The organism is Sulfurospirillum oryzae (assembly GCF_025770725.1).
GTDB classification, from domain to species: domain Bacteria; phylum Campylobacterota; class Campylobacteria; order Campylobacterales; family Sulfurospirillaceae; genus Sulfurospirillum; species Sulfurospirillum oryzae.
Window position 1 is genome coordinate 634387 of the sequence record NZ_JANZKZ010000001.1, and the last position, 115343, is coordinate 749729.

Genomic DNA, 115343 nt, shown 5'->3' on the forward strand with positions numbered 1-115343 from the left:
TTTGATCGTTTGAGAAGGTGTTACAATCTTTTCGATACGTTTTTTAATGGGATGGTAAAAACGCAACTCCCAAGGGGAAATCTCAAAGGATTTTTGAGCATTAATCGCAAATTTTTGAACAAATTCGCCTTTGAGCTTTTCGCTTTCCATCCATGTCGTCACTTTGGGTGTGTCGCTAAAAACAACCGCATCAGGAAGATTGAGTTTAAAAGGTTCAATATCATCAAAATTACCCTCGCCTGTAATTTTAAGAGTGACGTTAAGTGCCTCATTAGGTGCAATATCTTTTTTATCAACCTGAACATCCATCGAAAAATCGCCTAACAAATCAACACCCTCTAGCGGCTTCACATGTAAGGTCAAATCATTGGAAACGATGCTCTTCCACTGGATTTGGCTGATAAACATTTCACGAGAGGTCACTTGCCTTGCAACATCAATTTTAGCAGCGGCGATACGCTGATCGCCACTTTTTTGCGGATAGATCATGTAATGGATCGTATGTATGACATCATCACCCTCAACATGAGGATTGTCTTTAGTAAGCTCTTTAACCCAAAAACCCTCTAGTGTTGGCTTTAAAAAGCGCATATCTACCAGATTTTCGTTTTTATTGCGCTTGAAAATAAACGAGAGTTTAACCCCTTCGTGACGCATAGGCATAGCATTTGAAACTTTCATCTCAAACGAGAAAGGCTCCTTGCGTGAACTTGTGGCAACCTTTTGTGAAAATTTCAAATGAATCGGTTCTGTCAGCTCTTTTTTACCATCTACAATCACCTCATACGAAGGAATCGTAACGTCATGGTCGGGATAAAAGGTAAAATAGTGATCAAGTTGTTTAGTCACAGATCCATTGACAAGTTCAATACTTTGACGACTTTGGCGCGAAACAATGGTAAAACCATCAATCTGTTCAATGGCAGGAAATTTGATGCTATCGCCCTTGGCACTTAACACCAATGTAGCACTCTCACCTTGCTCAATAGAAGGTTGCACCAAAAAAGCGCGCGCACCAAAAAGCTCAAGTGTGCAAAGAAGTATGAGCCCTAAACTACCATGTAATCGCATTATTCTTCTCCGTTTTCTCACTTTTATAAAGAGGCATAGGCTTGGTTGTCGGCTCATTTTTCATGAGTGCTCTCTCCCATTTTTTGGCTTCTTGCTCATCCATAGGTTTCGGTGTCATTTCTGCTTGTGAAGGTTCTTTCTCACGTTGATCGCTCTTTTCTTCCTTACCTTTTTCACCACTTTTATCTGCTTTTTGAGGCTCTTGTTTTTCGTTTTTAGGTTGATTTTTCTCTTCTTGCTTTTTGTTTTGCTGCTGTTTGAGATACTCTAAATTATAACGTGTTTCTTCATCTTCAGCCACATTCAACGCTTTCTCATACGCCTTAATCGCCTCATCAATACGTCCAAGTTGTGCCAATGTGTTGCCTTTGTTGTGGAGAGCTTGGTGTTGTAAGGCTTCATCTTTGATGCCTTCATAAAGGCTCAAAGCTTTCTCATACTGTTTTGTTTTATACAAAGCATTGGCAAGATTGTAAGCTGAGGCATCACTCTGTTTGGAAGCACTCACCTGCTCATACAAACGCACCGATTCATCAAAAGCGCCTTTTTCATAAGCACTTTTGGCTTGTGCCATTTCCCACCAATCCAAAATACCACTGTGTGCAGGTAAAACGCCTACACATAACACCATAAGGGAACTTAAACGCTTTACATGTAAAGCGTGAAAAGTGAAAAACAAGAGTATTAAAGCAATGGCTAACGGATAGTAAAAAAGCTCTATTGCCTCATAGGGTTTTTCTTGTTGAATATTTTTTTTGGAAGCTTTCAGCGCAACTTGCTCGCATAACCACCCTATTTCGCCAAGATCGCCGCTGGTTGCAATATACGCTCCACCCGTTTTAAGCGCTAATTCTTTGAGGTTATCCGCTCGCTTGGTGATGACAAGGTTGCCTTTTTGATCTTTTAAGGCTTCACCTTTTGCCGTGTAGATCATAGCGCCTTTTGTTGTTCCAACAAGGAGAAGATGAACACGTATCTGCTCTTTGCGCGCAAGCTCAAGCGCTTCTTCAATTTTCTCCCCATCGGCGCCATCGGTGATGATTAAAAGATCTTTACTCGCCTCTTTTAAAGGGGCAAAGACTCTTTTTGCAGAAATGAGTGCCGCAGGAATAGAACTTCCTTCACTGCTCATACTCTCGGAGTTAAGATGTTTGAGCAAAAAATTGAGACTGGCTCTATCTTCACTCATCGGTGCGACTAAAAAACCATCATTTGAAAAAGCCAGCAATGCAAATTTAAAACCATCAAGTTTTTCAAAAACTCGCTCTATGGCTATTTTGGAAAAGCTCAAACGAGAGGGATAAATGTCTTGAGCAAGCATCGAGTTTGAAATATCAAGCGCAATGGCTAAGGTACTAACAACGTGCGTTTGAAGCTCTGTCTCTTTGTTTACATGTAACGTCGGTCTCGCAAGGGAAAGCACTATCAAAGCAAGTGCTATTAAGAATAATCGAGGCTGTCTGGTCGCACTTTTTTTCTCAACCAACAATTTTTCAAGCATCTCACCTGAAAAAATTGAGCTCTCTTTTGGGGCACGAAGCACTTTCCACCACAAGGCTAAAAGCGGTAAGAGAAGGAGAAAAAAGGGTGATTCTAATTGCATATATTCTGCCTAAATGCCAATTTCCCATAACCCAAAAGAGCTAGGAAGGCTGCCAATAATGGATACATGTAAAGATACTGATAGCGATATTTTCCAGAAGCACTTTGCAAACTCTGCTCCATGGCATCAATTTTGGTGTAAATTTCTTCAAGTGTTTTGGCACTATTCGCCTTAAAAAAAGCGCCGCCACTTTTTTGGGCTAGCAGGCTCAACACGCCCTCATCAAACTCACCTTCTCGCCCAATTCCAATGGCATAAACTTTGATTTTTTCGCTCTCAAGCGCTCGCAACGCTGCCTCTAGGGGAACATTGCCTGTGGTATTAAAACCATCGGTGAGCAGAACAACGACTTTTTCTTTAGCACTGTTTTTTTGAAGCAATCTTGTTGCTAAAAAAAGGGCATCGTACATCGCTGTTTTCGTGCCAGCAATGCCCTCTTCAAGATTTTGAACGATCATAGAAGCACTCTCAAAATCATACGTCAAAGGGGTTGCTACATACGCAAAATCACCAAAAATAATGACGCCAATGTTATCCATCTTTCGCTTTTCAATAAAGGATGCCGCCAGCTGTTTAGAGAGAACAAATTTGCTCTTCATCGAAGTTCGGTCAAACAACTCTTTATGCATGGACTCACTCACATCTAAAAGCAAAAGAATGGAATGCGACAGACGCAGTTGCTCCTCTTTGCTTTGAATAACGGGCGAAGCAAGTGCTGTAAACAGCATACTAATACCAAGCCATTTTAGAATGGTTTGCAGGCGATGACTCTTTACATGTAAAGGCATTGAGAGAAAATGCGGCATATAAATCGCACTCATTTTATGCTTACATGTAAAGGCACAGAGGATGAAAAGAAGCAACCCTAAAAAGAGGTACGGATACTCAAACGTTAGCATCTTCATTCCCTAAAAACTGTTGCCATAAAGCTTTCTCTTCTTCACTCAGTGGTGCATCGTAAGCTCGGTACTTATAGTTGCCTAATCTTTCTTGCAGTGTTTCAAAAGCGGCTTTGTTAGCATCATCTACCACCAAAGTGCCAAAACGACTAAGCGCATACGCGCACGCTTTTGCATCAGCAATATTAACAGTTTGCAAAATCATCATCGCTTTCTCTCTAGGAGATAATGGCTTTTTTTTACTTTTTAGTTTCCACCCAATCCACGTAAGAATACCGATAAGAATAAGGGCTAGAAAAAGCATCCAAAGCCATGAAACGTCGCCAATCTCTACCAAACCTTTAATATCTTTGAGCCCTTCCATTACATTGCCCTCAAAAACGAAGAGAGCTTGATATAAGGGTCTTCATTGGTGTAAAGAGATAAAAATGCAATGCGGTGTTTTTTAAAATAACGCTCTAACTCTCTATCAAAGCTTGTTTGACGTGCCGTATAAGCTTTGACCATTCCCTCATCAAGAACTACTTTTTCTTCACGTAAAGTTGTCGGATCTTTAATGTAAAGCGAGCCTAGAGCCGTTGGTTTTTCTTCAAAATGGTCACGTATCTTGATGGCAACCACAGAGTGTTTTTTAGCAATCGCTTCTAACATGGGAAGTTCAAAAAAATCACTGAGGATAAAAAGAAGAGAGGGTTTTTTGATTCTAAGAAGTGCGTATTCTTGGATAACCTTCCAATTCAATCGTTTGGAAATCACAGGTATTTGGAGTGTTTTATGGGTTGCTTCTCGCACCATCGCCTCTTTTTTAGAAGCAAAACTCTCATAAAGCACGCTGTCTGAGAGTAGTGCCAATGAAAAAAAGTCACTGTTTGTAACTGCACTAAACCCCAAAAGTGCTACCACTTCTGCCATGACTTCTTGCTTCATACGGTCAACGCCAAAGTGTAAACTACCGCTCATCAAACCTAGTGCATAAACATTAATTTCTTTCTCTTCAAAAAAACTACGCAGTTGCATTTGACCTGTTTTAGCGCTTTGCTTCCAGTCAATGCGTTTGACATTGTCGCCGTACATGTAAGGACGAATTTGCGCAAAATCATACCCATCTCCTTCTTTCAAGGAGGGATTTGCCCCCACCATCTCACCAAAAAGATGTTTGCGACTGCGCGCGATGATTGTGTTATAGCTAAGTGTTTGCACAGTTAGGGAAGAGGAATTGTCTCGATGATTTGATCTATCAGAGCATCTGTCGTCACTCTTTGCGCTTCTGCCTCATAGCTTAAAATGATGCGGTGGCGCATCACTTCTTTGCTCACGCTTGCAACATCCACGGGCGTTACAAAATCTCTGCCTAAAAGAAGCGCATGAGCTCTACAGGCTTTATGCAAGTCAATGGTTGCCCTTGGGCTTGCTCCATAACGAATCATCCCCTCAAGGCTTGCTAAACCATACGCTTTAGGCTCACGCGAAGCAAAAACAATGTCTGCTATATAGGCTTCAATCTCAGAATCGATATGAACCATTTTGAGCTTATCTTGTAGCGCTTTCAATGTTGTAGCATCTAGCACTTTCTCAATGCCCTCTTGCATTCCTAAAGCCACCCTACGTGCCATGTGTATCTCTTCTTCTTTGGTGTTGTAACCTAGAAAAATCTTCATCATAAAACGATCAAGTTGCGCTTCGGGTAGAGAGTAGGTTCCTGTTGATTCAATCGGGTTTTGTGTCGCTAGTACCAAAAAAGGTCGAGGTAGTTTAAAACTCTCCTCTCCAATTGTGACTTGATACTCTTGCATCGCCTCAAGAAGTGCTGACTGTACTTTTGCTGGGGCACGGTTAATCTCATCGGCTAAAAGAAGGTTGGTGAAAATTGGCCCTTTTTTGACAACAAATTCGCCACTTTTAGGGTTATAGATTTCAGCACCAATAATATCACTAGGAAGAAGATCAGGCGTAAATTGAACTCTGCCAAAACTGAGTCCTAACGCTTTTGCAAGTGTGTTGATCGTTGTTGTTTTAGCAAGTCCTGGAACGCCCTCAATGAGAACGTGACCCTCGCAAAGAAGTGCAATAATGAGAAAGTCAATCAGTTTTGAATGGCCCACAATAACTTTTGAAATTTCTGATTTTAATGCGCGTAATGCTTCCATCAAACTGCCTTTGGAAGATGTCGAAAAATGTTTAGTTGCCACCAAACCTTACAAGTGCGCTTGCCCATGTAAAACCACCACCGAAGGTATCTAAAAGCATCAAATCGCCTTTTTTAATGCGTCCCTCTTCATAAGCATCGTTCATTGCCATCGGAATAGAAGCGGCTGAAGTATTGCCATATTTTGCTACGGTTAGAACAGTTTTCTCAATTGGGAAATCAAGTTTTGCTCGTACCGCTTCAATAATTCTAAAATTAGCTTGGTGCGGTATAAAATGATCAATTTGTGAAGCAGTTATATTATTTTTTTCTAAAATATCAATGACGTCATTTGTAAGTGTTTTAACCGCCACTTTATAAACATCATTACCCTGCATTTTAATGTAATTGAGTTTATTATCAAGGGTTTCTTGCGAACACGGGTATTTTGAGCCACATCCTGGAGTAATTAAAAGGTCACCATAACGTCCATCAGCAGAGGCATGTATATCTAAAATTGCTTCATTTTTATTTTCAGTCACACCAATAATAGCTGCACCCGCACCATCACCAAAAAGAATACATGTTCCACGATCGGTATAGTCAATCATGCTACTGATTTTTTCTGCGCCAATGAGCAGAACATTTTTCTTAGCTCCTGACTCGATGAAAGCCTTTGCCATAGAAAGCATGTAAACAAATCCGCTGCACGCTGCACTAATGTCAAACGCCATCACATCATTAATGCCAAGTTTCCCGGCAATAACACACGCCGTTGAAGGCATACAAAGATAATCAGGCGAGAGCGTTGCACAGATGATCAAATCAACCTCTTCTTTTGCAATGCCTGCTCGCTCAATCGCAAGAAGTGCCGCTTTAACACCAAGATCGCTTGTTGCTTCTTCATCGGATGCAATACGTCGCTCTTTAATACCTGTACGCTTCTCAATCCATTCATCCGTAGTCTCAACCATTTTTTCAAGATCAAGATTGCTAAGAATTCGAGAAGGCGCATAGCCTCCAATAGATTTTAAAGATGCGTACACGTTTATCCTTTATTGTTCTAAGAGCACTAATTTCTGCTCAATATCCGCATTGATACTAGAGCTTGAAAAATTAATTGCTTGAAAAATAGCATTTTTAACTGCTTTTGCATTGCTTTTGCCATGACCAATAATGGCACAACCATTAATACCAATCAAAGGCGCACCGCCGTATTCTGCATAATCAACTTGCTTTTTAAGCACCGTAAATACTTTACGCATCAAAACCGCTCCAGCAATGGCTAAAGGTGAGCGTCGTACATTTTGTTTGATAATCTTTGTAATTGAATCGGCAACGCCTTCACTGGCTTTGAGTAAAATATTTCCTACAAAACCATCACAAACTATGACATCAACGGAACCATCAAAAACATTGTTACCTTCAACATTACCTACAAAACTCTCAAGTTTTTTAAGTGTTTCAAACGCTTCTTTAGTTGTTTCATTGCCTTTGCTCTCTTCTTCACCATTTGAAAGTAATCCAACTTTAGGTTTGGCAATTTTAAGAACATCTTTTGCGTATGCTTCGCCCATAATAGCAAATTGTGCTAAATGTTCTGCTTTACAGTCTACATTGGCACCTACATCTAATACAAGACTAAGTTTACCTTGTATGGCTGTTGGCATAATGGTAGCAATAGCAGGACGCAAAACGCCTTTAAGTCTTCCAATGCGTAGCGTTGCTAAACTCATTGTAGCCCCACTGTGTCCCATAGAGACTACTGCATCTGCTGTTTTATCCTTAACAAGATCAACCGCTTTATAAATCGATGTTTCTTTACGTTTAAGCGCATTGGTTGCTGCTTCGTGCATGTCTAAAACATCAGCTGCTTCAACAAATGAGACTCTGTTTAAATATTCGTTAGGGATAAGAGGTTTGAGAACGCTAACGTCCCCTACAAGAAGTGCTTTGAATTGGCGCTCTTTGAGCGCATGAAGGGTTCCTTCAACAATTGGAGAGGGACCAAAGTCCCCTCCCATTGCATCAATTGCTATGGTTAGCATTTAGTTTTTATATTCGCCTGTTGTTTTGTTCACTCTATGAGGCATTTTCCATGTTCCATCGCTATCTTTAACTGGCATAGGAAGTGTCACGGTATAATGTGTTCTTCTTTTTGCGCCTCTGGTTTTGCTCACTCGTCTCTTAGGTACTGCCATTTTACTCTCCTTTTAGTTGTTCACATTGTCCACAATAGTGGTAATCACTTTTGAAAGCTTCGATTTCACTTTGAAGAATTGTATCAACATCAATCGAACCATCAAAAAATTCTATTACATTTAAAAGCTCTTCACCTTCTTGGTCTTCATAAAGTCCATCACTGGCAAAAACTTCAATGCCCTCATTGACCATCAGCTTAAAGCTTTCAGCACATCGGTCACACAAGTGTGGAAGATTTCCTTCCATAACGCCTGTACATTTTACCATTGTCTTACTCGTCTTTAAAGCTTCTCCAAAAAATCTAATCTCACCTAAAGATGTTTCAAAATGAATCCCATTAGCGGGAATTTTTTTGAATTCTATATTCATTGGACTTAGAGAATTTCTCTTTTTGCGAAAAAGAAATTAATCTCATTTTTTGCATTTTCTAAGCTATCGCTACCGTGTACAGCATTTGCATCAATACTGTCAGCAAAATCAGCTCTAATAGTACCTTTTGCTGCTTCTTTAGGATTGGTAGCTCCCATAAGATCACGGTTTTTAAGAACAGCGTTTTCGCCTTCTAAAACCATTACTACAACAGGTCCACTAATCATAAATTTAACAAGATCACCAAAAAATGGTCTGCTTGCATGAACTGCATAAAAAGCTTCTGCATCAGCTTGGCTGAGTTGTACTTTTTTCATCGCTGCAATTTTTAACCCATTTGATTCAAATCTGTCAACAATTTTACCAATAACATTTTTCGCTACTGCATCTGGTTTAATAATGGATAATGTGCTTTCCACAATCCTCTCCTATATATAATTGAATTTCATAACTTTGTAGGGAATTAGAACGTGGGAGTATAGCAGAATTTTTTTTTAATATCAATTAAATTATATTTTATACTTCAAAGGCAAAGAGGGAAACCCCTCTTTGTGGCTTTTATTCAGCACAAGGCGTTGTGCCTTTTCTCATATCTGGTCCGATTTCCTCACGACTTGGTTGGCCAGCATATGGTGCATCCCATACGATACATCCCTCAGTTGGACAAGCCTCAGCACATGCTGGAGCATCATGATGACCTACACATTCAACACATTTGTCAGCGTAAACGTAATAGATATCAGCACCTGTTGGGTTATCGCTATCATCTACAATTGCTTCCACTGGACATTCATCGATACAAGCACCACATGCGATACAAATATCAGTAATTTTTACTGCCATAATTTCTCCTTAACATTGGTTTTATACTAGCGAAAAACTATATCGAAACTAAATTGAAATTGATATTAAACCCAAATTGCTAGTTAAAAACCACCAAAAGGATTAATCTAATCAATTCAACTAGAACCTTTTCTTTCCAATCAGAAAAACTCGTTCCAAGATCTTTTATTGAAGAAATCTTGCATTAAATTTTGAAGCATGCAATATAGCTTGCGGCTGTCAACTATTTTAGCAAAAAAGTAAATAAATATTTAACTATATTAAAAGGTATTTTTGCCTATTATATTTAAACGATATTTTATATTTGGAGCACAATTTATGAATTCCTTGGCAAAAAAAGTAACAATTTTACAAGTCTTGATCGTTTCATTTGCAATTTTTGCTTTTATTCTTTATATTAATTTTTATCTTAGTAGCTATATTAAGCAAGAAACGGAACAAAAAATTACGGCAAATATTACAGGATTGCAACAAACCGTTAAAGTTTATAATAGCGCACTTGAAGATACTGCCATTAAGCTTTTTACAGTTTTTGAATCAGGCTTTGGTAGTTTCCACATCGACTCCAGTGAAAAAATCAAAGTTAATAGCATCGATACACCTTTGATCGCAGCAGATGGACATACACTCAACAATAACTTTACAAAAGTCGATGCTTTTACTGAACTTACAGGAACTGTTGCGACTATTTTTGCACTTCAGGGTGATGACTTTGTTCGGGTTTCAACTTCGCTCAAAAAAGAAGATGGATCACGTGCAATGGGGACGATGTTAGGAAAGGCTAGCCCTGCGTATGAATCTATTATGAAAAAGCAAAAATATATTGGAAGTGCAAGGCTTTTCGGTAAAGATTACATTACCGTTTATGCGCCAATAATTGAAAATAATAAAATCATAGGTATTTTATTTATCGGTTATAATTTTACTGAAGGACTTAAAGCATTAAAGCAACAAATCAATAGCATGAAAATAGGCGATAATGGCTATTTTTATACAATGAATATCAAAAGTGAATCATACGATATTCATCCAAAATTAGATGGCTCCAAAATCTCCTCAGAGCTTGATAAAAAGATATTAGCTCAAAAGCAAGGAATATTCGATATAACAGAAGAAGGTGAAGCTAAAATCATCAGTTTTCAGACCTTTGATAAATGGAATTGGATTTTAGTTGCCAAAGCTAATGCAAAAGATTTTCAAGCAGCTAATGATAAACTGAGAAATAACCTCATTGTCACCTCTGTCATTATGACCTTCATCATTGTGATTATTATTTGGACACTTATTAATCAAATTATTACGAAACCTCTTAATAACCTCATTGAAAAAGCAAAAGATCTTTCCAGTGGTAATGGTGATCTTACGCGTCACCTAGAAATCAAAGGAAATGATGAGATTGCACAGGCGAGTGAACAAATTAATAATTTTATTGAAAAAGTGCGTATTCTCATTTGTAATGCTAAATCACTCTCTAGTGAAAATTCTTCTATTTCACATGAACTTTCAACCACATCTTTACAGGTTGAAAAACTGGTTGAAAAATCTTCTTCGATTGTTCTTGATACAACCAGTCAAGCAAATCACGTCCGCGCAGACATGAGTGTTTCTATTGATCAAGCAAAACATAGTAAAGAAGATATGGTCAAAGCCAATGGCGCACTCCAGTCGGCTACAAGCGCTGTTATAGCACTAACAAAAGAGATACAAAAAAGTTCGGCAACTGAAATTGAGCTTGCTCAAAAGCTCAATCAATTGAGCACTGATGCAGAACAAGTGAGAAGTGTTTTAACAGTGATTAGTGACATTGCCGATCAAACCAACCTTTTAGCATTAAATGCTGCTATTGAAGCAGCGCGTGCAGGCGAACACGGACGAGGTTTTGCTGTCGTTGCTGATGAAGTACGTAAACTTGCTGAACGCACTCAGAAAAGTCTTATTGAAATCAATGCAACGATCAATGTGATTGTGCAATCAATTGTTAATTCGAGTGAACAAATGAGCCATAATTCACAAAAAGTTGAAGAGTTAGCCAATACAGCTCAAAAAGTCGAAATCAGCCTTCAGGAAAGTTTTACAATTATCAGTGCTGTTACAAAAATTACTGAAAATACTGTTGATAGTTACCTTCAAACAGGACAAGAAATTGATATTATCATCAATAAAATAGGTGAAATCAATAAAATTTCAACAGAAAACAGTCGTAGTGTTGAAGAGATTGCAGGGGCTGCTGAACATCTAAGCCGTATGACGGAAAACCTCAACCACAAGCTCGGAGAATTTAGAACATAAAATAAGCATAAACCTTATAAGAGAAAATTAGTCCTATTGCTTAAAAACCATTTTTTATATTTAATTGTATAATTTCTGTACCAATAAAAATTCTCAATTAAAGGATGATCATGCTAGTAACTAATAAAGCTCCTGACTTTACAGCAACCGCTGTTTTAGGCGACAATCAAATTGTTGATAATTTCAATCTATATGAAAATTTTGGATCAAAAGGAACCGTTCTTTTCTTTTATCCTTTGGATTTTACATTTGTATGTCCATCTGAAATCATCGCATTTGATAAAAGACTAGAAGAGTTTAAAAACCGTGGCATTAATGTCATTGGTGTTTCTATCGACTCACAATTTTCGCACTTTGCATGGAAAAATACTCCTGTCAACCAAGGCGGTATCGGTCAAGTAAGATTCCCACTTGTAGCAGATCTTTCTAAAAAAATTGCTCGCGACTATGATGTTTTGTTAAATGAAAGTGTTGCTCTTCGTGGTTCTTTTCTTATTGATAAAGATGGCACCGTAAGACATGCCGTTATTAACGACTTACCACTAGGAAGAAATATCGATGAGATGCTTCGTATGATTGATACAATGCTCTTTACAAATGAATACGGTGAAGTTTGCCCAGCAGGTTGGCAAAAAGGTGATAAAGGTATGACAGCTAGCACCGCAGGTGTTGCTGATTATCTTGCGCATAATTCCGATAAACTCTAATAAAGTAAGCTAAGAGAGAATCTCTCTTAGCTTACTTCTTTTTACAAAGTCCACATGCTTCTACAGTGGCAATAACATCCAGACGATCAATTTTAACTTTTTTCTCATTTTCTAATGTTGTTTGATAGGCAAATAAACTTGCATCATAATCAACATCTTCAATAGCGCCACATTGCTGGCAAATAAAATGGATATGTGGCTTTGAGTAAATGTCATAACGCATTTTCCCCTCTGCGACATTAACTTCAATCACCACGCCTTTTTCTTTAAGCGTCGCAAGATTTTTATAAACCGTTGCCAAAGACATCGATGGATTCTCTTTTTTGAGTGCATTATAAAGATCATCAATCGTTGGATGCGTTTTTTTATCTAACTCTTTAAGAACTGATATTCTTTGGGGTGTTGCTTTCAGTTCTTTAGTTTTAAGTAGATTCATAAAATCATTCATTATATATACCCCCTCTCATTATCTTTTTTTGAATCATTCCATAATGGAGCTCAATTTTGCTGAAAATAAATCAACTAATATTTTTTATTTATTAATAGACTTCTTTTAAAATCACTTCTGCTAACTGTTCAGCGCTAAGACCCAGCCTATTTTCAACTAAATGCGTTGCCCCATGAGTAATAAAAGAATCTTCATATTCAAATGTTTTAATCTTTACATGTAAAGTATGTTTTTCTTTGAGTGCCATTAAAAGCGAACCTACTCCTCCAATTTTTGCACTGTCACTAAAAACATACCATTTTTCATACTCTTGTGCTAACCCAATAAGTTGCGTCTCATCTAAAGGCTTTACAAAACGCAAATCAATAATACCGGCATCAATACCTTCCTCAGCGAGTATTTTCGCTGTTGCCACAGCTTTACCAACACCGCTACCATACCCTAGAAGTAAAACGGTACTTTGTCCTTCTTGAAGCAATTGCGCTTTTCCATATTCAAAAGGTAAAGATTCAAACCCATTGCATTCTAAAAATGCCCCTCTAGGATAACGAATCGCTAAAGGTCCTTGATGGGTATAGGAATATTGAATAGCTTCGTGCATTCCTTTCTCATCTCGTGGAGCCATTAAAGTCATGTATGGAATAGCACTCAAATAAGAGATATCAAAAACACCTTGATGTGTTTCCCCATCTTCTCCCACAATGCCAGCTCGATCAATCGCAAAAACAACATCTAAGTTCATAATACAAGCATCATGGATGACCTGATCGTAGGCTCTTTGTAAAAAAGTAGAGTAGATAGCGATATAAGGTTTAAAGCCCTCTTTTGCCATAGCACACATAGAAGTTACGGCATGTTGCTCTGCAATAGCAACATCCCAAAAGCGATTTGGATACGCTTGCATGAGAGGGGTTAATCCTGTTCCACTTGGCATTGCAGCAGTCACTCCCACAACATTATCATGCTCTTTTGCCAAAGCCATTAATGCTTCTGAATACATTGTCGTGGCATTTTTACTAACGCCTTGCTTAAGCGCTTCACCACTTGCAACATCAAAAGGACCCACACCATGCCACTTTTCATAGTAGCCCTCCGCCATTTCATAGCCTTTGCCCTTGAGGGTTTGGGCATGGACTATCACTGGTTTTTTCAAACTTTTTGCCGATTGAAGTGCCTTGATAAGGCTTTCTAAATCATGCCCATCAATTGGTCCAATATAATCAATTCCTAACTCTTCAAATAGCATGCCTGGTGTTATGAGTTTGATACTCTCTTCAAATTTCTTTGCCATATAAGTCGCACTTTCTGGCAAATATTGAAGAATCTGTTCGGTTGTTTTTTTAATTTTCTGATAAAAAGTACCCGCCATAGCTTGTGATAAAAACTTGCTAATGGCTCCAATCGGTTTTGAAATACTCATCTTATTGTCATTTAAAATAATGACCACGGGGTATCTACGGTCCCCTAGTTCATTAAGGGCTTCGTACACCATTCCTGCACTAAGAGAACCATCACCAATAAGAGCAATAGGAACACGCTTGTGTTGCTCATTTTTAAGCGCTATTGCCTTTGCCGCACCAACAGCCAAAGAAATAGATGTCGAACTATGTCCTGCTACGAAATAATCATACGGTGATTCATCGGGTCTTGTGTAGCCACTAAGACCATCCAGTTCGCGCAATGTATTAAATTTTTCCCAACGATCTGTGATAAGTTTATGCGTATAAGCTTGATGGCTTACATCAAATATAAAAGGGTCATTCTTAACATCAAAGACATAATGCATAGCAACGATGAGTTCTACTGCACCCACATTGCTACTTAGATGTCCTCCGTTTTTGCTAACGGTTTGAATAATTTTTTGCCTAATCTGATCACAATATTCGTTTAATTCTTCAATAGAACATTCTTGTAGTTGTTTCATGTCGTCCAGTACTTCTTAGTTTTCTTGTAATAAATATTTCACTTTGTCTAAACGCATTGCCAAATTGCCATCTAAATTACCTACATCACTGAGAATGACCACACCACCTAAGGTTATAGCATCATCTGAGGTTACTTTAATCTTTTCATCCTCTGTATATAACTCTTTTAGGGCATCAAGATCTTTAGGGTTAACTCTTAACTCAATTTTACTAGCTTCTTTTACCTCTTGTAACAGTGCTTTGGAAAGGGACGCTGCAATTTGAGAGCTTGATAAACTAACCTCTTTTTTGATCACTTCTTTTGCAATTTCAAAAGCCGTTACACTCATATCCGTTTCAAGTTTAGCCAACCGCTCTTCCATACTTTTATATAATGTATCCAAATGTCCTATGGATTTGAGGTAACGCGATTTAATCTCTGAAAGAGAAGCTTCACCCTCTTCTTTTGCTTTTTGATACCCTTGAGAATAAGCATTTTCGCGCTCACGCGTTAGTTCTTCATTCAGTCTATTATTAAAGTCTTGCTCTTGCTTTTCTATCTGAATTTGAAGCTTAACCACATTTGAGGTAAGCTCATCTGTTTTTTTGAGTAACTCTTCAATAAATTGATTTTGTGTACCCTCTTCTATGCGTGCAATATTGATAATTTCATCACCAATTGGTTTTGTCTCAGTATCATAGATGCTTTCTGGTATATAAGCATCATTTACATGTAAAGTCGCTGGTGTCTCTACTAAATTAGAGCCCAATACTTTAAACCGATAGCTCTGTACGGAGTGGTCGTCCACTCGGTCTTTATCAATAATATTATCTGCCATATTAACCTATCATCTCTTCGGCTTCTCCGATTTGGAGGATACCTTGTTCTGAAAGTTTTTGTACCTCTTCGACAATCTTTCGTTGAGACTCTTCTACGTCCTTCACACGCACCGCACCTAAGAAGTTCATCTCTTCTACAAATGCCTCTTGCGCACGCTGAGACATATTGTCAAAAAACTTTCGTCTAAGCTCTTCAGCGGAGCCTTTAAGCGCAACCATCAGGTCACGTTTATCCGCTACTTTAAGAATTTCACGCACCGCATTACCATCAAGTTTCATAATATCTTCAAATGTAAACATCATGTCTTTAATCACTGAAGCGAGTTTCTCATCGGCTTGTTCGATGTACGCGATCGTTGTTTTAGAAGCTTTTTGACCCAAACGATTGAGAATTTCAGCAACAGCGCGAGGTCCACCAACCTCAACTTTATAGGATGTCAATGATTCAAGTTTATTTTCAAGCACTGCCGAGACTCTTTTAACAACAGATGGTGAAATCTCACCTAAGTTTGCCATTCTAATCGTCACTTCACTTCGAAGCTGATCGGGGAAAAAAGAGAGTGTTTCAGCCGCACTGGTTGGATCCATGTGCGCTAAAATGAGAGCAACTGTTTGCGGGTGCTCGTTCATAATAAAATCGCCCAGCTGTTGTGGTTTGATTTGAGACAAATAACCAAAGCTTTGAGAGTTTTCCATTGATTTGGAAAGTTTATCCAATATTTTTTGAGCACCTTCTGCACCAAAGGTACGATACAAAATTTCTTTAGCATACTCCATACCACCACTTCTAATGTACTGGTTTGATTGCAAAATAACGTAAAATTCTTCTAATACCGCATTAGCAACGGCTTTATCAATATTTTTTGCTGTTGCAATAAACTTGGAAATATCCGTTACGACATCTATTTCCATGTGAGAAAAAAGATTGGCTGTTGAATCTTCGCCTAACTGAATCAGCAAAATTGCCGCTTTTTCAGCCATAGTCAATTCATTGTAAAGTGTTTTTTGATCTTCTGTTAATTTCATTATCCAAGATCCTTTGGATTATTTTTCTCATAATCACCCTCATTGCGGATCATAGACTGTAAAAGTCCAGCAAATTCTTCACTTTTTTGCTCCGCTAAATGTTTGAGTTTTTCAAGTAAAACATCATATTTGAGGGCTTCTTCGTTAAAGTCTTGACCAATGCCTAGTTGATCTTCTACTTTTTTACGTGCTTGTCTGAATTTCTCCAGCGTATCTTCCGCACCCTCTTCTTCAGCTGCTGTTACTGGTTCAATTTCGTCCTCAAAATCATCCAATTTTGTCTCCACCATTTTGTGGCTAAATGGAATGATAACTTTTTTATAGAAGATGAAGAGTAAAACACCCACCACCACATATTTAAACAATGGAAGCAATGGTCCAAGATAGTTGGAAGCTTTTTCCATAAAATCTTTCGTTGGAACGCGTGTGCCATCACTGGAAAGCGGTTTAAATTCAAAGTTACTAACGGTGACTTCATCGCCTCTTGTAGAATTATATCCCACTGTTTGCTTAACAACATCACGAATAGCATCCATCTGCTCTTTACTAAGTGGTGTATACTCTAAATCGCTTTTCTTTTTACCGTCGCTATCTACACCATATTTATACGCACCATCGACAACCACCGCTGCGGTTAAACGTTTGATTTTTGCAAACTCATCTTTAGAGTTAACAACTTTTTTTGAAATCTCATAGTTGGTAGTCGTAGCACTCTTTTGATACGTCTCGCCTTTTTTGCCACTCTCTAAGCCTTGCACTGGTCCTATATTACTAATAGCACCTGGTACGCCACCTACATCTTGGGGTTCTTTACCTTCACGTTTTTCTTCAACACTCTGTTCGCTTCTAGGTACAGAGTTGGGATCATAAATTTCACTCACATAATCTTGTTGTGAAAAATCAAAATCAATGGTTACTTTTGCATTGACCTTATCCACGCCACCAATAACAGGGGCTAAGACATTCATAATTTTTTGCTCTACGTTATGTTCAAACTCTTTTTTATAACGCATTTGACTCTTAACAAGCTCACCTTGGAAAATATTGCTCTGCTCATCACCCAAAGGCTCACCATCTTGATTCACAACAGAAACATTCTCAGCAACCAAGTTAGAAACAGAAGCGGCAACAAGATTTTTAATACCCACAATCTGTTTAACGGAGAGGTTCATACTCGGACGAATATTAAGAACGATAGAAGCTGTTGGCGCCGCTTGCTTTTGTGCAAATACCGTCTCTTTAGGAATAGCAATATGCACACTTGCATTGGCTATAGGTCCCAAGCTCTCAATGGTACGCGCTAACTCACCCTCTAAAGCTCTGATGTATTTAATTTTCTGTTCAAAATCAGTTGCACCAAATTCGGTCTTATCAAAAATTTCAAAACCAACTTTACTGTTTTTAGGAATTCCCAAAGCAGCGATAGCAATTCGCTCTTTATGCACCACTTCGCTTGGAACAGCTATAGTGCCTTCATTGACAACTTTATAAGGAATTTTTTCTTTCTCAAGTTGTTGAATAATCAGTGCAGAATCGCCTGCTGTTGTGTTTTCAAACAAAACACTGTAGCCATTGGCTTTTCCAGAATTTGCATTTTTATAGAGCGTAAGAAACACTAAAAATCCGATAAGGACAACAATCGAAACTGCCGTCACGATCCTTTGACGCAGAGTCAAATTCTGTATGAGTGTTGCTATTTGATTTAAAAGTGTTCTAAGCTCCATCTGTTTTTCTCTTACATGTAAATTGTTTTAAAGAGTTCAAAAAAGCGTCTGTTTTGCTCAGGCGTTCCTATGGTCACACGAATAGCATTCATTCCATACGATCCTAAATTTCTAACGATTATACCCTTTTCCATCAACTTTTGTGCAATTGCACCAGAGTTTTTATTCGCATCAAATTCTAAAACAATAAAGTTAGTATAACTCTCAATCACTTTAAATCCAAGCTCTTTAGCAAATGCTTCATAGGCTTTCATTTCTTCAAAATTTTCTTTAACAGATGCATCCACAAAAGCTTGATCACCCAGAGCTACAATTGCTGCTTTAAGCGTGAGATTTGTAATGTTAAAAGGTGCGCGAAGTTTTAAAAGCGCTTTAATAACTTCTGGTTGTGCTATTCCGTAACCACAACGCATACCACCTAAGCCATACGCTTTTGAGAAGGTTCCTGAATAAAGAGTATTAGGATATTTTGTGATGATTTCACTTGGAACAATTTTCTTAGCTGGATCTTTAAAACTTGCATACTCTTGGTACGCACCATCAATCACGACCAATGTTTCAGGGCTGATTTGATCTAAAAAGGCATAAACATCTTTTGTATCTAAACATTCACCCAACGGATTATTTGGCAAGCAAAGGAAAATAACGGAAATGTCTTTGTTTGCTTTATAAATCTCTAACATCTCTTTTAGATTATGCCCAGCTGAGGGTGTTTTAAGAATAGTTGCACCTGTTTGAAGCGCATAAATCTCATACATAGCAAACGTAATTCCTGCCATCAAAACTTTAGTATTTGCGTTTGCTTTAGCGTGTACAGCAAAAGAGATCACTTGGTCACTTCCTGCACCAATAATAATATTTTCCTCTTTAACGAGATATTTGTTTGCCAATGCCTCTTTGAGCTCATACATACTGTCATCAGGATAAAGGTTCATTTTTGTGGCTTCATTGCGTACCGCTTCAATGACTTTAGGGCTGCATCCTCTTGGATTTTCATTGCTCGCTAATTTGATGACATCTTTAGACTCGATGCCGTATTCGCGCACAACAAGTTCGATTGGCTTACCCGCTTCATAAATTTTTAATTGATCTAAAACACCGTTAAATTGCATTCCTCATCCTCCGCAAATATAGCTTCCAAGCCATTTAATATCATATCTGTCTTTATTCTCTTCAATCACTTTTTGGACATTTTCATCATCAATATGTCCCTCAAAATCCATATAAAAGATTGATTGGAACCCTTTCTCTTTTGTTGGGCGTGACTCAATCTTCGTAAGGTTCACTTTTTGATCTTGGAAGGTCTGCAAGAACTCTACAAGACCTCCTGGTTTATCATCTGTTTTTGCCAAAATAGAGGTTTTATTATGCACCCCTTTTTTGTTTTTAAAATCACTCAAAATCAAAAAGCGCGTTTGATTGGCCATATTGTCTTCAATTTTTCCAAATAAAATGGGTAAATTGGACAATTTGGCAGCAATATGCGAACAAATTGCCGCAGCATCATGATCTTCACTTGCTTTTTTAGCCGCTTCTGCTGTTGATTTAGTGGGTATAAACTCCACACCCAAAAGCATGTGCTCTTCCAAAAATTTTCGACACTGATTGTACCCTTGCGGATGCGAATAGATGCGCTTAATCTTTTTAATATCTTCGCATACCGTCGCAAAAGAGTGGTGAATATCCATATAAAGCTCTGCCACAATTTTAGAGCTAAATTTACCAAGACAATCAAGCGTTGTTCCCACAGCCCCTGCGGTATTGTTTTCAACAGGAACCACGCCATATTTAGCTTCACCATTTTCAAGCACGTGAAAAACGGCTTCAATGGAACTTACTTCAATATAACTTCCCATCGCACCAAAACGACTCTCGGCTGCTTGGTGGGTATAACTTCCCTCGGGCCCCATAAAAGCAATTTTTTCAGGAAACTCAAGGTTACGACTAACGGCAAATACCTCTAAAAAGATAGCATCAATGGCTTGATTGTTTAAAGCACCTTTATTAAGCCCTTTTAAACGATCCAAAATCTCTTTTTCGCGCTCCGGACGATAAATCGCTGTTCCACTCGTTTGTTTAGCCCGACCAATCTCTTTGACCAATTCCATGCGTTCATTGAGTAGTTTTAAAATCTGATCATCAATCTGATCAATCTTTTTTCTGTAGTGTTCTATTGCTTGCATTATTCGCCTTTAATATGCCCAATGGTAGGCACAATTACATCCAAAGAAGTTTTTACATGTAAAACTTCTTGCTCACTTTGACATTTGCCACTGAGAACTAAAATAGTCTTCATACCAAGTTTTTTAGCACCTAAAAGATCGCCAATGGCATCATCGCTGACAATGGTCACTTCATCAAAATTTTTCACATCCGCTTGCTTTTGTAAAAGCTTTAAGGCTTCCGTGTAAAAAAGTGTACTTGGTTTTCCCACAACGCTATATTCAGATCCCGTAGCGTAATGTAGCATCTCTAAAATGGCTCCCACTCCTGGATAGCGTCGCTTATCTTTAGCATAAATGCTTGTTGCATGCATTCCTATAATCTTTGCTCCGCCCAAAACAAGTTCTATCATGCTTGCATAATCATTTGCGTCAAAATCTTTTTTACTTGCAATAACAACGGCTTCAGGCTTTTGCGCTTTTTGATCATAACCTAACGTGTTCATGACACGAATAAATTCTTCAGATCCAAAGCTACGAATAGCCTTTACATGTAAAACTTTCTCTAACGCCATAAAGGGATCAAGATAGTTATTTTTAGGAATACTAAATCCTAAATTGCACAAAAATTGATGAAATTCTACACTTGATACTTTGGTGTTATTGGTAATCACAACATACGGAATTTTTGCTTTATTAAGACTATCAATAAACGCAATTGCACCTTCTATTGGTCTTTTATTAACATCATCAATCAGTGTGCCTTGCACATCAATCAAATAGTTCATACGTACGCTTTTTCCAACGCAATCAAATCATCAAAACTTTCACGTTGGCGAATCAGGCGATCTTCTCCCTTTTCGAGTGCCACCTCAGCCACACGCGTACGGGTATTGTAGTTACTGCTCATCGTAAATCCATACGCACCAGCACTTTTTACAATCAACAAATCATCATGCTCAAGAGCTGGTAATTCAATGTTTTTCGCAAAAAAGTCACCACTCTCACAAATAGGTCCAACAACATCGCAAACCGTTGTCTCTTTCCCTTCTTTACCCTCAACTTCTATGGCATGATACGCCTGATAAAGACTTGGGCGAATAAGATCGTTCATAGCACCATCAACGATCACAAAACGTTTAAATCCATTGTGTTTTTCATAAAGCACTTTTGTTAAAAAATATCCGCAATCTCCAACCAAATAACGACCTGGTTCGCACACGAGTGTCACATCAAGACCGCTCAACGCACTAAAGATTGACTGTGCATACTCATAAAGAGCAATGGTTTCTTCGTCTTTGTACTGAATTCCTATACCACCACCTACATCAAAAAACTTAATGTCAATATTTAAAGCTTTAAGGTTTCGCAATAGGTTTGCTAAAACAAGTGCTGCTTCTCTAAATGGCTCAACCTCAGTAATCTGGCTACCAATGTGAAAATGAATACCCACAGGATCAAGGCAAGCCGCATTTTTCGCATGAATATACATACGTTTTGCACTCTCTAAATCCACACCAAATTTATTTTCGTGAAGTCCTGTTGAGATATACGGATGTGTTTTAGGATCGATATTTGGATTGACGCGAATACTAATACGAGCAACCACACCCAATTTTTGAGCGATCATCTCAACGCGATTCATCTCTTCTTCGCTCTCAAGGTTAATCATCAAAATATCATTAGCAAGTGCTTCCTCGATCTCATCGTCTCTTTTACCCACACCGCTAAAAATAATTTTATATTTTGGAATACCCGCATATAAAGCGCGCTTGACTTCACCAATGGAAACACAATCACACCCAGCCCCTAGGTTTGCCATGTGTTTTAAAACAGAAAGATTTGAATTTGATTTTACGGCAAAGCAAATAAGAGATTTGCGTGCTTTAAAGACCTCTTTGAGAGATGAAAACTTTTGAGCAATGGTATCAAAATCATAAACGTATAAAGGAGTACCATATTTTTGTGCTAATGCAGAGAATTTCGCCATTTTGAACCTTAATGAAGGGTACCGCTAGGAAGACCCGTTGGATAACAATATTTATCCATTCTATCAAAAAGTTCAACAAAAAATGATTAAACCTCTTTTAGCGTTTCGCGTAAAAATGAAGTGCCGTAAAAAAAAGAAGCACGATTGGCAATAAAATAGCAATTTCAGAAATGACAACACCATTAGCACTTAAACGACTCAGCAAGAAAAGTCCGCTCCACGTAACGAGTGTGACAAAGGCAAACGAAGAAGCAATGAGTGCCATATTGAAATAGCGTCCCATCATTGGGGCTTTATAATATAAAATCACGATTAAGAAAGGAGCAAAAAATGGGAAAAATATCTGGTAAAAAAGTGTGGCTTTAATCTTACTTGTATTAACACCTTGATCACCAAAAAAGTGCAATGCATCAATACCGTCCATGATAGAAAGTGCATACTCACTTTGGTAAATATTATCCATAATTTTAGGTTTAAAATTCTCCATCATTTTGAGTTTTTCTACATTTTCTGTGCGAAATCCCGGATCGTCCAATGATGAAACATGCGGCTTATAGACAATGCTTACATGCTCTAAAATCCAGTGATTATCGATAAATGAAGCAACAGAGGCACGAATAATTTTCGTCAAATCGACATTGTCCACTTCAAAAATTGTCACATCATATCCCACTTGTTTTAATGGATCAAGTTTTTTAAAATAGACATATTGATTATTGTTTTTTAAGAAAAGGTCTTCGGAGCTATTGGAAATACGGTTGTATTTTTTAAGGTTTGAACTGTACTCATTCGCATAAGCAAATTCAGTACAATTTAGCCCAATATAAACCATTGTAAGCCCTAAAGACGCAATAAAAAAAGGACGAACGAGTGCTTTTTTGCTAATGCTTGATGCATACATACAAATAAGCTCATTTGATTTAATCATGCTAAAGTACGTCACAATCATACCAAAAACGATGGAGAGAGGAAGCACGTAATTGACAGCATTCATGCCTTGAAAAAGAGCATAAAGTATCTGTAAATTGGCAGAATCTGGAATATTATTGTAGTTGGTCAGGAGATCAACACCCACATAGAAGAGATCAAGCGCTATAAAAATAACAAAGAAATTTTTGAGATAATTTTTAACAATATATTTCTCAAAAAGTTTCATACGTTATCCCCATCACACAATGTTTGTTTAAGGGAGTATTGTAGCGAAACTTCTTTTAAATCGTTCGTGAGCAATGCTTTAATACTTTTTTTTACATGTAAAAGAATTTCAGGTAAAAATTCTCTTTGGCATGCTGAAAAATCAGAGAGCACATACTTTGCTACATCGCTTTTATGTGAGGGCTTACCAATGCCGATGCGTACTCTTATATACTCAGCCCCAATATGCGCATCAATGGAGCGGAGGCCATTATGTCCACCGTGCCCACCACCTATTTTAAAACGCACGGTTCCAAATGGCAGGTCTAAATCATCATGAATTACAATAATTTGATCGGGTTTAAAGTAGTCATCAACTGCACGAACACTCTCTCCAGAGAGATTCATATACGTTGTTGGTTTGAGAAGTAGCATTGAAGGAGCCTTAAAAAGCTCTCCTTTAAAATTTGCTTTGGTGATTTTTTCACAGGAAGTTTGGTCATCGAGCAGAGCATCGATGACCATAAAACCGACATTATGCCGATTGTTTTTGTATTGTAAGTCTGGATTTCCAAGCCCTACGATCAGTGTCATATTGAGCGTTACTTCGCTTTAATAACTCCGGCAACAGAAACTCTTGTTTCATCCATTACTTTTACGTTAGCTGGAACTTGAATATCACGTACCAAAACAGTAGCGCCAACATCGAGTCCACTTACGTCAACAATAAAGCTGTTTGGTAAGTTTTCTGCTGTACATTTAACCGCTAAACGTTTTTTAGATTGGATAAGAACACCTTTGTTTTTTGTGCCCACTGGAATACCTTCAAGAACAACAGGAACCAAATATTTAGTCAAAACACCTGGAAGTGCTATACGTAAATCTACATGTAAAAGGTTGCTGTTTACTGGATCTTTTTGGTAATCTTGGATCACAACATTGTACTCTTTACCAGATACTTTCACTGGGAAAATAAGAGTCTCTTTATTCTTCGCTGCTTTGATAAATTCGTTTGCTTTAAATGCAGCATTGATGTTTTCTTCACCCTTACCGTAAATGTTTGCAATTAGATATCCATCTCTACGAAGCGCTTTAGTAGCCTTTTTTTCGATACTATCTCTAATGATGCCTTCTAACATAGTTTTCCTTTATAAAAAATAAGGGTACAATTCTACAAAACTGAACCTAAAAACTGCATAAATCTTTTACTGCTTTAATCCAATGATGTCTTTATCGGTCTCTTTAAGCTCTCTAAGACTTACACGTGTATCTTCTTTACGTGTCTGTTTTTGAGTTTTATCCGCATCATAAAAATCAAGAGCCATCGTAATATCATTGCGACTGGTAGAAGCTTGAATAGCATTTTCTCTTGAAATTTTACCCTCAGCATACAATCCTAAAAGGGCTTGATCAAATGTTTGCGTTTTATAAACATCTTTTCCTTCTTTGATCGCATCAGGAATTTCACTCTCTCTATCTTCTAAAATCAACGCTTCAATTCGGGCATTTTTAACCAAAATTTCTACTGCTGCTGTTCGTCCATTATCAACTGTTTTGACAAGTCTTTGGGCAATAACGCCTTGCAAAACTGAAGCCAAGGACATTTTTATACGATTTTGCTCACTGCCAGGGAACATTCCAATAATACGGCCAACCGTCTCTTTAGCATCCACCGTATGCAGTGTCGAAAGGACTAAGTGACCTGTTTCAGCTGCATGCATCGCTGTTTCAATGGTCTCAAGATCGCGCATCTCACCGACTAAGATAACATCGGGATCTTCACGAAGTGCGGCGCGTAAAGCATCTGAAAAAGAGATAGCATCTTGCCCAATTGCACGCTGATTGACCACACATAACTCATCTTTATAGATAAATTCTACGGGATCTTCAATGGTGATAATATGTTTTTTTTGTGTCTTATTGATACGGTTAATCATCGACGCCAATGTCGTTGTTTTACCACATCCTGTAGGTCCTGTTACCAAGATAAGCCCACGAGGAAGATCACAGAGTGAATTAATAATATCAGGCAGATGAAGTGACTCGATAGTCGGAAGTACCATAGGAATCGTTCTAAAAACCGCTGAAACACCATCGACTTGAAAGAACATATTAACACGAAAACGGTACTCATCGTTGAGCTTAAAGGTAAAGTCGATATTTTTTTTCTCAACTAATTCAGGAAAACGACTTCGCAAAAGCTCTTTTGCCAAAGTGAGCCCATCTTGATAGGCGAGAACTTCTTTGGAAAAAGAGACAATTTCACCGTTAATTCGTCCTCTAATCGTTGTTCCCGTTTTTACATGTAAATCACTTCCTCGATGTTCTACTAGTTTACTGAGATAAAATCTCAGCTTTTTGGTCATCTCAAACGTAAGCTCACTAACGTTTACTGCCTCTTTTTGCATCGGATTTCCTTGCTATTTGAGTTCGTCTAAAATCTCCACAAAAGCCTCTTTAAAGGCACTAAGGCCTTCATCCATTAATTCATCACACACCACTTTCATATCAACACTATTCGCAGCAAGTGAGTGAAAAAAGTTTTCAATCCAATCTGATCTTAAATCAACGGCAAAACTCTCTTTACCCGAAGCGATAAAGGCTTTAATGGTACCAAGAGGTGCTGTATTAATTGAATTTTCAAGCAAAAGTTCTTTAATATAATAATCAGGACTTAGCTCATCACCTTTAACGCCTGTGCTGGCAAACAATGCTCTCACGTTAGGCAAATGGGCACTTTGAATCAACTCATAGCAGCGCATCGCATTCATGATGCCTACACGGGAGGTTACAAAGTCAAGTTTTTTAAGTTGCTCATCAAGTTTACGATCAAAACGGCTCACAAAAATGCTAATAACCGCTTGAGGAAGTTTGGAACAACCTTTTTGTTTCAATATTTCATTCGCACGTGCAAAAGCCTCTAAACACCCTTTCGTTTGCGCATCAGAAAAAATGAGCGTTGCATTAACGTTAATGCCTTCACTCAAAAGTGCTTCCATTGCAATGAAGCCTTCCTCAGTTGCAGGCACTTTGATCATGACATTGGGGTAACCAATCGCTTTAAAAAGTCGCTTTCCTTCTTCAACGGTCTCAGTAGCATCGTCACACAAGAAAGGGTCTACTTCAATGCTAATAAAACCATCATCCCCTTTTTCATAGAGTGGCAAGAGTTTTTTAGCCGCACGCTGAATATCTCCAATGGCAAGTGCTTCATAAATCTCTTTGGCAGATTTCTCCTGAAGCTTTGCCTTATCCTCAGCATACGCGGGTGAACCTAAAAAGGCAGACTTAAAAATCGAAGGATTACTGGTTGCCGCATTAACAATATTTTTTTCGATCAATTCACCAAATTCGCCTTCAAGAAAGCTACGCTCAACAAAATCACACCACAAAGAAAATTTCAAATCATTGTTATACATTATTTCACTCTTTTAAATAAATTGGAGAAGATTACGCATATCTTTCTCATCGATCACAACATTCGCCGCATTTTTCAAAATCGGCTTTGCACAAAATGCCACTTTTTTAGCAGCACACTCAAACATCGAGATATCATTTGCTCCATCGCCAACAGCGATAGTATTTTCATAACTTACATGTAAAAGGTTTTGCACGCGTCTGAGCATATCGCCTTTGGAAAAGCCAAACATCATATCGCCCCCAACAAGTCCACTTAAATGACCATCCCTTGCATGCAATACATTGGCAAAATCCGCATCGAATCCTAAAATTTCTTTCGCAGGTGTGGTTGCAATACGAAATCCGCCGCTGAAAACAATGACGGTATAACCTTTCGCTTTAAGCCCTGCAATCGTCTCATAGGCTCCTTTCATCAAAGGGAGGGCATGACAAATCTCTTCAGCTTTTCTTGCATTCATTCCTTTTAATAGCCCTACACGTGTTGTTAAACTCTCAAAAAAATCAAGCTCACCACGCATTGCAGCTTCCGTAATCATTGAAACTTCTTTTTCAACACCATGTTCTTTTGCTAAAAAATCGATTGTTTCACCATCCATGAGTGTTGAATCAAAATCAAAAACACACAACTTCATCCAAATCGCTCCTTCGTTGCTATTAGAGCATTTATTATAGCAATATCTTGCTTAGGTAAAAAAATCTCCTGCATTAGCTTCAGAGAAATGACCTACCATGTTTTTCGCGTTTAAGTTATAATACGCAAAAGTTCACTCTATGGAAAAAAAATGACCGAATCTTTTATTGAAAAACTGAAACATGATGCCTTTTTAACACTCGAAACCACACCAATGCATGAACCAACTTTTGAGCCTATTATCGAAAAAATAGCTCAGTTTGAGTTAGATACTAAAGTCGATGGATTTAGCACCACCGACAACCCTCTAGCACGATTGAAGTATAATGCTCTTTTTGGCGCACTCAAACTTCAAACACGTTTTGCCAAGCCTGTGATTGCAACCATGAGTATGCGAGATCGCAATAAAGTAGCACTTCAGTCTGATCTTTTGGGCGCAAACGAGTACGATTTACGAACGATTCTCTGCCTTACAGGAGATCCTGCCAGTGCCAGTGACCAACCTTCGCTCAAAGGTGTTTTTGAGGGCAACAGTACGCTTCTTTTAGATATGATTCAATGCTTCAACGCAGGCATTGATTACTCAGGAAAGCCATTTAAAATACAGCCTAAGCCGATTTATCCCTTTTCCGTCTGCAACGCACATGCTAACACACCTAAAAATTTGATGAAAAAGATGGCAACGAAAGTGGAGCATGGGGCTGTTGGAATTATCACACAACCGGTATACAGCGTTGAAAATGCCAAAATGCTTTTAAATCTTTTAAAAGATGCCAAAACGGAATTGAACAAAGAGCAGAGTCAAACGCAACTTATTTTAGGATTTTTTCCGATTGTAAAACTGCGTACCGCTCAATTTTTAGCCGCACACGTTCCAGGCATTCATGTACCACCTATCTGGATGGACAAGCTTGCACACGCTAAAAAAATTAGTGAAGAAGAAGAGCGAAAAGTGGGTTTTGAACTTTCACTAAATGCCTTTTTAGAACTGAAAAAAGTACATCCGAAAATTCATATTATGAGTGCTAATAACTTTGAGCTTGTGGCAGATTTATTGAAATATTAAAGTTTACATGTAACGAGCCAAACGGTGAAGTTTGGCTCGTTACAAACATTAAAAATCGCGTTTTAAAAGTTGTTCAACTTTTAAAATTGTTAAGATATTTTCTTCGCGCATACCAATTCCATAAACCAACCCTTTTTCAGCATGGATTGTCTCAGGCGGTGGTCCAATACGACTACTTTTAATGCGAATTGCCTCAGTCAAACGATCAATAACAAAGCCAGCCGTGTTATCTTTGCCCTTCATCACAATGTAGCGTGTATCTTCGGTTACTTTGACAGGATCCATCTTAAACTTACTTCTAAGATCAATCAAAGGGATAACGCTTCCTCTTAAGTTAAAAACACCCAAGATATAAGTTGGCACACTCGGAACCCTTGTGTATTCAATCGGTTTGATAATCTCTTGAATACTCAAAATGGGTACTGCATACTCTTCTTGTCCTATAATAAATCCAACAAGTTGAATAACATCATCCTCTTTTTTGTGTGGCTCATCAACTTGTTGTTGCTGTTTTTGAAGAATTTGATTTAATTTATCGTTCATCGTGACTTCCCCACTTATAGTTTTATATTTTTTCTTACCACGCTCTCAAGGTATTCTGGAGAGTATGGTTTGGTGATGTATTCACTCATGCCTGATTCAACGCCTCTAAGTCTGTCTGATTTAGACGTACGTGATGTAACCGCAATCAATGGAAGGTTTTTATACTTAGAGTATTTACGAATCTCACCTGCTAGTGTATAGCCATCCATTCTTGGCATCTCAATATCAATGAGTACAGCATCAATGCTATATTCTGATGATTTGAGCATATTAAGCGCTTCTTGTCCATTGCTTGCTTCAAGCACTTTGACGCCTATTGGTTCCATCGATTTTTTCATGATGTTTCTATCCATCGCGCTGTCATCAACAGCTAAGACAATATAATCACTTGGTGCACTTTTTGTTTTGACAGTTGTTTCAGCCGTTGCTCGAATATCAACCGTAATGCCTTTTGCAAGGTTCATCAATGCTGCAACATCCACGATTAGTGTTACGCGTCCATCGCCTCGGATCGTTGCGCCTGCGATGCCTTCAATGCCTTGGAGGTAATCACCAAGAGATTTAATAACGATTTCCTCTTGACCTACCAGTGTATCGACAACCACGCCTAGTTTGGACTCAGCAAGACCGATAACAACAACATAAGTATGCTCGCCACCCTCATAGACTTGTTTAACACCAAAGATATCTGAAAGGCGTACAAGTGAAAGCACTTCATCACGAAGTCTAAGAACGTTTTTGCCTTCAATCGTATAAATCTCATCGAGAGGAATACGAACCGTCTCTAAAACAGATGCTAAAGGAATCGCATAGTACTCTTCTTGCGCACCTACTAACAATGCTTGAATGATCGCTAATGTTAGAGGAATTTTGAGTTTAATAACGGTACCATGTCCTACTTCACTGTCAACATCAATAATACCGTTGAGTTTTTCAATATTGGTTTTAACAACATCCATTCCAACGCCGCGACCTGAAACATTCGTAACCACTTTTGCGGTAGAGAGTGAAGGTCTAAAGATAAGTGCAAACGCTTCTTTATCACTCATACCATCGGCTTCACGCTCAGTGATCATACCTTTCTCAATCGCTTTAGAACGAAGAAGATCAGGATCAAGCCCCTTACCATCATCGGTAATTTCAATAACGATATGATTGCCTTCATTGTAAGCTTTAAGTTGGATTAGACCTGTTTCAGACTTACCTTTAGAGCGTCTTGTTGCACCATCTTCGATACCATGATCACATGAGTTACGAATAATGTGAACAAGAGGATCACCAATCTCTTCAACGATTGATTTATCAAGCTCTGTCTCTTCACCCGAAATTTCAAGTTCAATTTGCTTGCCAAGTTCGCGTGAGAGATCTCTAACCATTCTTGGGAACTTGTTAAAGACTTTTGCAATTGGTAGCATTCTGGTTTTCATAACCGCAATTTGAAGATCGGTTGTAACCAGTGAAATCGATGAAACAACTTGATTAAGCTCTTCTAGGAACTTCTCACCTTCATAACGCTCTTCAACGTCATCATAGATTTTGAGTAGTCTATTTTTACCTAAAACAAGTTCACCGATCAAGTTCATAAGGTGATCAAGTCGTTTTACTTCAACACGAATGGTTTGCTCCATCGCACTTGCAGACTCTTTTTTCGCAGGAGCATTGGCACCAGATTCTGCAGAAGCACGTTTTGCAGCTACAGGCTCACTTGCTTTTGGAGATTCTTCATCACCTTCACTATCATTATTATCACTTAAACTTTCAAATGATGGCGTAGGAATAGCTGCTGCTTTTGCAGCACCATTGTTTTCTCTACGCTTGCGATCTTCTTCTTTACGTACTTTTAAAAGTCTCTCAATTTCATCTTCAACTTCTTTGTCGCTCAATTTAGAGTAGTCTGTATTGTCATCCTCTTCGTATGGAGGTGTTACTGACTCATCCACTTGTTCTTCAACAACGATAGTTGCAGCGGCAGGTTCTCCATTGGAAATGATGTCTAAACGACGACAAATATCGGTAATATCAATACCCACAGAGGTGTCATTACCATGATCACGAATTGCATGAAGCAAACTTTTCATAAGATCAATTGACTCCAAAACAACATCCATAACCTCAGGTGTTAGTTTTAAATCACCATGGCGTGCTTTATTAAGAACATCTTCCATGTGGTGTGTCAACCCTGTTAGGATGTCAAAATTTAAAAAGGATGACGACCCTTTGATCGTATGCGCTACCCTAAAAATACTGTTAAGGAGTTCCAAATCATCTGGATTACCCTCTAACTCTACTAAGTTTTGATCAAGTTGTTCAATAAGTTCGAACGCTTCAACCAAAAAATCTTCTAAAATTTCTTGAATATCTTCCATCGTTCTACCCCTATTGTGCTGTTTTCACGTGTGCTTTGATGACTTTCGAGACTTCTTTGTAAAAAATCGACGCATCAAATTTCGTTAAATAGGCTTCACCGCCCGCCTCTTTGCCTCTAAGCTCGCTAAAATGGTCGCTAATGGAAGAGTTAAAGACGATCGGAATATTTTTAAACCTAGCATCCTCTTTCACATTAGCCGCAAAGTGAAATCCATCCATTTGAGGCATCTCGACATCGCTGATTATAATTTTGACTTCATCCGTTAAGCGATCACTGTAAGTCGTGTAAAGCTCATTAAGTCTTTGCAACCCTTCCATGCCATCTTTTGCTTCAACCACGCGCATACCCATTTTTTTGAGCGCATCGCTGACAAGCTTTCGTGCTGTCATACTATCATCAAGAATTAATGCTGTGCCATCTACTTTGAGGATTTGATCATCATTAATATCCATTTTTGGCTGGTAAATACCAAGGGCTTGAACAACGCTCTCAAGATCCAAGATCAAAAGAACATCGTCATTTTCAATACGTGTCACACCTGTAATCTGGCTTTTGTCTAAGGATCCCATACCTGCAACAAATGATGCTGGTTCAATATCTTTCCAGCTGATACGACGAATTCGTTTGGCTTCATGTACCACAAAACCAATCAAAATATCGCTAAACTCTGTAATGATAATACGAGGTTTAATTGATCCATCGTCTGGTTCTTTAATGTTCATCCATTTGGCAAGATTAACGACAGGAATAACGATACCACGAAGATCGAAAATTCCTTCAATATAATCAGGCACGCCTGGAAGTTCTGTAAGGTTAGGAATTTTGATGATTTCACGCACTTTAGCGACGTTCACACCATAAATTCCCTCATAAACACCGTTCGCTTCCTTTTTAAAAATACGGAAGTCCACCAGCTCCATCTCGTTGGAGCCTACTTTCAAAATACTTTCTTTAGCCATTGCAGCCCCTTAGTTGCTTTTGCGCAAATTCTGTCTCTGTGGAAAATTGTACACTAAAGTAGCTTTGATTGCACGCAAAAGATGAAAAATTTATATAATGCACTCCAGAGCCCATAAATTCGACATTTTGATGATAATGCCCCTCTGCAATCACATCGACTTTTGGGTACAAAGAGAGCTTCTGTTGTATTTGCGTTGTAAAATTCTCAATTCGCTTGCATAACATTTTTTTGCGCTGGTCATTTTGAATCTTTTTTGAGATAGCCCCATGAAGCAATTCGTCCAATCCATTAAGGAGCTTTAAAACACCTTGATTACGAATAATCTTCGTATAACACCGATGGATAAGACTTCCATATTTATCGCCATGCAACAAAAGACAGCTTTTTCCACTGGGAAGTTTACATGTAAGCGGTTGCTCTTCAATGGGAATGACCTTTACATGTAAAAAGAGTTTCGAGAGATTAAAGTCGTGGTTGCCCTCAAAATAGTACACTTCGCACGTTTGTCCAATCTCTTCAATGAGATCAATATAACGTTTATATTGCTTAACACCATGCGCAACATTGCCAACCAAAAGGTCGAACATATCACCCATTAAAAAGAGTTGTGGCGGAGGATTTTGTTTTACATGTAAAAGGAAATCAAAAAAGAAAGAGCGCTCGGCTGAGTCATGGGCATCAGCGATAAAAAGCGCTCCTTCTTGGATAATCAGTTTAGGGGACATAGGCAATAATAGGAATTCCAGCAGGCTCTTCAAAACCGCACATCAAATTGGCATTCACCACTGCTTGGGCTGATGCGCCACGTAAAAGATTATCGATGCTTGAAGAGACAAAAAGAGACTTTCCTTTTTGGCTCACGAAAATATCGCAAAAATTTGTTCCTGCCGTTGACTTGATGTCAACAGGCACTTCACGAATACGCACAAAACGCTCGTTTTTATAAAAGGATTGAAGAACAGCTTTTGCATCAATGACTTCATTGGTTTGCAAATAAGAGCTCACCAACATACCACGACTTACAGGAAGAAGGTGTGGTACAAAGTTAACCTCAAAAGGATGCCCACTCACAAGTCTTAGTTTTTCGGCAATCTCCGGTTCATGACGATGTTTGAGCGGATTGTAGGCAAAAATATTTTCATTGATAGTGACAAAATGTGCTGTTTGTGTTGGCTTTTTACCCGCACCCGACACACCACTTTTTGCATCGATGAAGATAGGCGCTTCTTTATTTAAGTAACTCAAAAATGGCAAAATGCCCAAAATCGAAGCGGTTGGATAACATCCTGGATTGGCAATCAAATTGGCTTGTTTAATTTTTTCACGATTAATCTCAGGAAGCCCATAAACAGCCTCTTTTAAATTCTCTTTATCTTCATGCTCACAGTAATGTTTTTCATACGCTTCAAGCTCTAAGCGATAATCAGCAGAGAGGTCAACCACCTTTACATGTAAAGCTAAAAGCTCTTTGGCAAAACCCATTGCCGCCTTATGTGGAAGTGCTAAAAAAGCAAGCTTTGCATGTTTTGCCACGGCGGAAGCATCTGCTTTTAAAACCTCTTGCTCAAAAACACTCTCTAAGCTTGGGTGCAATTCAGAAGCTTTGATTCCACCTTCGGTTGTCGCAATATACGTAATATTAAAATGCGGATGATTGATTAAAATTTTTATCAGTTCTAATCCAGTATAACCGCTTGCGCCAATGATGGCTACATCTATTTTTGACATTTTTATTCCTCGAAATTGATCTCATGGTATGCGATCTCTAGTATCTCATACGCTTGTGAGCCTGATGGAAGTTTGATAGTTACTTCTTCACCTTCTCCGTGCCCCATCAACTGCTTCGCAAGGGGCGAATAATAAGAGATAAGCCCACGATCAGGATTGCTCTCGGTACTACCTACAATCGTATAGGTCACCTCTTCGTTCGTCTCTAAATTCTCTAACATAATGGTTGAGCCAAAACGCACTTTATCATGCTCATAAGAGCTTGGATCAATCACATGTGAACGCGACACAAGATCGCTCAGTTCGCCAATACGTCCATCAATAAAGGCTAAACGCTCTTTAGCCGCATGGTATTCTGCATTTTCTTTTAAATCACCATGGCTTCTTGCAATATCAAGTTCAATGACTGTCTCAGGTCGTTGTCTTTTTTTAAGATCGCTTAGTTCATGTGTTAATTTTTTGTAACCATATTCGGTCATAGGTTCTTTTTGATTGCTCATGGTTATCTCCTTATGTATATTTCATAACGGCTTTTAGGCAAAGCCAAAAAACCTACGTTGGTCACTGTGGCACTAAAGCTTGCCTCTTTTGAGGCAGAAAGTTCTTACAATTAGTAAGAACTTCAATTATACCGTCATTATGCTTATCATTGCCTCTTGGCTACCGTGTCCTAGCAAAGAACGAAGCTTTTTTGCATGGTTGAAAAAGGCTTCTTTATCCATGGTTTCATACGCTTGAAGCAAATTATCAACCGTTACTTTTTCTTGCAAAAACTCTTGGTGCAAAGGCTCCATTTTTTCAAAATCAAAAAGAAGATTGGCAAGACCTACATGTTTGAGTTTGACAAACTGCTGTGCAATCCAATAATCAAATGCTTTAGCCTTATACGCCAGCACAAAAGGCACACCCACAAGTGCTGCCTCAAGTGTCGCAGTACCTGAACAGACAAAGGCAAATTCACTTTTTTCAAATGCTTCGTAGGTGTTACGACAAATTTTAAAGTCATGTATATCGCCATAAATCTCTGCAATTTCACGATAACTAAAATGAGGAGGAATCACCAAAAGCTTTTCTTTGCCTTCTATTTTAGAAGCGACCTCTTTGTAAATGGGGAAAAGACTGCGTATTTCACTTTTGCGACTCCCTGGTAAAAAGGCTATCACGCCCGTTTCGTCGGCTCTGAGTTTAAACAGTGGAATCTCATCTAAAAGCGGATGCCCCACGTATGTTGCTTTGGTGTAAAAGTTTTGCTCAAATGGCAAAATAGACGCTAGCACATCACAATATTTTTCAACAACAGCCACCCGCTTAGGTTTCCACGCCCACACTTGAGGCAAAATATAGTAGATAATTTCGACATTCGGATTGATCGTCTTAATCGCTTTTGCCAAAGGGATATTGAACGCAGGCGAATCGATGAGCAAGACTTTGTCTACAAAAAAACTCATACGCGCCATCGTCTTGATCGCTTTTTTGGCTTTGCGAATTTTAGGCAAAGCATCTAAAAATCCCATAATCGAAAAAGCTTTGCTTGGTAGTAACGGCTTCCCAAAACGCTCATCAAAAATACCATACATCTCACACTGCTCTAAGGCGTTTAAAATAGGCTCTAAGTGTAAATTTGCTGATGGTTCTAGGGCGGAAACAAGTAATTTCAAAATTGTACCTTTTAAACTTTCTTCAAAACGAAGTCTATACAAAAATCTCTTAAAAATAGACTTTCTTTATAGCCCTTGAAAAGATAAAGAGTTTGTTTAGAGTGCGTTAATTTTTGAAACTAAAAATTGAGTCATAGCCGAAGCTATGGCGATATTTTTAGTTTTAAAAAGTGATGTGCTATAAGCGATACTCTGTTTTCAAGGGGTTATAAAAGAAGTCTAACATAAGCCTCTTTCGTTATAATGTAAATAAAAAATAGGTATTTCAATGAAACGTATTTTAATTACCAATGATGACGGCTTTGAAAGTGCAGGACTTCACGCCCTTGCACGCGCACTTCGTCCTTTGGGGCAAGTAACCATCGTAGCACCTACTTCTGAGAAATCCGCATGTGGACATTCGCTTACCCTTACACGGCCACTTCGCTTTGTTGCCATTGAAGACGATTTTTTCAAACTCGATGATGGCACGCCCACAGACTGCATCTATCTCTCGCTCAACGCTCTTTTTGAGGGTGATAGTAAACCTGATTTAGTGGTGAGCGGCATCAATAAAGGCTCAAATTTAGGTGAAGACATCACCTACAGTGGCACAGCGAGTGCTGCGATGGAAGCGGCCATTCACGGTGTTCCTGCCATCGCTATCTCCCAAGTCTATACGGGTGGGGTTCAAAACATTGAATTAACCCATGGCTATGATTTGGCGGAAAAAACTGTGTATGATCTTGCCAAACGTATTTTAGAAGGTACTTTCCCCCTTGGCGAGCGTCGCTTTTTAAATGTCAACATTCCTCCACTTAGCCCTGATGAGTGCAAAGGCTACAAAATCACCCGTGCAGGCTACCGAATGTATGGCAATGACGCGCATTTGCATCGCAACCCAAGAGGTGAAGAGTACTACTGGCTCGGCGTTCACACGCTCGAGTGGAGAAAAAGTGAAAAAGCAGACTGTGACCTAAGCGCCATCGATGAAGGCTACATCTCCATTACGCCTATAAAACTCGACATGACTGCACACGATGAACTTGAAAATTTAAAACAATGGATACAATAATGGAAGATCGTTATTCACGTGTTAGACGCGTTTTTGGTGAAGACTTTGAAAAACTACAACGTGCCAAAGTCCTTCTTTTAGGCATTGGCGGTGTCGGAAGTCCTTGTTTGGATGCCATGTATCGTACAGGAATTAGTGACATTACCATCGTCGATTTTGACCGCTATGACGTAACCAACCAAAACAGACAACTAGGAAGCGAAGCTGTGGGAGAAGTGAAGGTCTTACACATGGCAAGCCTCTATAAAGGCGTCACGCCTATTGAGGCAAAAGTAACCCCTGAATGGGTCGAGAACTTTGACTTCGAGCCTTATGACATCGTCATTGACGCCATTGATGATATGGAAGCCAAAATCGCCGTAGCGCACAAAGCCCATACTAAACTTCTAAGTTCCGCAGGTGGGGCAAAAAAAATCGACCCTACCAAAATTCATTATGCCCCTATTTGGGACACGTATGGCGATATGCTCGCTAAAAGCTTTCGAGAAGGACTTAAAAAAAGTGGCTTTCAAGGCACATTTTTAACCGTCTTTTCCGATGAAAAACCTATTTGTAAAGAGATGGGAAGTTTGATGTGTGTGACAGCTTCGTTTGGTTTAACGCTTGCTTCATTGGCAATTCGGAAGATTACGGGGAAGATGTAGGCTTAGATCTAAAAACAGAAGGATCATCTTTTTTTAAAATGATCCTTCTCAAAAATCAATTATTAAATAAAGGCAAATATTGAAAGTAGATTTTAATTCAATAGTAAACTCACTAAAAGAAAAACCATCAACTCTCATTTTAATTGTGACAATAATTTGTTTCTTTTTGCTTGCATTAAAATATGAAAATTTGGCAACTTCCTTTTCAACATTTGCATTTATTATACTAGGCTATTTTGGTCTAAATATAATCCGTGAATTTAAAAATTAATTCACAATCAAAGAGTTTGGAGACTTTATGCAAGCTAAACTTTTAATTTTTTACCCCATTTTATCTTTACATGTAAAAATAAAAACTTGTCTATTCTTCCATCGCCATCATTAAAAAGCCTGTAAAGGCAGCATTGTCATCGTGGCTTATCTTTTCTCCAACGTTTGCTTTCATCTCTTCTAAAACTTTTTTATACTTCACGTAAAATTCATAACTCGGTTTTGGCTTATAGACTAAACCTTCTATCTCAAAAAAAGCGATGATATTTTTGGTGGTTGTAGGCTTGATAAAAAACTCTTTATCTCTGTAAAAATAATAAGGAATGAGCGTTACGATAGGCCATTTTGCCAAACTATAAAAAGAGAGCACTTCAACCATTGTTTCAAATCCCTCTTTTTGATCGCCATAAAGCATTTCATACAGACCAATGCAGAGCATATCTCTTCGCTCCATACGCATGGACTTGACCATATCTCTTACCTTTGGTTTTTCAAAGAGTGAAATGAGGGTTGACTTTGAGGCGATTTTGGCGAAGTTTTCGCAGATGAGTTCAGGCTGTGAGAAATTCTCTTTGGCAAACATTTCACGGACTTGTTCACCAATTTTTGCGGTATTGTGCCTTTTGATGATCGGTTGAAGCCCTACATCTTCAACACCTTGTGGGTAAAGTTCTAAAAAATAGGCTTCCGCCTCTTGGAGTTTTTTTAGATTCATAATCACTATGTCCTCACTTTTTCATATACGTTATTCACTTAAAAGATTTTTACCTTTTTGCGATAAGAATGGATAAATTTGTAACTCAAAAAGTATCTCTTTTGTCTCACGGATAGACTCCTTTGAGATAACATCATACGTCGATGTAAACACTTGCCAATAAGCCGATATAAACCAATTAAGTTTAGCTCGCTTGTGTATCTGCTCTTTGGGGATAGGCTCAAGGATCTCTTCATCAATTAAAAATTTTAGAAGCAATTCTATTTGTTCAACTCTTATAGCTTGATTTTTTGCGAACATTGTTTTTAATTCAGGATCTATTGCCATCAGCAAAGCCGAATCTCTCATCAAAAACCGATACTCCCAAAACAGCTCACCGTATCTATCAAACATGCTATCCAACTCTTTTAAGGGATTTTGAGCGCTTAGTATTTGCTCAAAACTATTGAAAGATTCAAATGTAACTGACATATCATGGTAAATATCTCGTATGATTGCTTCTTTATTTTTGTAGTGATAGTAAAGGTTTCCAGGAGATATTCCGAGCTTTTTAGCAATATGATTTGTACTTACAGACAATGAATCACTCTCATTACAGAGAAAAAGCGTTGTTGTTTTTATTTTTTCTTTTGTAAGCGATACATTTTTTTTCATGAGAGTATTATAACACTTTAGAGTATAAACACTAAATTAGAGTAATTACTCTAATTTTAAGCTTTATTAAATAAACATTGGCATAGAATTTTCTAAACTAAAAAGGATATGAGATGAAATTAAAAGAACCTGGATGTGGACTACCCTTACATGAAAAGTTCTTCATAAAAACCTTTTTAGTGCCAAGCGTGAAGTTTGTATTTACATGGGAATTTGCCTTAAAATGTTTCAACCAAGAAGTTAAGAAGATAGAAACCATTGTCCGTCACATTCAAAAAGACGATCTTCAAAAAAGAGTTTTAATAGACAGAATTTTCGGTATAGAAGATAACAGCAGAGACTTCTCGGTCAATATGGTGTTAGAACACCTTGTCATTGTCGGTAATGGCATTATCGACCTCATCCAGACGCTCACAAACGAAGAAGAATTCACACAAGAGATTACCATAGCAGGCGTTAAACCTCATGCAAATAGCGCCGATACACTTGAAGTATTTTTAACTTTGGTCGAAACATACAACGCTTTTATAAAGTCTCTACCGAAAAAGAAATCTGTTATGACAAAAAAACATCCATGGTTTGTCGAATTTAACAATCTTGAATGGAGTGCTTTTATGTTCATTCATACGTGGGTACACAGAAGACAGATAGAATCCATTTATCATGTTCTAAAAGTTTGAGCTAAACTTCATTTACATGTAAATTAAACCTTACCGTAGTTTCCTCATTTTTCTTTTTCCAAGTCTGTAAATAGATGAAGGTTTATCTTCAAAAAAACCTTTACATGTAAAGAGTATGACATCGGCTTTCTCTTGGGCATAAATTTCATCAAAGCCCTTTCCGCTAGGATTGGACGAAGTCGAGTAACTCCATTTTAATTTCTTCAAAAACTGCAAATGCTCTTTGTCTTTCACCACGCGAATAGCAAGACCACACGGATAGGCAAAGGTTGTTTTAGAAGCTCGTCTGACACGATTTTTATGCTCTTTGGAAACTCGGGTAAAGCTACGAAGCGTTTGAAGAGAATCGACACTGATAAGAAACGATTTACCACTTGGGCGATTTTTGATGCGGGAGAGTGCATCTGTATTTTGGGAGAGAAACCCCGCCGTTGTCTCTGTTTGTGCTAGATAAACAAGGTCGGGGTTCATGGTCTTTTAGTTTAGATAGTCTTGTAAAGCACGTGGTTCAAGCGCGCTTTTGTCTTGAATGTACTCTATCGCTGTGGTTGCTGCAGCTGCTGCTGCAACAGTGGTAAAATATGGGATTTTAAAGCGTAATACCGCTTGGCGAATTTTCTTCGCATCGTCTTTGCTTGATTTTGCATCGCTGGTATTAATCACAAGGGCGATGTCACCATTTTTGAGTTTATCTTCGATGTTTGGGCGACCTTCAGAGATTTTATAGACAAACTCTGCGTTCACGCCTGCATCGCAAAGTGCTTTATGCGTGCCACCCGTTGCAATGACTTTAAAGCCAAGTGCTTCAAATTTCGTTCCGATCTCTTTTGCAAAGGATTTGTCGATGTCCACTAAAGAGATAAAGACAGAACCGCTTTTTGGAAGCACGTTAGCTGAAGCGATTTGGCTTTTTGCAAACGAAGCTGGGAAGTTTTTGCTAATGCCCATAACTTCGCCCGTTGACTTCATCTCAGGTCCTAAGATAAGGTCTGCACCTTGAAGTTTATTAAATGGAAAGACCGCTTCTTTAACTGCAACATGGTCAAATTTCTTAGGTTTCAAGATGCCATTGCCCTCGCGAACAACGTCAAATTTATCATAAAAAGCAAGCGCTTCTCTGAGGTTTCCTTGGAACATAACGCGTGTTGCAATTTTTGCCATTGGCATACCTGTCGCTTTACTCACAAATGGAACGGTACGACTTGCACGTGGATTGACTTCGATCATATAGACATCGTCTTGATAAATGGCATATTGAATATTCATCAAACCAACAACACCAAGATTAAGAGCAATTTGTTTGGTTTGGGATTCTATTTTGGTAAGAATAGCATCGCTAAGGCTGATAGAAGGCAGAGAACATGCGCTGTCACCGCTGTGAATACCCGCTTCTTCAATGTGTTGCATAATACCACCGATGTAAACCTCTTTACCATCACAAATCGCATCAACGTCGACTTCGATCGCACGATCAAGGAATTGATCGATCAGTACAGGTGAGTTATGGCTTACACTTACCGCTTCGTTCATATAAGTACGTAGTTCACTCTCATTATAAACGATACGCATAGCCCTTCCACCCAAAACATAACTTGGGCGCACAAGCACAGGATAACCGATCTCTTTTGCTTTTTCGATTGCTTCTTCTTCGCTTGTTGCAGTTGCATTGTTTGGCTGTTTGATGTTGTTTTCAGTAATAAATTGTGAAAATTTCTCTCTATCTTCAGCCATATCGATCACGCGTGCCGTTGTACCGATGATTTTTGCTCCAATAACCGTCAAGCGTTTAGCAAGTTTGAGCGGTGTTTGTCCACCGAAATGAACGATAATACCATCTGGCTGTTCTTTTTCAACAACGCTTCTAACGTGTTCAAAATCAATCGGCTCAAAATAGAGAATGTCGCTGGTATCGTAGTCGGTTGAGACCGTTTCTGGGTTACAGTTGTACATAATCGTTTTAACACCCATGTCATTAAGTGCATACGCTGCATGAACACAACAGTAGTCAAACTCAATACCTTGACCAATACGGTTAGGACCACCGCCGATGATCATGACTTTTTTCTGTTTATCCTCAATTTTTGCAGTTGCAGGAAGTTTAGTGACATTGGTTGTTGAGTAAAGATATGGGGTAAGTGCTTTAAACTCCGCCGCACAGGTATCGACTTCATTGTATTCAAAGTCAATGTTTAGTTTGTTGCGTGCAAAATAAATATCATTGGTTGTAAGTTCTAAGTTGTCTTCTTGGTTGATGAGTTTTGCGATCATCTTGTCAGAGAAGCCCATTGTTTTAGCTTGGCGTAATAGTTTTTCATCGTTGAGAATAAACATATCGATTTTCTTCTCAAAATCAATGATCTCTTTGATTTGATTTAAGAACCATGGATCAATTTTACTCAGCGCAAAAACGTCTTCAACGCTATAACCTCTGCGGAAAGCTTCACCGACATAAAGCGCTCTATCACAGTTTGGTCTGCGGATTTCATGTTTGAGTTTTTCGTCATCCGCTTTAATCGCATCAAATCCACTAAGTCCCGTTTCAAGTGAGCAGAGTGCTTTTTGGAATGACTCTTTAAAGGTTCGACCAATCGCCATAACTTCACCCACACTTTTCATTGAAGTGGTAAGTGTCGAATCAGCCAATGGGAATTTTTCAAAGGTAAAACGAGGAATTTTAGTCACAATGTAGTCAATGACTGGCTCAAAACTTGCCGCCGTTCCTGTAATGTCGTTTTTAATCTCATCAAGTGTAAAGCCAACCGCTAAAAGCGTTGCAACTTTTGCGATAGGATAACCTGTCGCTTTTGAAGCAAGTGCAGAACTACGGCTTACACGTGGGTTCATCTCGATAACAGTCATACGACCTGTAGTAGGGCAGATTGAGAATTGTACGTTACTACCGCCCGTATCGACACCAATTTCACGAAGAATCGCAAAAGAGGCATTTCGCATACGTTGGTACTCTTTATCGGTCAATGTCAAAGCGGGGGCGATGGTAATACTATCTCCCGTATGAACACCCATCGGATCAAAGTTTTCGATAGAACAGACAATGATACAGTTATCGGCATGATCACGGATAACTTCCATCTCGTACTCTTTCCAACCAAGCAGTGACTCTTCAATCAAAATCTCATTAATTGGACTCGCATCAAGACCTGCCATTGCAAGCTCTTTAAATTCATCAATGTTATACGCAACACCACTACCGCCACCTGCTAGAGTATAGGATGCTCTAATAATTAAAGGAAAACCAATTTTTTCTGCGGCAGCATAAGCCTCTTCTAAATTATACGCATAAGCACTAATAGGTAAATCCATACCAATTTTGATCATCGCCTCTTTGAAGGCTTGTCTATCTTCACCTTTTTTAATCGCTTCTGGATTGGCACCTAGAAATATAATATCTTTAAGCATTCCTTGTTCGTGCATCGTCATAGCAACATTGAGTGCTGTTTGTCCTCCCATGGTTGGCAGAACTGCATCAACGCCTTCTTTCTCAATAATGCGCGCAATCACTTCAGGAGTAATCGGTTCAATATACGTACGATCTGCAAATTCAGGGTCTGTCATAATGGTTGCTGGATTGGAGTTAACAAGTACAACTCTGTATCCGAGCTCTTTTAAAGTTTTTGCTGCTTGCGTTCCTGAATAGTCAAATTCACATGCCTGTCCGATAACAATAGGACCTGATCCGATTAATAATATGGTTTTAATGTCTTGACGTTTTGGCATCTTTTTCCTTTATTCTACTTGTAGTATTCAATCCAATGCCTCTGAGGCGCTGGATTCAAAACTAATTTTGCACAATCACGTGCATATAAGAAGGTACATGCGATGTTGCATAGGGTTTAACAACAACCGTTTTAGAGGACTCTTCTTCGATCACTTCAGTGACAATACCGACTTTAATGCCTTCAAAAAATATGCCATCAAGCCCACTAGTAATGACTTCATCACCTACTTGAGGTTGAAGCCATTGAGAGATATATTTGACTAAAACTTCTTTACGATTGCCTTGGGCAACGCCTTGCATTTTTTGGTTACCTATATAAACTGCGAAAATGGATTTTGGATCACTTAGAAGCAAGCCTTGTGGGTGACCATCGTTTGAGACAACAATGCCTGCAGCAGAACCCTGTTGCAATAAGCCATAAATTTTACTTTGATTAAACTCATCAAACTTCAACCACACTTTGCCATAGTCGTTAAGATTAGTGTAACCTATGGTTTGAACCATCTTCACACTCGGATAATAACTTGTACTATTGTGTTCTTTAAGCAAGTCACTCAGTTTGCTTGCAAAAGCAATAGAGAGAACTGCTGATTTTTGTAACGCTTGATTTTCGGCACGTAATCGCTGAATCTCTTCTTGTTGAGAAAGATGCTCATTGATCTTAGCTTCGACTTGCATTTTCATATCAACATAGGAGGCAAGAACTTTCGTGTTGATGCCTCCTATGATATGCCTCGCCTCTGTGCTGTACCGAAACGATACAAACACAAAAATGCTTAGCAAAACAATGATTTTAAATTTACTCATTCGACAATTGTTGTAAAAGTTCAATCTCTTCGAGTGCTTTACCTGTACCTTTTGCAACAGCAAGAAGTGGCTCATCTGCGACAAAAACAGGCAACTTGACGATATCTGAGAGATATTTATCGAAGCCTCGAATCAAAGCTCCACCGCCCGTTAAAACAACACCGTTTTCTACGATGTCACCGGCAAGATCAGGAGGCATAACTTCAAGCACGTCTTTAAGGGCATCAGCAATCTCTTTCAAAGGTTCTTTAATCGCATCTCTAACATCTTCACTGGTCAGTTCAATACGACTCAAAAGCCCACTGACCTGATCTCTTCCTTTAACCATCATTGAGATAGGTTCATCCATAGGAACAGCTGTACCAATCGCGATTTTAATCTCTTCACCGGTTCGCTCACCAATAAGAAGGTTGTATTTTTTCTTAACATAATCAACAATGGCAAGGTCTATTTTATCGCCCGCAACACGAATTGATTTACTGATAACTAAACCACCGAGTGAAACAACGCCGATTTCAGTGGTACCACCACCAATATCAACCACTAAACTTCCTTGTGGTTCACGTACAGGAAGTCCTGCACCAATCGCTGCTGCCATAGGCTCTTCGATCAAGAAAACTTCACGCGCACCCGCACTCATTGCAGATTCACGTACCGCTTTGCGCTCAACTTGCGTCAAACCGTACGGTACACAGATGATAATACGAGGACGTAAAAAACTTTTTCTTCTGTGTGCTTTCTCAATAAAGTAACGAATCATCTTTTCAGTCATATCAAAATCAGCAATAACGCCATCACGCATTGGGCGAATGGCTTCAATATCACCTGGTGTTTTACCCACCATGTTTTTTGCCTCTTTACCTACCGCTAGAATATTTTGCTTTCCATAACGGTTACGTTGTACAGCGACAACAGAAGGCTCATTGATAATAATACCTTTACCTTTGACCAATACCAATGTATTGGCTGTTCCTAGGTCAATACTCATATCACTTGAGAAAAATCCTATTATCTTATCCAAAATCATTTCTTCAATCCTTTTTTACGCACTTTTTTTATCTTTTTTGATATAAAGCGGCTTTTCACCTTTTGTAACTACATCTTTGGTAATCATCACTTCATAACCACCTAATTCTGGAAGTTCATACATTACATCAACCATAATGTCTTCCATGATACTTCGAAGACCCCTCGCTCCTGTTTTACGCTTAATCGCAAGTTCAGCCACAGAATCTAAAGCCTCTTTTTCAAACGAAAGCTCTACATTATCAATTGCAAAAAGTTTTTTGTACTGTTTGTAAATCGCATTTTTAGGCTCTGTCAAAATACGTACCATATCTGCTTGTGTAATAGGAGAGAGCTTTGCGGTTACATGTAAACGTCCAATGAGTTCTGGAATCAAACCGTAATGCACTAAATCATCAGGTTCTACCAAATCAAAAAGTCCTTCATCTTGGCTTTTTGTACGTTTTTCTTGCTCAAAGCCTAAAACATTTTTACCAATACGTCGTTTAATGATCTCTTCTAATCCATCAAATGCACCGGCACAAACAAATAAGATATTTGTGGTATCAATTTGAATAAAATCTTGGTTAGGGTGTTTACGTCCGCCTTTTGGTGGGATATTAACTACACTACCCTCAATAATTTTTAACAATGCTTGTTGAACACCTTCACCTGAAACATCTCTGGTGATAGAGCGGTTTTCACTCATGCGCGCAATTTTGTCGATTTCATCAATAAACACAATACCTTGCTCTGCTTTTTTAATATCGCCATTGGCACATTGAAGAAGCTTTGTAAGAATATTTTCAACATCTTCGCCCACATAACCCGCTTCGGTTAAACTGGTTGCGTCTGAAATCGCAATAGGCACATCCAAGAAGCGTGCTAAGGTTTGTGCCATTAACGTTTTACCGCTACCTGTTGGTCCAATGAGTAGAATATTGGATTTAGAAATTTCGGTATCGTCGGCAATGGTACTTTGCTTGAAAATTCTTTTATAGTGGTTATAAACACCCACCGAAAAAATCTTTTTGGCTTGGTCTTGTCCAATGACAAAATCATCGAGCACTTTTTTCAACTCTTTTGGAGCTAAAAGCTCTTGGTTAAATGGCTCTTCGTTACTGCTCATCGAAGGCTCTGGGATTTCTCCAAAAAAGATTTTATGGGCGGAGATAACACAATGCTCGCAGATGAAAACATCATCGCCTGCGATCAAACGCGTGTCATTACTCTCTTTCGTGCCACAAAAACTACACTCTCTATTGACCATTATTTTTCCTCTCAAATGGAATGCCTCGTGTGGATTCCATAATAAAATTGCACATTTGCAATACTTTCTCGTTTGTTTCACTCTCCAACAATTTAGCCGCTGTCTCTTTAATAGGATTTTCGCTTCTAAAAAGTTGTTTGTAAGCACTTTGAATCGCAGTGATGTCATCTCGTTCAAAACGACGTTTCAAACCAACACTGTTAAGTCCTCGAACAACCGCGCGATTTCCTTCCGCTAAACAAAAATGCGGAATATCTTGGCTCACGGCACTCGCGCCACCAATCATAACACCTTCTCCAATATGAACAAACTGATGAATCGGCGTCATTCCTCCAATAACCGTAAATGAACCTACGTGTACGTGACCTGCGAGTGTTGCATTATTTGCCATAATGACATTATTGCCAACTTGACAGTCATGTGCAATGTGGCAATAGATCATAATAAAACAGTTATTGCCAATTCTTGTCACGCCACCACCTTTTTTGGTTCCGGCGTTAATCGTTACAAATTCACGAATCATGACGTTACGACCTATCTCGACGCGCACATCATCCTCAGGTTTATAACCTGTATCTTGTGGAGGCATACCAATAACGGCATAAGGACAAATCTTAGTATCTTCTCCGACTTTGGTCACGCCGTAAATTTGCGCTCCTTGCATCACCTCAACACCACTTTTGAGTGTGGTATCTTTAGATACAAACGCATAAGCACCGATTTTTACATCGTCTGCTAAACTCGCTCCCTCTTCAACAATGGCGGTTGGGTGAATATTTGGCATGTTATTTGTCCACAATCATGGCTTTAAGTTCTGCTTCGGCGACTAACTTGTCGTCAACATAAGCTTTCGCATCTAAAACCCAGATATTGCCTCTGTGCTTTAGAACATTTAGTTTATACACTAACTGATCTCCTGGCTTTACAGGACTTCTAAATTTGGCGTTATCGATACTCATAAAATAGACTACTTTCTCTTTTGTATCTTCTTGCGTCTCTTCATCCATACTTTTAAATGCAAGCACACCACCGGCTTGTGCCATACCCTCAATGATCATAACACCAGGGTAAATTGGATGATCAGGAAAATGCCCTTGAAAAATTTGCTCACCAATCGTAATATTTTTAAACCCTTCAATAGACTCACCTGGAACAAGTGCTGTTATTCTATCGACCAGCAAAAAAGGAAAGCGATGGGGAAGTATTTTTTGAATCTCTACAACATCAATTAACATCTTTGAAACCTTCTAACAAAATTCTAATATTTTAGCTAATTAATACTAAATTTTCTCTAATGTCAGGGTAAGTAAAACTCTGAATGAAGAGTTCATATAGATCAATTTTTACCTCATCCAATACGATAAGAGGACTTAAAGAAGCAAATAGTGACTTAAAATAACTGTTTCTAAAGACCATTTCCATTTCAACCGTTGGGGGATTTTGTAGCATTTCTTTGACATTTTTATAGTTGGTATTGGCAAATGTATTAAACGTTTCAAGAGAGATAAAACGTGCTTCTTCTTTAGCTAAAAAGCCCACACCTTGTGTTATAAATGCTACTTTTGACTTGATAGACTCTTTTTTACATATAGAATAAAATAAGACATAACTCGGAATTACCTCTTTGCTACTATTTTTCACCCACGCACGAAGCAACCTGTAATTTAAAAACTTTTCGCGCACCAGTTTAAAAGGTGTCTCTTTTACTTCTAACTCCATTACTTTTTCATAAAGGGCTATGCGTTCTTCAATGGAAGAAGGCAAAATCTGAGGTCTTAGCGGAGAGCTTAGTTCATCGGCCCATCTGTTTTGCTGTTCACGCTGTACGCTTAGAGCAAAAATGCACCCACAATAATCTTGATGATAAAGCATCGCTTCTTTGGCAAGGGCAAACTGTTGTGTGGTTCCACCACCTTTGCGAAAATCAGGGGCAACCATTTCAAGATTGTATTTTTGAGCAATCGCATGCAATGATTTTTCTAGCTGCCCAAGTGATTTTTTAGGACTTGTTAGCAAGGTAGTTGTTATGGTTTTTTCACCTATTTCTAGTGCTTTTCTAGCGGTTTCTTCTAACCTGTTATCAAAACAAACGTTACATCGTTTGCCTTTTTCAGGTTCTTTTTCCAACCCTCGAACCGCTTCAATCCAACTTTCATAGTTATAATCACCTACATGTAAAACAATTCCAAGCTTTGCACAACTGCGTTTGACATCCAAAAGCCTTAATTCGTACTCACTAAAGGGATGGATATTGGGGTCATAAAAAAAACCAACGAGTTTTTCAGCAGGATAACTTTGTTGGAGTTTTTGCAAAAAAAAGTGGCTGTCTACGGAGCAACAGATATGAACGAGCATGGTATTTCTTTACATAGTATAAATTTTCAAAAAGTATAACATAGGTAACATATAACCAATCTATCCTTCTAAAACTAATACATGTTTTAAATAGAACTATCGCATTTTGTTGTATAATAAATAAGCCTTACAGAAGGAGTATACGATGCTGAAGAAGTGTCTTAAAAATGTGCTATTTTGGTTAATTTTTCTTCCCTTACTCTATACACTCAGTGGTTTTATCATCCTTCCATGGTGGGCACAGACCAAACTACCGACTCTTCTAAAAGAAAAACTGGGCCTTTCTGTTTCAATCGAAAAAGTACTTTTTAACCCCTTTACGTTTGAATTACATGTAAACAATTTTGCACTTCAAGATACCACAGGAAGCAACGTAGCGGCATTAGAGCATCTCTACGTCAATTATGAACCTACATCCTTGTTTAAAAAAGAGTTCTTCGTCAAATCGCTTTTGGTTGAAAAGCCCTTTGTTGATCTTAAAATGGATGCCAATGGCACGCTCAATCTTCTAACACTTTTTCATACCAAAAACACCTCTTCAGAAACAAATACAACAGCTAATGAAACCCTCGCCATGCCTTTTGTCATTGAGCACGTGGAAATTCAAAATGGTGAGACTCTCTTTAGCGATGAGCGCACAAAAGAGCCCTTCAAAATCGCATTAGGACCTATTAATTACGTTGTCAATAACCTCAGTTTTTATAAAGATGATCTTAGTATTCATGCCCTTAAAGTGATGCTTCAAAATGAAGAGAAAATCTCACTCGCAAGCAGCGCCTCTTTTGAGCCACTAAAGTTTTATGGAGAGCTTACGATCCAAAGCCTCCCGTTAGCTTCTTTTTGGAAATACACTTTATCAACGATTCCTGCAACACTTTCGCAAGGAGAGCTCTCGCTGAAAGTTCCTTTTTCAATCGACCTTAGCAAGAAAAAACCGCTTGTCTCCTTTGAAAAAGCAACCGCATCATTGGATAACATTCGTTTTGTTGATACAGAGAAAAAAACTGTCATTGAAGTTCCATCCCTTAAACTAGACACGATTGATTTTGATTTGCAAACATCCCACATAAGCATTGAAAAAGCGACCATTTCAAAACCTTTTGTGGATGTGACATTGGAAAAAGAGTATGCCCTTAAATTAGTGCGTCTTTTCACTCCTTCTAGTACACCTCAGGCAACAACAAAACAAGAGGCGTCAACTGAGTGGAAGTTTGCATTAAAATCTTTACATGTAAATCAAGCAACCGTCGATATAGCTGATCAAAATGTCAAAACAGTGATTCACCTCTCTCCACTTAATCTAACCACCCAAAACATCACACACGATATGAACAAATCTATCGCTTTTGACTTTAACAGCACCGTTGATTCCACCGCTTCTCTTGGTCTAAAAGGAACTTTTATTCCCGCAAGCATCTCTCTTGACATGCTCATCAACGCCAATAACCTCTCATTTGAAAAAGCACAACCTTACATTTCAGCTTATACCACGACACTCATTCAAGATGGCGCATTGTCACTCAATGCAAAGCTAAAAGCCTCTTTTAATCAACAGCCAACGCTCAAAATTGAAGGTGATGCAACGATTTCAAAATTCTCACTCGCCGATCAATACAAAAAGTCTCTTGTCGCATGGGAAACCCTCAACGTTGCAAGTGTCGTATACACACTTACTCCTGCAGCGCTTAGTATTCAAAATATCATGCTTGACAAACCTTACATCAACCTTGATGTCAAAAAAGATGGAACCACCAATTTTGCTAATCTTTTAAAAGCACCACCAGCTTCTTCCAAAACTCAAAAAGCATCCAGTACACAAGAAACTATGGCTATTTACATTGGTAATATCGTATTAAAACGAGGCACAACCCATTTTCAAGATGCTTCACTGTTTCTTCCTTTTGCAACATTTGCCGATCAACTTAACGGATCTATTTCAACCCTTGATACAAAAAATACCAAACCTTCCCTTTTAAAACTCGAAGGTAAAGTTGATAAGTATGGCTACGCCAAAATAGAAGGCTCCGTTCTGCCTTTTGATTTTAAAAACAGAGCCATTCTCAAAATTATTTTTAAAAATATTGATATGCCTTCACTTACACCTTACTCTGGCAAATTTGTAGGTTATGCCATTAAAGAGGGAAAACTCTCTATGGATCTTAACTATAAAATTAAAAAAGGGCTGATGGAAGGTGCAAATAAGATCAACCTTGATTCACTCACTCTTGGTGATAAGATAGAGAGTAAAGAAGCGAGCGATTTACCGTTGGGTCTTGCCATCGCTATTTTAAAAGATTCCAAAGGTCAAATCGACATTGACCTTCCCGTAAGCGGTGATCTCAACGATCCTGAGTTTCGCTACGGAAGCATCGTATGGCGCGCTTTTGGTAACCTTATCGGAGGTATTTTGACCTCTCCATTTAAACTTTTAGGCTCAATGCTCGGAATTGAGACAGAAAACCTAAAAAGTATTGACTTTGCAGCAGGTGAGTATGCAATTATTGATTCTGAAGAGGAGAAAATGGGGCAATACCAACAGATTTTGGAAAAGCGAAGTGAGCTAAAGCTTATGATTACGCCAAGTTTTAATGAAACGCTTGATACTAAAGCCCTTCAAGAACAAAATGTCACTGCACAGATTGAAGCTCTGATTCCTAAAAAAAGTAAAGAAGATGATAGCTATGGTAAAACCATCAAAAAACTTTACATTCAAAAATACTCCGATGATGCCTACAGTAAACTGATAAAAACTTACAAAGAAGAGAATTTGGATGTTGGTGTCATTAACGACAATTTAATAGCCAAAATTGCTGAGGGCATTACCATCACGCCAGAAACACTTCAAGCTTTAGCACTAAAACGTTCAGAAGCAATTATCCAAAACCTCATTACAAAACATAAAATTGCACCCGCTAGACTAATAAAAAATGAACCTCAAACCAGCGATGCCATTCGGGATGAATGGGTAGGATGTGCGATTTCAGTGAGTAATTAAAACCGCTTAGAAACACCTCTTATTGAAGTGTTTCTAATGCTTTTTTAACTTCATTGGCATGGTCTTTTACTTTCACATTTGTCCAAAGCTTGGCAATTTTACCGCTTGGATCAATCAAAAACGTTGAACGAACAATGCCCATATACTCTTTACCACAAAACTTTTTAAGTTGCCAAACACCGTAGTTTTGAGCCACTTCGGTACTTGCATCAGACAGAAGCGTAATCTCAAGTTTTTGCTTGGCTATAAATTTTTGATGCGACGCTGTGCTATCAGGACTAATGCCTAAAACAACTGCATTAAGATCTTCAAATGCGGGAAGCGCTGCTGTAAAATCGCACGCCTCAGTGGTACATCCAGGGGTACTGTCTTTGGGGTAGAAGTAAAGCACAATCCATTTGCCCTCAAGGTCTCTAAGTGAAATTTCAACATTGTCCTGATTCGGAAGACTGAGAGCTGGAGCTTTGTCACCTATTTTTAACATACTCTTTCCTTTGTTTATATTTTTCAGCATATTACCACAGATTTTACCTGTGTATAGTCATCCATCAGTGCAAAATAAGGTCCTTCTTTCCCCACACCGCTCTGCTTTATGCCCCCATAAGGTTGCAAGTCAAACCGCAAGGTAGGAATATCATTGATTACAATGCCACCTGCTTCAAGCTCATCAATCGCTCTTTGCGCCATGGCAAGATCGCTGCAAAAAATGGAGTATTGAAGTCCATAGTCTGAAGTATTCATCTTCTCTTTGGCTTCCTCATAACCCCTTACTTTAATGAGCGAAACAATCGGCGCAAACACCTCTTCACACACAATAGCCATCGCTTCGGTGACATCAGCCATAATCGTTGGTGCAAACAAAAGACCGTTACATGTAAAACCGCACAGTGGCTTTGCACCCTCATCGATAGCACTTTGAATCCATCGTTTTGCTTTTTTGACCGCATCCTCATTGACCATCGGTCCAATGAAGGTTTGATCATCATACGGCGAGCCTACATGTAAGCTTTTTGTCTCTTCAACAAGGGCTTTTTCAAAGCTTTCATAAACGCTTTCATGCACATAAATGCGTTGAAGCGAAATACACACTTGCCCAGAGTTAATGAACGCTCCTACTGCACACCGTTTTGCGGCAAGAGCAATGTTGGCAGAAACGTCGATGTAAGTTGCCGCATTGCCACCTAGTTCAAGTGCCACTTTTTTAATACCCGCCTTTTGCATAATCTCCCGCCCAACACTCACACTTCCCGTAAAGCTAATAACACGAGGTATATCATTGGTGATAAGCGCCTCATTCACACCTTCACCACTGTAAATAAGACTGAGTGCATCTTTAGGTGCATAGGGACTTTCGATGAAAAGCTTTACGAGTTCATAGGCAGTGCGTGGCGCTTGAGATGTTGGTTTTAAAATGACGGCATTACCCGCAACAAGTGCTGGAGCGATTTTGTGAGCTACAAGATTGAGTGGAAAATTAAATGGGGTAATCGCCAGTACCACGCCCACGGGCTCACGTTTATAAAATGCCAAACTCTTTTTACCACTTGGCATTGCGGTTGTATCAAACGTTTCGCCGTTTACATGTAACATTGCATTGGCAGAGAGTTTGATGGTTTCAATACAACGATCAACCTCAACGCGTGAAAAAGTGATCGGTTTTCCCACTTCATCGGTAATGATATGCGCTATTTTTTCACGCTCACCTTCTAGTTTTTGGGCTACATCCAAAAGCCAATTCATGCGTTGATACAAGGGAGTCAGCTTTACATGTAAAGCTGCTTTTTGTGCAATATTGAGAACTTCTATAGCATCCATTTCATCGCAGAGACTAAAGGTTGAAACCACGCGTCCATCGAAGGGTGAACGCACCTCTTTTTGTTGCTCTTTATCTTTACATGTAGAACCGTAGTATAGATTCGCTTTCATGAGTTCTTACCTCTATTTTTGTCACTGAATTATAACGCAACTTTTCATACTAAAACTATCTTTAATTAATTTTTGGCTAACATAGTATCTCTTTAGAAAACGACTTTTAAGAAGGTAAAACAATGGATAAAGCAAAATACATTTGGATGGACGGCAAACTCGTTGCATGGGATGATGCAAAAGTACATATTTTGACCCATACACTTCATTATGGCAATGGTGTTTTTGAAGGCACTCGTGCGTATATGACTGAAAATGGTCTTGCCATTTTCAAACTTCGCGAGCACACCAAACGCTTGCTTAATTCTGCAAAAATTACACGTATTAAAGCAACTTATACGCTTGAAGAGCTTGAAGCGGCACATATTGAAGTATTACGATCAAACGACTTTACGTCAAATGTTTACATCAGACCTTTGATCTATCTAGGATACGGCATTATGGGTCTTAACCACGTTAAAGCTCCTGTCAATACAGCGATTGCTGCATGGCAATGGGGAAGCTACCTTGGTGATGAAGGTTTAGAAAACGGCATTCGCGTTAAAATCTCTTCATTTACCCGCAACCCAGTGAGCTCAACCATGGGCAAAGCCAAAGCGGCAGCAAACTACCTTAACTCACAAATGGCAAAATACGAAGCGCTTGAAGCAGGCTATGAAGAAGCCCTGTTACTTGATGATGAAGGCTTTATCGCTGAGGGTAGTGGTGAGTGCTTCTTTATCGTTAGAAACGGTGTGCTGATTACCCCTCCAAATGACACTTCACTTGAAAGTATCACACAAGCAACGGTTCTTGATCTTGCACGCGAAGCGGGCATTCCAATTGAGCGCAGACGCATTACACGTGATGAAGCATACATTGCAGATGAGTCTTTCTTTACAGGAACAGCCGCAGAAGTTACACCGATCAAAGATATCGATAACTACATTATTGGCGATGGTAAAAGAGGTCCTGTGACCAAACAACTTCAAGACGCTTATTTTGATGTTGTTTACGGACGTAACCCAAAATATAAACATTTATTAACATTTATCTAAACACCCTAAAGGAAGATTATGCCAGCAGATTTGAACGATTATTTTAAAAAGAAAAATAGTGGAGGAAACAGTGGTGGAGGTGACAACGACAATCGTACACCTTTCAATATTGAACCGCCCGATTTTATGAAAAACCTTGGTAAAAAAGCAGGGATATTCTATGTGCTTATCGCGATCGTCGTCATTGCTGTTGTTGCAAAGCCTTTTGTGATTATTAATTCGGGTGAAATGGGCATTAAAGCGACCACAGGTAAATTTGAATCAACCCCAATGGATCCTGGTTTTCATCTCTTTATTCCTTTTATCCAACAAGTGTTTATTGTCGATACAAAAGTGCGTATTATGAACTACTCTTCCACAGAAGATTTGGGTGAAGTCATACAAAGAGGTTCTGGTATCAAGAAAAATGCCGCTATCTCCGTTCTTGATGCAAGAGGACTTCCTGTTTCAATTGACCTAACCGTACAATACAAACTTGAACCATCCACCGCTCCTCAAACCATTGCAACATGGGGTCTTGCTTGGGAAGAAAAAATCATTAACCCTGTGGTAAGAGATGTCACAAGAAGTGTTATTGGTAAATTTAATGCAGAAGAGCTTCCACAAAAACGAAATGAAATTGCCGTTAACATTGAAGAAGGCATCCGTAAAGCGATTGATGCACAACCAGGTAAACCTGTTGAACTTCTCACAATGCAACTAAGAGAAATTGTTTTACCTGCAAAAATCAAAGAGCAAATTGAAAAAGTTCAAGTAGCCAAGCAAGAAGTTGAACGAACGCGCTATGAGGTTGAAATAGCCAATCAACAAGCTTTAAAACGTGCCGCTGAAGCTGAAGGTCAAGCCAAAGCAAGAGAGATTAATGCTCAAGGCCAAGCCAATGCTATCAAAATTGAAGCAGATGCTGATGCCTATGCTAACAAAAAAATCTCTGAGAGTATCTCAACTCCGCTTTTAACACTTCGCCAAATCGAAGTTCAAGGAAAATTCAACGAAGCTCTGAAAGAAAACAAAGATGCGAAGATTTTTCTAACACCGGGGGGAGCTGTACCAAATATTTGGGTTGATACCAAAGATAGCCAAAAAGCAGTTAGTGTCAGCAAATGAGTTCAACACTTTTAAATTCTATCGACTGGAAAACTTCACCGCTTCTACCTGTCATTGCGCAGGATGTTAATAGCGGTGAAGTATTGATGCTTGCCTATATGAATGAAGAAGCACTCTCTTTAACCTTGCAAACAGGACTTGCGCACTACTACTCTAGAAGTCGCCAAAGTCTTTGGAAAAAGGGCGAAACCAGCGGGCACCTTCAACATGTCAAAGAGGCTTATTTGGATTGTGATAGCGATACATTATTGCTTAAAGTGGAACAAGAGGGTGTTGCTTGTCATACAGGACGCTCTTCGTGCTTTTTTAATCGTATTGATGTCGAAGAAACCCCTAAAGAGCCAGCCAAAGAGATTGAGGCTTATTCGATTAGCGACAAGATTTATCATATTATTCAAGAGCGAAAGAAGGCTGATCCTAAAAGCTCTTATGTGGCATCACTGCTACACAAAGGCGATAACAGCATCTTGAAAAAAGTTGTCGAAGAAGCGGGTGAATTTTGCTTTGCCTGTAAAGATAATGATAACAAAGAAATTATCTATGAAGCAGCTGATCTTATGTTCCATGCCCTTGTAGCTCTTGGCGCTAAGAACATTCATCCATCGCTTATTACCAAAGAACTTGAGAGACGCTTTGGACTGAGTGGAATAGAGGAGAAAAATAGCCGCAATGAACACTGATGCACTCAAATTATCACTATTGACCTATATTAAACACTTTGGTCTTTATGATTATTTGGCATTCGCTTGGCTCTTATTCACTTTTTTAATATTGATTGTCTTGGCAAGCTTAATTGCCAGACGATCATCGGTTGCATCACTTTTTCTCATTATTTTTGCACTTCTCATGTTAGTCATCGCCCCCTTTCTTATTAAAATGAAATTAGGTGAACTACTCCGAGCAACAAGTACGGAGGTCACTATGGCAAAAAAATTAACTTTCTCGGCCTCTTTTATCGTTGAAGGAAATATCTATAATAACTCCAATAAAGATTTTACACTCTGCTTGATACATACCTCTATTATTAAACAAACAGATGCACAAGGGTTAAAAGCCTATATCAACATGTTAAAACCTATTGCCAAACAGTCGATATTAGTTAGACAAGATCTTCCTAAAGAAGGCGTTATGGAATTCCAAAGTGTTTTCGATAATTACAATTATAGTGACGATGTTAACGCAACACTAAAAGCAGAATGCTACTAAAGGAGTCCAATTGACTTATTTTACAATACTTCATTGGTTCGCCATGATTATACTTCTCTTAGTTTTTATTTTGGTTATTACGCTGACTATCCGTAATCATGATGGAAAATCTTCATTGCTTGCACCTATTCTTGCCACATTCTTTGTTTTAGGCATTTTCGCTATCTTTACAATCTATGGACTCGATAAATACACTAAAATTGCGCGACTCGAAAATGTAGTACAAAAAAAAGTGTTGATCAATGAGTCTTTTTCTATTTCTGGGCAAATCCGCAATATTGGCAACTTTACAATAGGATCATGTGTTTTAGAAGTCAAGGTTGCAAATGAATTGAGCGATACCACAGGCAGCGAGTCCATCGTATTCGCACCTAAATCGGTATTTGACAATCTCTTTAGTAAAGAGTCTATTTATTCAGTAGATACAACGAAAGAATTTGTGATTGCAGAAAATCTTCATACAGGAGAAATGCGTAACTTTACTGTCTTTATGCGCTATCCACCCTCTTTTGCAAAACCTTATACGCGCTATGAGCTTTACTGCCACTAAGAGTTAATAAATAAATCCTTCTTGTTTGAGTGCTTTTCGTATATTAAACATCTGCTGATGCTTGGTATAACACCATGAAGGAGAAAGCAGTGTCTCATCTTCAATACCCGCGCTCACACGTTGCAGCATTACATCTTCGGGTAAAAGTTTAATCGCTTCAATCAAAGATTGAATATAACACTCTTCAGAGATAGGCATAAACTCGCCTTTTTTAAAATCATTGGCAAGTGCCGTTCGTTTCACCACATACAAAGGGTGAAATTTAAAGGAGTGAACGCCTAGATTAAGTGCAAATTTAACACTCTCCAATGCCATTTGAGGTGTTTCACCCGGTAGTCCAAAAATAACATGTGCACACATTTTAAGTCCATACTGACGCGTTAAAGCAATGTATTTTTCAATATTAGCACTATCATGCCCACGGTTTATTCGCTTTAATGTCTCATCCGAAGAGGATTGAACACCATACTCAATCCAAATCTCATGCTCTTTTGAAAGCTCTGCTAAATAAGCAATAACCTCTTCATTGATACTATCAGTACGTGTCCCAATACTAAGTCCTACGACACCTTCAAAACTGAGTGCCTTGGTATAAAGCGCTCTAAGTGTCTCAAGCGGCGCGTAAGTATTGGTAAAAGATTGAAAATAGACAATAAATTTCTGAGCACCAAATTTTTTAGTCAGTGCAACTTTTGTCTTTTTATATTGCGCTTCTAATTGAAGAAGTTGAAACTCTAAATAAGGATTTTCTGATGTAGGACTCAGGAAAAATCGTTTGGGTTGGTTGTGCTCTAAGTTAGGGCTGAATGATTCGTTTTCACAAAAAACACAACCCCCACGTGCTACGGTACCATCGATATTTGGACATGTAAAGCCAGAGATAGAAATGGGAATTTTATAGACTTTTTCCCCAAATTTTCTCTTAAAGTACCGTCCTGCGGTTAAAATCTCGCGCATTATTTAATAAAATAGTTTCCATCAAAACTAACCAGTGAATAGTTCATATCATTACCAATGCTCTCTTTAAGTGCTTCAATACTTAAAAAGGCCAATGAATCTGCTTCAATGTACTCTCTGACTTCTTCGACATTTTTATTGGCACTAATAAGCTCTTTATAGCTTGGTGTATCAATACCATACAAGCAAGGATGTTCAATCGTCGGAGCTGCAATGCGCATATGCACTTCAGCAGCACCTGCGCGTTTTAGCATTTTAACAATCTGGCGTGAAGTTGTACCTCTTACAATACTATCATCAATCACTACGATCTTCTTGCCCTCTAAAATCTTATGAATAGGAGAGAGTTTCAGTTTAACTTTCAAATCACGCACCGCTTGCGTAGGCTCGATAAACGTTCTTCCAACGTAATGATTTCGAACAATTGCCATTTCAAAAGGAATTCCACTTGCTTGCGCATAGCCAAGCGCTGCACTTACGCCACTATCAGGTACGGGAATAACAAAATCTGCGTCAACTGGAGCTAGTTCTGCAAGCTTCATACCCATTTTTTTGCGTGCCGCATAAACATTTTTACCTTCAATGACACTGTCAGGACGAGCAAAATAGATAAATTCAAAGGCGCAGATATGCGGATCTGGCTCAAAAAGTTGAATGCTTTCAAACTCATCTTTACCATGTTGAAAAATAACCATTTCTCCAGGTCTTACATCTCTTACAAACTCAGCGTCTACAAGATCAAGCGCACACGTCTCACTCGCAACGATATAACCACCCTCTTTTAATTTACCAATTGACAAAGGACGTACACCGTAACGATCACGCACAGCAAACATCTTGGATCTACTTTGGATCAAAAGACAGTAAGCACCTTTAATGACATGTAAAGCTTCGATGATACGATCTTTAAGTTTTCCTTGTTGCGAGCGAGCAATTAAATGAATAATATTTTCGGTGTCCATAGAAGATTGAAAAATAGCGCCTTGTTCAACAAGCTTGCTTCGCACTTCATGCTTATTAATTAAATTTCCATTGTGAACAATCGAAATGTCACCAAGCTTATAACTTGCAGCAACGGGTTGTGCATCTCTTACAGAGTCACTTCCTGCAGTTGAATAACGGTTATGACCAATTGCCATATCACCATGTAAGAAAGAGAGTTTGTCTTCGTTAAAAACTTCGGTAACTAAACCATTATCTTTAATCGTTCTGATTTTCTTGCCATCACTGGCACTGATACCTGTTGCCTCTTGTCCGCGGTGTTGCATCGCGAACAGAGCATAATAGGCTATTTTAGAAGCATGTTTTACATCAAATACACCAACAATCGCACACATAAGTTCATATCACCTTTTCTTAAAGACCTAAGCAGTCACTAATTGTATAAAGACCATTAGGTTGATTGATGATCCACTTTGCGGCCTTAATTGCGCCTTTGGCAAAGGTATCACGACTGGTTGCTGTATGGTTCATCTCAATAAATTCACCATCATTGTAAAATCCTACGGTGTGACGTCCTACAATGTCACCACCGCGGAGTGCCATTATAGCAATCTCATCTTTGGTACGCTCGCCAATAAGACCATTACGTCCACTAACACGTACATCGTCTAGATTAAGTCCACGTCCGCGGGCTGCATGCTCACCAAGGGTTAATGCTGTGCCACTTGGAGCATCTTTTTTAAAGCGGTGATGCTGTTCTACGATCTCGATATCAAAATCACTGAGGCTTTTTGAAGCAAGCTCCACTAAACGATTCAAAACGGCTACACCTAAAGACATATTGGTTGAGTAAAGAATAGGCATATTGTTTGCTGCTTCTTTTAAAAGATTGTGTTGATGCTCATTGAGGCCTGTTGTACCGATGACTAATGGCGTTGGGTGCTTTAAAGCATTTTCAAGCAATGCTTCCGTGCCTATTCCAATCGTAAAATCAATAACAACATCCGCTTTTTGTAAAAGTGTTAGCACATCATCGGTAACAACTGCATCTTTTGGAGGTGTAAATCCAAAATCTTCAATCGCATGCAAAACATAAGGTTTTGCCTCTTTATCTTTGGTAAGATTCTCAATGAGTAATCTCCCTACTCTACCAGTTGAGCCGTGAATTCCAACGTGTATCATTCTAAATTTTCCTTCTTCTTAATGGTTCACATATTCTAACGCTTGGATACCAGCAGTTGCGCCATCACCCGCAGCACACACTACTTGTTTTGAAGCCTTTATTCGTAAGTCGCCTGCAGCAAAAAGTCCTTTGACAGATGTTTTCATATTTAGGTCTACAACAACATTACCATTTTCATCTATTTCACATAAAAAGCTTCCATCTTCTTGCTTTAAAATAGCATTATTCACATTCATTCCAACAAAAACAAAGACACCTGGCACTGCGATATCTCTTTCCTTACCTGCATCATCTACGACAATAATGCCATTTAAGCCCATTTTATCACCGTACGCTTTTTTAACGGTTACATTTAAAACAAGCTCTATTTTTGGATTATTCTTAACTTTTTCAATCGTACTTGGGCTTGCTCTGAACGTATCACGTCTGTGAACTAAATAGACTTTTGAGCAAATATGTGAAAGATAAAGAGCCTCTTCTAAAGCGGTATCACCACCACCCAATGCTACAACTTCTCTGTTTTTATAAAAAAAGCCATCACATGTTGCACAGGTACTAACACCTTTACCAAACAATTCTGCTTCACCTTCAAAATTAGCTTTTTTAGGAGTGCTTCCTGTGCAAACAATCACACTTTTTGCCTGTTCACTTTTTCCACCAGCTAAAGAAATCTGAAATGTACCATCTTCATTTTTAGAGATACGCGTGACCTCTTCCATTGCATGTTTCAAACCAAAACGCATACACTGTTCTGACCAAGGTGCCATAAAATCTAAACCGCTTAATATTTGCGCACTTCCTGGATAATTTTCTATTTCACTACTACTGGTGATTTGTCCGCCAGGAAGACCTTTTTCAAACATCACCACGTTTTTTAAACCGCCGCGTGTTGCGTACAATCCAGCACTTAGTCCTGCTGGGCCACCGCCAATAATTGCTAGATCTAACATGGTTTTTCCTTATATTTCTTTAGACTGAATGAATAATAGTTCGTAAACTAAGCAGATACAAATCATGCTCATAGCCTAAAAGAGGTATTGTAGACAAGGAAGTCTAATGACTTCCTTACAAAATTTTTATTAAAGAAGAGAATTAACTTTGTCAGTTAAAACTTGTTTGGATGATGCACCAATCATTTGATCCACTAACTCACCGTTTTTAAAGAAAAGAATCGTTGGAATTGACCTGATGCCATATTTAATAGCAACATCTTGCTCTTCGTCAGTATTGACTTTACAAATTTTTGCTTTACCATCAAAATCGCCTGCTAATTCATCAATAACTGGAGCGATCATACGACAAGGTCCACACCAAGGTGCCCAAAAGTCTACTAAAGCTACGCCTTCGGCTACTGTACTATCAAAATTTGATGCATTTAACTCTAGATATTTTCCCATTTTTATCCCCTAAAACGTTATTTTATAGATGATCAATTATACTCACTCTAACTTTAAAATTACCATAGCACATCAAGTTATTTTTTTAGTAAGTAATATTTTTTATTATTTCTATTGTTTTGGGCGTTACTAAAATAGCATCAATTTGGTAATCATCTGTGGTAGCATGCGTCAATAAATAATAGTTAATTGTTTTAATGATTTTAGCCATTTTAGAGGGCGTTATACGTGTAATAGGATCATAGTTTTGTGAAAATTTAACTTCGCAAAAATGAAGAATATTCTCTTTTTTTGCGATAATGTCTATCTCGCCAAATTTGGAGTGAAAATTTCGCATAAAAATAGTGTAGCCTTCTTTTTCTAAATAGGAAGAAGCCCTCTCTTCAGCTTCTTTACCTACTTTTAGACTCATTAGGACTCAATGCGTATCATTGCTGGTTTAAGTTCTATAAACTCTAACTGACTTAGTTCTTGAAGTGCTTTTTGAATATCGCTCTCTTTACATGTATGGGTTGAGAAAAGTAAGACCGCACTCTCTTCTCTGTTTGCATCTTGTTTTTGTAAGAAACTGCTAATAGAAATAGTATGCTTACCTAAAATTTCAGAGATTTTTGAGAGAACACCTATTTTATCAGCTACCGTTACACGAATATAATACTGTGTGCAAATGTCATCTTTATTCATCAGTGTCAAACCACTTTTTTCAAGCGGCTTAATAAAGCCTAACATGGGTGAATTTTGTGTATGCCTTGCAATGTCGATAAGGTCTGAAACAACAGCACTTGCGGTAGCACTTCCTCCAGCTCCAGGTCCATAATACATCGTCTCACCCACACGATCACCAATAACACTAATACCGTTCATCACGCCATCAACTTTTGCTATCATCTGCTTGATCGGAACAAGTGCTGGATGTACACGAAGTTCTACTTGATCACCACTTTTTTTAGCAATGGTAAGGAGTTTAATGTTGTAGCCAAATTCTTTTGCAAAATAGATGTCTTCACTGTTGATATGCTCAATGCCCTCAATCAAAATCTCTTCAGGCTTGACATCAATTCCGTAAGCAATGCTGGCTAAAATAAGCAGTTTATGTGCTGCATCAAATCCACCTACATCAAAGGTCGGATCAGCCTCTGCATAGCCTAAAGCTTGTGCTTCTTTCAGAACATCTGCAAATTCTGCTTTTTCATTCATCATCTTGGTTAAAATGAAATTACATGTACCATTCATAATGCCTTTAATAGCATCAATATGATTAGCACTTAACCCTTCGCGAAGTGCTTTAATGATAGGAATTCCACCCGCAACACTGGCTTCATACCCAATAGGAGTATTGCCAGCAAGATCACGCAACTCATAGCGATGGTATGCTAGAAGTGCTTTGTTAGCTGTGACAACGGCTTTTTTATTTTTAAGAGCACGTGTTACAATTTTATAGGCTTCATCCACACCACCCATTAATTCAACCACAACATCGACATCTGGGTTTTCTAAAACATCATCCACATTACTGCTCAAAGGGATGTTAACATCCCTTTTTTTTGTTATATCTTTAACGACACCGATGATAGGAACAATTTTTTTGCCACTGCGTGCTGTGATGATATCTTCATTTTCTTGTAAAATCTTAATAACATGGCTACCAACAGTTCCTACACCAATAATTCCTACTTTGATCATTCCTGTAAGCCTTCTAAACTTTTCAAATACTTCTTCACATTACGTGCTGCTTGGCGTATTCTGTTCTCATTTTCGATGAGTGCAATTCTGACATATCCTTCACCACTCTCACCAAAACCAATACCTGGGCTCACTGCAATTTTGGCTTCCTGAAGCAGTTGTTTTGCAAATTCCATACTCCCTAAATGTGCAGCAACTTTTGGGATTTTTGCCCATACGAACATGGTTGATTGTGGTTTTTCCATTGGCCAGCCCGCATTGTTAAAGCTCTCGACTAAAACATCTCGACGTTTTTTATACGTTGCGCGAATTTCATCAACACACTCTTGTGGGCCATCAAGAGCAACGGTTGAAGCCACTTGAATTGGGGTAAACATACCATAGTCAAACCATGATTTGATTTTTTGAAGTGCACCAACAAGTTTTTTGTTACCCACAACAAAACCAACACGCCAACCTGCCATATTGTAGCTTTTAGAGAGTGTATAACACTCAACAGCGACATCTTTAGCACCTTCTACTTGAAAGATAGATGGTGTTTCATAGCCATCAAAAGAAAGATCCGCATAAGCAATATCACTAATAATATAAAAGCGTTCTTCTTTAGCATAAGCGACCAGCTCTTCATAAAAAGAGACATCGGTTGTTACACAGGTTGGGTTATGTGGAAAGTTAACAACGACAAATTTTGGTTTTGGAGCTGATTCTTTAAACACTTTTTTCAATTTTGTAAAAAATTGCTCTTTATCAAGTTCATATTTCTCATTATAATCAATTCCAAATTTGTGAACATTTCCACCTGCAATCATAAAAGCATACGCATGGATTGGATAAGCAGGATCAGGAACAACGGCTACATCGCCTGGGTTCATAATGGCTTGTGCTAAATGCACAAAACCCTCTTTACTACCAAGTGTTGCGACAGCTTCAGTGTTAGGATCGAGCGTAACCCCATATTTACGTGCATACCAATTACAAATCGCTAAACGTAATTTATAGATACCTTTACTAACCGAATAACCATGTGTACCGTCTTTTTGAGCAGACTCTACAAGCTTATCAATAATATGCTGTGGCGTTCTTCCATCAGGATTTCCCATTGAAAAGTCAATAATATCATCACCGGCATGGCGAGCTGCTAATTTTAGGTCATTAATTTGGGCGAAAACATACCCTGGTAATCTATCTATTGTATTAAATCTAATCTCATCAAACATAATCTTTCTCCTCTTTTACTCTTTTACATGTAAAGATAATCCATGCTTTATATTCTCAAGCATAAAAGCATCGCCAATTTTTAAATAAGCGGCATTACTAGGAACTTTTAGCTTCAGCGTTCTTGTCGATTCTTCGGATTTGACATCACTTAATAGATGCAAATTCCCATCAAAAAAGACAACATCGGGGAACCAACGATCACCTGCATGAACCGTTATTGTTACCTCTCTCATATTCTTCACATCAATCCAATAAGGCTTCAAAGGTTTGCCTAATGGCGTCGTAACTCCACTTTCTACCTTTTTAGCGCCTAAATAAGCGTTACTTGAATCAATGTCATAAAACCAGTATTGGTCATCATTTTTTACGATATTCGTTATAGTGCATCCTCTAGCCTCAAGGGCATTCGCGAAGGCTTCAGGATCGACAATATGCTCTGTTTGAAGGTAGATCTCCCAAACAAATCCAGCACTATCACGTAACGCATTACTCGTTAAAAAGTAGTTATATCCCATTGCCTCTAAAGATTCATTCACAATCTTGAGAAAAATCAATGGATCATTTTGTGTACGAAAAGCCAATCTTAACTGAATGGGTTTATCGTATAAAAGCTGTAATAAACCATTTTTTTTCAGTACAGAGATGACTTTAACACTATTCACTTCACCATTAGATTTTGTGAAATTGCTGCTTTCAGCAAAAAGTACCTGAATAAGGTTTTTTTGCGTTTCATACTTTGTCGAACCAACGAAACTTTTAATTTTGTCTTGAAGATTTTGAGCCCCAAATAAAGAGAGCGCTAAGGTTAAGATAAGGAGTAATTTTTTCACCAGTTTTTGCCTCGATTAAGCTCAATAAATTTCTCTTCAGAGATTTTTTTAATTGCTCCATTTTCAACCAAAAAGCGAGTAGATCCTTGTTCCGTAAAATCTTCTACACTTCCGTCGTAGGAGAGTTTAAAAAAGCCATTACCCGTTTTAATAATTTGACGTTTATTTAGATCAAGTGTAATATTTTGATCACTTGAACTCTCTTTGCGATTGAATGTCTCTAGATTGATAATACCGACCCAAATACGTTTTGTAGGAGCAATAATGGCACTGTTTTTAGGGATATCGCGCACCAATGATGTATTGGATTCGGGAAGCGCTGGAAGAGGGGCAACAATGCCACTGTTCGTATCGTTTGCTTCTGTTTTACGTGTCAAATTTTCATCAATACTGACAACAACTGCTTGAACAGTACTATTGCTACTGTTGGTCTCAACCACGCGTTCTTCAACTTTAACGCCTAAGGAAGTTGCCGTTTCTTGCACTACTGGAGCACTTTGAAATGCGCTGGTTTGTTTTGTTTCAGTTTTCGTTTTATCCAAAAGGCTCATAACATCAAAATTTATCTCGATTTTAAAAATAGAAATGACACCAAAGATACCTGCAATCAAAACGATCAGTAAAAAGAGCCATGCTCCTTTTTTTAAAGAGCGCTCACTTTTAGCACGAATAAATATTTTTTCTTTGGAAGAGTCTTCTTCAGCTTTGTGCTCTGCCCAATAGTCATAGAAACCTTCAAGCCAATCCGTAAAATCAAGCTTGTATTCTCTCGATAAAATTTTGACAAAACCAAGGGTATTGATTTTGTTGAGCTTGTCATATTGATTGTTGATCATGTACTCTAGTTGTTTGACTTCAATGTGCGTTCTTTTACAAACTTCTTGCAGACCAATCTTTTCTAAGACTCTGATATCATTATCCATTGGCAATCCTATCACAAAGCACAGCAGCGGCTGCACTCACGTTTAAAGAGTCAAATGCTCTTGCCATTTTGATTGATACAATCGTATCTAATCGCTCTTTTACTTTAGGAGACAATCCTTTGCCTTCACTTCCCATAATTAAAGCTCGTTTAGGTGCAAATGTCACTTCTTTTACGTCAACGCCACCCATATCAGCACCATAGAGTGTAAACCCTATTTGCTTGAGTTCATTGAGCATATCACGTGTTGAAGGACATAACGCAATCGGCAATTCAAAGGCTGCAGCACTACTTGTTCGTAAAATGGCTTCCAAATTACACGTTTTCATACCACTTAAAATCAAGCCATCTGCGCCAAAAGCATAGGCACTACGTACAATGGCACCAATGTTTCCAACATCTGTCACTTCGTCCAAAATAACCAAAAAAGAGCCGTGCTTGATCTCATTAAAAGGGGTGAGTTCAAGATCTTTAATTTCGGCAAGAAAGCCCTGATGGTTTCCTCCATGGCTCATGGCTTGTGCTTTTCGCTCATCAATGGTACAAATCTTTTGCGTTACGCGAGCGATCTGCGAGAAGAGTTTAGGTTCACACTTTTTGGGTAAGAATACCGTCTCGATCCTTGAAGGATAGTGATTTAACAGATGTAAAAAGAGTTGTTTTCCATAGATTATCATGGCAATTATTGTATCCAAAATGGCTTAAAATAATGCTAGCTTTCACGAGAAACACTTTTTTAGCACATTATATGTAACAAAATAGGGACATTACTTTTGAAGTTTAGTGTACCACTCTTTAATGCTTTCGCCTGTGAGTTTAGAGAGAAGTTTTGCTTTTTGTTTGGGAGGAAGGTCAAGATCAATCAAATCTTCTTTGGTAATGGCTTCGCCACCTTGTTGCATTTCAGGGGTAATGACAATAACCCATTCACCTTTGAGATTAGCAGTTTTAGATGCTTGTTGCACCTCTAAAGAGGTTCCTAAAAAGCGTTTTTCATACAGTTTTGTTGCTTCTTTGATCGCAAATATTTTACGATTGGGGGCAAACTGGGCTAACTCTTCGATCAGTTTTTCAATACGATGTGGGGATTCATACAAAATCACAGCGTAAGGGGAATTCAATACTTCAAAAAGCTCGTTTTGGCGATCCATTCCTTTATGCGATAAAAAACCATAAAACAAAAACTGATGTGTTTCAATACCGCTTGTAACATAAGCAAGTAACGCTGCATTCGCACCGGGGAGAATTTCGTAAGGAAGAGCATTTTCTTGGCAAAAACGCACCAACGCAGCTCCTGGATCACTAATACCTGGCATTCCTGCATCACTTAAATAACCTACACTCTCTTCAAAGATTTTTTTATCAATCGTAGAAAGAACGGTATTTTCGTTATGTGAATGCATGGAAATAAAGTTTTTGATTTGAAATTCTATGTTATGTCGTTGGGAAAGAAGAGAGAGAAGTCTTTTGGTAATTCGTGTATCTTCGCAGAAAAGGGTTTTGCACTCCGCTAGAAGTTTAAGGCTTCTAACGGAGATGTCGTCTAAGTTTCCTATGGGGGTAGGAATGAAATAGATCAATGGTTTTAAGAACTATTTTAAGCTATATTTTTTCTTAAATTTCTCAACTCTACCCGCAGCATCAACAATCTTCTCACTGCCCGTGAAGAATGGATGACATGAACTGCAAATATCGATTCTTAACTCTGCTTTGTTAGACATAGTTTCGAAACTATTTCCACATGCACAAGTTACTACGCACGGTACATATTCAGGATGAATATCTTTTTTCATAATGTGTTTCCTTAATTATTTATCATAAAAATAAAATCTATTATTTGGCACGTCTTGCCAAAGGGTGCAAATTATAGCACAAAAGATTCATTATTTCAAGTCATGCCAATATTTTGGAAGCCGCAGCTACAACAGCCGTTTCACTTCGTAAAATTGTGTTACATGTAAGACCCACAATCGGCTGATTTTGAAGCAAATTTCGTTCTTTTTCGCTAAACCCACCTTCAGGTCCAATCAAGATCGAAGAGACATCCGAAGTAGCATTAAGCTTTGTCTGTGAAAAGTCTAGGATGTAACTTTTGGGGTATTGTTGCATGTAGCTTTGCACGTTAGGCAACACTTCAATCTGTATCAGCCTGCTTCGTCCACACTGTTGGGAAGAGTTAATTAAAATGCGCTTTATGCGTTCCATATCAAGCTTATGGTTTTTTTGTGAAAATTCGGCATAAACAAAGCTTATCTTAGAAACACCCAGCTCATTGAGCATCGGAAGCGTTTTCTCAATAATCTTAGGATCAACCACACTCCACCCTACATGTAAAACTTTTGAAGGCAACAACGGAAGCTCTTTTTTGGAAATCAACTCTAAAAGTGCCTCTTTTTTACCAATCTGAGAAATTTCATACTCATAGATAAACGCATCTTCCAGATTTCGCCAATGAAGTTTTTCTCCCACACTGATGCGTCGCACTTTAAAGATATGCTCATACTCTCTCGTATCAACTTTGAGTATTGACTCACCCGCACCCGCATGATACACAAACTGCATTTTAATGCACCAGATAAAAAAGTGCGCTTGTGGCAATGAGCGCTAGAAAATCAAGGCTGTATTTTTTGATTGCATAACGTTTATAAGCACTTTGAGACGCTTCAGTGCGCTCTATTTTTTTATACATTTTATGCCCTCTGATGCCAAAAGCTACAATCAAAACCCATACAACGATCATCAACCACACCGACCATGAGAAGCTAAATTGACGTACTGCCATGACGATGATGCCTGTAAAAAAGATAGCCGAGAGAACGATGTAGTACTGAGGTGCGATGAGCTCGAGTCTTTTTGAGAGTTTGAGAAATGTTTTGTCACTTTTGAGGAGATAGAGATTCAGTGCTATAAGTACGACCAAAAGAACGATAAATACTAAGTGTAATTGGCTCGATAAGCTTATCAGCTCTTCCATGATGAAAAATCCTTCACAAAAATAATCTCAGATTGTACCCATTTTAGTATAATATTACCCATAAATCATAAGGTTAAACCATGCTTATTTCATATCAAGAAGCACTTCATATTATTCAGACGCAGATCAAACCTTTACATGGAAAACAGACTTTGCCTCTTTTAAAAGCTATAAACCGCATTGCTAGTTCTAACGTGTATGCCAAATTTGCCCTCCCTAAACACCCAATGAGCCTAAAGGAAGGCTACGGTATTGCCTTTAGCCCTGAAACAAACGTTTACACACTACTCAAACCGCCTTACCCTTCGCCAATTCCTATGGGCTTTGGTGTTAAACTCTCGACAGGTCAAAGCATTCCACGTGGGATCACTGCTGTTATAGCGGAAGAAGACGCGCTTTTAGAGCATTCTGAGCGCATCAAAACAACTTTACATGTAACGCTAGAGCAACATATCAAAAAAGAGGGCGAAGACATTACCAAGGGAGAGTTAATCCTCCAACAATTTGAACGTATCAGCGCGCAAAAGATTACCGCACTCTCTTCCCAAGGTATCAGCAAAGTTATAGCACTCCAAAAGCCTATCATTAGTATTTTAAGCATTGGCAATCAACTCTCAACAGGCGAAATTTACAATTCAAATGCGATGAGTTTGGCAGCACGAATCATTGAAATGGGAGCTAAGATAGAAGCTATTGAAATTTGCGAAGAAGATGAGACAAAAATATTAGAGAGATTACGGGTGTTGTGTCAAAAAGCAGATTGTATTATCACCACAGGAGCGATGAGTAAACATGATGCAATGTGCCAACTTTTAGAGACAAAAATGACACCACTTTTTCATCATGTTCGCATCGCTCCAGCAAAACCGAGTGCGCTAACATTTTTTGAGAACAAACCTATTTTACACTTAACAGGACTGCCACTTTCGTGTATGTTAGGTTTTGAAATGCTAGGTGTTCCTCTTATAAGACAATTGCAACAACAGCGCCGCATTATTCCTGATTTTATGACGTGTATTAACCAAAAACGTATTACATGTAAAAATAATTGCATGAGCGCCATTCCTGGATACAGCGATGGCAGAAATTTTGTAAGTGCCCCCTATTATGAGGCTGGAAGACTTAATATTTTGAGTCAGTGTAATGGATACACTCTTATTGAGAACAAAGAGAGCATCGAAGAAGGAGAGGAAATCCCCTTCTTCTACTTTACTCACCCACCAGTTTCGTAAAAGGCGCGACTAGAACTCTGGTTTTGATCGTCATCACTCCATTTGTTTTTCTCAGGTTTATTGCGGAGTACTTCTTTTAAAATTTCAGCAGCTCCCGCGACATCGCCTTTATGAACCGCATCTTTAATGCTCATCGCCTCATCAAAATAAAGGCAAGGGATGAGCATACCCTCTGCGGTAAGTCGAATACGGTTACAGTCTTCACAAAAATCGTGCTTATGCGGGTCAATAATACCAAAGACATAACCATCATCAAACTCAAACAGATGTGCCGGACTTGGTCCTACACGACCTATGGCCTTAAAATGATATTTTTGAGCAATCATATCTTGAACTTCTTGACCACTTAAACCTTTGAGTTGTTCTTTGGCATGCGTATTTTCCATGTATTCAATAAAGCGAATCGACATACCGCGCGCTTTGGCATACTCTAGTACGTCCAACACTTCATCAGCATTGATCCCTTTAATCGGCACCATATTTATTTTTACTTTAAGACCGACACGGAGCGCTTCTTCAATACCTGCTTGCACTTTGGCTAACACATCTTTTTGCGCCATTTTACCTGCAACATCAGGTTTAAGGCTATCAAGAGAGATGTTAACACGTTGGAGTCCTGCATTTTTAAGTTTTTGCGCCGCATCTTTGAGTAAAAAGCCATTGGTGGTGAGCGCTAGGTCAAGTCCACTTTTGTGATTATTAATCATTGCGATAAATTTATCAAGATCAGTTCTAAGCAGAGGTTCTCCCCCTGTAATTCTAATCTTCGTGATTCCTTCATCAATAGCAACTTTGACAAATAAAAACAACTCTTCAAAATTGAGTAAATTCTCTTTGGGAACCCATGAAAAAGGCTTCTCTGGCATACAGTATTGACATCTAAAGTTACATCTTTCAGTCACTGAAATCCTTAGATACGTGACGTTTCTTCCAAATCCATCAACTAACATGTTTTTCCTCTTGATTTAATGCGAAAGGTATTATACATAAAATGTCACCTTGAAGCTATTTATAAAAAGTATTGGGCTAAAATCTTATTACATTATTTTAAGAAACATTCCCAAGGAGTCTAGGTATGCAAAAGCCTATTCCGAATAACAAGGAACATAATGTAAGTACAAATGCTTTTTTGGTTTCCAAAACCGATACTCAAGGCAAAATTACTTACTGCAATGAACCTTTCATAAAAATCGTAGGTGCGAGTGAACAAGATATTCTTGGTAAACCGCATAACATTATCCGTCATCCCGATATGCCTCGCATTATTTTCAAACTCTTATGGGATAAAGTCAAAAACAAAGAAGAGATTTTTGCGTATGTCAAAAATCTTAGCTTTGATGGTGGGCACTACTGGGTTTATGCCAATGTTACTGCATCAACAGACCAATCAGGAAAAATCATCGGTTACTATTCAGTTAGACGCAAAGCAAACCCTAAGGCATTAGAGATTATTCAACCGCTTTACGCAAAACTTTTAGAACTTGAAAAAACAGGAGGTATGGAAGCATCACAAGCTTATCTTACCGACATTCTAAATCAAAAAGGAGTGAGTTATGAAGAGTTTTCTAACACGCTGCAACGATTATAAAATAGCTCTTTTTGCACTCTTCCTTTTAGCAAGTTTGGGTGCTTATTATGCAGGTTATACCGAAGGATTTACCACTTCAGGATTACTTGTTGGCGTTGCCGCTGGCTCTTTTTTTGGTAGCCGAAAAACGATGCAGTGCGATGCAGAGCTCTATGAAAAAACCTTAAATGTCATTCGAGAGGCTGCACACGGTAACTTAGAACCCCGTGTTGTCAATATCGATCCTGATAAACCTATGGGAAAAATTGCTTTAGAGATTAATGACCTTCTTGATCAAATGGAAGCCTTGATGCGAGAGACCAAAACATCCATAGAATCAGCAAGCCAAGGCAAAACATACCGCAATATCTTTAACGAGGGTTTTCGTGGTCTTTTTGCCACAAATGCGCACTACATCGCAGAAGGTGTTAAAGGCATTGTTGAAGGACAAAAAGGGAAAGTAAGGGGTTTGCTCTCATCAGCTTTTGCTGATCTTGGTGGTGGCAGTAAAGGCATTACTAGCGTACAACATGACCTTTTTACCAGTATTGAAGAAATGGCAAAAATTACCGAAGTATCAAAATCAACGGCTAAAAAATCGGATGAAAGCTTACAAACAGTTATGGTTTTATCCAATGGTATTAAAGAGTTGTTAGAGCTTCTTATGAGCACCAATGAAGCAATTACGTCACTGAGTGAACGAACATCGGAGATCTCTTCTGTCGTTAATCTGATTAAAGATATCGCCGATCAAACCAATCTGTTAGCACTTAACGCTGCTATCGAAGCAGCGCGTGCAGGTGAGCATGGACGAGGATTTGCTGTTGTTGCCGATGAAGTTCGAAAACTAGCAGAACGTACACAAAAAGCGACACAAGAAATTGCCATGACCATTCAAACCTTACAACAAGAAACCAATGGTATTCATTCCAATTCAGATCGTATCAATGTCATTGCAAATTACAGTGGGGAAAATGTTATTCAATTTGAAGAAGCATTAAAAGAGTTCAATAAAGATGCCAATATCACAGCCAATATCTCTTATGCGCTCGATAGTAAAATCAGAGCTACGTTAGCAAAAACAGACCATATACTCTGCAAAACAAATACGTATGATGAAGTCCTCAATGAAAGATCCGATGGGAAATTTGTTAAAAATGAGAACTGTAAATTTAGAGCATGGTACACGAGTCCTATTATCAACGAACGCTTTCATAATACCAAATCTTACCACATGCTTGAAGCACCACTTTCACAAATTATTGAATGTATGAACGAAAATGAGCAATTAATCAAAGTGGGCTACACTATGGATACGGTTGCACGCTATATCAATATCTTTAAAAAATTAGAAGCAGGCAGCGTAACGCTTCTTGCGACGTTGGATAAAATGGTAGAAGAGCACACCGAAGAGCTTAAACGCGCAATTTAGTGTAAATAAAGTAAGAGGGGATAAATCCTCTCTTACTTTAAATTTGCCAGTTTTAAAACCAAATCAACCTCGCCTATACCAATACGCAAATCTTTAGCAATTTCCGCTTCGCTTCTACCTTTGGCATATTGAGAAACGATCACTTTTTCATTCGAACTTGAAGGTGAAGAAGAGGCAAAACTCATCTCTTTGGTACGACTCTCCAACCGATCAATACGTCCACTTTGTTCATCTCTAAAATTCTGCATGATTTTTTCAACATCTTTGAGTGAACTTATCAGTGGAAATACACTTTGATGAATCTCCTCTTTTACCTGCCCTAGTATCTTACTCTCAATGGCTTTAGCATCAAACGCAGGCTCTTTATGGCTCGTAAGTTCACCCAGCGTTTTGTTGAGTACATGATTTTGGTAGTTAAGTTCTTCAATACTTTTTTCATAAATAAGCAGTTTTTTATTGACCTCAACATCGCGAATATAGACCATCAAAAAAATGATCACCACAAGAGCTGCTAACGCAATAAAGGCGAGGGTTTCAATACTCACTTTGATTTCCTTTCATTTGACGTATCATTGCGCGTTCACATGCAACCATGTAACCACTCCAATCTTTTTCGTCATCTTCGTGCATCATCACAATTTTTCCAACACTTTCACTTATGGCTTCAAAAAAAAGAGGTATTTGGCGTCTTGGAAAGGTCGGCATATCAATACGTGCATAGTAAGTCTCAGAGACTTGCAAAACATTACTATCAAACTCAATATACCCATGTCCAATCGACTTGAGCATTCCCTCACACGAGAGGGGAATATGCAAAGGCGCTTCGCTGGTCATTAAATGTGTAAGCTTGTCTATTTTACGGTGTAAATCAACCAAAAGCGTCAAAAGTACTTGGTCACTCTGTTCAGATTCTTTACGAATTTTTGAAGACTTTAGCCATAAACCCAACGGATCATCATTGAGCTGTAAAAGAGAGTAATACTCTTGAATAAAGGTTGTGTTTTCTAAGCTACTTGGCTCATAAGCTATCTTTAAAAATGCCGTAACAAAACGAATATTTTCCATTTTCATATCCTGTCTAAAAAGATCAGTGCAAAAAAGATGACACCCAAATAGCCATTAAGCGTAAAGAAAGCGCGATCAATTTTAGAAAAGTCTTTCAACACAATGCGATGCTCAAAAAAGAGTACAACGGCTGAGACTAAAACGCCGACATACGCAAAAAATCCAAGCCCAGCGCTTATGACAAACAGTAACCAAAAAAGAACGGTTTGCGCGTGAAAAAGACGTGATATAAAAAAAGTTGCATCTTTGCCAAAACGGGAAGGAATGGAAAAAAGTCCATTGGCTTTATCATACTCCATATCTTGCAAAGAGTAGAGCAGATCAAAACCCGCCACCCAGTACATTACACCAATAGAGAGTAGAATAGACCACATTGGAATGGATTCTTGCACAGCCACAACGCCCGCTATAGGAGCAAGTCCTAAAGAGACACCCAACACTAAATGCGCATAAGGTGAAAAACGTTTAAAAAGGGAGTATCCGCCTAAGATAATCAAAATAGGCACACTCAAATAAAAGGCAAGATCGTTAATCATGTAAGCTACGACAATGAAGATAAGCGCATTAAGCGCAATAAATAGCTGCATATTGCTCACACCAATTCTGCCATCGACACTGGGGCGGTTGGCGGTTCTTGGATTATATTTGTCGATGTCACGATCTGCGTAACGGTTAAATGCCATTGCGAAATTACGCGCACTAACGGCTGCTAAAAGCCCTAAAATTAAAAGTTTAAACCCAAACCACAGTGTTCCATTTTGTGCTTTTGAAGAGACGATCATCGCGACAAAAATAAAGGGGAGTGCGAAAATGGAGTGTTTAAAGACGATCAAATCGCTAATATCTTTGAGTTTTAGCCAGAGTTGTTGCAATACTAACCTTTACGTTTAAGATGGTTTGATTTTACAACAAAACCCTTTAAAAGTGTTATAATTGCACGCACAGCACCGCTAAAAGTGCAAAAGTACACGTATACGTACTCAGACTTACATGTAAGAGAAACCCATTGAAAACCATCGCTATCTTAGGACCAACCGCTTCGGGCAAAACAGCACTCTCTATAGAACTTGCGCTGAAGTATAATGCCCATATTTTATCGCTCGATTCGCTCAGTATTTACAAAGAAATTGACATAGCTTCTGCGAAACCAACGCTAGATGAGCGTCAAGGCGTTCGCCATTTTGGAATGGACGTGCTTCTTCCAAGCGAGCATTTTGATGTCACCATGTTTTTTGATCTTTACAAAGAGGTGCATGAAACGTCTTTCAAGGAAGGGAAAAATCTTATTATTGTGGGAGGAACAGGATTTTACCTCAAAGCCATGATGGAAGGGCTCAGTTCAAAACCTGAAATATCTTTACATGTAAAAGAGCAAATCGAAAATAAACTCCTTGATTTGGAGTCTGCTTACGCTTTAATCCAAGAACACGATAACACCTATGCCCGCAAAATAGCTTCAAGCGATCGTTATAGAATTGAAAAATGGTTGGAGATTTTTTTAACCACAAATGAAATACCTTCAACCTATCTCGTTCGCGCGAAACAAGAGCCGATTATTAAAGATCTTGCCTTATTTGAGATAGAGACTCCCAAAGAGACGCTAGCGCAAAAAATTGCTTTGCGTACAAAGATGATGATAGAAGCAGGACTCATCGATGAAGTTTTTGGTTTAGAAAAACGCTATAGCAGAGCACCTCAGTGCATGAAAGCGATTGGTATTAAAGAAGTACTGGATTATTTTGATGGTAAATTTAAAATACCTGGGCTTGAGGAGCGCATAGCGTTTAATACCCTTCATTTAGCGAAACGTCAACGCACCTTTAACGCTTCACAATTTCCACCCCATACTAAAGGCGATGTTACGTATCTCTTCGACGTAATCGAAGCTCATTTCAAATCATAATACTAGAACAGGCAACATAGATGAAAATAATCAATACAAATTATATCAATGGTGAATTTAAAAAAATAAACTCAAATGAAAGTCTTACACTCAAAAATCCTACAACGGAAGAGCAAATTGCTGAAGTTTTTTTAAGTACTCCTCATGAAATGAACGAGGCAATTCAATGCGCATCTCATACATTTGAATCTTTTTCAAAAACATCTATTGATGAAAGAATGGCTATTTTACAACGTATTCATGATGAACTTCTCACACAGGAAAAAATATTGATTGATTTGGCTGTTTTAGAATTTGGCGCAACCATATCAACAACAACAAGACGCACTAAAAATGCTATCAACCTCTTTTTAACGATTAAAGAAGAGCTTAAAAATTATGATTTTATCACCAAAGATGCCTACTCAATGACCGTAAAAGAAGGTGTGGGTGTCATTGGCGTTATTATTCCGTGGAATGCCAACCTTGCCCATTTGTGTAGCAATATAGCACCAGCAATTGCGCTTGGTTGTACACTTGTAATCAAACCTAGTGAATTTAATGCCCTAGAGACACAAGCATTTTTAGAATGCTTACATAAAGCCAGTATTCCTAAAGGTGTTGTGAATATTGTTCATGGAACGGGCGAGATTGTCGGTGAAGTTTTAACTAAACACCCGCTTGTCAATGCTATTTCCTTTATTGGAAGTACCGAAACAGGCAAAAAGATTTTTGAAAACTGTTCCAAAACAATTAAACGGATGACGCTTGAGCTTGGTGGTAAATCTCCAACGATTCTTCTAGAAGATGCCAATTTTAAAGAGGTCATTTCACACGTTTTGAGCAGTGCTTACAGTAATAGTGGTCAAGCGTGCCATGCGGGAAGCAGACTTTTGGTACCAAAATCGAGACTTGAAGAGGTGGAGAGTTTACTCATTGAGCAGATTAAAAAACTTAAAATTGGTGACCCAAAAGAGAAAGAGACGCACATTGGTCCCATGATCAATCAAACACAATTTGATACTGTACAATCATACATCAAAAGCGGTATTGATGATGGTGCTAAACTTCTTTGTGGCGGGCTTGGAAGAGTTGAAGGATTTGCAAAGGGTTATTTTGTCAAACCGACTGTTTTTATCTGTCAGGATGAAACACTAAAGATCGTTCAAGAAGAAATCTTTGGCCCTGTTTTATGTGTATTGCCTTATAAGAGTGAACAAGAAGCTCTTGCAATGGCAAATAACACCATTTTTGGACTTTCGGCTTATGTCTTTTCAAACGATGAAGCAAAGGCCCTTGCATTTGCAAAGCAGATACGAAGCGGAAGAGTTTTAATCAATACAGCTACCTCAAAAGCCAAAACCCCTCCCTTTGGTGGCATGAAACAATCGGGGCTTGGAAGAATGGGAGGGCGATACTCTATGGACGCATTTAGTGAGATAAAATCAATTCTGTTTTAATAGTAGAGTTCTAATAGAACTCTAAGGACTACATTAACACTGGATTTTCTTGGCAGAATGCCACGCTCTACTTTTTAATTTACTGTGCAATCAGCAAATCAAGGTTTTGTTGGCAAATGCTCTTCCATGAGCTATTGTCGTTAATGCTAATACATTTTGTAAAATAATCTTTAGCTTTTGCATCTTCTTTGAGTTTAAGGCTAAATTCCCCTGCTTGGTAAAAGAGTCGTATTTTATCTTTAGCGCCTAAACTTTGAGGTAAAAGCGATTCTGCAATTTTTAAAGCTTCTTCATCACGACCTAAACGCTTCAACGCATCCATATAGCTAAACTCTAATGCTGGGCTAAGAGCATTCGATTTAAACTTCTTTTGCATTTCAAGGCTCGTTTGGGCATACGTAACGAGTAAGAGATCATTTTTAGCATCACTTGCCATTTTAACAATCTCATAATAAATATCCAAATTACTCGCTTCATCAGGGTAAAGAATTTTAATACTCTCAGCCAATGAAGCAGCGCCTTCAAGATTTTTGAGCTTGACTAAAGAGAAAAACAGATCGCGGATTGTCTCTAAGCCAATTTTTTCTCGAAGCGAAAACGAGAGTGTTTTCAAATCTTCTTTAAAAGCAAGGGCGTCTTGGTATTTTCCCATTTTGAAAAGCACTTGAACCTGTTTTTGAGACCAAGCATAACGACTGGCAAGCTGTGCATCTTTAAGGTGCGTATCTGAAATCTCACGAGCGCGATCATACCGTGAAACACGCATAAAACATTTAAAGAGCTTTTCCTCATATTGCGGTTCAGTGATTTGGAGTTTATACTCTTCAATGAGTCCTACCGTATTTTGGCACTCATCTTTTTCAAGTTCTTGTAAGGCAAGCGATTTTGCTGCTTCATAGATCAACTCTTCGGGTTTAATCTCATAATGATCTGGTACTTTTGCAAGATCTTTTTGAAGATTGAGCACCTCTTCAAAGCGTTTCTGTTTAAGTAGTAATTTTGCTTTTTCTAAAAGTGCTTTTTGCCCAATCTCATTGTTATAAGTCTCAATCAATTTATCATAATAATTGGCAAGTTTTGTCTCGTTATTTTCGTTGAGTTTAAAAAAGAGCTCATCCAAACTCTCCGTTACTTCTTGAACATGCTCGCCACTATTTTTATAATCTGCTAAATATTCTTGATAGCGTGCATGTGCTGCTTCCACCTCATTTGCTTTTGCATGCCAATCGCCACTCTCTTTAAGGAGTATTTCTCGATTGTCAGCTTTCTTAGGTGTGTTTTCAAGCAATAAATCAGTAATTTTAGCAGCAACATCATAAAGTCGGTGCTCAAATAGCCTGCGTGCTAGTTTATAGCTTGCTTCTTTATCTTTAAGGAGGAATTGTGAATTAACATTAAGTACTTTAAACAGATACTCTTTAGCCTCTTTGAGTTTTCCAGCATCCATTTGATAATCACTTAAACGAATAGCCGCTTCTGAAGCGATATCAAGATCTTGTGCGCTGTAAAGAACATCTAAGTAAAGCTTCATCGCTTTATCTTTTTCTTTCTTGAGGAAAAGGTTATCGGCATAAAGTAAAATGGCTCTTTTCGTAAAAGAACTATCAGGATGTTCCCCTACTAATATATCAATACAATAATTTGCATCTGATTTTGCATTCGCTTTGAGATACGCTTTCGTCATAAGCATCAGAACTTCAGGAATATTTTCATCACTTGCAAACTCTTTGCTCCATCGTTTAGCAACATTGATAATGTCATTTTCATTAAAAGGCGCATCCGCCTTATCTTCTTTCGCACTTAAAATTTTATCCATAGAGCGCATCTGGTAAAGCTCAAGCTCACTTCTAAAAATTGAATTTGGGAAGAGCGTTAAGACACGTTTTACATCTTTAACAACCCCATCATAATACCCGCTTTCATACTCTTGTTTGATGTCTAAATAGAGCTGAATATCTTTACTTTGGGCATACGAAATGGGCGCACCATTAAGATCAAGTGCTCCGATGTAAGGTTTTTGATATTTGGGAAAGGTGACAGGAAAATCAAGCCCATCATAAACGGCTTTTTGTTCATACAAAGGTTTTTCTTGTAATAGAATTGTCCAATGCGTATAAAGTGTTTCTTTCGGCTTTGTTAAAATCTCACTGGTATTGTATAGACTCTCTTCGACAGGTATTAATTTTGAATCAACTTTAGGATCTATCGCAATATAAAATTCACCATCTTTTTCGTAAAAATCAAGCTCTGCTAGTTTCATTTTTTTTGATTCTATGGGTTTATTAATCGGTCGGCTAATTTTACAAATATAGTTTTTTTTATTGAGTTCGCCAACAATCGTTTGGCAATAGAAGGGCTTTGCATCCATTACATGTAAGATCGCATAATTCGTTTTGCTCTCTTTACCGCTGTTTAAAATGATGTCCAGCGCAAAAAGTTGTACTGATGCTAAAAGGAAGATTAAAATATATTTCATACTCACATTATAGCAAAATAAGGGGATTTTCACCCCTTATTTAAAAACCACTAGCGGCAACGTATTTGGTAATAATCGTTAATAATGGCTCTACAAATACAATCGCAAACATTGTAATAATTGCTGCAAATCCTACAATAACTTTCAGTGGTGTCGATGCATTGGTTGCGTATAATCTAGCATCCGCTGTAACAGGCTCTTTTAAAAACATAAAAATAACAAGTTTCATATAGTAATAAACGGCAATTGCGCTATTGATCGCAATAATAATGGCTAATGAAACATAATTACTGTTAATCGCTGCACTAATCAAATAAAACTTCCCGAAAAAGACAGAAAAAGGAGGCATACCCGCAAGCGCGAACATAAAAATACCCATAATCGTTGCGGTTGTTGGCATAATCTTTACCAGTCCAGAAAACTTTGAAAAAGGGTGTTGATAACGTTCATCCCAAAGATTTTTACGATGTCTTACAATCCAAAGCATTGTAAAAGCCCCTAGGTTCGTAAACATAAAGAGTGTCCAGTAGAAAAAAAGCGCTGAATTGGACTGGGTTGTTCCAATTAAAATAGCTGCCATCATAAAGCCTGCATGAGAGATGGAGCTGAAGGCTAACATACGTTTAACATCTTCTTGCACAAGTGCTATCAAGTTTGATAATGTCATTGTAAGAACAACTAAAATATAAAGGATTTGCTCTAACCAAACGACACCTGAGGATACAAGCATCTCAAAGAGACGCATCGCTACCACAAAACCTGCTATTTTTGGCACAACTGACATATATCCTGCTAGAGGTGCTGAACTTCCCTCATAAACATCAGGTGTCCATGTATGCCATGGTACCAATGAAAGTTTAAAGCCCAATGCGCCTAGCATAAATACGGTTGCCGCAAGAACACCTACAAGAGGCTCAAACTCTCTTTGCATTAAGATTTTTCCAATTTGATTGATCTCAACACTGCCGGTAAGTGCATAAAAAATCAGTGCTGAAACACCGTAAAAACTTGCGGCTAATGCTCCCATTGTAAAATATTTAATGGCTGCTTCAAACGCTTTCGCACGATTGTGCATTGCAATGAGCGTGTAAAGGGCAAGACTTGAAGTTTCAAGACCAATAAAGATCATAATTAAATTGTCACTAGAAACCATAAATTGAAAGCCCACAATCATAAACATAAAGAGTGCATAAAACTCTGCCATTCTAAATTCTCTAAAATGTCGATGACTGAGTGAGAGTGGTAAGAAAAATGCCGAAGCTACTAGAATAATCACTTGTGCAATAATGGAAATGCCATCAAGCAACAATACATCAAAAAATCCATGTGATGGACCATTAAAGCCAACAACAGCACCAAAATCTAAGATAATAAAAAGGACTGTAATCATCGTTAAAAAACTACGATTCAATCCTTTGACTGCCAAATCAGCACAAATAACAGCCAATGCTCCTAGCACTAAAATCGCCATAGGAAGGAGTGCAGGTAGATTGAGGCTTATGACGTCAATCGAAATAGGCTCTAACATTAGTGTGTTCCTCCTATGCTATTCGCTTTAATAATAACCTCTTTAGTTGTCTGTTCAACCGCTTTTTGATCCATCAAGACAAGCATTTTTTGAACGCTCATATCAATGACACTTAAAACGGGTTTTGGATAGATTCCTAAAATAGCGACCAACGCCACGAGAGGAATCAGTGCAGTGAGTTCTTGAGCATTCAAATCTTTAAGTGTTTTATTCTCAGCATGAACGACTTCACCAAAAAATGATTTTTTGTAAAGTACCAACATATAAACCGCTCCCAAGATGATACCTGTTCCTGCAAACAATGTCATCACCCAGCTAATGCGGTAAAAACCTGCTAAAGACAAAAACTCTCCAACAAATCCTATGGTCAAAGGAAGTCCAACAGAAGCCATCAGCATGATGCCATACACCGTAGCAAAGTTTGGCATAACGGATGCCAAGCCTCCAAAATCGCGCATCAGCTTGGTGTGACGTCGATCGTAAATGACACCCACTAACATAAACAGAGCACCACTCACAATACCATGACTCAGCATGAGAAAAATTGAACCCGTAATGCCCTCAGCGTTCATGGCAAACGTTCCTAAGATGACAATACCCATGTGCGAGATTGAACTGTAGGCAATGACTTGTTTCATATCTTCTTGAGCATACGCTATCATCGCCGCATAAATCACCATAATGATACAGATGGTTGCAACGGGAATGAGAAAATAAACCGAAGCATCAGGGAAAAGGGGGAGTGAAAAACGCACAAAACCGTAACTTCCCATCTTTAAAAGAACTGCTGCTAGGATGATAGAGCCAATGGTAGGTGCTTGACCATGCGCATAAGGAAGCCATGTATGAAATGGGAACATTGGCACTTTAATAGCAAAGGCTAAGAAGAATGCTCCAAAGAGCCATAGTTGTGTTTCAAATGGAATTTGCAATAAGTACCAATCAGGTAATGAAAAACTCCAAATTCCTGTCGCTTCATGGTATAAAAAGCCCATATACAAGATACCCACTAACATAAGCACAGAACCTGCAAATGTATAGAGGAAAAATTTGATGGATGCGTACATACGGTTCGCACTTCCCCATGCGCCAATAATATAAAGCATTGGCACTAAAGAAAGCTCCCAAAACGCGTAGAACCAGATAACATCTAAAATTAAGAAAACGCCTACCATGGTCATCTCTAAGAAAAGAACCGAGATAATCAAATTTTTAATCTCATTTTTAATACTAAGAGCAATAAACGCAATCATCGTAATAAATGTCGATAAGATCACTAAGAAAAGAGAGATACCGTCTACTCCAAGATAATAGCTTAAACCATAACTTGGCATAAAAGGCAAATACTCAACAAACTGATAACCCGCATTGGAGCCATCAAAGCCAATCCATAAAATAATGGAGAGGAAAAATTCAATAGCGCTGACGCTAATGCCATACGCTCTTATACTCTCTTTGGTAACCAAAAATCCTAAAAGTCCTGCCATTGCTGGGAAGAATACAAGAAGTGATAAAATATGTTCCATGTCCTACTCCCTACACCATTGGTCTATAAAAAATTGCGAGTGCAAGTAAGACTATCATACCTACAATCATCCATCTGAGCATGTCGGAGAGATTTCCACTTTGCATCTTTCTGGCACTTTGCCCTGTCGAATAAACTACTTTAGCAATTAAATCCACTGTAAAATCCACAATTTTAGTATCTATTTTTAACCATGCAAACGTTGCCAAGGCACTAAAAGGACGCATAATATAAAGTTCATACAATTTTGGAATATAGTATTGATTACTTAACAATTTGTAGCCTGCACTCTCTTCCCATGACTTTGGAAAACCACCGCGCTTGTACATAAAAATAGCAAATGCTATACCACTTACCGCAATGCCTAGTGTTCCTGCGATCAAAAGTACTTCAGTCCCATGTGCAATATGAATTTCATACTCTGCCAATAGACGCGTTACAAAACCCTCAAAAGTATGCTCTAAAAATCCTGCAACGACAGCTAAAAGTCCCAATGGAAGCAGTGCATAAATGACAAACGGTTGTGCCTCATGTGGGTGTAAACCATGCTTCACATACTCTTTTTCACCAAAGAATACGAGCATCACCAAACGGAAGCTGTAAAATGCGGTCAAACCTGCACCGATAAAGAGCGCAAACCAAAGAAAATAGGCACCCTCATTAAAGGCAACTTCTAAGATTTTATCTTTGGAGAAAAAGCCCGCAAAAGGATAAATACCTGCTAATGCCACCGAAGCCACGCTCATCAAAATAGCGGTTGCTTTCATCGATCCATAAAGTCCACCCATCTTTTTGATGTTAAGTTCATCGTGCATCGCATGCATAACGTTACCTGCACCCAAAAAGAGTAATGATTTAAAGAAAGCGTGTGTCATCAAGTGGAAAAGTGCTATCCAGTAAGCGCCTAGTCCTGCGGCTACAAACATATAACCCAGTTGCGAAAGCGTTGAGTAGGCGATAATGCGTTTAAGGTCGTTATTGACCAGTGCCATCGAAGCGGCAAAGACGGCAACAAAAGCGCCTAAGGAAGCGATAGCAAACCCAACTTCTGGGATAAGCGTGTAAAGTGCTCCACAGCGAATCACAAGGTAAACACCTGCTGTTACCATGGTTGCGGCATGAATAAGAGCTGAAACAGGTGTTGGTCCTTCCATCGCATCAGCTAGCCATGTATGAAGGGGGAACTGTGCTGATTTACCCATCGCACCAATAAATAAAAACATGCCAATGGTTGCCAAGAGCGTCACATCCATTGATTTCACACTTGCAAAGACTTCATCATATTGAAATGATCCAACATTCCAATAAATAAGAAATAGTCCCATAAGCATGCCAAGGTCGGCAATTCTATTCATAATAAACGCTTCATTCGCTGCCCATGAAGCAGAGTGCTTGTGGTACCAAAAACCAATGAGCAACCATGAACAAAGTCCCACACCTTCCCATCCAATGAAAAGACCGACAAAATTATCACTCATCACCAAAATCATCATGGAAAAAACGAAGGCGGAGAGGTAAGAGAAGAAACGGTTAAAACTCTTATCATGATCCATATAGCCAATAGAATAGATATGAACAATCGTCGAAACAAGCGTGACTGTTACCATCATAATAACCGAAACCTCATCAACCACAAAGCCAAAAGGAATCTCCAAATTGCCCGCGGCAATCCAATCCATCATCGTTACATGTAAAGGGCCGTATGTATTGACATCTATCAACAAAATAAATGATGCAATCATAGAGAACGCAATAAGCATCGAAGCAATAATACCTGTGAAAAGCATCTTAGGGCGTGCTGCAAAAAAGGCAACAAACAAAGAGCTTACTAGGGGTGCAAAGAGTGCTGTGTAAAGATATTTTTCCATTGCCTTACCCTTTCATCATTTGAAGGTTATTAAGATCAACAGAACCATTTCGCTTGTACCATAAAATGAGAAGTCCAAGACCAACAGCTACTTCACTTGCAGCGACGGCTATAATGAAAAAGGCAAACATTTGCCCTGTGAGATCTCCATAATATTTTGAAACCGCTACAAAGCCAATATTAATGGCATTGAGCAAAATTTCTGTTGAGAAAAAAAGCATCAAAAGGTTCGTTCGTCGCATGACACCTACAAGTCCTATGGAAAATAAAATACCCGCTAATACAAGGTAATGTGTTAAGGTGATCATTCTCCCTCCTTTGCATCTAATTCATCATCTTCAAGGTTTAAATACTCATCCATTCGTTTACTCGCAAGTACAATGCCAGAAATCATCGCTACTAAGAGCATAATAGCGGCCAATTCAAACGGAACTAAGTATTTGGTAAAGAGAACAATTCCAATCATCTGAATATTGCCTACGTTATCCATAACTGGATACATCGCTTGAATATTTTCAGAAGCCAAGGGTACACATAAAATGGCTACAACTAAAATAGCGCTTATGATCGAAAGCGTATAGGCAATCTTTTTAGAGCGCATCTTCTCACTGACATCGCGTGTCGTGTCAAAGAACATCATACCAAATGCGTAAAGCGCCATAATCGCGCCCGAATAAACAACGATCTGAACAACGCCTAAGAACTCCGCATCTAGAATAAAGAAGAAGCCAGAGACAAAGATCATTCCACCCGCTAGTGCGCTCATCGCATAGAGTGCATTACGACTCAGAACCACTATCCCAAACATGCCGATGGTGAGTGCGGCAAAAACGTAAAATGCTATAATTTCGTACATCTCTTCCTCAATACGCTAATGGTGTCTGTTTCACATTTTCATCGGCATTATCACTTAATGCACCAAATCCTGGAAACTCTTTTTGTTGTTTGGCTCTAAAGGTATCGAGCGGAGTGAGCATATCCTCTTTCAGTCCAAAATGCGCACGTTGCTCACTGGCGTTTTCATACTCAGCGCCGTGTACAATGGCAAGTTCAGGACATACTTCAGCACAATACCCACAAAAGATACAACGACCAAAGTTAATACTGTACTCGCTTACGACTTTGCGGCTTTTCTCATCCACATGCGTCTCCATGCGAATACAATTAGCAATACAGATCTTTTCACACAAACCGCATCCAATGCAACGCTCACTTCCACTTTCAAATAAGCGAAGTAGTCGATGAATTGCCCTATATCTCGGGGTCATTTCCATTTTTTGTGCAGGATATTGAAGGGTGTGAATATCAAAACGAATCATCTCTCTAAAAACAATCCAAAGTCCTACAAAGAGTTCACCTTTTAGGCTTCGTCTTACGACCTTTTTAAAAGCTTGCCAACCATTTTCTGGCTTTTGTTCACCCTCGAAAAAGATATATCCAGGGGCAATATTTCGTTGTTTAAAATCTCTTAATTCCATCATCGCCTCCTAAATCAGCGCAAAGCCGGTAAGCAAAATGTTAACGACCGCTAAAGGCATCAACACTTTCCAACACACCCACATCAATTGATCAGGTCTGATATGCGGCCAAGCAGCCCTTACCCACAAGAAAAGGAAAACCCAAAATGAAACTTTTAGCAACATCATCACAGAACCTGGGATAAACCAAACAGGATTATAACCGCCCATAAAAACAATACTAACCAAAACAGAAATAGTAATCATGTTAGCATATTCGCCAATGAAAAAGAGACCCCATCGCATACCAGAATACTCTGTTGCATAACCTGCTACAACTTCAGCTTCAAACTCAATCGTATCAAATGGCGCACGATTAGTTTCCATAAATCCTGCCATCGCAAAAAGAATAAATGCTAAAGGTTGTTTCCAAACAAGCCAGCTTGTCACGCCACCACTTTGATAGTCATTAATATCAATCAAGGATAGTGAGCCTATCATCATAATGGGCGCTAAAACAGATAATCCACTGACCACTTCAAAAGAGAGCATCTGGACCACAGCACGCGCTGCACCTAAAAGCGACCATTTATTGCTACTGCTCATACCCGCAAGGAGCGGTCCATAAATACCCACCGATGCCACACCCATAACATACAGAAGTGCTACGTTGATGTCCGAAATAATCGGATGAATCACATAACCAAAAAGTGTAAACTCTGGAAAGTATGGAACGGCTGCCATAGCCACAAACGCCGTTACAGCGGCAATGACAGGAGCAATCATAAAGATAGGTTTAACCGCATTTTGAGGCACAATATCCTCTTTGGTAAAGAGTTTAATACCATCGGCTGCGAGTTGCAATAAACCATAAGGTCCCACATTCATAGGTCCAAGACGGCGTTGCATAAAAGCGAGCACTTTTCGTTCAATAAATGTCGCAAACCCTGCCATACCTGCAACAACCGCTACAACAATAATGGCTTTGACAATGGTTTCAACCAAAACGGCTGTTTCAAACATGTTCAACTCCTTTAAGCACTACGTGAGCAAATCGATACCCCTCTTTAAAAAATGGAGATGTGTCAATTTTTGTATCAAACGTCGGAAGATAAGCGATCATTCCGTCGATCATTTTTTCTTCTTTAATCGCAATCGCCAATTTTGCACCTTCATCATTTTCCAATGTCACCATTGCACCATCATGAAGATTTTTAGCTTCTAAGAAAGCAGATGAAACATAAAGTGCCCCCGCTTCATTTAGCTGATGTGCTTTGTTTGTAAAGGCACTAAACTGATGCACTGGATTAGCCCTGTAAACCACATCACCCTCTTTACATGTAAAGTTTGCAATTGGTTCAATGTCATCGTTACATGTAACACTTTGAGAAGCAAGCACATAGCCACGATTTTCAGTGCCATCGTTTTCATAACGATTCGGTAAGCTATCAAATTTTTCTGCTTTAAAGCCTTTTTGACTCGGTAAATAAGGCGTATAATCAATCGTCCACTCCGCTTCTAGTCCAAGCGCATTGGCGATGTCATTGAGGCAATAACCTTTAAAAGGAAGTGCAACATTGGTTGGAACCACACGTTTGTTCATCGACGTAAACGTCCCCTCTTGTTGATTAAGAGAAGGCATATCAAGATCACCTTTACCAAGAGCGCTTAAGGTGAAGTCACCTTTGACGTTATAGCCTAGCGTGAAATTACCTTTTGCCTCGTCCAAATCACAGATGAGTGAAACGCCTAGCGTATTGGTGCGTGATGGGATGATTACTAAGCTAAATGCTGTAAATCGTTCAATCAAGCCTAAAAGTTTCGCGATATTTTCAGCTCTTGGATGCGTGTAAAGATCTTCACCCGCAATTAAACTAAAGCTATCTTTTTTATCCAAAAGTTTGGTGATTTTCTCGACCAAATCCGCTTCTGCACCAATAAGTTCAAGCAGCGCGTTGGTGTCGATTTCAATCTCTTTATCCACCATTTTTTCAATCGTTTTAACAACCTCTTTCTCTTCACCACTCTCTTCGTCTTTGACCATCTCTTTAACTTCTTCTTTGACGCTCTCTTGGATGGTTTTTTTCTGGGTGCTGTGGAAAGTCGCCAAATACTCTACAACACTTTTTGGCATCGCTTCTTTATCCCCAAAAAGATCAAGAAGAAGATACGCAATCGCTTCTTCCGCGCCAATTTTATGGGTGATACTGAGTAAGTTTTTAGAATAACCCGCAACGATAGGATCAGCCACAGGGTGGAAATAAAGCCCAGCACCTTTGTTCATGCCAATCGCATTGTTCATCGCATAACCCGCATTTGGGCTATCGGTTTTAATGGCAGTACCAAAACTAACCACAAAATTACTTGAGCGAATGCTCTCTAGGTCGCCACTGTAAAGGTTTGAGCCTGCTGTACTTGCAAAATTTTTGAGGAAGTTTTGGTACGCTTTGGCATCAACATTGACCAACTTAAAGCCAAACTTCTCTTTGAGCTTTTGTAAAATCAACGCTTCTTCATTGGTAATGTAACTATCAAAAACGATGGTATCAACTTTGGTTTTAAGCAGTTCAACCCCTCGTGCAAAGGCATTTTCATCTTTACATGTAACTTCGTTTTGGAAGTCAAAGCCATAGCGTGCTGCTGCATGAAGCGGTGCGTAGTTATGATCGCTACTGACACGGTAGATTTTAGGCTCTGTATTATGAATGCCCGTATGCTTGACATCATAATAGATGAGTGAACAATCACTGCTGTGTGGGTTTGATGCTGGGATTTTTTTAAGTTCCCACGCATTGGAAGTGTATTGAAAGTCTGAGCCTACGAGTGCGCCGACAGGACAAACGGCTGTACACTCGCCACACTGCGTACAATCTAAAGTTTCAGCGCCACTTGCCACACCGATGATGGACTTTTGAAGTTTGTTCCACATCGCGTAAGCATCTTTTTCGGTTTTATCTTTCCATGCCTTATCAAGCTCTGCACCACCGCGAGGTACGGTTTTGAGTGCTGATTCACCAATCATATCTTTACAGACGGTGACACAACGCTCACAGACGATACACAAAGAGGAATCATAATGAATCGCACCCCAATTTTTAGTTGGACGCTGTGTATCTGCGATGCAGTGATGTTGGCTGTCTACACCCATCTCAAGGGTATAGTTTTGCAGTTCACACTCCCCACTTTGGTCACACACACCACACTCTAAAGGATGGTTAATGTCGTAGATCTCCATAATTGCTCTGCGCTCTTTTTCGATCTCTTCAGTTTTAGTGATAACGCTCATACCCTCTTTGGCACGCGCATTACAACTGTAAGCCCTTTTACCGTCAATATCCACCAAACACAAACGACACGCTAACGTTGGTGAGCAATTCGTCACATAACAGAGCGCTGGGATAAAAATATCGTTTCTGCGCGCAACGCCTAAAACATATTCACCCTCTGTCGCGGTACACTGTTTTCCATCTATGGTTATTAAAACATCGCTCATTGCACTTCTGCCTTCACTATTTTTACTACATGGTAGGGATAGCTAGAATCCGCTTTCGCACAGGGCATTAAAGCGATCACGCCTTTTAAACTATCATCACGCACAAAGGTGCGAGGATAGACCTCTTGGTTGATGGCAACCGTGATTTTATCACCATTTTGCACTTTGGCTGCCATTTGAAACTGTGCTGAACCTATCAAAAAATTCTCTTCTTCTTTACTTATCATAGGGCATTGATAGACCACAACACCATCATAACTTTTAAGATCTGCAATCTCTTCTAAAACTCTCTCTTGCTTTGATGCAACCATCATCTCAGGTGTGCTACCCACAACGAGCAATTTCGCTTTGCCATGCTTTGCAATCAACCCTGCAAGGTGCGCTATATTGGCAGCTCTTGAATGACGTATCACATCATCACCTAAAACCAAAAGTACATTGGTAGCCTCTTCATACAATGCTTCAATCTCTTCAATCTCTTCTTCGCCAAGATTGCTTTCTGCACTGATATAACCTTCATCAAGCTCTTCAAAATAGTTTTTAATAGCCTCAGGAAGCTTTACATGTAAAAGAAAACTTTTGGCAAGCAGTGCCAATACGCCCTCTTCTGCACCCACTTCATAACGGCTAAAAAAAGCACTTTTTTCAACCAAGGCTTGATCTTCCATCGTAAAGAGATAGACCAATTTAGAATCACTCGTACTCAAGCTTCCTAAAAGTGTTGCATCATGGCGAGAAGGAAGTGTTCCCACACACATAATAAGATCAAACCCTTTACATGTAAAAGCAAAAGAGTCATTACTTGGCTGATTTAAGGCTTCTATAAATTGTTTTGCTGCCATTACGCTACTTCACTTTTCACTTTTTTAACGACAATCGTCCAGTCGGTCTCATTGAACTTCAAAGAGTTCATTAACGTCCAACCTGCCTCTTTAATCACATCCGCACTTTTTTGAACAGGAGAAAAATCACCTATCTCAAACATAAAGATGGAAACTTCACCCAAAGCTGTTTCATCAATAATCTCAAGCATACGTCCGTAAAAATCATCGCTTAAATGTCGTAAATCATATCGTTGCATGCTCTCTCCTATCTGTCAATTTCGCCAAAGACGATGTTTGCGTTACCAATGATTGCAACAACGTCGGCAAGATATTCACCCACTAACAGCTCTTGCAAGAAAGCGGTGTGAAAGAAACTTGGTGCTCGAAGTTTTAGTCTATAAGGGTACGGATCACCCTGTGAATTGATGTAAAAACCAAGCTCTCCCTTAGGCGATTCGGTCGCAACGTACACTTCACCCACGGGTGGGCGCATTCCTTGTGTCACCAGTACAAAATGCTGCATCAAAGAGTAGTTTTGTGTCATAATCTGCTCTTTTGGAGCGGAGATATAACGTGGAGCATGCGCCATAATTTCAGGCGTTGTCTTTTCATACATTGGAATCAGTTGCTTGAGAATGCGAACACTTTGTCGCATCTCTTCCATGTGCAATTTATACCTTCCATAGCTATCGCAGGTCGTACTAACAGGAACATCAAACTCAACTTCATCGTAGAGTTCATACGGCTCTTCTTTGCGAATATCCCACGCAATGCCGCTGCCTCTTAGCATCGGACCACTACAGCCCCAGCTTTGCGCCTGCTCAGGAGTAATCACACCTACATCTTCCAAACGCATTTTCCAAATACGGTTTTGGTCTAACAAACCCTCATAATCCGCGATGTCAATCGGCAAATGATTGATAAATTTATTGAGCCCTTCGATCCAGCCTTTAGGCAAATCAAGAGGCACGCCACCAATCCTCACTGAGGAGTGTGTTAAGCGCGCGCCACAGTAATCTTCAATCAAATCAAGCGTATATTCTCTCTCCCTAAAAGCATAAAGGAAAATGGTCATCGCACCCACATCAAGCGCGTGCGTCGCAAGCCAAAAAAGGTGAGAAGAGATACGGTTGAGTTCTAAAAGCATCATACGAATGACTTTAGCGCGTCTTGGAACTTCAAGACCTATGAGTGTCTCTACCGCTAAAGCAAAACCGTAGTTGTTTGCACTTGCAGCGATGTAATCCATTCTATCGGTGGTTGGCAAGAACTCATTGTAGATCATGTTCTCTGCCATTTTTTCCATACCACGATGCAAATAGCCAATATCAGGCGTTGCTTTACTCACCTTCTCGCCATCGAGTTCTAAAATCAAACGAAGTTGACCATGCGCACTAGGGTGTTGAGGTCCAAAGTTAACAATCATATGGTTATCTTCACGCTCAAAAGCAATATTCTCAAAAAAAGGTTTTAGACGATTGACTTTTTGCATGATTAATATCTCTCTTTCACGATTTTAGCATCTTCTTTTTTGAGTTTTTTCACGATAAACACACCACCCTCTTCTTGGTAATCGGTGATCGTTTTTTCTTGGCTTGGCTCGGCACCAAAAGGAACTTCATGGTTAATATGCGCAAAACGATAGGTATCGTTTACATCCACACGCGCACTATCTCTCTCTTCTGGTCCTATGATGTCACGGTACTCTTTGCCAAAAATCTTATCGATTTCATACCATTGTGCCACTTCATCACCCTGCAATGGATAGGTTTTACGAAGCGGATGGTCATACCAATCATCAGGCATCAAAAGACGTTTCATATACGGATGTCCACTGATGATGACACCAAACATATCGTACATCTCACGCTCTGCCCAATCGGCACTTTTATAAACATTAATGACGCTTTTAAGCACTTCTTTTTCTTTAATAAAACATTTCACACGAAGACGTTTACGTTTAGAGGTTGAAAGCAGTTGGTAAAAAATTTCAAATTCACCACTTTTGGCTAACCAATCAATCGCGCTGTGCTCGCTTAAAAAGTTATAAGAGAGTTCATCTCTAAGGGTTTGTAAGACACTCACATTATCTTTTGGGTCTATATAAACAACCAATTGCCCTTTTTGAATATACGCCTCTTTGATCTCAAACTTTGCTTTTAAAATAGCTAAATCGCTTGCAAAAATTTCATCGCTCTCTACTTCTTCTTTAGGAATTTGCGGAGCTACCCAAAAACGGTCGCTGTAATAGGCTTTTTTCTGAACATTTTTTTTATCGTTATAACTTCTCATCATACCAACCTTTTAGGCGCAAGCTTGCGTGATGCTTTCTCTGTGCGGATTTTCTTTTGCAAAAGCATGAGGGCGTATTGAAGTGTTTCAGGACGTGGTGCGCAACCCGGTAAGTAAATATCCACAGGCACGATGCGATCAGCCCCTTGAACGGTTGCATAGGTGTTAAACATACCGCCAGTGTTGGCACAACTTCCCATGCTAATCACCCATTTTGGATCAGGCATTTGATCATACAAACGACGCATAAACGGAGCATGTTTTTTAGTGAGCGTTCCTGCAATGACGATAACATCGGCTTGTCTAGGGCTCGCTCTAAAAATGGTTCCAAAACGGTCAAAATCATAACGACTCGCACCCGTTGCCATCATCTCAATCGCACAACAAGCAAGTCCATACGTCAGTGGCCACAACGAGTTACTTCTACCCCATTGAACCAGTTTATCGACTGTGGTCAGTGCCACAGGAAGACCCGCTTCTTGAAGGTAATTTATCTTATGCTGTGCCATTCGAGCGCTCCTTTTTTCCATGCATATACAAAACCAATGGTTAAAATAATGACAAATAAAATCATCTCAACAAAACCGAACATTCCTAAAGCTTTAAAGTCCACTGCCCACGGAAACATAAAGATAATCTCCACGTCAAACAAAATAAATAAAACTGCAAAAAGATAAAAATGTGCAGAAATTTTATTGGGCTGTTTGGTGACTTCGGGTCCACACTCATAAATGGTTAGTTTAAGTTTTTCGGTATCCAAACGTGACATACTGCGGCTCACAACACGTGCTAGAACAGTAATACCGTAAAATACAACTGCACCAAAGACAAGGAGAAAAAAAGCTCCAAAATAAGGATGTGCAAAATCCATGTGCGACAAAGGTGTCATCATCATTCCTTCATTTTTTATAACGCTCTTTGAGCAAAGCCCAAAAAGCTACGTTAACCACTAGGGTGCTAAAGCTTGCCTCTAACGAGACAGAATTTATATTTTCACAACAAATCCATCTGAACACTTTTACATGTAAAGCATTCAGAAAGGCTTATTTAAGACGATTAATTCATAAATCCAACGGATTTCGCATCACCAAAAGCACCTTTGGTTTCGCGATCAATTGAGAGCTTAAAGTCCTCAAAAGTAAAAAGTGGTTTTGCTTTCGTAGCCACTTTTAAAGCAGTATTTTTAAGCACTACTTTGATCTGCCCACCTGTCAGTGGATATGAGGCTAACTTTTCAATATTTAACCCCTCTTCATAAGTAGCATTTTCGGGTAAAAGTTTTTTCCAAAGTGCAATGCGCTGTTTCAAATCAGGCTTTTCAAAGGCAATTTTATAGTCAAAACGTCTTGAAAAAGCGGGATCTATCGTCTCTAAAAGGTTCGTTGTTGCAATAAGTAGTCCATCAAAACGTTCAATCTGCTCTAAAAAAATATTTTGCATTTGATTGTGCATTTTATCGGCACTGGCACCACTATCGGTGGAACGGGCACTTAAAAACTGATCGGCTTCATTGAGAAGGAGCAAAGGCTCACTTTTGGTCTTTTTACATAACTCTTTATAGGTATCAAAAATACTACGTACATTTTTTTCACTCTCGCCCACATATTTGGAAAGAATTTTAGAACAATCAAAACTGAGTACTCTTTTTTTCATGGATTTCGCCAAAGAAAGGGCAGTCATTGTTTTACCAGTCCCGGGAGGTCCATAGAGAATAATTTTTGCATCAATGCCGCTACGACGCTCTTTTATGCCCCACTCTCGCAGTAATTTCACGACATTTTTATCAATTTGTTTCAGTAAATTATCAAGTACTTCTTTGGTTTTAGGGTGTAAAATCACATCATCCAAATTGGTCTTAGGATCGATTAACTCGAAAAGTTCTTGCTCACCAATAAGCATATCAAGTTTGATTTTCTTGCTTTTTTTCTCTTTGTTGGGATGCATGATCTTTTGTAAAATCTCTTCGCTAATAAAAAAGCTTCGAGTGACACCGCCAAAAGTACTTAGCATCTCATCATAATCAATAATGAGATTTTCAATGAGTTTTGAACCCTCTTCCAAAAGCGAGCGATTTTTAATCTTCTCATAATCATCAATACTAATGAGGCTTATAAGTGTATTCATATCACGTAAACTTTCGAATTCACCGGCATACTCCTCTTTTAGAAGTGCTAAGAAAATAAGTTGCTCTTTAGGATTTAGCTCATTTTCTTTAAAAATATTCTCAACCACGATCTCATTTTGTGTTACTTTTATACGCTCAACAATGCGACTTTCTAAAAGTTCAAGCTTATTTTTAAGGCGTCCAATACTGGGTGAATTTTCCGTTGCATTATGCTTTGTTTGACTTAATTTTTGATAGAGCTCAATACGAAAAAATTGATCTTTTAAATATTCAAGATGATCCTCATAAGGCGTAACGTCTGGTAACACAACCTCCAAAGTTCCTTCCTCTAATAGTTTCAAAAAAGCAGAACTGAGCGTTACCGTGCTGTTTAAAAGTTCTAAATTAGAGACATCCATAATTTTGGAAGTTAAAAAACTGTTTTGAACAATCCAACCTTGCTCAATCAAATCTTTTACCAATGAGAGTTGTTGCAAATGGGCATATTTTTTATCACCAAAAAGCTTTATTAAAACATCGGCAACGCCCATGTCAACACTGCCTAGAACATACTCTTTGGTCATTATTTGCAAAAATTTTGCTTCGTCGATGGAGCATTTAAGATGTTCATAAATTTGTGATGTTTGAACCGTTTTACTCTCTAAAAAATCTACCAAATACTGCAATACAAAGCCTTTTAATCCAAGTGAAAAAATGATACTACTACATGAGAAGTATATGATGACAAGATGATGATAAAATAACCCTTTCGTTAAAAAGTTAATCTCTATTTTTTACGTAATATTCCACCTGTCTGTACTTTTTCCTTTAGTACTCGTTTGAGGACTTTGCCTGTTGCATTCTTTGGAAGCTCTTCAACAAAGTAAATATGCTTGGGTAACTTGAAATTTGCCAAATGTTTCTTAAGATATTGACGTAATTCCATTTCATGGAGTTCAACACCCTCTTTGGGTTGAATAAATGCCAAAACGTCTTCGTCTTTCGTTTCATCTCTAACGCCAATAACCGCTACAGAATCGACACCTTCATATTTGTAAATTATCTCTTCAATTTCTCTTGGGTAGATATTGATCCCTTTAGAAATAATAAGATCTTTTTTACGATCGACAATATAAATAAAACCATCTTCATCTTTTTTACCCAAATCTCCTGTTAGAAGCCAGCCGTTCATAATGGTTTCATCGGTTGAATCTGCATGATTAAGATAGCCTTTCATCACACAGTCGCCTTTAACCATTATTTCACCCACTTCGCCCACTTTAACTTCCATCATCTCTTCATTGACAATTTTTACTTCATAACTAGGAAGTGGTAAACCTACAGAAAGTGCTTTTTGATGATCAAGGCGATTGACTGAAACAGCGGGCGAACACTCGCTCAGACCATAGCCTTCTAAAAGCGTTGCTTTTTTAAATTTAGCATTAAATTCATTCAAAGATTGCTCACTAAGCGGTGCACTACCTGAGATGAAAATACGTACTTTATTGAACCACATAAAATACCATGGAATCTTCGCTTTTAAGAGTGCATTGTAAAGTGTTGGCACCCCTAAAAATATGGTCACTTGTTTAAGCAGTGTCTGTTTAAGCACATTCGCAAAAGGAAAGACCGAACGAACGATCACAATGCTTGAACACGTAAACATGGGGAGAAGTACCATAATGGAAAGCGTAAAAGAGTGGAACATCGGTAAAAAAACAATGAAGCGATCTTTTTCAGTGATTTGAAAAGAGATAGACCCAGCAATAGCATTAGAGAAAAAATTTCGGTAAGAAAGCATAGCACCTTTTGGTTTACCTGTTGTTCCTGAAGTGTAAACAATGCATGCAAGATCATCTAAGTGAGGATTTTTTGCTAAACGTTCATGTGTTTCAAGACTCGCATCAATTTCAGTAAAACTGTAATTTCGCTCATCTAAATGAGGGTATTTGTCTGTCCAAACGATTTTTTCGATCTTCGTTGTATCGAGTAAATTTTTGGTCTCATTGGCAAACGCAGCCGATGAGATCAACATACGCGCTTCACAATCATTCAAAATGTACTCAAATTCCTCTTTTTTTAAAAAAGTATTCAGAGGTACTGCGATTGCTCCAATCTTTGTAATCGCAAATAAAGAGACAACAAACTCTTCGGAGTTGCCAATGATCATGGCAACTCGATCTCCGCTTCTAATACCGCTAAATTCTAGAAAACGCGCAAAGGTATCAATATTTTGCTTGAGCCTTAAATACGTTACTTTGCGATCATCTATAAAAATAGCTACCTTTTTAGGGTCATTTTTAGCATTCGCCTCCATGACCTCATAAAAATTCTGATACGGATACGTTAACATTTTTAAAACTTGTACTTAAATGACGCTGTTACAAGATGAGCTGAAGAGTCTGTAAAAGTACCATACGGTGCCGCTGGGTTTGAGCCAGATCTATTTGTAACGGTTCTATCTTCTTTAATATCATAAAGGTACGCTAACCCCACTTTTAGATTTTGTGAAAGTTTATACTCAAAACCTACAGAGTAAAGTTTTGCGTCGGAGTCTGGAAGTTCAAAACCAAGAGTATTGTCTGGTGTAGGTGATTTATCTATCGCAAAACCTGCCATCATTTTAAGATTATCGGTACATTGGTGACTTAGTCCAATACGGTACGCATTCACATCTTTCCAATTTTTTGGCTTGACTGCACCTAATGCTGAAGCCTCAGCAGTTGCATTATCAAATTGAAAATCCAAAGAGTCATACGCTGACCAATACGTTCTCTCATAAACAAATTCTGCTGTCGTTTTATCGATGGTGTACGCTGCGGCTAAAGCTAGAGAAGCAGGAAGTGGGATATGTGTTTTCACGCCACCATTGAAAGGTGTAGCGGCAGGTATATAAAATGTTGTCTGCGCATCACCATCAACCGTTAAATTGACTTTTGAGCGATACGTTGCGGCTAAAGTCAATTCTTTAATAGGCTTATAGCTCAATGCCAAGTTGTACCCAAAATCAATCGAATCGGCATCCATACTATTTTCATAAGAACCTGCTCTAAACGCCTTGATTTTACCACTGGTGTAGACGCCTCTAAGACCAAAACCAACGGAGAACTGATCATTTACAAGGTAACTTGCTGTCGGATTCACCTCAATAACTTTAAGGGTAAATTCTTCTGCACTCATTTTTTGGAAAGTCTCATCCCAACGTTTTGAAAGACCTGCTGGGGCGGTGATGGAGAGACCATAACGCCAATTACCCATCATTGGAGAGACATAGTGCAAGTTTGGCATTAAAAACTGCTCTTCTTTAGAATCACCATTATACGCACTGTTAAGAGCATCCGTATACTTTACTTTTGGCAAGTTAATGTAGGTCATCGCAACCTCAGTAAAAGCGCCATTTTCCATAAACGACATATTCGCAGGGTTATAATAACTGGCATCTGCGCCATTTGCACCTGCAACGTAAGCAGCACTGAGTGCTACTGAGTTTAAAGATTGCTCAGGAATACGGTATCCTGAAGCTAACAATGTCGCCGCACTAAGACTTAGTAACGTGGCTACCCTTACCGTTTGTTTCATGTGTTGTCCTTAGAGTTTTTTATTAGAGTTCTTACAGAACTCTTGACACGCTTTTAAAGCAAAGCTTCAAAACAAAGTTTCTGTGAAAAGCTGCGTTAACACTGGGTTTGCTTCAGCAGCAAGCCCGCGCACCTTTGGTGCTTTTCCTTCTTGCAAAACGAGTTTTACAAGAAGTCTACTTGATAAGACTATAAAGCAGTGCAATCTCTTCTGCCCATATTGAATCATCGATTGTTTCAAGCACTAAAGGGATGTCATTCATGCGTTCGTCATTCATGATAAACTTGAACGGCTCTAATCCTAATTTTCCCTTTCCGATAGAATCATGTCTATCGACACGAGTGCCTAGATCTGGCTTAGAATCATTAAGATGCATTCCTTTAAGATACTTAAATCCGACGATTGTAGCAAATTTTTCCATCGTTTGCCTATATACATCTTCGCTTCTTATGTCGTAACCTGAAGTAAACAAGTGGCAGGTATCGATGCAAACCCCTACACGCTCTTTATCGATGGAATTATCCATAAGGTAGTTTAGGTGTTCCATTTTGTAACCCATATTACTTCCTTGCCCAGCTGTATTCTCAACAACGAGTGTAACACTGTTTGTTTGGCGTAACACTTCATTCATAGATGCACTGATAAGCTCTAAACACGCCTCTTCGCTTATCTGTTTTAGATGGCTCCCTGGGTGAAAATTGAGCTTATCAAGCCCTAAAGCTTCGCAGCGTTTTACCTCATCTAAAAAGGCATTTAACGATTTTTCACGTGCTTCAAGCTCAGGATGCCCTAGATTAATCAAATAACTATCGTGTGGTAGAACATGTTTGGGTAAAATCTCTGCAATCTCTAATTCACGCTTGAAACGATCAATTTCATCTTGTGTTAAAGATTTTCCTTCCCATTGACGTTGATTTTTTGTAAAAAGTGCAAACGCTTTTGCTCCAATTTTTGTGGCATTGATAGGAGCATTAAACACTCCGCCACTTGCACTCACATGTGCTCCAACAAATTTCATACTCTTCCTTTAGGGTAATTGTTTTAATCGCATTAAGATGCCATTTTTCGTATCTTTAAACGTTAAGTTTGATCCTTCAACTTTGTAACTAAGATGGCTGTTTTGAAGTTCTAGCTCTTGCACAAAACCATTGCTGATTTGGTGCAAATTTTTCCCTTCATATATAGGCTGTTTAGCAATAATGTCCTGCATCAACCCAGCATAATGCTCTTCTTGAAAAAACTGCTGATTAAAAGCAAGTTTATCCATACATCTTCCATCCAAGCAGATATTGTTTCCCATCATCTCGAGATTGAAAAGGACACTTCCTGCAGAAAAAATTTGCACATTCGTATAGCCTTTACCTTGATTGATGAACCCTGTATCTGAAAGTGCAATTTGCTTATTTTTAATGGTAATGATATAGGTTTCAGAAGAGGTAATTTCCTGCTTCGTTGCACAACCACTCAAAAAAATCAAGACTAGAAAGCTTACATGTAAAACTATTTTCATACGTGACACTCCTTGCATGTTCCCTTTAATACAATGCTGGTAACTTCTCCCTCAACTTTGCCTAAATCAACATCCATACAGGTGATTTTATGGCAATGCTCACAAATAAAATGAGCATGTGTTGTGCTAGAGAGTTCAAAATACCACTTGCGATCATCGGCTTCAAACTTATGCACCATCCCCAATTCTTCAAACTTGGCAATGTTGCGGTAAAACGTTGCTTTATCCATTGCAACACTCATCTTCTCTTTTATCTGCTCATAGCACATGGGATGATGCGCCTCTTTAAGCACTTCCAAGATAGAAGAACGTGCGGTTGTAAACTTGATATCATGTTCTTCAAACAATGATTTGATCTGTTCGCTCATAGTTTCCTCTTCGGAATGAAATCTAAGAAATAGTACCCAATTTTTTTTCATATATGATTAAAGAATCATTCTAAGTCACAACTAAGTTGCATTTGATTAAGATTGCATTAAAATTATGCAACTTAGTCGCAAAAGGATCGTTTATGAAATTTTTTATACTTTTATTCACTCTTCTCTTTGGTTCACTCTTAAGTGCTGCACCTACTGTGACCGTCAGTATTCTTCCCCAAAAATATTTTGTCGAACAGATTGCTAAAGATTTTTTACATGTAAATGTTATGGTTGCCCCAGGTGCTAGCCAACATACCTACGAGCCAAAACCTGCTCAGATGAAAGAGCTTGCAAGTTCTGATGCTTACTTTAGCATTGGTGATGGTTTTGAAAAAGCATGGCTTCCTAAATTCAAGAGTAGCAATCCTAAAATGGTAATGGTCGATACCGTTAAAGGCATTGAGAAAATAGCAATGGCAGAACACCATCATGAAGGTGAAAAAAAAGATGCTCACCATGACCATGAAGAGGAATCTCTCGATCCACACGTTTGGCTCGACCCTATTTTGGTTAAAACGCAAGCTAAGAATATTTACGATGCACTGATCATGCTTTACCCAGCACAGAACGCTGAATTTACAAAAAACTATGAAGCATTTATGGTTTCACTCGATGCTTTAGATGCGTCCATTCAAAACACGCTAAGTGAAATCAAAAGCCGTAAATTTATCGTCTTTCACCCTTCTTATGGCTACTTTGCGAAACGTTATAACTTGGAGCAAATCGCCATCGAAGTCAGCGGAAAAGAGCCAAAACCAAGTGAGTTAGCGACTATCATTAAAGAAGCCAAAGAGGAAAATGCCAAAGTCATTTTTGTTGCTCCTCAGTTTTCACAAAAAAGTGCTGTCAGTATTGCTAAACAAATCAATGGAAAAGTTCTACCCATTGACCCACTTGCTTATGCATGGAGTGAAAATCTTTTGAGCATTGCCAAAACCTTTCAATCAGAACTAAAATGATATAATCGTTTCATGCAAAACGATATACAAATCAATCACCTTTATTTTAGTTATGATGGCGCAACCGTGCTGGAGGACATTAACCTCCAGTACAACAAAAACGAATTTTTAGCCATTATTGGGCCCAACGGTGGGGGTAAAAGCACCCTGCTTAAGATGATGATAGGCTTACTTGAGCCCGAGCGTGGCGAAGTGCTTCTTTTTGGTGAAAAACCTTTACATGTAAGCCATGAAATTGCCTATGTCCCTCAAGACACCATCGCCAATAAAGACTTCCCCATTAAAGTGATGGACGTTGTTCTTATGGGCAGACTTTCCAAATCTAAAGCTTTTGCAACCTACTCTAAAGAAGACAAAACTATCGCTTTAAGTATGTTAGAAAGAGTTGGCATGAAAGGGTTTGAAAACCAAAAAATCAACACGCTCTCTGGCGGTCAACGCCAACGTGTTTTCATTGCACGTGCCCTTGCGTGTGAAGCAAAGATTATGTTTTTGGACGAACCAACAGCAAGCATCGACACCGCAGGGCAAATCGATATGTTTAAACTACTCAAATCGCTCAACGAAACAGTGGGTATTGTTATCATCAGCCACGACATCAATGTTGCACTGAATTACGCCACCAAAGTTGTCCATGTCAACAAAACGCTCTACGTCCACGATGTGCCAAAAACTCAAAATTTCAAAGTCTTTGAAAATCAAAATGAACACGTCTGTCCCGTTGAGCTTATCAGCGCAACCCGTTGTAACCACACGCATAAAGAACTTTCATGATGGACATACTCAACTTTGATTTTATGCAAAATGCACTTTTTGCATCCTTGTTAGTCAGCATTATTTGTGGTGTCATTGGGACATTGACCGTTATTAATCGCATGGTCTTCATTGCGGGCGGTATTGCCCATGGCTCGTATGGTGGCATTGGCTTAGCGCTTTATTTTGGCATTGCTCCAATGCTTGGTGCTTCACTTTTTTCGCTTTTTTTAGGGGCTATCATCGCTTATATTACCCACCACAACAATGCACGTCTTGATGCACTCATTGGTGTATTGTGGGCATTTGGAATGGCGCTTGGTATTATTATGACTGACCTAACTCCGGGCTACAATGTTGATTTGATGAGTTATCTTTTTGGTGCTATTTTATCCGTAACGCCTGAAGATCTTTATGGAATGGGCGCTGTGCTCGTCGTAGTCTTAAGCTTTGCTATCATTTTTTACAAACAACTTTTGGCGATGAGTTTTGATGCCCAGTTTGCAAAACTTCGAGGCATTAATGTCACTTGGCTCTATTTTGCTTTGGTTTTGATCATAGCACTAGGTGTTGTGATTATCATCCGTGCGGTGGGGCTTATTTTAGTGATTGCTTTGCTTACCATTCCACCTTACATTGCAGAGAAATTTACCAATTCTGTGGGAGGCATGATGATCGTTTCATCGCTTCTTTCAGCACTCTTTTGCACGGTTGGACTTTATCTCTCTTACAGCTTCAACCTTAGTGGCGGAGCTTCCATTATTTTAGTGGCAACAACAACCTTTTTTCTCCAGCTTCTCTATAGCAGGTACTTCAAATCTTAGACGGCATTTTTTCGTCTGCGGTATTGCTCCATAAAGTAAGAACCCAGTTCTGCGATGAGCATACCGCCTAAAATCATCACCGCACCACAAATTTGTGGAAAAGTTAAAAGTTCATTGGCAAAGAAATAGCCAAAAATTCCTGCACTGACAGGTTCCATCGTAAAAATAATCGCTGTTTTTGCCGCTGTGGTAAAACGCTGCATGGCTGTTTGCACCCAAAAGGCAAAGATCGTTGCAAAAATAACCGTAATGGCAATAGCATTCATAAACAACATATCCGTTCTAGGTGGAATGATAGAGCCATCCATCATAAAACCGCCAATAAAAGAGCACACACCTACCGTTAGAAATTGAATGGTCACTAAAAGATAAATATTGTGTTGACGTGAAAGATGCCCCGTAAAAACAATATGCAGTGCAAACATCATAGCACACACAAAAGCATAAAATTCACCTAACGAAAAACCTAATTCGTTATTGAGTGTTAAAAAATAGAGCCCGATAGACGCTATGATAGCGCCTAATGTTGAAAACAGTGAAGCTTTCTGCTTGAAGATAAGATACGTTACAAAAGGAACGACAATCACACTTAACCCTGTAATAAAACCAACCGTAGAAGAGTAAGTATATGTAAGCGCAAATGTTTGAAATGCATAACCTAAGAACATAAAAAGACCCAAAAGAGAGCCTGCTTTTAAAACCTCACGGTTGAAATAACGCAGTTGTTTAAATGAAATTAATAGCATTAAAGAACCTGCTAAGAAAAACCGCCAAAATAAAAAGGTATAAACAGGTGTTTCATTAACCGCAGCTTGTACCACAAAAAAAGTACTTCCCCATGCAACGGCTACCATTAAAAGTAAAAAATCTGCGCCCAATTCTCTTAGTTTATGACTAATCAATATACACCTCAACTTTGATAAGAGCAAAATTGTAGCACAATGAAGTGTAGAAAAATAGAGCATCAAGAGTAAAATTTCGCCAAGAAAGAAAATTTTATTTATCTCTCTTGCAAGAACATGCTATAATCCAAACTTAGTAAAATATTTTTATACTTATTTAATCTTGGAGGCTTTTAGTCATGGTTCAGCACATTAAAATCTCCCTTCTCTCAATCCTATTTTTATCTTCATTATTACATGCCGCCCAAGAACAAACCGTTCGAGGGGAAACACTCTTTAAGCAATGTGCAGGATGTCATGGAAGTGATGGTCGCAATAAAGCCTTTGGTAAAAGCGGAATCATCGCGGGGCAGAGTGTTATAGAGCTTATGGAAAGCCTAAAATTTTATAAAGAGAGTGAGTTTAAAACCCACAGTACGACTCTGGTTATGTCCAAACAAGTTAAGAACATGAATATGGAAGATTTAAGTGAGGTTGCGAACTACGTTTCAAAATTACAAAAATAGCCTTTAAAGGATCCCTGTGAAAAAGATTTTTTATGCCATACTCGTTAGTACGTGTTTGCTTTCTACATCTCTTTATGCAAGTGCCGTTAGAGGAAAAAACTTTTATGCACAGTATTTAAAACCCGTATGCGGCTTTAACGGTGAAGTTATGGGGAAAAAGCACACTGCAAATGAATGGAAAACGTTTAATGATAACAATCAACTCAATCTTGCAATTAAAGCACTCTGCCCTAACGCTCCTTTAATTACTACGGAAAAAGATCTTACAAATTTATATCACTTTTTAAGTTCTTTTGCCAGCGATAGTGGCAATGTACCCTCGTGCAATTAACGATTTTGAGCTTTTACAATTATCAAAGTTCTTTATCTTACTTTTATATTCTACTGCTACAATTATGGTTTACGCCACATAATGAAAGAAAGGTTTGAATGAGTCAAGCTATTGTTCGCATGGAAAATGTTAATAAATATTATGGCGATTTTCATGTTCTTAAAAATATAAATTTTTCCGTTACGGAAGGCGAAATTGTTGTTATTTGCGGACCTAGTGGTAGCGGTAAATCAACGCTTATTCGTTGTATAAATAAACTTGAAGAGATTGATAACGGTGAGATCGTTATTGACGGATTTGATCTCTATGCAAAAAAAGTTAACATTAACCAAGTTCGTGCCGAAACGGGCATGGTTTTCCAACACTTCAATCTTTTTCCCCATTTAACGATTTTAGAAAATATTACCATCGCGCAACGCAAAGTCAAGGGTATTAGCAAACATGACGCCAATGAAGCAGCTCTTAAACTTCTAGAACGTGTAGGCTTAGTACACAAAGCTGAGGGCTATCCAAATGAGCTTAGTGGTGGTCAAAAACAACGTGTGGCTATTGCTAGAACATTGGCAATGAAACCCAAAATTATTTTATTTGATGAACCAACTTCTGCCCTTGATCCTGAGATGATTGGTGGTGTTTTGGATGTTATGCGTGAACTTGCACATGAAAATTTTACCATTGTTTGCGTTACCCATGAAATGGGTTTTGCTAAAGAAGTTTGCGATCGTATCGTCTTTATGGATGAAGGTGTCATCATTGAAGAAGCCACTCCTGAAGCTTTCTTTGCCAATCCAAAAACAGAACGTGCTCAGAAATTTTTACAAGAGATATTAACACATTAAAAACTAAACCCTTAAGGAGAGTAGCAATGAAGAAACTTTTAGCGGCATTACTTGTAATGCTTGGCATTAATGCTATGGCTGATGATATCAACCTATGGCAAAAATCAACCCTCAACAGTATCGTTCAAAAAGGTGTTCTAACCGTTGGTTTGGAACCTGGTTATATGCCTTTTGAAATGAAAGACAAACAAGGCAATATCATCGGTTTTGACGTAGATATGGCAAATGAAATGGCAAAAGCAATGGGTGTTAAACTCCAACTTGTTCCAACCGCATGGGATGGTATCATCGCAGGTCTTTTAACAGGCAAATATGACATCATTATGTCTGGTATGACGATTACACAAGAGAGAAACCTCAAAATCAACTTTGCTGATCCTTACATCAGCGTAGGCCAAACAATCCTCGCACCTAAAAAACATGCTGGTAAAAAATGGAGCGATTTGGATAAACCAGAATACACTATCGTTACTAAAATTGGTGTAACAGGCGAAATTGCAACACGTAAAATGTTCAAAAAAGCAAAAATCAGAACCTTTGAAACAGAAGCTGATGCTGCACAAGAAGTTCTTAATGGCAATGCAGACGGTCTTGTTTATGACAAACCATACAACGCTATTTTCTTTGCGGAAAAAGGTACAGATAAACTTGTTCACTTAAGTGAAGAATTGACTTATGAGCCTCTTGGTTTTGCGATTCGCAAAGGTGATCCTGATTTCCTTAACTGGTTGAATAACTTCCTAAATCAAGCAAAAAATGACGGTACTTACAAAAAAATCTATGACAGATGGTTCACAGATTCTTCTTGGCAAAAAAAGGTAATGTAAGCAGTGGCAAAAGGAAAACAACATCTTTTGCACAATAAAGCATTCGGTCACGTAGTGGCCGTTGCTTTTTATGTTGCAGTTGGGTACTTACTCTTTGTGGCTGCGTCCAACATGAATTACATTTGGAAATGGACTAGTGTTCCAAAATACTTCGCGTATGAAAAAACAGATACGATAACTGCACCACTTGATGGAACAATACAAATCCGCGGAACATCTTTGATTATTCAAGGACGAGACGATAGTAAAGAGATAGAAATAGAAAAGGGTTATTCCCTTGACGTTAAAGATGGTGATAGTGTTTACGAACGTGATACTCTTGCTAAAAAAACATCAATGCACATAGGACCCTTACTTGAAGGTTTAATTGTTACACTCGAGATTTCAGGGCTTGCTGCAATTTTAGCCTTTTCCATAGGTTCACTTCTTGCTTTCATGCGTATTTCGAATTACCAGTTTTTAAAAGATATAGCGACTGTTTATATCGCAATTATAAGAGGAACACCTCTTCTGGTTCAAATTTTTATCTTCTATTTTATTATCGCTACGATATTTGAACTTGAGCGCTTTCTTGCAGGTGCTATCTCATTAGGGCTTTTCTTTGGAGCTTATATTGCTGAAGTATTGCGTGGAGCGATTCAATCTATCGATAAAGGACAGTATGAAGCTGCCAAATCACTCGGTATGAACTATACACAAACCATGATCTATATCATCATGCCTCAAGCGCTTAAACGAGCACTTCCTACCCTTGTAGGAGAGATGATAGCACTTGTAAAAGACTCTTCATTGGTTTCTGTTATTTCCATTACAGACCTTACAAAAGTAGGTCGTGAAATTGTTGCCAATACCTTTTCACCATTTGAAACATGGCTTATTATAGCAGCAGTTTATTTTGCAATTACATTTTTACTCTCAGTATTCGGACACAAAATCGAAATGAAAATGAAAAAACAAGGTGGTATGTAAGTCTTTGCTTACATACCCCATCATTACTCTACATACTCTTTTAACTCATTATTAAGATCTTCTAAAATCTCGTGCTCGCGTTTTGTAATGTAATGAAGTATCTTTTGGCTCATTGCACGATCGGGAAAAATACGCATGCAGTAACGATAAGAATCTTTGTACTCAATGATATTGATCACTTCGCCTTGCACTTCTATCTTTCTATCGCGATCAGCAGCCACAGAAGCGCTGTTAAGTTCAAATTCAATGAGAACTTTTGCACCTACAAACATTCCATTATTTTCGCTACTGACAACACCTAGTCCATTCATAGAAAGGTCATAAAGCCTTCCACTTGTTTGAAGATTGCCAAATTGATGTAGAAAAACTTTAGCAACAATATCAGGATGCACCCGAATAAACTCTCTTTGAAGTGCTGGCATATTGAGTAAATAAATAAAGTTGGTTAAGACCACGGTATTGGCTTGAAAATTATTGTAAACAATATCTGCTTTGAGGTGTTTACTAAAATGGTTATTTTTGACAATAAAAGCTTGCCCGTCTAACTTCATAGCAATTTCTTGCAACTTGTCTATTTTAAAAGTGACATTTTCACCTTCAATATCAAGAATTGTTGCTTCAGAACTAATCGGAACACCTTTATAAAGATTAAGAAAAATCACACTTTGATTTTCTTGTTTCATTTGATGAAACGTTTCAATAATGTTGTTAGTTGGAGAGAACATAATATCATTGCTAAAGCTGACATCCAATGCACTTGTAAAATTGCATACTTTAGGCGTTACCTCATCCTCAACGATATTGATAAACCGACTTATGCAACCTATTAGAAGTTCAACTTGTGAAGAAATTTCATGTTCATGCGAGAATGAAATATAATTTTCAATCAAATAAAATACGCTTCGATTGATAAGAAAACCAATCATAACTCTATCATATTGCATACGATCAAAAAGATTTTCTCTAAACTCACTAATGTCATAATCAGACTTAAACAAGGCATGATAAATACTAAAAGCGATCTCTTTTGACTCTTCTTTTGTAACTATCTTATCGTAGTTGACATACATGCAAGCAAAATAATCAACAAACTTCTCTTCAAACTCTTTTAAAAAAAGTGCCGACGTCGCTAAAAAGTCCTCTTTGTCACTTTGAGAAATAACTTCATTTTCCATCGTAGTGTCCATGATGATGATTTTGCATTGATTATATCATTTTTTATTTAGGAGGTATGAAATATCCAAAATAACTTCGGTACCTACATACTTTTGTGAATTGATGCGCATTGAAATTTTAAACTCATCGCAATACGCTTTTACCAAACTAAGCCCTATACCATAACCTTCTTTTGTCATATCCGCTTGGTAATAGCGATTAAATGCTAGAAAAAGCTCTGACTCACTCATCCCAACACCTTTATCTTTGATGCAAAGTTTATTTCCTTCTTGAAAAATACGAATTTCGGAATGATCTTGATTGTATTTAAGTGCGTTATGCAATAAGTTGGAAATGACTTTAGCAAAACCATGTTTATCAGCAAAAATTTCTACATGTAAAACATCACAAAGAATTAAAACACCCGAAGCCATCTCTTTTTGTTTTTCAACAACCTTCGAGATAAGCTCGTCTAAATAAAATTTTTCACGAACATCCGTTTGGATCTCTTTTTTAATGTAATAATCCACTTCTTTATAGAGTGCATACAAGTCTTTACTGGCTAGTTCAATACGCTCTAACCGTTTAAGCTTTTTAGCCTCTTGCTCATCGGCTTGAAGCATTTGAAGATTGGCATTGATCACTGAGAGCGGAATGTTGAGCTCATGCAAGGTGTCCTTGAGCAAAATATCAAGAAAACGGTTGGTTTTAAACAAGGAAGAAAGTGTATAAGAGACGATGAGATACCCAATGATTAAAGAAGTAGCAAGCAAAGTAACTATCACCCAAGCTTTGTTTTCTCCAGAGTATTCCCATAAGGCAACACCAAAGCCTGTTATAAAACATATAGCAATGCTGAATGCTACAATTGAGCGAATAAAAAAGATTTTATCGCTACTTCTCAAAACGATACCCAATTCCTCGAATATTTAAAATGCTATCTTTGCCAAAAATCTTTTTGAGATTATTGATATAAACCCTAATTGACCCCTCGTTAATCTCTTCACAGCTATTCCAAAGTCTTTCATGAATCATCTCTTTGGTGACCACTTTGCCTCGCTCTTTAACCAACAAATAAAGCAGTTCAAAATCTTTGAGATTGATGTCGAGCTCTTCTTGGTTGTAAAAAAGGCGTTTACGCGCAAGATTAAGCTTGTACGCATCATCAATATCAAGCCAATCATCCACGATTCCTTTTGAGCGCGCTAAAAGTGCTTTGATGCGCAATAAAAGCTCACCAAGATCAAAAGGCTTTTTAATATAATCATCGCCGCCTAGCATAAAGCCTTTAGTAAGGCTCTCTTGATCACTAAGCGACGTCACAAAAATAGCAGGAGTTCGATCTCCCGATACACGAAGTTCTTTTAAAAAATCAAACCCGCTAAGATCGGGTACTTTAACATCCAAAAGATAAAGATCATACTTGTTTTCATAGCATTGTTTGAGCGCCTCTTTACCACTTGAAACCAAAGTACATACATAGTCATGTTCGCTTAAAAAATCTTCCAAGGTTTGAAGAAGTAACGTGTTGTCTTCTAAAATAAGAATTTTATACGACATGTTTAATGCTCCAAGCGAGTGACTCGTTAGCAAACATAGGGACAACGTCACCATAACTGTGTGTTACAACAAATGGAGTATTCTCTAAGCAAACCTCTTTGTGTAGGGCTTTATAGTTATAAATTGTTTGTGCGTTGTTACTTACAAACGCTTGTAGAGAAGCTAATGCGTTATGTTTGTCAAACAACTCTACTAAAACTTGCAAAGCAATCGGTGCAGTAAAAACTCCCGCCGCACAACCACAACACTCTTTTTTATGAATCGGATGTGGTGCAGAATCACTTCCAAACATCACTTTGGGATGTGCTTTAAGGCTTACATGTAAAAGTGCATCACGGTCTTCATATCGCTTGGCAATTGGCTTACAAAAAAGGTGCGGTTGAAGCATACCGCCTGCAACATCATCTAACGTTATCAGGAGGTGATGTAATGTAATCGTTGCATACAAGTTTTCATATTTGTCCAAGAGATCAACACTCTCTTTGGTGGTGATGTGTTCCATTACGATTTTAAGCTTTGGAAAAGACAAAGCTAGACTTTCATAAATGGAGCCAAACTCTTTTTCTCTATCCATCACAAAACCATTCGTTTCACCATGTACACATAAGATGAGCCCTAGATCACTCATGGCTTCCAAAACAGAACGCAATGTCTCAATGTCCATGCTTGCCACGCCACCCTCAGAATTGGTGGTAATGCCTGATGGGTAGAGCTTCAACGCCTTTACATGTAAAGCTGCTTTTTCTAAAAATTCACGCGTATAATCCGAACGAAAAAAAAGTGTCATCAAAGGATCAAAAGCATTGTTGCCAATTGCACTTATAATGCGCTCTTTATAGGCAATAACCGCCTCAATGGTCGTAATCGGAGGAACAACATTGGGCATGATGATACCACCCGCAAAACTGTACGCACTTAGGGGTGCAACCACTTTAAGCATCGCTTCATCACGTAAATGTAAGTGCATATCTAAAGGAGAAATCAGAGTGTGGGTCATTACCAATGCCTTTTTAGTTTGAATTATATCAAAGCATCCCCAAAATGTTATACTTCCAAAAACAAAGAAGGCATGAGAAATGGAATATCGTTACATTGGGAAAAGTGGACTCAGAGTTACCCCTATTTGTATGGGTACCATGAGTTTTGGCAGCTGGAGCAGCAAGGCAGAATCATTTAAAATCCTCGACAGCGCGTATGATCGTGGCATCAACTTTTTTGATACGGCAGAACTTTACCCCGTTCCTCCCAAAGAGAGCTACGCAGGCATCACCGAAGAGATCATCAGCGAGTGGCTTGCCACAAAACCACGAGAAAGCATCATCCTTGCCACCAAAATCGCGGGTGCTGCGAACGGTTGGTTTGTACCACCTATTCGCCACGGATACACAGCGATCGATCGTTTTCATATTCAAAAAGCGGTTGAGGGAAGTTTAAAGCGTCTCAAAACAGATTACATCGACCTCTACCAAGTCCACTGGCCTGATGAAGTTGTACCCAAAGAGGAGTCTATGCGAGCTCTTGATGAGTTGGTCAAAAGTGGCAAAGTTCGTTACATCGGCACTTCCAATGACACCGCTTATGGACTAACGAAATCCAACACCATTTCTGGATACGAAAAGCTGGCACGTTTTGAGTCGATTCAAAACAACTTCTCGCTCCTCAATCCTCGCTTTTTAGATGAACTTGCCAATGTATGTCGCAAAGAGAGGGTTTCACTCCTTCCCTATTCACCTATCGGAGGCGGCGTTCTAAGCGGTAAATACAATCAAGCGTTCATCGACCCCAAAAGTCGTTTTGGCGAGTACCTTCATGCGGGAGAACCAAGACAAAAAGCCATGTATAACCGTTTTGTGAATGACAAAACGGTTACTGCGACAGCCAAATACATGGAAATTGCCAAAAAATATGGTATGAGTCCTGTAACGCTTGCTGTTGCTTGGAGTATGCACTTTGACTTTGTCGCTTCTACCATTATCGGTGCGCGTTATGCGACACAACTCGAAGAGAGCTTTAAAGCGCTTGAGATCAAACTATCGCCAGAGATTTTAAACGAATGTGAAAAGGTTCAAAAAGAGATTTTATACCCGATGGGATAAGTTTACATGTAAGGAAAAATCCTTACATGTAAAAAGAGTTTAGACTTTTGATTTAATGAATTCTGGGTAAGCTTCCAAACCACACTCTTCAAGGTCAAGCCCGACGTATTCATGCTCTTCATCGCTTCTAAGCCCAATAGCTTTTTTGATGATGACAAACGCGACATAAGAGACAGGGAAGGTGAAAAGTCCTGTAATTGCGATACCTTTAAGTTGCGTAAGCAGTGAAAAGTCAGCAAAAAGAGCAACCGCTATCGTTCCCCAAATGCCATTCACCAAGTGAACTGAAAGTGCGCCCACAGGATCGTCGATTTTAAATTTATCAAAAAGAGGAATAGCAAAAACAACCAATGCCCCACCAATGGCACCAATAACAATCGGCTCCCAAAGTCCAACAACATCAGCACTTGCGGTAATGGCAACAAGCCCACCGAGCGCTCCGTTTAAAATCATCGTAATATCAAGCTTTCGATACTGCGCATACACAATCACCGCGGCAATAATTGCACCCGAAAGCCCTGCGGTATTTGTGTTAACAATAATTAAGCCCACAAGGTCTGCGTTTTCAACGCTAGAGATGTGAAAAGCACTTCCGCCATTAAAACCAAACCAACCGATCCAAAGAAGCATTGCACCCAGTGTCACTAACGGAATGTTTGAAGCGGGGATAGCGCGAACTTGACCATCTTTGCCGTATCTACCTCGACGTGCTCCTAAAACTAAGATACCCGCAAGGAGTGCCCAACCACCCACTGAGTGAATCACAGTACAACCTGCAAGGTCATGCACCTCTTTTAAAAATCCACCGCCCCAAATGGCATTGCCCACTACAGGATAAATAAACCCGCTCATTAAAACTGCAAACATCATAAAAGGAACAATGCGAATGCGCTCACTCACACCACCACTCATAATGGAAACGGTTTTACTTACAAATGCCATTTGAAATAAGAAATAGGCATAAGGACTGTATCCATCTGCAACCACGCCCTCAAGGAAGAAGCCGCTTCCTCCAAACATAATGTTATAACCCCAAAGTAAAAAAACAAAAGAGGTGATAGCATAAAGCATGACGTTGCCAGTAAGTACAGCAGAAACGTTTTTGCTGCGCACAAGTCCTGCTTCAAGCATAGCAAAGCCTGGAACCATGAAGATAATTAAAACAGAAGCAAAAAGCAAGAAGAAAGTGTCAATAACATACTGAATGTGAGATTGATCCATTACATGTAACCTTTGTGTGAAATAAAGTGTAACGGATAATTGTACAAAAAAGAGGAAAAGCTTTGTGATTAAATTTTAATCACAAAGCTTAAAGTTTAGATAGCGTCTTCGTTCTCTTCACCAGTTCTAATACGAATAATTCTTTGAATATCGCTCACAAAAATCTTTCCATCACCGATTTTACCGGTCTTTGCAGCTTCTGAGATCGTTGCAATGACTTTGTCTACATTTTCATCAGCAACAACAATGTCTAACTTAATTTTTGGTAAAAAATCTACCACATACTCAGCACCCCTATAGAGTTCAGAGTGTCCTTGTTGTCTTCCATAGCCTTTTACTTCATGAACCGTCATACCTGTCACTTCAATACTAGCAAGTGCGTCCTTAACTTCTTCAAGTTTAAAGGGTTTAATAATCGCTTCGATCTTTTTCATGGCTTTTCTCCTCTATTATTTCAAAATTGGGCTATTTTACCTTAAATTATTTTAAATACGCTTTGATAATTTTTTGTGGCTGCATTGGCATGTCTCTACCATCAGTTGTAACATTTTCAAGCTTACGAACAACGTCCATTCCTTCAATTACTTCACCAAAAATAGTATGTCTACCATTCAAATGCGGGGTAGGGACAGTAGTGATAAAAAACTGACTTCCATTGGTATTGCGACCTGCGTTTGCCATTGCTAAGATACCCGCTTTGTTAAACATAACATTGGGTTTAAACTCATCTTCAAACGGTTGCCCATAAATAGACTGACCACCACGACCTGTTCCCGTTGGATCTCCACCTTGAATCATAAAGCCTTTAATAATTCGGTGAAAGGTAATACCATCGTAATACCCTTTTTTAACCAATCCTTC

The 115343-nt window shown here is 38.7% G+C and carries 121 protein-coding genes (2 of these 121 only partly in view); 26 read left to right on the forward strand and 95 right to left on the reverse strand.

Annotated elements, in window-relative coordinates; genetic code table 11:
* The 12 genes from N0B29_RS03090 to N0B29_RS03145 form a co-directional block, all read right to left on the reverse strand.
* Window positions 1-1071, reverse strand: the 5' portion of a protein-coding gene (locus N0B29_RS03090; protein WP_263832222.1) for a BatD family protein. The gene continues 354 nt to the left of window position 1, outside the view; the window shows 1071 of its 1425 coding nt (coding positions 1-1071); the start codon lies at window positions 1069-1071; its stop codon lies beyond the left edge, outside the window.
* On the reverse strand, window positions 1055-2674 hold the full coding sequence (locus tag N0B29_RS03095; RefSeq protein ID WP_263832223.1) for a VWA domain-containing protein: 1620 nt from the start codon (window positions 2672-2674) through the stop codon (window positions 1055-1057). Before N0B29_RS03095 ends, N0B29_RS03090 begins: the two co-directional genes overlap by 17 nt.
* On the reverse strand, window positions 2665-3573 hold the full coding sequence (locus N0B29_RS03100; protein WP_263832224.1) for a vWA domain-containing protein: 909 nt from the start codon (window positions 3571-3573) through the stop codon (window positions 2665-2667). Before N0B29_RS03100 ends, N0B29_RS03095 begins: the two co-directional genes overlap by 10 nt.
* Window positions 3560-3937: a hypothetical protein gene (locus N0B29_RS03105; RefSeq protein WP_263832225.1), complete on the reverse strand. Its 378-nt coding sequence runs from the start codon at window positions 3935-3937 to the stop codon at window positions 3560-3562. The genes N0B29_RS03100 and N0B29_RS03105 overlap by 14 nt, the downstream gene beginning before the upstream one ends.
* Window positions 3937-4692, reverse strand: a complete 756-nt coding sequence (locus tag N0B29_RS03110) for a DUF58 domain-containing protein (RefSeq protein ID WP_263832226.1) — start codon at window positions 4690-4692, stop codon at window positions 3937-3939. The genes N0B29_RS03105 and N0B29_RS03110 overlap by 1 nt, the downstream gene beginning before the upstream one ends.
* A gap of 83 nt (window positions 4693-4775) precedes the next feature.
* Window positions 4776-5723, reverse strand: a complete 948-nt coding sequence (locus N0B29_RS03115) for an AAA family ATPase (RefSeq protein WP_263832493.1) — start codon at window positions 5721-5723, stop codon at window positions 4776-4778.
* Window positions 5724-5751: 28 nt separating this feature from the next.
* The gene (locus tag N0B29_RS03120) at window positions 5752-6744 is read right to left on the reverse strand and encodes a beta-ketoacyl-ACP synthase III (protein ID WP_263832227.1); all 993 of its coding nucleotides are present in this window, start codon (window positions 6742-6744) and stop codon (window positions 5752-5754) included.
* 9 nt (window positions 6745-6753) lie between these two features.
* Window positions 6754-7746, reverse strand: coding sequence for a phosphate acyltransferase PlsX (gene plsX / locus N0B29_RS03125; protein WP_263832228.1), 993 nt, complete (start codon window positions 7744-7746; stop codon window positions 6754-6756).
* Complete coding sequence (rpmF, locus tag N0B29_RS03130; protein WP_263832229.1) at window positions 7747-7899, reverse strand: 50S ribosomal protein L32; 153 nt, start codon at window positions 7897-7899, stop codon at window positions 7747-7749.
* A 1-nt stretch (window position 7900) separates the two neighbouring features.
* Entirely contained in the window at window positions 7901-8167 is a 267-nt protein-coding gene (locus tag N0B29_RS03135) for a DNA-binding protein (RefSeq protein WP_263832230.1), read from the reverse strand.
* A 107-nt stretch (window positions 8168-8274) separates the two neighbouring features.
* Window positions 8275-8688 (reverse strand): nucleoside-diphosphate kinase, encoded by a 414-nt coding sequence (gene ndk, locus N0B29_RS03140; RefSeq protein ID WP_263832231.1) that lies wholly within the window; start codon window positions 8686-8688, stop codon window positions 8275-8277.
* Window positions 8689-8827: 139 nt separating this feature from the next.
* Window positions 8828-9112, reverse strand: a complete 285-nt coding sequence (locus tag N0B29_RS03145) for a DUF362 domain-containing protein (protein ID WP_263832232.1) — start codon at window positions 9110-9112, stop codon at window positions 8828-8830.
* Between the two features lie 318 nt (window positions 9113-9430).
* On the opposite strand from N0B29_RS03145, the gene N0B29_RS03150 reads away from it, so the two are divergent.
* Window positions 9431-11401: a methyl-accepting chemotaxis protein gene (locus N0B29_RS03150; RefSeq protein WP_263832233.1), complete on the forward strand. Its 1971-nt coding sequence runs from the start codon at window positions 9431-9433 to the stop codon at window positions 11399-11401.
* 110 nt (window positions 11402-11511) lie between these two features.
* Window positions 11512-12108, forward strand: a complete 597-nt coding sequence (locus tag N0B29_RS03155; RefSeq protein ID WP_263832234.1) for a peroxiredoxin — start codon at window positions 11512-11514, stop codon at window positions 12106-12108.
* A gap of 31 nt (window positions 12109-12139) precedes the next feature.
* On the opposite strand, the gene N0B29_RS03160 is transcribed toward N0B29_RS03155, so the two are convergent.
* From N0B29_RS03160 to serB, 15 genes are all read right to left on the reverse strand, one after another.
* Window positions 12140-12556, reverse strand: coding sequence for a Fur family transcriptional regulator (locus tag N0B29_RS03160; protein WP_263832235.1), 417 nt, complete (start codon window positions 12554-12556; stop codon window positions 12140-12142).
* A gap of 91 nt (window positions 12557-12647) precedes the next feature.
* Entirely contained in the window at window positions 12648-14480 is a 1833-nt protein-coding gene (gene dxs, locus N0B29_RS03165) for a 1-deoxy-D-xylulose-5-phosphate synthase (protein WP_263832236.1), read from the reverse strand.
* Window positions 14481-14495: 15 nt separating this feature from the next.
* Window positions 14496-15299 (reverse strand): flagellar assembly protein FliH, encoded by an 804-nt coding sequence (gene fliH / locus N0B29_RS03170; protein ID WP_263832237.1) that lies wholly within the window; start codon window positions 15297-15299, stop codon window positions 14496-14498.
* A gap of 1 nt (window position 15300) precedes the next feature.
* Window positions 15301-16329, reverse strand: coding sequence for a flagellar motor switch protein FliG (gene fliG, locus N0B29_RS03175; protein WP_263832494.1), 1029 nt, complete (start codon window positions 16327-16329; stop codon window positions 15301-15303).
* Complete coding sequence (fliF, locus tag N0B29_RS03180; protein ID WP_263832238.1) at window positions 16326-18050, reverse strand: flagellar basal-body MS-ring/collar protein FliF; 1725 nt, start codon at window positions 18048-18050, stop codon at window positions 16326-16328. The genes fliG and fliF overlap by 4 nt, the downstream gene beginning before the upstream one ends.
* A gap of 11 nt (window positions 18051-18061) precedes the next feature.
* Window positions 18062-19162, reverse strand: coding sequence for a histidinol-phosphate transaminase (gene hisC / locus N0B29_RS03185; protein WP_263832239.1), 1101 nt, complete (start codon window positions 19160-19162; stop codon window positions 18062-18064).
* A 3-nt stretch (window positions 19163-19165) separates the two neighbouring features.
* A complete protein-coding gene (gene pheA / locus N0B29_RS03190; protein ID WP_263832240.1) occupies window positions 19166-20233 on the reverse strand; it encodes a prephenate dehydratase in 1068 nt (355 codons plus the stop codon).
* The gene (locus N0B29_RS03195) at window positions 20233-21000 is read right to left on the reverse strand and encodes an HAD-IIA family hydrolase (protein WP_263832241.1); all 768 of its coding nucleotides are present in this window, start codon (window positions 20998-21000) and stop codon (window positions 20233-20235) included. Before N0B29_RS03195 ends, pheA begins: the two co-directional genes overlap by 1 nt.
* Window positions 20997-22202, reverse strand: coding sequence for a diaminopimelate decarboxylase (gene lysA, locus N0B29_RS03200; protein WP_263832242.1), 1206 nt, complete (start codon window positions 22200-22202; stop codon window positions 20997-20999). Before lysA ends, N0B29_RS03195 begins: the two co-directional genes overlap by 4 nt.
* A 97-nt stretch (window positions 22203-22299) precedes the next feature.
* Complete coding sequence (locus N0B29_RS03205) at window positions 22300-23358, reverse strand: LptF/LptG family permease (protein ID WP_263832243.1); 1059 nt, start codon at window positions 23356-23358, stop codon at window positions 22300-22302.
* Window positions 23355-23930: an aminoacyl-tRNA hydrolase gene (pth, locus tag N0B29_RS03210; RefSeq protein ID WP_263832244.1), complete on the reverse strand. Its 576-nt coding sequence runs from the start codon at window positions 23928-23930 to the stop codon at window positions 23355-23357. Before pth ends, N0B29_RS03205 begins: the two co-directional genes overlap by 4 nt.
* 8 nt (window positions 23931-23938) lie before the next feature.
* On the reverse strand, window positions 23939-24475 hold the full coding sequence (locus N0B29_RS03215) for a 50S ribosomal protein L25/general stress protein Ctc (RefSeq protein WP_263832245.1): 537 nt from the start codon (window positions 24473-24475) through the stop codon (window positions 23939-23941).
* Window positions 24476-24541: 66 nt separating this feature from the next.
* A complete protein-coding gene (locus tag N0B29_RS03220; RefSeq protein WP_263832246.1) occupies window positions 24542-25744 on the reverse strand; it encodes a type IV pilus twitching motility protein PilT in 1203 nt (400 codons plus the stop codon).
* A 12-nt stretch (window positions 25745-25756) separates the two neighbouring features.
* Window positions 25757-26755 carry a transaldolase gene (locus tag N0B29_RS03225; RefSeq protein WP_263832247.1) on the reverse strand — a complete coding sequence of 333 codons (999 nt, stop codon included), beginning with the start codon at window positions 26753-26755 and terminating at the stop codon, window positions 25757-25759.
* 12 nt (window positions 26756-26767) lie between these two features.
* Window positions 26768-27388 (reverse strand): phosphoserine phosphatase SerB, encoded by a 621-nt coding sequence (serB, locus tag N0B29_RS03230; protein WP_263832248.1) that lies wholly within the window; start codon window positions 27386-27388, stop codon window positions 26768-26770.
* 150 nt (window positions 27389-27538) lie between these two features.
* Here serB and N0B29_RS03235 point away from each other — a divergent pair, with 150 nt between their 5' ends.
* Window positions 27539-28453, forward strand: coding sequence for a methylenetetrahydrofolate reductase (locus N0B29_RS03235; protein ID WP_263832249.1), 915 nt, complete (start codon window positions 27539-27541; stop codon window positions 28451-28453).
* 48 nt (window positions 28454-28501) lie between these two features.
* On the opposite strand, the gene N0B29_RS03240 is transcribed toward N0B29_RS03235, so the two are convergent.
* The 7 genes from N0B29_RS03240 to lpxB all read right to left on the reverse strand — a co-directional run bounded on the left by N0B29_RS03240 (window position 28502) and on the right by lpxB (window position 35711).
* Window positions 28502-28996: a chemotaxis protein CheW gene (locus tag N0B29_RS03240; RefSeq protein ID WP_263832250.1), complete on the reverse strand. Its 495-nt coding sequence runs from the start codon at window positions 28994-28996 to the stop codon at window positions 28502-28504.
* 14 nt (window positions 28997-29010) lie between these two features.
* Window positions 29011-31362: a hybrid sensor histidine kinase/response regulator gene (locus N0B29_RS03245; protein ID WP_263832251.1), complete on the reverse strand. Its 2352-nt coding sequence runs from the start codon at window positions 31360-31362 to the stop codon at window positions 29011-29013.
* A gap of 10 nt (window positions 31363-31372) precedes the next feature.
* Window positions 31373-32323: a chemotaxis protein gene (locus tag N0B29_RS03250; RefSeq protein ID WP_263832252.1), complete on the reverse strand. Its 951-nt coding sequence runs from the start codon at window positions 32321-32323 to the stop codon at window positions 31373-31375.
* The gene (locus tag N0B29_RS03255; RefSeq protein ID WP_263832253.1) at window positions 32316-33050 is read right to left on the reverse strand and encodes a UDP-2,3-diacylglucosamine diphosphatase; all 735 of its coding nucleotides are present in this window, start codon (window positions 33048-33050) and stop codon (window positions 32316-32318) included. Before N0B29_RS03255 ends, N0B29_RS03250 begins: the two co-directional genes overlap by 8 nt.
* On the reverse strand, window positions 33040-34053 hold the full coding sequence (gene argC / locus N0B29_RS03260; protein ID WP_263832254.1) for an N-acetyl-gamma-glutamyl-phosphate reductase: 1014 nt from the start codon (window positions 34051-34053) through the stop codon (window positions 33040-33042). The genes N0B29_RS03255 and argC overlap by 11 nt, the downstream gene beginning before the upstream one ends.
* 2 nt (window positions 34054-34055) lie before the next feature.
* Window positions 34056-34553 (reverse strand): transcription elongation factor GreA, encoded by a 498-nt coding sequence (gene greA / locus N0B29_RS03265; RefSeq protein ID WP_263832255.1) that lies wholly within the window; start codon window positions 34551-34553, stop codon window positions 34056-34058.
* 126 nt (window positions 34554-34679) lie between these two features.
* Entirely contained in the window at window positions 34680-35711 is a 1032-nt protein-coding gene (gene lpxB / locus N0B29_RS03270; RefSeq protein WP_263832256.1) for a lipid-A-disaccharide synthase, read from the reverse strand.
* Window positions 35712-35979: 268 nt separating this feature from the next.
* Between lpxB and surE the strand changes: the two genes are divergently transcribed.
* Complete coding sequence (gene surE / locus N0B29_RS03275) at window positions 35980-36765, forward strand: 5'/3'-nucleotidase SurE (RefSeq protein WP_263832257.1); 786 nt, start codon at window positions 35980-35982, stop codon at window positions 36763-36765.
* Window positions 36765-37409 (forward strand): tRNA threonylcarbamoyladenosine dehydratase, encoded by a 645-nt coding sequence (locus tag N0B29_RS03280; RefSeq protein WP_263832258.1) that lies wholly within the window; start codon window positions 36765-36767, stop codon window positions 37407-37409. The genes surE and N0B29_RS03280 overlap by 1 nt, the downstream gene beginning before the upstream one ends.
* Before the next feature lie 361 nt (window positions 37410-37770).
* On the opposite strand, the gene N0B29_RS03285 is transcribed toward N0B29_RS03280, so the two are convergent.
* Window positions 37771-38394, reverse strand: coding sequence for a hypothetical protein (locus tag N0B29_RS03285; protein WP_263832259.1), 624 nt, complete (start codon window positions 38392-38394; stop codon window positions 37771-37773).
* Between the two features lie 30 nt (window positions 38395-38424).
* Window positions 38425-39048, reverse strand: a complete 624-nt coding sequence (locus N0B29_RS03290; RefSeq protein ID WP_263832260.1) for a TetR/AcrR family transcriptional regulator — start codon at window positions 39046-39048, stop codon at window positions 38425-38427.
* 113 nt (window positions 39049-39161) lie between these two features.
* Between N0B29_RS03290 and N0B29_RS03295 the strand changes: the two genes are divergently transcribed.
* Window positions 39162-39728: a hypothetical protein gene (locus tag N0B29_RS03295; protein WP_263832261.1), complete on the forward strand. Its 567-nt coding sequence runs from the start codon at window positions 39162-39164 to the stop codon at window positions 39726-39728.
* 30 nt (window positions 39729-39758) lie between these two features.
* Here N0B29_RS03295 and N0B29_RS03300 read toward each other — a convergent pair whose 3' ends face one another.
* From N0B29_RS03300 to N0B29_RS03335, 8 genes are all read right to left on the reverse strand, one after another.
* Window positions 39759-40199: a Sua5 YciO YrdC YwlC family protein gene (locus N0B29_RS03300; protein ID WP_263832262.1), complete on the reverse strand. Its 441-nt coding sequence runs from the start codon at window positions 40197-40199 to the stop codon at window positions 39759-39761.
* 6 nt (window positions 40200-40205) lie between these two features.
* Window positions 40206-43463, reverse strand: a complete 3258-nt coding sequence (gene carB / locus N0B29_RS03305) for a carbamoyl-phosphate synthase large subunit (RefSeq protein WP_263832263.1) — start codon at window positions 43461-43463, stop codon at window positions 40206-40208.
* A 61-nt stretch (window positions 43464-43524) separates the two neighbouring features.
* Complete coding sequence (gene mreC / locus N0B29_RS03310; RefSeq protein WP_263832264.1) at window positions 43525-44232, reverse strand: rod shape-determining protein MreC; 708 nt, start codon at window positions 44230-44232, stop codon at window positions 43525-43527.
* 31 nt (window positions 44233-44263) lie between these two features.
* A complete protein-coding gene (locus tag N0B29_RS03315; protein ID WP_037959038.1) occupies window positions 44264-45298 on the reverse strand; it encodes a rod shape-determining protein in 1035 nt (344 codons plus the stop codon).
* A gap of 15 nt (window positions 45299-45313) precedes the next feature.
* Window positions 45314-46546, reverse strand: a complete 1233-nt coding sequence (clpX, locus tag N0B29_RS03320) for an ATP-dependent Clp protease ATP-binding subunit ClpX (RefSeq protein WP_263832265.1) — start codon at window positions 46544-46546, stop codon at window positions 45314-45316.
* Complete coding sequence (gene lpxA, locus N0B29_RS03325) at window positions 46536-47330, reverse strand: acyl-ACP--UDP-N-acetylglucosamine O-acyltransferase (RefSeq protein WP_263832266.1); 795 nt, start codon at window positions 47328-47330, stop codon at window positions 46536-46538. The genes clpX and lpxA overlap by 11 nt, the downstream gene beginning before the upstream one ends.
* A 1-nt stretch (window position 47331) precedes the next feature.
* Window positions 47332-47781 carry a 3-hydroxyacyl-ACP dehydratase FabZ gene (gene fabZ, locus N0B29_RS03330; RefSeq protein ID WP_263832267.1) on the reverse strand — a complete coding sequence of 150 codons (450 nt, stop codon included), beginning with the start codon at window positions 47779-47781 and terminating at the stop codon, window positions 47332-47334.
* 31 nt (window positions 47782-47812) lie between these two features.
* Complete coding sequence (locus N0B29_RS03335; protein WP_263832268.1) at window positions 47813-48901, reverse strand: epoxyqueuosine reductase QueH; 1089 nt, start codon at window positions 48899-48901, stop codon at window positions 47813-47815.
* A 145-nt stretch (window positions 48902-49046) separates the two neighbouring features.
* Here N0B29_RS03335 and N0B29_RS03340 point away from each other — a divergent pair, with 145 nt between their 5' ends.
* Window positions 49047-51896, forward strand: a complete 2850-nt coding sequence (locus N0B29_RS03340) for a DUF748 domain-containing protein (RefSeq protein ID WP_263832269.1) — start codon at window positions 49047-49049, stop codon at window positions 51894-51896.
* Between the two features lie 19 nt (window positions 51897-51915).
* On the opposite strand, the gene bcp is transcribed toward N0B29_RS03340, so the two are convergent.
* Window positions 51916-52380: a thioredoxin-dependent thiol peroxidase gene (gene bcp, locus N0B29_RS03345; protein WP_263832270.1), complete on the reverse strand. Its 465-nt coding sequence runs from the start codon at window positions 52378-52380 to the stop codon at window positions 51916-51918.
* 23 nt (window positions 52381-52403) lie between these two features.
* On the reverse strand, window positions 52404-53822 hold the full coding sequence (locus tag N0B29_RS03350) for an aldehyde dehydrogenase family protein (protein WP_263832271.1): 1419 nt from the start codon (window positions 53820-53822) through the stop codon (window positions 52404-52406).
* 122 nt (window positions 53823-53944) lie between these two features.
* Here N0B29_RS03350 and N0B29_RS03355 point away from each other — a divergent pair, with 122 nt between their 5' ends.
* From N0B29_RS03355 to hisIE, 3 genes are read left to right on the forward strand one after another with little or no spacing between them, the layout of a single operon-like run.
* Window positions 53945-54859: a branched-chain amino acid transaminase gene (locus N0B29_RS03355; RefSeq protein ID WP_263832272.1), complete on the forward strand. Its 915-nt coding sequence runs from the start codon at window positions 53945-53947 to the stop codon at window positions 54857-54859.
* A gap of 18 nt (window positions 54860-54877) precedes the next feature.
* On the forward strand, window positions 54878-55966 hold the full coding sequence (locus N0B29_RS03360) for an SPFH domain-containing protein (protein WP_263832273.1): 1089 nt from the start codon (window positions 54878-54880) through the stop codon (window positions 55964-55966).
* Entirely contained in the window at window positions 55963-56646 is a 684-nt protein-coding gene (gene hisIE, locus N0B29_RS03365; protein ID WP_263832274.1) for a bifunctional phosphoribosyl-AMP cyclohydrolase/phosphoribosyl-ATP diphosphatase HisIE, read from the forward strand. The genes N0B29_RS03360 and hisIE overlap by 4 nt, the downstream gene beginning before the upstream one ends.
* A gap of 51 nt (window positions 56647-56697) precedes the next feature.
* Here hisIE and N0B29_RS13075 read toward each other — a convergent pair whose 3' ends face one another.
* Entirely contained in the window at window positions 56698-56823 is a 126-nt protein-coding gene (locus N0B29_RS13075; RefSeq protein ID WP_263832503.1) for a hypothetical protein, read from the reverse strand.
* On the opposite strand from N0B29_RS13075, the gene N0B29_RS03375 reads away from it, so the two are divergent.
* The gene (locus N0B29_RS03375) at window positions 56795-57172 is read left to right on the forward strand and encodes a DUF2393 family protein (RefSeq protein WP_263832495.1); all 378 of its coding nucleotides are present in this window, start codon (window positions 56795-56797) and stop codon (window positions 57170-57172) included. The genes N0B29_RS13075 and N0B29_RS03375 overlap by 29 nt on opposite strands.
* Before the next feature lie 10 nt (window positions 57173-57182).
* Window positions 57183-57722: a DUF2393 family protein gene (locus tag N0B29_RS03380; RefSeq protein WP_263832275.1), complete on the forward strand. Its 540-nt coding sequence runs from the start codon at window positions 57183-57185 to the stop codon at window positions 57720-57722.
* 3 nt (window positions 57723-57725) lie between these two features.
* Here the strand turns inward: N0B29_RS03380 and mnmL are convergent, their stop codons facing one another.
* From mnmL to N0B29_RS03455, 15 genes are all read right to left on the reverse strand, one after another.
* Complete coding sequence (gene mnmL, locus N0B29_RS03385) at window positions 57726-58679, reverse strand: tRNA modification radical SAM protein MnmL/YtqA (RefSeq protein ID WP_263832276.1); 954 nt, start codon at window positions 58677-58679, stop codon at window positions 57726-57728.
* On the reverse strand, window positions 58679-60016 hold the full coding sequence (gene purF / locus N0B29_RS03390; protein ID WP_263832277.1) for an amidophosphoribosyltransferase: 1338 nt from the start codon (window positions 60014-60016) through the stop codon (window positions 58679-58681). Before purF ends, mnmL begins: the two co-directional genes overlap by 1 nt.
* 19 nt (window positions 60017-60035) lie before the next feature.
* Window positions 60036-60803, reverse strand: coding sequence for a 4-hydroxy-tetrahydrodipicolinate reductase (gene dapB, locus N0B29_RS03395; RefSeq protein ID WP_263832278.1), 768 nt, complete (start codon window positions 60801-60803; stop codon window positions 60036-60038).
* Between the two features lie 18 nt (window positions 60804-60821).
* Window positions 60822-61754: an NAD(P)/FAD-dependent oxidoreductase gene (locus tag N0B29_RS03400; protein ID WP_263832279.1), complete on the reverse strand. Its 933-nt coding sequence runs from the start codon at window positions 61752-61754 to the stop codon at window positions 60822-60824.
* Window positions 61755-61883: 129 nt separating this feature from the next.
* A complete protein-coding gene (trxA, locus tag N0B29_RS03405; protein ID WP_263832280.1) occupies window positions 61884-62201 on the reverse strand; it encodes a thioredoxin in 318 nt (105 codons plus the stop codon).
* 85 nt (window positions 62202-62286) lie between these two features.
* Window positions 62287-62613: a YraN family protein gene (locus N0B29_RS03410; RefSeq protein WP_263832281.1), complete on the reverse strand. Its 327-nt coding sequence runs from the start codon at window positions 62611-62613 to the stop codon at window positions 62287-62289.
* The gene (locus tag N0B29_RS03415; RefSeq protein WP_263832282.1) at window positions 62613-63884 is read right to left on the reverse strand and encodes a homoserine dehydrogenase; all 1272 of its coding nucleotides are present in this window, start codon (window positions 63882-63884) and stop codon (window positions 62613-62615) included. The genes N0B29_RS03410 and N0B29_RS03415 overlap by 1 nt, the downstream gene beginning before the upstream one ends.
* Entirely contained in the window at window positions 63881-65101 is a 1221-nt protein-coding gene (locus N0B29_RS03420) for an LL-diaminopimelate aminotransferase (protein WP_263832283.1), read from the reverse strand. Before N0B29_RS03420 ends, N0B29_RS03415 begins: the two co-directional genes overlap by 4 nt.
* A 15-nt stretch (window positions 65102-65116) precedes the next feature.
* Entirely contained in the window at window positions 65117-65932 is an 816-nt protein-coding gene (locus tag N0B29_RS03425; RefSeq protein WP_263832284.1) for a hypothetical protein, read from the reverse strand.
* Window positions 65929-66855, reverse strand: a complete 927-nt coding sequence (locus N0B29_RS03430; protein ID WP_263832285.1) for a hypothetical protein — start codon at window positions 66853-66855, stop codon at window positions 65929-65931. Before N0B29_RS03430 ends, N0B29_RS03425 begins: the two co-directional genes overlap by 4 nt.
* The gene (gene rlmB, locus N0B29_RS03435) at window positions 66848-67531 is read right to left on the reverse strand and encodes a 23S rRNA (guanosine(2251)-2'-O)-methyltransferase RlmB (RefSeq protein WP_263832286.1); all 684 of its coding nucleotides are present in this window, start codon (window positions 67529-67531) and stop codon (window positions 66848-66850) included. Before rlmB ends, N0B29_RS03430 begins: the two co-directional genes overlap by 8 nt.
* Before the next feature lie 90 nt (window positions 67532-67621).
* Window positions 67622-68434 (reverse strand): 16S rRNA (cytidine(1402)-2'-O)-methyltransferase, encoded by an 813-nt coding sequence (gene rsmI, locus N0B29_RS03440; RefSeq protein WP_263832287.1) that lies wholly within the window; start codon window positions 68432-68434, stop codon window positions 67622-67624.
* 12 nt (window positions 68435-68446) lie between these two features.
* Entirely contained in the window at window positions 68447-68647 is a 201-nt protein-coding gene (gene rpmE, locus N0B29_RS03445; protein WP_025343427.1) for a 50S ribosomal protein L31, read from the reverse strand.
* A gap of 100 nt (window positions 68648-68747) precedes the next feature.
* Entirely contained in the window at window positions 68748-69416 is a 669-nt protein-coding gene (locus N0B29_RS03450) for a 16S rRNA (uracil(1498)-N(3))-methyltransferase (protein WP_263832288.1), read from the reverse strand.
* A 1-nt stretch (window position 69417) separates the two neighbouring features.
* Complete coding sequence (locus N0B29_RS03455; RefSeq protein ID WP_263832289.1) at window positions 69418-69828, reverse strand: hypothetical protein; 411 nt, start codon at window positions 69826-69828, stop codon at window positions 69418-69420.
* A gap of 80 nt (window positions 69829-69908) precedes the next feature.
* Between N0B29_RS03455 and N0B29_RS03460 the strand changes: the two genes are divergently transcribed.
* The gene (locus N0B29_RS03460; RefSeq protein WP_263832290.1) at window positions 69909-71060 is read left to right on the forward strand and encodes a molybdopterin-binding protein; all 1152 of its coding nucleotides are present in this window, start codon (window positions 69909-69911) and stop codon (window positions 71058-71060) included.
* On the opposite strand, the gene moaA is transcribed toward N0B29_RS03460, so the two are convergent.
* Complete coding sequence (gene moaA / locus N0B29_RS03465; protein ID WP_263832291.1) at window positions 71042-72010, reverse strand: GTP 3',8-cyclase MoaA; 969 nt, start codon at window positions 72008-72010, stop codon at window positions 71042-71044. The two genes, N0B29_RS03460 and moaA, sit on opposite strands and share 19 nt — an antisense overlap.
* Window positions 72011-72135: 125 nt before the next feature.
* On the opposite strand from moaA, the gene N0B29_RS03470 reads away from it, so the two are divergent.
* Window positions 72136-72648 carry a PAS domain-containing protein gene (locus tag N0B29_RS03470; RefSeq protein ID WP_263832292.1) on the forward strand — a complete coding sequence of 171 codons (513 nt, stop codon included), beginning with the start codon at window positions 72136-72138 and terminating at the stop codon, window positions 72646-72648.
* Window positions 72614-74059, forward strand: a complete 1446-nt coding sequence (locus N0B29_RS12995; RefSeq protein ID WP_318526687.1) for a methyl-accepting chemotaxis protein — start codon at window positions 72614-72616, stop codon at window positions 74057-74059. The genes N0B29_RS03470 and N0B29_RS12995 overlap by 35 nt, the downstream gene beginning before the upstream one ends.
* A gap of 32 nt (window positions 74060-74091) precedes the next feature.
* Here the strand turns inward: N0B29_RS12995 and N0B29_RS03480 are convergent, their stop codons facing one another.
* From N0B29_RS03480 to mqnP, 3 genes are read right to left on the reverse strand one after another with little or no spacing between them, the layout of a single operon-like run.
* Window positions 74092-74604: a DUF6115 domain-containing protein gene (locus N0B29_RS03480; protein WP_263832293.1), complete on the reverse strand. Its 513-nt coding sequence runs from the start codon at window positions 74602-74604 to the stop codon at window positions 74092-74094.
* The gene (locus tag N0B29_RS03485; protein WP_263832294.1) at window positions 74594-75124 is read right to left on the reverse strand and encodes a hypothetical protein; all 531 of its coding nucleotides are present in this window, start codon (window positions 75122-75124) and stop codon (window positions 74594-74596) included. The genes N0B29_RS03480 and N0B29_RS03485 overlap by 11 nt, the downstream gene beginning before the upstream one ends.
* Before the next feature lie 2 nt (window positions 75125-75126).
* Window positions 75127-75996: a menaquinone biosynthesis prenyltransferase MqnP gene (gene mqnP, locus N0B29_RS03490; RefSeq protein ID WP_263832295.1), complete on the reverse strand. Its 870-nt coding sequence runs from the start codon at window positions 75994-75996 to the stop codon at window positions 75127-75129.
* A 134-nt stretch (window positions 75997-76130) separates the two neighbouring features.
* On the opposite strand from mqnP, the gene miaA reads away from it, so the two are divergent.
* Window positions 76131-77027 (forward strand): tRNA (adenosine(37)-N6)-dimethylallyltransferase MiaA, encoded by an 897-nt coding sequence (gene miaA, locus N0B29_RS03495; protein ID WP_263832296.1) that lies wholly within the window; start codon window positions 76131-76133, stop codon window positions 77025-77027.
* A gap of 20 nt (window positions 77028-77047) precedes the next feature.
* Window positions 77048-78466 carry an aldehyde dehydrogenase family protein gene (locus tag N0B29_RS03500; RefSeq protein ID WP_263832297.1) on the forward strand — a complete coding sequence of 473 codons (1419 nt, stop codon included), beginning with the start codon at window positions 77048-77050 and terminating at the stop codon, window positions 78464-78466.
* Window positions 78467-78545: 79 nt separating this feature from the next.
* Here N0B29_RS03500 and N0B29_RS03505 read toward each other — a convergent pair whose 3' ends face one another.
* The 21 genes from N0B29_RS03505 to N0B29_RS03605 all read right to left on the reverse strand — a co-directional run bounded on the left by N0B29_RS03505 (window position 78546) and on the right by N0B29_RS03605 (window position 101489).
* Window positions 78546-80942: a DUF7494 domain-containing protein gene (locus N0B29_RS03505; RefSeq protein ID WP_263832298.1), complete on the reverse strand. Its 2397-nt coding sequence runs from the start codon at window positions 80940-80942 to the stop codon at window positions 78546-78548.
* Window positions 80943-80982: 40 nt separating this feature from the next.
* Window positions 80983-82470: an NADH-quinone oxidoreductase subunit NuoN gene (gene nuoN / locus N0B29_RS03510; RefSeq protein ID WP_263832299.1), complete on the reverse strand. Its 1488-nt coding sequence runs from the start codon at window positions 82468-82470 to the stop codon at window positions 80983-80985.
* Window positions 82470-83996: an NADH-quinone oxidoreductase subunit M gene (locus N0B29_RS03515; RefSeq protein ID WP_263832300.1), complete on the reverse strand. Its 1527-nt coding sequence runs from the start codon at window positions 83994-83996 to the stop codon at window positions 82470-82472. The genes nuoN and N0B29_RS03515 overlap by 1 nt, the downstream gene beginning before the upstream one ends.
* 10 nt (window positions 83997-84006) lie before the next feature.
* Entirely contained in the window at window positions 84007-85863 is a 1857-nt protein-coding gene (gene nuoL / locus N0B29_RS03520; protein WP_263832301.1) for an NADH-quinone oxidoreductase subunit L, read from the reverse strand.
* Window positions 85864-85867: 4 nt separating this feature from the next.
* Window positions 85868-86170, reverse strand: coding sequence for an NADH-quinone oxidoreductase subunit NuoK (gene nuoK, locus N0B29_RS03525; protein ID WP_263832302.1), 303 nt, complete (start codon window positions 86168-86170; stop codon window positions 85868-85870).
* Window positions 86167-86718, reverse strand: a complete 552-nt coding sequence (locus N0B29_RS03530) for an NADH-quinone oxidoreductase subunit J (protein WP_263832303.1) — start codon at window positions 86716-86718, stop codon at window positions 86167-86169. The genes nuoK and N0B29_RS03530 overlap by 4 nt, the downstream gene beginning before the upstream one ends.
* A gap of 7 nt (window positions 86719-86725) precedes the next feature.
* Window positions 86726-87340 (reverse strand): NADH-quinone oxidoreductase subunit NuoI, encoded by a 615-nt coding sequence (gene nuoI / locus N0B29_RS03535; protein WP_263832497.1) that lies wholly within the window; start codon window positions 87338-87340, stop codon window positions 86726-86728.
* Between the two features lie 9 nt (window positions 87341-87349).
* Entirely contained in the window at window positions 87350-88342 is a 993-nt protein-coding gene (nuoH, locus tag N0B29_RS03540) for an NADH-quinone oxidoreductase subunit NuoH (RefSeq protein ID WP_263832304.1), read from the reverse strand.
* On the reverse strand, window positions 88335-90812 hold the full coding sequence (locus tag N0B29_RS03545; RefSeq protein WP_263832305.1) for an NADH-quinone oxidoreductase subunit G: 2478 nt from the start codon (window positions 90810-90812) through the stop codon (window positions 88335-88337). The genes nuoH and N0B29_RS03545 overlap by 8 nt, the downstream gene beginning before the upstream one ends.
* The gene (locus tag N0B29_RS03550; protein ID WP_263832306.1) at window positions 90809-91654 is read right to left on the reverse strand and encodes a hypothetical protein; all 846 of its coding nucleotides are present in this window, start codon (window positions 91652-91654) and stop codon (window positions 90809-90811) included. The genes N0B29_RS03545 and N0B29_RS03550 overlap by 4 nt, the downstream gene beginning before the upstream one ends.
* On the reverse strand, window positions 91654-91893 hold the full coding sequence (locus N0B29_RS03555) for an NADH-ubiquinone oxidoreductase subunit E family protein (RefSeq protein ID WP_263832307.1): 240 nt from the start codon (window positions 91891-91893) through the stop codon (window positions 91654-91656). The genes N0B29_RS03550 and N0B29_RS03555 overlap by 1 nt, the downstream gene beginning before the upstream one ends.
* 8 nt (window positions 91894-91901) lie before the next feature.
* Window positions 91902-93128: an NADH dehydrogenase (quinone) subunit D gene (gene nuoD, locus N0B29_RS03560; protein ID WP_263832308.1), complete on the reverse strand. Its 1227-nt coding sequence runs from the start codon at window positions 93126-93128 to the stop codon at window positions 91902-91904.
* A gap of 2 nt (window positions 93129-93130) precedes the next feature.
* Complete coding sequence (locus N0B29_RS03565) at window positions 93131-93931, reverse strand: NADH-quinone oxidoreductase subunit C (protein WP_263832309.1); 801 nt, start codon at window positions 93929-93931, stop codon at window positions 93131-93133.
* Window positions 93928-94437 (reverse strand): NuoB/complex I 20 kDa subunit family protein, encoded by a 510-nt coding sequence (locus N0B29_RS03570; RefSeq protein ID WP_012855943.1) that lies wholly within the window; start codon window positions 94435-94437, stop codon window positions 93928-93930. The genes N0B29_RS03565 and N0B29_RS03570 overlap by 4 nt, the downstream gene beginning before the upstream one ends.
* Window positions 94419-94808, reverse strand: coding sequence for an NAD(P)H-quinone oxidoreductase subunit 3 (locus tag N0B29_RS03575; RefSeq protein WP_263832498.1), 390 nt, complete (start codon window positions 94806-94808; stop codon window positions 94419-94421). The genes N0B29_RS03570 and N0B29_RS03575 overlap by 19 nt, the downstream gene beginning before the upstream one ends.
* A 176-nt stretch (window positions 94809-94984) precedes the next feature.
* The gene (locus tag N0B29_RS03580; protein ID WP_263832310.1) at window positions 94985-96718 is read right to left on the reverse strand and encodes an ATP-binding protein; all 1734 of its coding nucleotides are present in this window, start codon (window positions 96716-96718) and stop codon (window positions 94985-94987) included.
* 101 nt (window positions 96719-96819) lie between these two features.
* Window positions 96820-98385, reverse strand: coding sequence for a fatty acid--CoA ligase (locus tag N0B29_RS03585; protein ID WP_263832311.1), 1566 nt, complete (start codon window positions 98383-98385; stop codon window positions 96820-96822).
* 2 nt (window positions 98386-98387) lie between these two features.
* Window positions 98388-99611, reverse strand: a complete 1224-nt coding sequence (locus tag N0B29_RS03590) for an OmpP1/FadL family transporter (protein WP_263832312.1) — start codon at window positions 99609-99611, stop codon at window positions 98388-98390.
* 175 nt (window positions 99612-99786) lie between these two features.
* Window positions 99787-100629 carry a deoxyribonuclease IV gene (gene nfo, locus N0B29_RS03595; protein WP_263832313.1) on the reverse strand — a complete coding sequence of 281 codons (843 nt, stop codon included), beginning with the start codon at window positions 100627-100629 and terminating at the stop codon, window positions 99787-99789.
* Between the two features lie 9 nt (window positions 100630-100638).
* Window positions 100639-101121, reverse strand: coding sequence for a hypothetical protein (locus tag N0B29_RS03600; protein WP_263832314.1), 483 nt, complete (start codon window positions 101119-101121; stop codon window positions 100639-100641).
* Entirely contained in the window at window positions 101118-101489 is a 372-nt protein-coding gene (locus N0B29_RS03605) for a Fur family transcriptional regulator (RefSeq protein ID WP_263832315.1), read from the reverse strand. Before N0B29_RS03605 ends, N0B29_RS03600 begins: the two co-directional genes overlap by 4 nt.
* A 143-nt stretch (window positions 101490-101632) precedes the next feature.
* Here N0B29_RS03605 and N0B29_RS03610 point away from each other — a divergent pair, with 143 nt between their 5' ends.
* The 3 genes from N0B29_RS03610 to N0B29_RS03620 are packed head-to-tail and all read left to right on the forward strand — an operon-like array spanning window position 101633 to window position 104076.
* Window positions 101633-102499 carry a metal ABC transporter solute-binding protein, Zn/Mn family gene (locus N0B29_RS03610; RefSeq protein WP_263832316.1) on the forward strand — a complete coding sequence of 289 codons (867 nt, stop codon included), beginning with the start codon at window positions 101633-101635 and terminating at the stop codon, window positions 102497-102499.
* Between the two features lie 12 nt (window positions 102500-102511).
* The gene (locus N0B29_RS03615; protein WP_263832317.1) at window positions 102512-103273 is read left to right on the forward strand and encodes a metal ABC transporter ATP-binding protein; all 762 of its coding nucleotides are present in this window, start codon (window positions 102512-102514) and stop codon (window positions 103271-103273) included.
* A complete protein-coding gene (locus N0B29_RS03620) occupies window positions 103270-104076 on the forward strand; it encodes a metal ABC transporter permease (protein ID WP_263832318.1) in 807 nt (268 codons plus the stop codon). The genes N0B29_RS03615 and N0B29_RS03620 overlap by 4 nt, the downstream gene beginning before the upstream one ends.
* Here N0B29_RS03620 and N0B29_RS03625 read toward each other — a convergent pair.
* Complete coding sequence (locus N0B29_RS03625; RefSeq protein ID WP_263832319.1) at window positions 104073-104978, reverse strand: DMT family transporter; 906 nt, start codon at window positions 104976-104978, stop codon at window positions 104073-104075. The two genes, N0B29_RS03620 and N0B29_RS03625, sit on opposite strands and share 4 nt — an antisense overlap.
* 179 nt (window positions 104979-105157) lie before the next feature.
* Here N0B29_RS03625 and N0B29_RS03630 point away from each other — a divergent pair, with 179 nt between their 5' ends.
* The 5 genes from N0B29_RS03630 to N0B29_RS03650 all read left to right on the forward strand — a co-directional run bounded on the left by N0B29_RS03630 (window position 105158) and on the right by N0B29_RS03650 (window position 108450).
* Window positions 105158-105484, forward strand: a complete 327-nt coding sequence (locus tag N0B29_RS03630; protein WP_263832320.1) for a c-type cytochrome — start codon at window positions 105158-105160, stop codon at window positions 105482-105484.
* Between the two features lie 16 nt (window positions 105485-105500).
* On the forward strand, window positions 105501-105815 hold the full coding sequence (locus N0B29_RS03635; protein WP_263832321.1) for a cytochrome C: 315 nt from the start codon (window positions 105501-105503) through the stop codon (window positions 105813-105815).
* 98 nt (window positions 105816-105913) lie between these two features.
* Entirely contained in the window at window positions 105914-106654 is a 741-nt protein-coding gene (locus N0B29_RS03640) for an amino acid ABC transporter ATP-binding protein (RefSeq protein ID WP_087437453.1), read from the forward strand.
* 26 nt (window positions 106655-106680) lie between these two features.
* Complete coding sequence (locus tag N0B29_RS03645; RefSeq protein ID WP_263832322.1) at window positions 106681-107481, forward strand: transporter substrate-binding domain-containing protein; 801 nt, start codon at window positions 106681-106683, stop codon at window positions 107479-107481.
* 3 nt (window positions 107482-107484) lie between these two features.
* On the forward strand, window positions 107485-108450 hold the full coding sequence (locus N0B29_RS03650) for an amino acid ABC transporter permease (protein WP_263832323.1): 966 nt from the start codon (window positions 107485-107487) through the stop codon (window positions 108448-108450).
* 23 nt (window positions 108451-108473) lie between these two features.
* Here N0B29_RS03650 and N0B29_RS03655 read toward each other — a convergent pair whose 3' ends face one another.
* The 4 genes from N0B29_RS03655 to pyrC are packed head-to-tail and all read right to left on the reverse strand — an operon-like array spanning window position 108474 to window position 112162.
* Window positions 108474-109625, reverse strand: coding sequence for a PilZ domain-containing protein (locus N0B29_RS03655; RefSeq protein WP_263832324.1), 1152 nt, complete (start codon window positions 109623-109625; stop codon window positions 108474-108476).
* Window positions 109626-109661: 36 nt separating this feature from the next.
* Entirely contained in the window at window positions 109662-110522 is an 861-nt protein-coding gene (locus tag N0B29_RS03660) for a sensor histidine kinase (RefSeq protein WP_263832325.1), read from the reverse strand.
* Window positions 110500-111165 (reverse strand): response regulator transcription factor, encoded by a 666-nt coding sequence (locus N0B29_RS03665; protein WP_263832326.1) that lies wholly within the window; start codon window positions 111163-111165, stop codon window positions 110500-110502. Before N0B29_RS03665 ends, N0B29_RS03660 begins: the two co-directional genes overlap by 23 nt.
* Window positions 111155-112162: a dihydroorotase gene (gene pyrC / locus N0B29_RS03670; RefSeq protein WP_263832327.1), complete on the reverse strand. Its 1008-nt coding sequence runs from the start codon at window positions 112160-112162 to the stop codon at window positions 111155-111157. The genes N0B29_RS03665 and pyrC overlap by 11 nt, the downstream gene beginning before the upstream one ends.
* A 79-nt stretch (window positions 112163-112241) precedes the next feature.
* Here pyrC and N0B29_RS03675 point away from each other — a divergent pair, with 79 nt between their 5' ends.
* Window positions 112242-113261: an aldo/keto reductase gene (locus N0B29_RS03675; protein ID WP_263832328.1), complete on the forward strand. Its 1020-nt coding sequence runs from the start codon at window positions 112242-112244 to the stop codon at window positions 113259-113261.
* Window positions 113262-113300: 39 nt separating this feature from the next.
* Here N0B29_RS03675 and N0B29_RS03680 read toward each other — a convergent pair whose 3' ends face one another.
* From N0B29_RS03680 to N0B29_RS03690, 3 genes are all read right to left on the reverse strand, one after another.
* A complete protein-coding gene (locus tag N0B29_RS03680; RefSeq protein ID WP_263832329.1) occupies window positions 113301-114482 on the reverse strand; it encodes an ammonium transporter family protein in 1182 nt (393 codons plus the stop codon).
* A 95-nt stretch (window positions 114483-114577) separates the two neighbouring features.
* Complete coding sequence (locus tag N0B29_RS03685) at window positions 114578-114916, reverse strand: P-II family nitrogen regulator (protein WP_263832330.1); 339 nt, start codon at window positions 114914-114916, stop codon at window positions 114578-114580.
* Window positions 114917-114962: 46 nt separating this feature from the next.
* Window positions 114963-115343: the 3' portion of a peptidylprolyl isomerase gene (locus N0B29_RS03690; RefSeq protein ID WP_263832331.1), read on the reverse strand. The gene runs 138 nt beyond the window's last position; 381 of the gene's 519 nt are visible here — the last part of the coding sequence; its start codon lies off the right edge, out of view; it ends in the stop codon at window positions 114963-114965.

What these genes read in the sequence shown, in the direction of transcription:
- N0B29_RS03095 (WP_263832223.1), bottom strand. Translation starts at nt 2,674, where the DNA reads ATGCAATTAGAATCACCCTTTTTTCTCCTTCTCTTACCGCTTTTAGCC.
- N0B29_RS03100 (WP_263832224.1), bottom strand. Translation starts at nt 3,573, where the DNA reads ATGCTAACGTTTGAGTATCCGTACCTCTTTTTAGGGTTGCTTCTTTTC.
- N0B29_RS03105 (WP_263832225.1), bottom strand. Translation starts at nt 3,937, where the DNA reads ATGGAAGGGCTCAAAGATATTAAAGGTTTGGTAGAGATTGGCGACGTT.
- plsX (WP_263832228.1), bottom strand. Translation starts at nt 7,746, where the DNA reads ATGCTAACCATAGCAATTGATGCAATGGGAGGGGACTTTGGTCCCTCT.
- rpmF (WP_263832229.1), bottom strand. Translation starts at nt 7,899, where the DNA reads ATGGCAGTACCTAAGAGACGAGTGAGCAAAACCAGAGGCGCAAAAAGA.
- N0B29_RS03135 (WP_263832230.1), bottom strand. Translation starts at nt 8,167, where the DNA reads ATGGTAAAATGTACAGGCGTTATGGAAGGAAATCTTCCACACTTGTGT.
- N0B29_RS03145 (WP_263832232.1), bottom strand. Translation starts at nt 9,112, where the DNA reads ATGGCAGTAAAAATTACTGATATTTGTATCGCATGTGGTGCTTGTATC.
- N0B29_RS03150 (WP_263832233.1), top strand. Translation starts at nt 9,431, where the DNA reads ATGAATTCCTTGGCAAAAAAAGTAACAATTTTACAAGTCTTGATCGTT.
- N0B29_RS03155 (WP_263832234.1), top strand. Translation starts at nt 11,512, where the DNA reads ATGCTAGTAACTAATAAAGCTCCTGACTTTACAGCAACCGCTGTTTTA.
- N0B29_RS03160 (WP_263832235.1), bottom strand. Translation starts at nt 12,556, where the DNA reads ATGAATGATTTTATGAATCTACTTAAAACTAAAGAACTGAAAGCAACA.
- dxs (WP_263832236.1), bottom strand. Translation starts at nt 14,480, where the DNA reads ATGAAACAACTACAAGAATGTTCTATTGAAGAATTAAACGAATATTGT.
- fliH (WP_263832237.1), bottom strand. Translation starts at nt 15,299, where the DNA reads ATGGCAGATAATATTATTGATAAAGACCGAGTGGACGACCACTCCGTA.
- fliF (WP_263832238.1), bottom strand. Translation starts at nt 18,050, where the DNA reads ATGGAGCTTAGAACACTTTTAAATCAAATAGCAACACTCATACAGAAT.
- hisC (WP_263832239.1), bottom strand. Translation starts at nt 19,162, where the DNA reads ATGCAATTTAACGGTGTTTTAGATCAATTAAAAATTTATGAAGCGGGT.
- pheA (WP_263832240.1), bottom strand. Translation starts at nt 20,233, where the DNA reads ATGCAAGCAATAGAACACTACAGAAAAAAGATTGATCAGATTGATGAT.
- N0B29_RS03195 (WP_263832241.1), bottom strand. Translation starts at nt 21,000, where the DNA reads ATGAACTATTTGATTGATGTGCAAGGCACACTGATTGATGATGTTAAT.
- lysA (WP_263832242.1), bottom strand. Translation starts at nt 22,202, where the DNA reads ATGGCGAAATTCTCTGCATTAGCACAAAAATATGGTACTCCTTTATAC.
- N0B29_RS03205 (WP_263832243.1), bottom strand. Translation starts at nt 23,358, where the DNA reads ATGAAACTTTTTGAGAAATATATTGTTAAAAATTATCTCAAAAATTTC.
- pth (WP_263832244.1), bottom strand. Translation starts at nt 23,930, where the DNA reads ATGACACTGATCGTAGGGCTTGGAAATCCAGACTTACAATACAAAAAC.
- N0B29_RS03215 (WP_263832245.1), bottom strand. Translation starts at nt 24,475, where the DNA reads ATGTTAGAAGGCATCATTAGAGATAGTATCGAAAAAAAGGCTACTAAA.
- N0B29_RS03220 (WP_263832246.1), bottom strand. Translation starts at nt 25,744, where the DNA reads ATGCAAAAAGAGGCAGTAAACGTTAGTGAGCTTACGTTTGAGATGACC.
- N0B29_RS03225 (WP_263832247.1), bottom strand. Translation starts at nt 26,755, where the DNA reads ATGTATAACAATGATTTGAAATTTTCTTTGTGGTGTGATTTTGTTGAG.
- serB (WP_263832248.1), bottom strand. Translation starts at nt 27,388, where the DNA reads ATGAAGTTGTGTGTTTTTGATTTTGATTCAACACTCATGGATGGTGAA.
- N0B29_RS03235 (WP_263832249.1), top strand. Translation starts at nt 27,539, where the DNA reads ATGACCGAATCTTTTATTGAAAAACTGAAACATGATGCCTTTTTAACA.
- N0B29_RS03240 (WP_263832250.1), bottom strand. Translation starts at nt 28,996, where the DNA reads ATGAACGATAAATTAAATCAAATTCTTCAAAAACAGCAACAACAAGTT.
- N0B29_RS03245 (WP_263832251.1), bottom strand. Translation starts at nt 31,362, where the DNA reads ATGGAAGATATTCAAGAAATTTTAGAAGATTTTTTGGTTGAAGCGTTC.
- N0B29_RS03250 (WP_263832252.1), bottom strand. Translation starts at nt 32,323, where the DNA reads ATGGCTAAAGAAAGTATTTTGAAAGTAGGCTCCAACGAGATGGAGCTG.
- N0B29_RS03255 (WP_263832253.1), bottom strand. Translation starts at nt 33,050, where the DNA reads ATGTCCCCTAAACTGATTATCCAAGAAGGAGCGCTTTTTATCGCTGAT.
- argC (WP_263832254.1), bottom strand. Translation starts at nt 34,053, where the DNA reads ATGTCAAAAATAGATGTAGCCATCATTGGCGCAAGCGGTTATACTGGA.
- greA (WP_263832255.1), bottom strand. Translation starts at nt 34,553, where the DNA reads ATGAGCAATCAAAAAGAACCTATGACCGAATATGGTTACAAAAAATTA.
- surE (WP_263832257.1), top strand. Translation starts at nt 35,980, where the DNA reads ATGAAACGTATTTTAATTACCAATGATGACGGCTTTGAAAGTGCAGGA.
- N0B29_RS03280 (WP_263832258.1), top strand. Translation starts at nt 36,765, where the DNA reads ATGGAAGATCGTTATTCACGTGTTAGACGCGTTTTTGGTGAAGACTTT.
- N0B29_RS03285 (WP_263832259.1), bottom strand. Translation starts at nt 38,394, where the DNA reads ATGAATCTAAAAAAACTCCAAGAGGCGGAAGCCTATTTTTTAGAACTT.
- N0B29_RS03290 (WP_263832260.1), bottom strand. Translation starts at nt 39,048, where the DNA reads ATGAAAAAAAATGTATCGCTTACAAAAGAAAAAATAAAAACAACAACG.
- N0B29_RS03295 (WP_263832261.1), top strand. Translation starts at nt 39,162, where the DNA reads ATGAAATTAAAAGAACCTGGATGTGGACTACCCTTACATGAAAAGTTC.
- N0B29_RS03300 (WP_263832262.1), bottom strand. Translation starts at nt 40,199, where the DNA reads ATGAACCCCGACCTTGTTTATCTAGCACAAACAGAGACAACGGCGGGG.
- carB (WP_263832263.1), bottom strand. Translation starts at nt 43,463, where the DNA reads ATGCCAAAACGTCAAGACATTAAAACCATATTATTAATCGGATCAGGT.
- N0B29_RS03315 (WP_037959038.1), bottom strand. Translation starts at nt 45,298, where the DNA reads ATGATTTTGGATAAGATAATAGGATTTTTCTCAAGTGATATGAGTATT.
- clpX (WP_263832265.1), bottom strand. Translation starts at nt 46,546, where the DNA reads ATGGTCAATAGAGAGTGTAGTTTTTGTGGCACGAAAGAGAGTAATGAC.
- lpxA (WP_263832266.1), bottom strand. Translation starts at nt 47,330, where the DNA reads ATGCCAAATATTCACCCAACCGCCATTGTTGAAGAGGGAGCGAGTTTA.
- fabZ (WP_263832267.1), bottom strand. Translation starts at nt 47,781, where the DNA reads ATGTTAATTGATGTTGTAGAGATTCAAAAAATACTTCCCCATCGCTTT.
- N0B29_RS03335 (WP_263832268.1), bottom strand. Translation starts at nt 48,901, where the DNA reads ATGCTCGTTCATATCTGTTGCTCCGTAGACAGCCACTTTTTTTTGCAA.
- N0B29_RS03340 (WP_263832269.1), top strand. Translation starts at nt 49,047, where the DNA reads ATGCTGAAGAAGTGTCTTAAAAATGTGCTATTTTGGTTAATTTTTCTT.
- bcp (WP_263832270.1), bottom strand. Translation starts at nt 52,380, where the DNA reads ATGTTAAAAATAGGTGACAAAGCTCCAGCTCTCAGTCTTCCGAATCAG.
- N0B29_RS03350 (WP_263832271.1), bottom strand. Translation starts at nt 53,822, where the DNA reads ATGAAAGCGAATCTATACTACGGTTCTACATGTAAAGATAAAGAGCAA.
- N0B29_RS03355 (WP_263832272.1), top strand. Translation starts at nt 53,945, where the DNA reads ATGGATAAAGCAAAATACATTTGGATGGACGGCAAACTCGTTGCATGG.
- N0B29_RS03360 (WP_263832273.1), top strand. Translation starts at nt 54,878, where the DNA reads ATGCCAGCAGATTTGAACGATTATTTTAAAAAGAAAAATAGTGGAGGA.
- hisIE (WP_263832274.1), top strand. Translation starts at nt 55,963, where the DNA reads ATGAGTTCAACACTTTTAAATTCTATCGACTGGAAAACTTCACCGCTT.
- N0B29_RS13075 (WP_263832503.1), bottom strand. Translation starts at nt 56,823, where the DNA reads ATGACTAACATGAGAAGTGCAAAAATAATGAGAAAAAGTGATGCAACC.
- mnmL (WP_263832276.1), bottom strand. Translation starts at nt 58,679, where the DNA reads ATGCGCGAGATTTTAACCGCAGGACGGTACTTTAAGAGAAAATTTGGG.
- purF (WP_263832277.1), bottom strand. Translation starts at nt 60,016, where the DNA reads ATGTGTGCGATTGTTGGTGTATTTGATGTAAAACATGCTTCTAAAATA.
- dapB (WP_263832278.1), bottom strand. Translation starts at nt 60,803, where the DNA reads ATGATACACGTTGGAATTCACGGCTCAACTGGTAGAGTAGGGAGATTA.
- N0B29_RS03400 (WP_263832279.1), bottom strand. Translation starts at nt 61,754, where the DNA reads ATGTTAGATCTAGCAATTATTGGCGGTGGCCCAGCAGGACTAAGTGCT.
- trxA (WP_263832280.1), bottom strand. Translation starts at nt 62,201, where the DNA reads ATGGGAAAATATCTAGAGTTAAATGCATCAAATTTTGATAGTACAGTA.
- N0B29_RS03410 (WP_263832281.1), bottom strand. Translation starts at nt 62,613, where the DNA reads ATGAGTCTAAAAGTAGGTAAAGAAGCTGAAGAGAGGGCTTCTTCCTAT.
- N0B29_RS03415 (WP_263832282.1), bottom strand. Translation starts at nt 63,884, where the DNA reads ATGATCAAAGTAGGAATTATTGGTGTAGGAACTGTTGGTAGCCATGTT.
- N0B29_RS03420 (WP_263832283.1), bottom strand. Translation starts at nt 65,101, where the DNA reads ATGTTTGATGAGATTAGATTTAATACAATAGATAGATTACCAGGGTAT.
- N0B29_RS03430 (WP_263832285.1), bottom strand. Translation starts at nt 66,855, where the DNA reads ATGGATAATGATATCAGAGTCTTAGAAAAGATTGGTCTGCAAGAAGTT.
- rlmB (WP_263832286.1), bottom strand. Translation starts at nt 67,531, where the DNA reads ATGATAATCTATGGAAAACAACTCTTTTTACATCTGTTAAATCACTAT.
- rpmE (WP_025343427.1), bottom strand. Translation starts at nt 68,647, where the DNA reads ATGAAAAAAGATATTCATCCTGAATATGTACCGTGCGTAGTAACTTGT.
- N0B29_RS03450 (WP_263832288.1), bottom strand. Translation starts at nt 69,416, where the DNA reads ATGCAGTTTGTGTATCATGCGGGTGCGGGTGAGTCAATACTCAAAGTT.
- N0B29_RS03455 (WP_263832289.1), bottom strand. Translation starts at nt 69,828, where the DNA reads ATGGAAGAGCTGATAAGCTTATCGAGCCAATTACACTTAGTATTTATC.
- N0B29_RS03460 (WP_263832290.1), top strand. Translation starts at nt 69,909, where the DNA reads ATGCTTATTTCATATCAAGAAGCACTTCATATTATTCAGACGCAGATC.
- moaA (WP_263832291.1), bottom strand. Translation starts at nt 72,010, where the DNA reads ATGTTAGTTGATGGATTTGGAAGAAACGTCACGTATCTAAGGATTTCA.
- N0B29_RS03470 (WP_263832292.1), top strand. Translation starts at nt 72,136, where the DNA reads ATGCAAAAGCCTATTCCGAATAACAAGGAACATAATGTAAGTACAAAT.
- N0B29_RS12995 (WP_318526687.1), top strand. Translation starts at nt 72,614, where the DNA reads ATGAAGAGTTTTCTAACACGCTGCAACGATTATAAAATAGCTCTTTTT.
- N0B29_RS03485 (WP_263832294.1), bottom strand. Translation starts at nt 75,124, where the DNA reads ATGGAAAATATTCGTTTTGTTACGGCATTTTTAAAGATAGCTTATGAG.
- N0B29_RS03500 (WP_263832297.1), top strand. Translation starts at nt 77,048, where the DNA reads ATGAAAATAATCAATACAAATTATATCAATGGTGAATTTAAAAAAATA.
- N0B29_RS03505 (WP_263832298.1), bottom strand. Translation starts at nt 80,942, where the DNA reads ATGAAATATATTTTAATCTTCCTTTTAGCATCAGTACAACTTTTTGCG.
- nuoN (WP_263832299.1), bottom strand. Translation starts at nt 82,470, where the DNA reads ATGTTAGAGCCTATTTCGATTGACGTCATAAGCCTCAATCTACCTGCA.
- N0B29_RS03515 (WP_263832300.1), bottom strand. Translation starts at nt 83,996, where the DNA reads ATGGAACATATTTTATCACTTCTTGTATTCTTCCCAGCAATGGCAGGA.
- nuoL (WP_263832301.1), bottom strand. Translation starts at nt 85,863, where the DNA reads ATGGAAAAATATCTTTACACAGCACTCTTTGCACCCCTAGTAAGCTCT.
- nuoK (WP_263832302.1), bottom strand. Translation starts at nt 86,170, where the DNA reads ATGATCACCTTAACACATTACCTTGTATTAGCGGGTATTTTATTTTCC.
- N0B29_RS03530 (WP_263832303.1), bottom strand. Translation starts at nt 86,718, where the DNA reads ATGTACGAAATTATAGCATTTTACGTTTTTGCCGCACTCACCATCGGC.
- nuoI (WP_263832497.1), bottom strand. Translation starts at nt 87,340, where the DNA reads ATGGAATTAAGAGATTTTAAACAACGAAATATTGCCCCTGGATATATC.
- nuoH (WP_263832304.1), bottom strand. Translation starts at nt 88,342, where the DNA reads ATGTTTGAAACAGCCGTTTTGGTTGAAACCATTGTCAAAGCCATTATT.
- N0B29_RS03545 (WP_263832305.1), bottom strand. Translation starts at nt 90,812, where the DNA reads ATGAGCGATGTTTTAATAACCATAGATGGAAAACAGTGTACCGCGACA.
- N0B29_RS03550 (WP_263832306.1), bottom strand. Translation starts at nt 91,654, where the DNA reads ATGGCAGCAAAACAATTTATAGAAGCCTTAAATCAGCCAAGTAATGAC.
- N0B29_RS03555 (WP_263832307.1), bottom strand. Translation starts at nt 91,893, where the DNA reads ATGCAACGATATGATTTACGACATTTAAGCGATGATTTTTACGGACGT.
- nuoD (WP_263832308.1), bottom strand. Translation starts at nt 93,128, where the DNA reads ATGCAAAAAGTCAATCGTCTAAAACCTTTTTTTGAGAATATTGCTTTT.
- N0B29_RS03565 (WP_263832309.1), bottom strand. Translation starts at nt 93,931, where the DNA reads ATGATGAGAAGTTATAACGATAAAAAAAATGTTCAGAAAAAAGCCTAT.
- N0B29_RS03570 (WP_012855943.1), bottom strand. Translation starts at nt 94,437, where the DNA reads ATGGCACAGCATAAGATAAATTACCTTCAAGAAGCGGGTCTTCCTGTG.
- N0B29_RS03585 (WP_263832311.1), bottom strand. Translation starts at nt 98,385, where the DNA reads ATGTTAACGTATCCGTATCAGAATTTTTATGAGGTCATGGAGGCGAAT.
- N0B29_RS03590 (WP_263832312.1), bottom strand. Translation starts at nt 99,611, where the DNA reads ATGAAACAAACGGTAAGGGTAGCCACGTTACTAAGTCTTAGTGCGGCG.
- nfo (WP_263832313.1), bottom strand. Translation starts at nt 100,629, where the DNA reads ATGAAATTTGTTGGAGCACATGTGAGTGCAAGTGGCGGAGTGTTTAAT.
- N0B29_RS03600 (WP_263832314.1), bottom strand. Translation starts at nt 101,121, where the DNA reads ATGAAAATAGTTTTACATGTAAGCTTTCTAGTCTTGATTTTTTTGAGT.
- N0B29_RS03605 (WP_263832315.1), bottom strand. Translation starts at nt 101,489, where the DNA reads ATGAGCGAACAGATCAAATCATTGTTTGAAGAACATGATATCAAGTTT.
- N0B29_RS03610 (WP_263832316.1), top strand. Translation starts at nt 101,633, where the DNA reads ATGAAATTTTTTATACTTTTATTCACTCTTCTCTTTGGTTCACTCTTA.
- N0B29_RS03615 (WP_263832317.1), top strand. Translation starts at nt 102,512, where the DNA reads ATGCAAAACGATATACAAATCAATCACCTTTATTTTAGTTATGATGGC.
- N0B29_RS03620 (WP_263832318.1), top strand. Translation starts at nt 103,270, where the DNA reads ATGATGGACATACTCAACTTTGATTTTATGCAAAATGCACTTTTTGCA.
- N0B29_RS03630 (WP_263832320.1), top strand. Translation starts at nt 105,158, where the DNA reads ATGGTTCAGCACATTAAAATCTCCCTTCTCTCAATCCTATTTTTATCT.
- N0B29_RS03640 (WP_087437453.1), top strand. Translation starts at nt 105,914, where the DNA reads ATGAGTCAAGCTATTGTTCGCATGGAAAATGTTAATAAATATTATGGC.
- N0B29_RS03645 (WP_263832322.1), top strand. Translation starts at nt 106,681, where the DNA reads ATGAAGAAACTTTTAGCGGCATTACTTGTAATGCTTGGCATTAATGCT.
- N0B29_RS03655 (WP_263832324.1), bottom strand. Translation starts at nt 109,625, where the DNA reads ATGGAAAATGAAGTTATTTCTCAAAGTGACAAAGAGGACTTTTTAGCG.
- N0B29_RS03665 (WP_263832326.1), bottom strand. Translation starts at nt 111,165, where the DNA reads ATGTCGTATAAAATTCTTATTTTAGAAGACAACACGTTACTTCTTCAA.
- pyrC (WP_263832327.1), bottom strand. Translation starts at nt 112,162, where the DNA reads ATGACCCACACTCTGATTTCTCCTTTAGATATGCACTTACATTTACGT.
- N0B29_RS03675 (WP_263832328.1), top strand. Translation starts at nt 112,242, where the DNA reads ATGGAATATCGTTACATTGGGAAAAGTGGACTCAGAGTTACCCCTATT.
- N0B29_RS03680 (WP_263832329.1), bottom strand. Translation starts at nt 114,482, where the DNA reads ATGGATCAATCTCACATTCAGTATGTTATTGACACTTTCTTCTTGCTT.
- N0B29_RS03685 (WP_263832330.1), bottom strand. Translation starts at nt 114,916, where the DNA reads ATGAAAAAGATCGAAGCGATTATTAAACCCTTTAAACTTGAAGAAGTT.